Consider the following 113,514-nt stretch of genomic DNA (forward strand, 5'->3'; position numbering starts at 1 on the left):
GGGGGGGGGGGGGTAAAATTTTAGTAAGTTCATTCTTATTAAAATGATTGGCATCAATTTTTACTTATCTTTATGTTCTGAAATTACGGGCTCCCTTATGAAACCATTTCCCTATCGCAAAACGCTTTTGAGCATTTTGATTTCTTCTCTTTCTGCAACAGCTTTTTCAGCTCAATATTCCAGTATTAACGAAAATAAACAAATTTCTGGTGAGCTTCCTATTGGTCACGAAGTAACCGATGCTACAAACACCGTTGCTGGTGATGTAAATATCACGGTTACACCACAAGACCCTAAAAACCACACTTATCCAAAAGCCATTATTATTCGTGGCGATCGCAGCGAAGAAATTCAAGGAAAAACCGATATTGCTGTTACTTTAGCCAGTGAGGGAGATCCTGGTATGTCTCCAGACTCCAATGCAGCTTATGGCATTGCGGTTGGGTATGATTATGGGGGTGGGGGCAAAAATAAGACTGTTTTAACATTAAGAGATGATGCCAATATTAATGTAGATAATACTCCAGATACCAAACTAGGCTCCCGAACCTTTAGCGGTGCAACTGCTCCATTTGGTCATCAACTTTCAGGGATTAGGATCTATCGAAAAGACTCCGCTCATTCAACCCCTATTTTAAATTCTGAAAAATTATTAACCATTGACGTTGAAGATAAATCAACCGCAAAAATTGGCGATTATTTAGTGGGTATCTACATTGCAGGTGATGGCGCGGAAGCCAATTTAAAAGACAGCAAAATCACTGTAAAAGCAAATGGTAAATATTCCGCAGCACTGAAAATCGGCAAACCGGAATTACCTAACACAGATAAACCTAATGATTACAAAGGTGCGGTAATCAACTCGACAGGCAAAATGGAGCTTGATACTTCCGAGACGAAGGATTCGGCTGCGGTACGTTTGTTCGGAACAAAATCCCGTTTAATCGCGGATAGTGAAACCAGCTCAGGAAAAATCAAGTCGGGTAATTCCGCTATTGTATTTGATACGCAAGATTACTCTACCAAGGTTACATACTGGATTGTCAGTGATAATGTTTCCCGTAACGAACCGAATAAAGATCAAGAAGTGCGGTTAAATAATACTAAAATTTCAACCACTTCTGAAAATGCCTCATTGATTGTCGCGGATGCCAAGAATGTAAACAGCATTGCAGTATCTTTTGCAGGAGGTAAAGTCGCCAGCTGGTTTAACAATGGGGAATTTGTTGCCGAAAATGCAAAATTCTTATTAAAAGGTGAGCAATCGGAAGCAAGGGCGGCAAATAAAGGTTGGTTGGCTGAAACAAAATTAGCAACAACCAAAGCCTCAGATCTCACTTTTACGCTAGATAATAAAGCAAAAGCGATTGGCTTGACGCATCAGCATTCAAGGGCGGGCTTAAGCTCTAAGCTTAATGTTGTCGTTGATCATAACGCAACTTGGGAATTGGCACCGAAAGCCGATGAAGCTGTCCAACGTGCGACCGCTTATGATGTGAATCTTGCCAATGGTGGGGTACTAGATGCTTCAAAAAATGCGACTGGAGCAAGCACCGACTATAAAATTCAATTAGTACATAATCACAGCAATGCAAGCATCAGTAAAACAATTACCGATGGAACCATTACCGTTCCCGAAGGATTGTTATTTGGCGCATCCGGTACGCTTATTAAGCCTGATGGGACAGAAAAACCATTTAAGTTGACACTCCCTATTACAGACGGCGTGCTAAAAATTGCGAACGGGACAATAGAATACACATCAGATATTGGAACGATAAAACTGACAAAGGCAACATTTAACCTTGAAAAAGGCACATCATTAACAACGCCCGAAGGAACTACATTGCTATCAGGCGGTAGGCTAACCCTATCTAATACCGGCATTTCTTTATCGGGTACAACTTCTGTATTTGAAAAGGGAACATTCACCAATGGCGGTATCATCACCCTCGCGAATCAATCCTATGCAGACAAACTGACCATTGAAGGGAATTATGTTGGTAAAGATGGTGTGTTAGAAGTAAACACCAAGTGGAATACCCCGGGAGATTATCTCGGCACAAATTCAGAATCAGATTTATTAACGATTACAGGCGATGCCTCCGGTAATACGACTGTTAAAGCCGTTAAAACAGATGGTACTGAAAATGTTATTGATGGCTCAATCGGCGAACTTGCCGATCGCTACAAACGTAGTGTCCCTGTGATTAAAGTTTTAGGTGATGACAAAGGAACAGCAAACGGTGAAATAAATTCTACGGATGCAACCAAACCTTACGCTTACAATACGCGTTCAACCTTTACCGGTACAGCAAAAACCACAGGGGCGGGGGAATTGCAATTGGTTTCACGCAAAGATGAGGCGGGCGCGACAGAATACTTCTGGACTTTAACCACGCCGAATCAAGATAAAACCATCATCACGCCAAGCGCGCCGGCCTATACGCTCGTTCCGCGTCAAAACTTGGAATCAGGCTATGCGATGCTGGATACACTTCACCAACGCCGTGGCGAAAACCAAACCCTTTCTTGGGACAAGCAAGGCAGTTATTGGCAAGATGTGGAAAAACAATCTTGGGGGCGCGTAATCGGCAAACACCTCAAACTCGACGGAAAAGAACGTTTTGGTTTCAAAACCAATATGTACGGCTTCCAAGTGGGACACGATTTTGATGTTAAAACCAAACAAGATGATGAGGGCAAACTTACCCGTCGTTTTACCGGTCTGTATTTCGGCGTGTTACGTTCTCACAGCAAATTCTATGATGAATACCGCGCGAAAAACGGCATCGTGATTGCAGATAAATTAACTTCCCACGTAAAAACTACCGCACTTAATCTTGGTGTAACCGATACGCGTTACCATGAAAACGGCACTTACATTGATTTGGTGGGGCAGCTTTCTTGGTTAAATAATCGTTATTCATCCGTTGATGGCACAGGTGCGAGAAATCACGGCTGGGGTGCAGCCCTTTCAGTGGAAACCGGCCGCCCTTACGCCTTAGGTAAAGACAAAACCAACAACGGAGATAGCTGGATTTTAGAGCCGCAAACGCAACTGATTGCACAATATTTGCGCTTAAGTAACTTTAACGACGGCACCCGTTCCGTTTCGCAAAAAGGTTACGGTTTGCGCGGCCGTGTCGGTTTCCGTTTGGCGCATAACCAACCGAACGATAAGCAACGCACGCGCACCTATTATTTCACCGGCAATATTTGGCACGATTTTAAAGCAAGGGGCAACGCATTAATCGGGTCGGACAAATTAGCCGGGAAGTTTGCCCGCACTTGGTGGGAATTAGGCTTAGGCACTCAATTCTCCTTAAGTGAAAACACTTACCTTTATGTCGATGCCCGTTGCGGAAAATCATTCGGCGGCAACAAACATCACGGCTGCCAAGGCACTGCGGGGATGAAATATTCTTGGAAATAAACCGCCTGCCATCCCGTTCGGGGCGGCAGTAATGGCGTACTTAAAGGGACGGCACACCGGATGCCGTCCCTTATATATTGCACCCCGTCAAAGGGGTGCATTGCTTTTCTTCCTGACCCGATGCCGTCTGAACGCCTATTCCAGCACAGGTTGGGGGACGTTGTGCCGGATGGCGTAAACGGCGGCCTGCACCCGGCTGCTGAGGTTGAGTTTGCGGAGCAGGTTTTGAACGTGGACTTTGACGGTGGATTCGGCAAGATCGAGGTGGCGGGCGATGATTTTGTTGCTGTGTCCTGCGGCGAGATAGCCCAAGATTTCCAGTTCACGAGGGGTAAGTGAGGAGAGCGGCTGCGTTCCTTGGGCGGGTTGCGGGGAAATCAGGCTTTTGACGAGTTTGGCGGTCATCTCGGGCGAGAATACATTATCGCCTTCTGCGGCTTTGCGTATGCTTTCGAGCAGAAAGTCGGCGTTGATGTTTTTCAGCAGGTAGCCGCGCGCGCCGATGCGCATACATTCGGTCAAATCGTCGTTGTCTTCGGAAACGGTCAGCATAATCACTGCCTGCTGCGGATTGATGCTGATGATTTGGGAGAGTGCTTCGCGTCCGTTCATACCGGGCATATCAAGGTCAAGCAGGACGACATCGGGTTGCAGCCGGCTGATCATTTTGATGCCCGAGAGGCCGTCTGCGGCTTCGCCGATGACTTCAAAACCGTGTTGGCGCGACAAAAGGGCTTTGATGCCGCTGCGGAAGAGGGTGTGGTCGTCTATCAGGATGATTTTGATGGTCATAGTAGGCTTTCTTTGGGTGCGCCCGTCAATGAGACGGTGGTTCCCTGTTGGGCTTGGGAACGGATTTCTAAAACGGCATGGATGCGCTTGGCACGCTCCTGCATGATGTGCAGTCCGACATGGCTGCCCGTAGGTTCTCCTATTTTCTCCGTGTTGAAACCTTGTCCGTTGTCTTGGATGGTCATGGTAAAGCGTCCGCCGTGTTCGGAAAGGGTGAATTTTACATGGGTGGCGCGGGCGTGTTTGCGGATGTTGGACAGGCTTTCTTGAAGGATGAAAATCATTTGGAGCTGCTCGTCCTGTGTAGGCAGGTGCGAGCCGTTTTCCCAAGCGGTTTCGACAGTTGTGCCGGTCTGTTGCGTGAAGCGCGCAAACAGGTCGGCAACGGCTTCGGGAAATTCTTTATTGCTGATTTTGGTACGGAAGTTGAGCAGCAGTTCGCGGACATCTTCATAACATTCCTGCACGCCTGTTTTGATGAAGCCGATGTTTTCTGCGGCTTCCTCCCATTTGTTTTCGGCAAAGGCGGTTTCCAGCATCTGTACCTGTAGGTTCAGGAACGTTAATGCTTGTGCGATGCTGTCGTGCAGCCCCTGTGCAATCAGGCTGCGTTCCTGCAATACCGCAAGCAGGCGTTTTTCTTCCTCCTGTTTTGCGCCGGCAAGCGATACGCCCAATTGCCGAATCAGGGTTTGAAGCAGTGTGCGGTCGTCTCCGGTGAGGGAAATGCCGTCTGAAAAGCTGAGCGAAAGCATACCCAGTTTCTCGTTTTGATATTCGATGGGAAAGGTTTCGTCATGGTATTTTTCCAAAGGGGGCTTTTTGCCGTGTTCGGCCGTATGGACGGAAATGTCTGTGTCGGAACCGTTTTCCAGGCAGATGCTGCCGGATTGCGCGCCGACGGCGGGCAGGATGTGGTTCAAAAATTCTTCCGCCGCCTGTCGCGGCGTATAGGATTGATGCAGGTCGCGCGTGGTCCGGTACAGCAGGGTCAGGTTGCGGTTTTGCTTTTCAAGGTTATGGGTTTGTTCGGCAACCTGCCCTTCCAAATTGTCGTACAGGGCTTTGAGTTTGCCGCCCATCTGGTTGAAACAGCGGCCGACCTGTTTGAATTCGGGCGTACCGTCTTCGGGAACAGGGATGTCGAAATGCCGCTGACCGATGCGTTCCGCACCTTCTCCCAATGCCTGAAGCGGGCGGATAACCCAGATTTGATGCCAAAAAAGCATCAGTACAGACGACACCAGCGTCATCAGCATAATCGCCCATTGAAACCGCCTGAGCCACCATGTGTTTTTTTCGTTGGCATTTTCCAATGCCTGCAAAAACAGTTCGATATTGCCGGCAAAGCGGTAAAGTTCGACTTGTGTCGGGCGGCGGTAGGCCTGCAGCGGGGGAAGGATGTTTGCCTGCCAGTCGATAATCAGCATGGATTGTATCAAATCGTAGGCAAGGGGGTTGTCGGAGGGAATCAGCGGATGGATGGCATCGCTTTGGGCAATGCGTTTTAAACTTTTTTCAAATTCGGCAATCTGATTGTCGATTTGCGCACGGGGCGAGCCTTCACCCGCCATGTATGCCAGACGGTATGCCTGCATTCTCAAGTTGCCCGCTTCTTCGATGACGGAGGCCGCGTTTTCCAAGCGCAAAGAGAGCAGCAGTGTCAAAACGACAGACAGTGCCGCCAACCCGACCCACAGTCCGGTCAGGAGTTTCAGGCGAAGGGAAAGGCTGATGCCGTCTGAAAAACGGGCTGGCAGTATCATGCTCGGCGAAAAATTGTTCTAAATAATGCAAACAATATCATTCTTTGGGATTAGATACAACTGCTCAGAAAGAATTGGTTAAGGAAAACTTAATCCGTACCGCTTCAGTGTTAAATCATGTTATGATAAAATTCAAATAATATGAATTTATTTGCCGTCTGCTTCAGACGGCATTTTGAACTATTGGAAACGACAGACTGCAATCATGAAAACCTCGAACTTTTCCAAGAGAACATCTGCAATGAAAACTTTTGCTCTGATACTGGCCGGCGGGCAGGCGAGCCGTATGGGAGGCGAGGACAAGGGGCTTGCTCTTTTGGGCGGTAAGGCACTGATAGACCATGTCATCGACAGGGTCAGGTCGCAGGTCAGCCATATCGCCATCAGTACCAACCGGAATTTGGAAGAATATGCCCGCCGCAGCCCGCACGTTTTTCCTGATGCGCGGCAGTGGCAGCATTTCGGCCCGCTTTCGGCATTGTGTACCGCAGCCAACGATTTGCAGTTGGCGACTGCCGACTGGCTTTTGGTTGTGCCGTGCGATATGCCGTACCTGCCGGACGATTTGGTCGCGCGCTTTGAAAGCGTCTCCAAACGCACACCGTTGTGCAATGCGTTTTATGTGGAAACGCCGGTAACGATGTACTACAACATTATGTATATCCGTCCGCAAATTCTGCAAAGCGCGATTCCTTATCTGTTTTCGGGTATGAAAACATTGAGGAGCTGGTTGCAGCAGCAAAGGGCGCGGCCGGTCAGATTCGAGTTTGACGGGCATTTTGCCGACTTGAACACGCAAACCGATTTGCAGGAGGGATAAGGGCAACACTGCCGACCGGCGCGGAAAGGAAAGGTCAAGACGTACCGGGCGGTTTTTGCCCGAACCGGAGGCACAATGCCGTCTGAAGGCGTTTCAGACGGCATTTTTCGCGGGGAAATGCTACAATTTGTACTATTTTACCGACATAAGGAAACAGGATTATGTTTACAGGCATTGTTCAAGGATTGGGAAAACTGACGGCAATTCACCGCCCGTCGGAGGCGTTTCAGACTTATGTCGTCGAGCTTCCGCAAGAGGCGGCGGACAATCTGCAACGCGGCGCATCGGTCGCCAACAACGGCTGCTGCCTGACGATTACCGAAATCGAAGGAAACCGTGTCAGCTTCGATTTAATGGCGGAAACTTTGGCAAAAACCAATTTGGGGCTGTTAAAGGAAGGCGATTGCGTCAACATCGAACGGGCGGCGCGTTTCGGCGACGAAATCGGCGGACACCTGATGAGCGGACACATTATGGCAACCGTGCCCATTGTCGAAATCGAACAGGACGGGTTCAACCGCACGGTTTGGTTTGCGCTCCCGCACGAACTCAAACCCTATATCCTGACCAAAGGGTTCGTCGGCTTGGACGGTTGCAGCCTGACCATAGGTAAAGTCGAAGACAGCCGTTTCAATGTCCATCTGATTCCTGAAACTTTGGAACGGACGCTGTTCGGCAGCAGAAAGGCCGGAGACAGGATCAACATCGAAATCGATCCGAATACGCAGGCAATCGTCGATACCGTCGAACGGCTGATGGCGCAAAGATATGCAAAGTGAGATAGAGATGGAATTGAACGAATTTCTCGATAAAGCCTATGCCGTTTTGCGGCGTTTGGATGCCGTGCTTCCGCCCGAACCCGGGCATACGGACTGGAACGCGCTTGCCTTCCGCTGGCAGAGTGCGGGCAAAAAAGGTTTTTTGGAACACTTGCCCGATCCGCACGTTTTCCCTTTGTCGCGGCTTGCCGGAGTCGGCAGGCAAACCGAATTGCTGGTGCGTAATACCGAACAATTCATTGCCGGCCGACCGGCGAACAATGTATTGATGAGCGGCGCGCGCGGAACAGGCAAATCCTCGCTGGTCAAAGCCCTGCTGCACGAATATGCGGATAAGGGATTGCGCCTGATCGAAGTCGATAAAAGCGATTTGATCGGCCTGCCGTATCTGTTGACGCTTTTGAAGGAACGCCCGGAAAAATTCATTGTGTTTTGCGACGATTTGTCATTTGAAAGTGGCGACGAAACCTATAAGGCATTGAAAACGGCATTGGACGGCGGTCTGTCCCAACGTTGCGCCAACGTGCTGGTGTACGCGACTTCCAACAGACGGCACCTGATGCCTGAATATTTGGATGAAAATGCAGGTACGACAGGCGTGCGCGGAGAAATCCATCAGAAAGAAGCGGTAGAAGAAAAAGTATCCCTATCGGACCGTTTCGGATTGTGGCTCAGCTTTTATCCGTTCGATCAAAACGATTATCTGTCGGCAGTGCAAAGCTGGTTGGAAGATTTTGATGTGCCATATGACGAAACCGCCCGGACGGCGGCGTTGCAGTGGGCGCAGATGCGGGGCAACCGCTCGGGACGTTCCGCTTGGCAGTTTGCCTGCGACTGGGCGGGCAGGCTGCCGGAACAACGGATGCTGTAAGTTTTTTAGGAGTTATTTGAGACAGGAAGAAAGCCACATTTGCTGCTGTTGCGGTGTGAGGATATGGAAGAAGCGGTGTTGGATTTCCAATTCGTCCACCGCAAAATCCATGCTGGAGTGGTAGCGGCTTTCGACATAATCGCGCGCCTCGTTCCGATTAAAAACATCCGAAGAAATGATTTCAACGACAGACCGGCGGCGGCTGTGTTCGGAATGCATAACCTTCAAACGCGCCCTGTCGCCCGCCATTTTGAAGGCGGCGCGGATTTTACGCAGCTCATTGTGCTGACCCTGTGTCAGCCCGAGCCGGCGTATGTCGCAGTTCGGTTGAAAATCGTTCAGGGGGATATAAGCCGTGGCGGCGTGGGAAAGCTGGCAGGAAAGCAAAGCCATACTTAAAAAAGAGGCGGCAGGTTTGGCAAAACGGCAGGGAGCGAGCAGTGGCACGGCTTTTCCTCTTGTTGGAAATTTTAGGAAATATACTAGATTGACGTGTGAAAGATGGTATTATCGCGGTTAACTTTTGTTAATAATGCGTACGTATGTCCGGCAGGCAGACATAACGGCGGAATCGGAACGTAAAAGGATATTGAAGGAAAAAAACATGACTACTTACCGTATCGCACCCAGCATTTTATCAGCAGATTTTGCACGGCTTGGCGAAGAGGTGGAAAGCGTCATTGCGGCAGGTGCAGATCTGATCCATTTTGACGTGATGGACAACCATTATGTGCCGAACCTGACCTTCGGGCCTATGGTTTGCGCGGCGTTGAAGCCTTATGCAAGCGTGCCGATCGATGTGCATCTGATGGTCGAACCCGTGGACGACCTGATTCAGTCGTTTGCCAAAGCAAGAGCATCAATCATCACGTTCCATCCCGAAGCGAGCCGCCATATTGACCGCAGCTTGAGCCTGATTCGGGACATGGGCTGTCAGGCGGGGCTGGTGTTGAATCCGGCAACGCCCGTATATCTGTTGGAAAACGTATTGGACAGGCTGGATATGGTTTTGCTGATGTCGGTCAACCCCGGGTTCGGCGGTCAGAGCTTCATTCCGCACACTTTGGAAAAAATCAGACAGGTTCGTGCCATACTTGACCGCTATGAAGAGAAAAGCGGCAGACGTATTGCCATTGAAGTGGACGGCGGCATCAAAACCGACAATATCGCCGCTGCCGCCCAAGCCGGCGCAGATACTTTTGTGGCAGGTTCGGCGATTTTCGGCAAACCGGATTACAAGGCAGTCATCGGTGCTATGCGTGCAGAATTGAAAAAAGTGGCAGATTGAACGCTGTATCGGTATTTGAAATAAATCAATGCCGTCTGAAGAATGTTCAGACGGCATTTCGTTTACAGGCGGTATTTGATGTTTACAGCGAAATTCTCACACCGGCGCGGATAGAACGTCCGGGCAGCGGCGCAATGTATTTGAGGATGGAGTTTTGCGCGCGTGCGGTACGGTTGGTCAGGTTTCGGCCGTCCAAGAACCATTCTGTGCTGTATCTGCCGTGTTTTTGCGTATGGCTGACATAGGCATCGAGCAGGGCGTAGGAGCCGAGTGAGGGTTCTTTGTATGCCGCAGCCATGTTTCTGGTGTGTTTGGCAGCGGCGTAGCGGGTCAGGCTGCTGCCGATTTGCCATGCCCCTTTGTTCCAGCTTGCACCCAGCCCGTAGCGGGAAACAGGCAGGTTGGGCATATAGTAGCCGTCATTGCGCAGGCGGTCTGAGTCCGCATTCCTACTGTCTTTGTCGTCGGCATGATTGCGGACCCTGTCGGCAAACAGGCGCAGTTCGAGTTGTCCGTATTGTTTCAGGTCGAAAAGTTGGGTCAGCTCGATTTCCAAACCTTTTCAGACGGCATCTTTATTGATTCCTATCAAAGATTTTATTGTTTGGCTGCCTCGATTTGGATGTCGATGCGGACGTTTTTGGTCATGCCAACGTTAACGAGGTAGTCTACGCCCCATTTGGTGCGGTCGATGGTGGTGCTGAAGTCGCCGCCGCAAACTTCGGTTTTTAACATCGGGCTTTGGTAGCAGTTGAATTTTTCGGCTTTGAGTTTGACGGGGGCGGTTTTGCCGTGCATGGTCAGGTTGCCGTCAACGGAAACCAGTTTTTTGCTGTTGAAATTGAATTTGGTGGAAACGAAGCGGATGTTCGGATATTGGGCAGCATCGAAGATATCGGCTGATTTCAGGTGGTCGGTAAAGTGTTGCGAACCGCTTTGCAGGTTGGCAACGGGAATGGTGATGTCGATTTTGCCGTCGCGTTTTGCTTGGTCGAACTCAACGGAACCGCTCAGACCGTAAAAACCGCCGACGTTGGTGCTGGTATTGAAATGGTCGATGGCAAAACGGGCGTTGGCGTGATATTCGTCCACTTTGTAGGTGGCGGCGGAGGTAGTGCCGATGGCGGCTGCTGCGAGCGCAGCGATGATGATTTTTTTCATGATGATAATCCTTTGTGTGGGCCGATAAAGGCGTTTATCCTAACATAGGCGGGGATTTATGGCATTTCCTGCCGGTAAACGGTGGGTTTGCAGGCGGTTGACGAAAGGGGCGAGCGGAAAAGGGCGGATGAAAAAGCGCGGTGTGATCCGCGCTTTGTTTTTTTACAAGGCGGCGAGTACCGCATCGCCCATTTCGGAGCAGGAAACGAGTTTCGTGCCTTCTTCGTAAATGTCGCCGGTACGCAAGCCTTGTTGCAGCACTTTTTGTACGGCGTTTTCAACTTGTTGCGCGCGGGCTTCGTCGTTCAGGCTGTAACGAAGCAGCATGGCAAGTGAGAGGATGGTCGCCAGCGGGTTGGCTTTGTTTTGTCCGGCGATGTCGGGGGCGGAGCCGTGAGACGGTTCGTACAGGCCTTTGCCGTTTTCGTCCAAAGAAGCAGAAGGCAGCATACCGATGGAGCCGGTCAGCATAGAGGCTTCGTCAGAGAGGATGTCGCCGAAGATGTTGCCGGTGGCAATCACGTCAAACTGTTTGGGCGCGCGTACCAACTGCATGGCGGCATTGTCCACATACATATGGGAAAGTTCGACATCAGGGTATTCTTTGCCGATTTCCTCAAAGATTTCGCGCCACAGTTCGGTGGTTTCCAATACGTTGGCTTTGCCTACGGAGCAGACTTTTTTGCTGCGTTTTTGGGCGGATTGGAAGGCGACGTGGGCGATGCGGCGGATTTCGCTTTCGCTGTATTTCATGGTGTTGTAGCCTTCGCGTTCGCCGTTTTCCAGAACACGGATGCCGCGTGGCTCGCCGAAATAAATATCGCCGGTGAGTTCGCGCACAATCAAAATATCCAAACCGGCGACGATTTCGGGTTTGAGCGTGGAGGCGTTGGCAAGCTCGGGGTAGAGGACGGCAGGGCGCAAATTGGCAAACAGATTCAAGTCTTTACGGATGGCCAATAAGCCGCGTTCAGGGCGCAGCGGACGGTCGAGATTGTCGTATTGAGGAGAACCGACTGCACCAAGCAAGACCGCATCTGCTTTACGGCAAAGGTTTTGCGTGAATTCTGGATAAGGATGGCCGTATTCGTCGTAGGCTTCGCCGCCCAATGGGGCGTATTCGTAGCCGGCGTCCAAGCCTTGGGCGATAAGTTTATCGAGTACGCGGACGGTTTCGGCGACGATTTCAGGGCCGATGCCGTCGCCGCGCAAGATAGCGATATGTTTGGTCATTGTTTTTCCTTTTTTTGTCAATAAAGAGTGTAGATGCCGTCTGAAAAAGGTTCGGGCAGGTTTAGAGGTCGGATGCGATGCCAAGATGCCGTTATAGACGCTCTGTTTCGATACGGATTTTAAAAACAACTTTGCGTATGTTTGCCCTGTCGCCGACCAATGGGGCATGCGCATCATTTGGGAAAAATAGCGCAAATTCTCCGGGCTCCAAGGTTAACCAGGTTTCCGGCTCGCAGTTGAAAAACTCGATATCGTGCTTTTCGTTGTAGCCCAAACCGTTTTTCAGACGGCCTCTGTCTATCCAGCCATATGTTTCGTTGCCATCAATCGGTGTTTGAATATCAATGTGTTTTAAGTGCGCTTCAGGCTGGGCTTCGTCTTTAGTCCTCATCGGCTCGCTGCCGATAAAAATACGGATATTGGGATTCTCGCATGGCACTTGACCGTCCGACAGTTTGGCAAAATCCAAGGTCTGCAACAGATGGAAGGCTTCGGCAAAGTCAGGATGCAGCGCGGCGTAGCGGGCAGCATTGCTTATGGTGTCGGTAATCATGGTGTGGTTAGGTAGAAATTAAACTTCAGGATGTGAAGAATACGTTTTAAGGACGCTTTATTGGGATTATGACAACAAGGCCGTCTGAAAGGGCTTTTTATGGAGTTGTGTTTTGCAGATTCAAAGTGGAAGCATAATGTTCAGCAATAGGAATACGCTTGCGGCTAACTTGGTTTATATCGCTGCCTTCTTCAGTCCATAAAAACGGAAAGAACGTGTAAACGCTGTCGCCATTCAAATCATGGATTTCTTCGCGCCAATTTTCCCAACGCAGGTTTTCGTAAAACAACTGTAAATCGCCAGTCAATGCCCAATTTAAGAAGTCGCCATAACCTTTACCGCAATCTTCCCATTCCAGTGTATCCGGTGGTAGGTAGAAAATATTACCTACTTTGCCATTCAATTCTCCGCCATTAATCGCAAAATAGCCTCCAGCAACATCATCGGCAAACAGATAATAGGGAGCAGGGCCTGCTGGCTCGGATTGTGTAAGGCTTAGATTCCAACTTCCCAAACCACGAGGTAGCTTCGCGCTGCCAGAACCAAGTATCCGTAACCAACCGTCATCGATAAGGATACCGCCGGTTTCATAAACGACAGCACCCATAAACGAACGTATTGTTACTTGGGTTTTGACAAGTTCTTCCTTTGCCTTTTCAAGCGTACGTGGCAAAACTTCAACGCTGTTTACCGCTTCTGTAAGCCACTCTTGAATCAATGGCCACGCAGGGTCTTGGGTTTGGATTAATTCGTCGAATGATCTCATGGTCTATCCCAATACATTCAGTAAAGGCCGTCTGAAACACTTAAATTTTTCAGACCGCCTTTTGTATATCAACCGTTAAACAGCCAAGGCTGGCTTTGGCGGCGTTTTTCTTCAAAGGCGTGAATTTCGTCGGCGTGTTGCAGGGTCAGTCCGATTTCGTCCAAGCCGTTTAAGAGGCAGTGTTTGCGGTGTTCGGTAATGTCGAATGTGAATGTTTCGCCGCTAGGGGTGGTCAGGGTTTGCTCGGCAAGGTCGATGGAGAGCTGATAGCCTTCGTTGGCTTCAACTTCTTTGAAAAGCTGGTCAACCTGTTCTTCTGTCAAAACGATAGGCAAAAGGCCATTTTTGTAGCAGTTGTTGAAGAAAATATCGGCAAAGCTGGGGGCGATGACGGCGCGGAAGCCGTAGTCGTCCAATGCCCAAGGGGCGTGTTCGCGCGAGGAGCCGCAGCCGAAGTTTTTGCGCGTCAACAGGATTTGCGCGCCTTGGTAACGCGGTTGGTTCAGGGAAAAATCGGGGTTCAGCGGGCGTTTGCCGTTGTCCATGCCCGGTTCGCCGTGGTCGAGGTAACGCCATTCATCAAAGGCATTAGGGCCGAAGCCGCTGCGTTTGATGGATTTTAGAAATTGTTTGGGGATGATGGCGTCGGTATCGACGTTGCTGCGGTCAAGCGGGGCGACGATGGCGGTAATTTTGGTAAAGGCTTTCATGGGTTTGCGTCTTGTGCTGACGATGCCGTCTGAAACGGTTTCAGACGGCATCGCAAATCGGTTATTCGGTGGCGTTTTCGATTTTTTCGCCGAGATGGGAAATGCCGCGTCCGACGGCATTGCCGCCTTTTTTGACGGCTTCTTTGGTTTTGTCCCAGCCTTTTTCGACGGCGTTGCCTGTTTGTTCGGCGGCGCGTTCGGCGGCGGCCTGTGTTTTATCAAGGTTGCGGGCGGTGTCTTGTTTCGCACCCTGCCAAGTGCCGGCGCAGGCGGACAAGGCGAGGACGGACAGGGCGGTAATGAAAAGTTTGTTCATGGTTAAACTCCTTGGTTTGAGTATTAAGGCGTTTCTGCCTTACGGGACATATTTCAGACGGCCTCGTCAAATTCTTAAAGACCGCCTGAAAATACTTACGCCATCGTACGGATGTCGGTAAAGTGTCCGGTAACGGCGGCAGCGGCGGCCATAGCGGGGCTGACGAGGTGGGTGCGCCCGCCGTTGCCTTGGCGGCCTTCAAAATTGCGGTTGGACGTGGAGGCGCAGCGTTGACCCGGCGTGAGGCGGTCGGCATTCATCGCAAGGCACATCGAACAGCCCGGTTCGCGCCATTCAAAGTCGGCTTCGATGAAAATTTTATCCAAGCCTTCTTTTTCGGCTTGTTCTTTAACCAAACCGGAACCTGGGACGATCAATACGCGCTGTACGTTGGCGGCTTTTTTGCGGTCTTTGGCGATGGCGGCGGCTTCGCGCAAGTCTTCAATGCGGCTGTTGGTGCAAGAGCCGATGAATACGATGTCGACAGGGATTTCGTTCAGCGGCGTGCCTGCCTTCAAACCCATATATTCGAGTGCGCGCTCCATACCGCTGCGTTTGACCGGATCGGTTTCTTCGGCGGGATTCGGCACTTTGCCGCCGATGTTTAAAACCATTTCGGGCGACGTGCCCCAAGTAACTTGCGGTTCGATGTCTTCGGCGTTGAAACGGTATTCTTTATCAAAAACCGCGCCTTCGTCAGACACCAGCGTGCGCCAGTACTCGACGGCTTTGTCCCATGCCTCGCCTTTGGGTGCGAAAGGTTTGCCTTTGACATAGTCGATGGTGGTTTGATCGACGGCGACCATACCGGAACGCGCGCCTGCCTCAATCGCCATATTGCACAGGGTCATCCTGCCTTCCATCGAAAGGCTGCGGATGGCTTCGCCGCCAAATTCGATGGCGTAGCCCGTACCGCCTGCCGTACCGATTTGGCCGATGATGTAAAGCGCCACGTCTTTGGCGGTAACGCCCGCTTTTAATTTGCCGTCAACGGCAATCAGCATGGATTTGGATTTTTTCGCGGTAATGCACTGGGTCGCCATGGTGTGCTCGACTTCGGAAGTGCCGATGCCGTGCGCCAGTGCGCCGAATGCGCCGTGGGTGGAAGTGTGCGAGTCGCCGCAGACGACGGTCATACCGGGCAGGGTTGCGCCTTGTTCGGGCCCCATAACGTGGACGATGCCCTGACCTTTGTCCATAAACGGAAAATAGGCGAGTGCGCCGAATGTTTTGATGTTTTGATCCAACGTATCGACTTGCAGCTTGGAAATCGGGTCTTGGATGCCTTTGTCCCAATCGCCGGTCGGGGTGTTGTGGTCGGCGGTGGAAACGACGCTGTCGATGCGCCACAGCTTGCGCCCCGCCATTTTCAGACCTTCAAACGCCTGCGGGCTGGTTACTTCGTGTACTAAATGGCGGTCGATGTAAAGCAGGACGGTGCCGTCTTCTTCTTCGCGGACGACGTGGCTGTTCCAGAGTTTGTCGTAAAGGGTTTGTGCTGTCATGATGTTGTTCTTTTGGATAAATGGTGATGCGGATTGGGCGGATTTTAGACGTATTCTTTATACCGCGCAACAGATTTTGTCTAATTTTTGAGTCGGTGTTATGTTGTAAACAATTTTAACGAAAAAATTAGACATATTGTCCATTTTGGTAAACAGTTATATCTAAAGAATGATCCGATATGAAAGAATACTTGTCGTCATTCTTTCAAAGGCATTATTATCTGCATCTTGTCAAAAACACACAGAGGCAGACGAAAGATGAAATTACCGGTTATGTCGCCCGAACATTCGGCGCAACTTCAGGCATTTGAGGCAAAAATCCTGTCCAATCACGCCAAAATCGAAGCGTGGTTCCGCACGCAGTGGAACGCGTACCGCCCGCCGTTTTACGGTTCGGTCGATATACGCAACGCCGGTTACAAAATTTCGTCTATCGATATGAATTTGTTTCCGGGCGGCTTCAATAATCTGAATCCGAATTTCATCCCACTGGCGGCGGTTGCCGCGCAAGATGCGGTGCAACGCGCCTGCGAAACGGCGAAATCCGTATTGATTATTCCCGAAAACCACACGCGCAATACGTTTTACCTGCAAAACGTTTACGCCCTCAGCGAGATTTTGCGCTCGGCAGGGTATGAAGTGCGCTTGGGCAGCCTGAATCCTGAGGTAACCGAGCCGACCGAGTTTGAAACCGCGTTGGGTGACAAAATCCTGTTGGAACCTTTATTGCGTACCCGCGAGCGCGTCCATCTTGTAGACGGTTTTTCGCCTTGCGTCGTCTTGTTGAACAACGACTTGTCCGCAGGTGTTCCCGACATTCTCAAAGACATCAGCCAAACCGTATTACCCCCGTTGCACGGCGGTTGGACGACGCGCCGCAAAACAGATCATTTCAGCGCGTATAACCAAGTTGCCACCGAATTTGCCAAGTTGATCGACATCGACGAGTGGCAGATTAACCCTTATTTTGAAAAAATCGGCGGTTTAGACTTCCAAGAGCGCGAAGGCGAAGACGCGTTGGCGGAAGCGGTAGAACGCGTATTGGCGAAAATTCAAGCCAAATACGACGAACTGGGTATTACCGACCAGCCTTTCGTTATTGTGAAAGCAGACGCAGGCACTTACGGCATGGGCGTGATGAGCGTCAAATCCGCCGACGAAGTGCGCGGCTTGAACCGTAAAAACCGCAACAAAATGGCGAAAGTCAAAGAAGGCTTGGAAGTCAGCGAAGTGATTGTACAAGAAGGGATTTATACTTATGAAACCTTAAACGGCGCGGTGTGCGAACCCGTCGTCTATATGATGGACCGCTTCGTCATCGGCGGCTTTTTCCGCGTACACGAAGGGCGCGGTGCGGACGAAAACCTCAACGCCGGCGGTATGGTGTTTGTTCCGCTGTCCAACAGTATTCCGACCGGTAACGGCGATAATTCGCAAGAAGCCCCCGAAGCCTGCAAACGCGTATTCGAACAATGGGATTCGCTCGGTATGCCGCGATCCGAAAAAGACTGCGATGTCGATAATGTCCACAACCGCCTCTATGTGTACGGCGTGATGGCGCGCCTGTCGCTTTTGGCAGCTTCAATCGAGTTGGAAGAAACGGCGTAAGACTGTTTTGAAATACAGATGCCGTCTGAAGCGGAAATCCGGTTCAGACGGCATTTCGGATATTTGGCGTGTGGGAATATCTGTTTCAGACGGCATCTCAGACTATTTTAAAAAAGGGAAAACATGAGCATCAAGCAATGGCCGGAAGGCGAAAGGCCGAGGGAAAAGCTGTTGGAACGCGGGGCGGCGGCGTTGAGCGATGCCGAACTTTTGGCAATCCTTTTACGCGTCGGAACGCGCGGGATGAGCGCGGTCGATTTGGCGCGCTATCTGTTGCAGGAGTTCGGCAGCTTGGGGAAGCTGATGAGCGCGGAGGTCGGCAAACTGTCGGCATACAAGGGTATGGGGACGGCGAGTTTCACACAGTTCGCCGTAGTCAGGGAAATCGGGAGGCGGATATTGTCGGAAGAATTGCAAGAAGAAATTACCTTATCCGATCCCGATACCGTTGCTGATTATTTACGCTTTCATTTGGGGCAGGAAAAAGTCGAAGTCAGCGTCGCGCTGCTGTTGAACCGCCAAAACCAACTGATTGCGGTCAGGGAGCTGTCGCGCGGTACGGTTGCGGAAAACACGATTTACATCCGCGAAATCGTCAAACTGGCTTTGGACGAGTATGCGGACAGCCTGATTATCGCGCACAACCACCCGGGCGGTTCGCCCGAACCTTCGCAGGAAGACATCATGTTCACAAGGCGGCTGGCACAGGCCATGTCGCTGGTCGATGTTTCCCTGCTCGACCATTTTATCGTAACGGCGCAAAGCGTCTGTTCGTTCAGGCAGCTCGGGCTGATGCCCTGACACCCTGTTTTACATTCGGCGGCTCTGATAAAATAGCCGCTTCGACCGTATTCGACAGATATTGTTAAGTTAATGGAAACACAAAACAAACCTACCGTTACCGACATCGACCGCCCGGTTCTCGTTCCGCCCGGCGGACATAAAAAAGTCTTGCTGCATTCCTGCTGCGCCCCGTGCAGCGGCGAAGTGATGGAGGCGATGCTCGCCAGCGGCATCGACTACACCATTTATTTCTACAATCCCAATATCCATCCGCACAAAGAATATATGCTCCGAAAAGAGGAAAACGTGCGCTTTGCGGAAAAGTTCGGTATCCCCTTCATCGACAAAGACGACGATTACGAAAACGACCGCAAAGAATGGTTTGCCAAAGCCAAAGGCATGGAGTTTGAGCCGGAACGCGGCATCCGCTGTACGATGTGTTTCGATATGCGTTTTGAAAAAGCGGCGCAATACGCGCACGAACACGGCTTCCCCGTCTTTACCAGTTCGCTGGGCATTTCCCGTTGGAAAAATATGGCGCAAATCAACGACTGCGGACACCGCGCCGCCTCGCCCTATGATGATGTGGTCTATTGGGATTTCAACTGGCGCAAAGGCGGCGGCAGCGCGCGTATGATCGAAATCAGCAAACGCGAAAACTTCTACCAGCAGGAATATTGCGGCTGCGCCTATTCCTTGCGCGATTCCAATGCCCACCGCAAATCGCAGGGACGCATCCCCATCAAACTCGGCGTGCTGTATTACGGCGACGAATCGACACAATACGAACCTGCACCCATCCGGGTGGACAAATAAGCACCCGATGCCGTCTGAAGGTTCAGACGGCATCGGGTTCGGCATCGGCACGGTGAAAGGTTTGCCGGTTTGGCAATCGGTAAGCGGAAACCGCATTGACAAGTTTGCCGTTTTGATATGGTGGATTAAATTTAAATCAGGACAAGGCGACGAAGCCGCAGACAGTACAGATAGTACGGCAAGGCGAGGCAACGCCGTACTGGTTTTTGTTAATCCACTATAAAACACCCCGTTGCCGCGTCGGGAGGACGGGCATTATGAAATCCCTTTTTATTTGGCTGCTTCTATTGGGCTCGGCGGCAGGCGTTTTCTACCATACCCAAAACCAATCCGTGCCGGCGGGCGAACTTGTCTATCCGTCCGCACCGCAAATCAGGGACGGCGGCGACGCGCTGCACTATCTCAACCGCATCCGCGCCCAAATCGGTTTGCACGAGCTGGCACACGCACCGGTTTTGGAAAACTCCGCCCGCAGGCACGCACGCTATCTCACGCTCAATCCCGAAGACGGACACGGCGAACACCATCCCGACAATCCACACTACACCGCACAAAAGCTGACCGAACGCACACGCCTTGCCGGGTATCTCTACAACGGCGTGCATGAAAACATCAGCACGGAAGAAGAAGCCGCCGAATCGTCCGACAGCGATATCCGTACGCAGCAACGCCAAGTTGACGGATTGATGAGCGCAATCTACCACCGCCTTTCCCTGCTTGACCGCCATACCGACGAAGCAGGTGCGGCATTTGTGCGCGAAAACGGCAAAACCGTCGTCGTATTCAATCAGGGCAACGGCAGGTTTGAGCGGCATTGCGCCCAAGGCAGGAATCAGCCCGAAGCGGGACGGAAATATTACCGCAACGCCTGCCACAACGGTGCGGTCGTGTACACCGACGAAGTCATGCCCGCAACGGAATTGCTTTATACCGCCTATCCGGTCGGCAGCGGCGTGCTGCCTTATTTTTACGGGGAACGTCCCGACCCCGTGCCGGAATATGAAATGACGGGAAATCCTGCCAGCATTGATTTTTCCGAGGCGGCAGGCAAAATTACGATGAAAAGTTTCAAGTTGTATCAGGGTAAAAACGAAATCCGCCCCGTCAGGGTTTTAACCGCCGGCAACGACCCCAACGGCAGGCTGACCGTGTACCAATTCGCGCTTTTCCCGCTCAAGCCTTTGGAATACGGCACGCTCTATACGGCGGTATTCGACTATGTCCGCAACGGACGGCACGCGCAGGCGAAATGGCAGTTTAAAACGCAAAAACCCGATTACCCTTATTTTGAGGTGAACGGCGGCGAGACGCTTGCCGTCAAGAAAGGCGAAAAATATTTCATTCACTGGCGCGGACGCTGGTGCTTGGAAGCGTGTACCCGTTATACCTACCGGCAGCGGCCCGGCAGCCGCCTGTCCATAGGAAGGCACGAGGCGGGCGGCATCGTCTTCAGCGTTGGCGGAATGACGGGCAGCCGCATCACGCTTGCACCGGAAGACAGCCCGGGACGCGGCGTTACCCTTTATTTACAGGATTGAATACATGACAGGCAGAACAGACCGCAACGGCAGTACCCAAGCGCAACCGGAACGCGTCATGCTGGTGGGCGTAATGTTGGACAAAGATGGTACGGGCAGCAGTGCCGCCCGTCTGAACGGCTTTCAGACGGCATTGGCGGAAGCGGTGGAGCTGGTCAAGGCGGCAGGCGGCGATCCCGTCATCGTGGAGACCGCCAAACGCGACCGTCCGCACACCGCGCTGTTTGTCGGCACGGGCAAGGCGGCGGAGCTGTCGGAAGCAGTTGCCGCAGACGGCATCGATTTGGTCGTATTCAACCACGAACTCACGCCCACGCAGGAGCGCAACCTCGAAAAGGAGCTGAAATGCCGCGTATTGGACAGGGTGGGGCTGATTCTGGCGATTTTCGCCCGCCGCGCCCGCACGCAGGAAGGCAGGCTGCAAGTCGAGTTGGCGCAATTGAGCCATTTGGCGGGACGCTTGATACGCGGTTACGGACACCTGCAAAGCCAGCGCGGCGGTATCGGCATGAAAGGTCCCGGCGAAACCAAACTGGAAACCGACCGCCGATTGATCGCCCATCGGATCAACGTCTTGAAAAAACAGCTTGCCAACCTTAAAAAACAGCGCGCCCTGCGCCGCAAATCCCGCGAATCGGGCAGAATCAAAACATTTGCGCTGGTCGGCTATACCAATGTCGGCAAATCCAGCCTGTTCAACCGGCTGACCAAGTCGGGCATATATGCGAAAGACCAGCTTTTCGCCACACTCGACACGACGGCACGGAGGCTGTATATCAATCCGGAATGCAGCATCATCCTGACCGATACCGTCGGATTCGTCAGCGATCTGCCGCACAAACTGATTTCTGCCTTTTCCGCCACGCTGGAAGAAACCGCGCAAGCCGATGTGCTGCTGCACGTCGTCGATGCCGCCGCCCCGAACAGCGGACAGCAGATTGAAGACGTGGAAAACGTACTGCAAGAAATCCATGCCGGCGATATTCCGTGCATCAATGTGTACAACAAAACCGACCTGCTGCCGTCTGAAGAACAAAACACGGGCATATGGCGCGACGCTGCGGGAAAAATTGCCGCCGTCCGCATTTCCGTTGCTGAAAATACCGGTATAGACGCACTGCGCGAAGCCATTGCCGAGTATTGTGCCGCCGCACCAAACACAGACGAAACCGAAATGCCATGAAAAAAACCTGTTTCCACTGCGGGCTGGATGTTCCCGAACACCTCCACCTGACCGTCCGTTACGAAAACGAAGACCGCGAAACCTGCTGTGCCGGCTGTCAGGCAGTCGCACAAAGCATTATCGACGCGGGCTTGGGCAGTTATTACAAACAACGCACCGCCGACGCGCAAAAAACCGAACTGCCGCCCCAAGAAATCCTCGACCAAATCCGCCTGTACGATCTGCCCGAAGTCCAGTCCGACTTTGTGGAAACCCACGGCGGCACGCGCGAGGCGGTTTTAATGCTCGGCGGCATCACCTGCGCCGCCTGCGTCTGGCTGATCGAACAGCAGCTTTTGCGTACAGACGGCATCGTCCGCATCGACCTCAATTACAGCACGCACCGTTGCCGCGTCGTCTGGGAGGACGGCAAAATCCGCCTTTCCGACATTCTGTTGAAAATCCGGCAGACAGGTTACACCGCCGCACCCTATGACGCGCAAAAAATCGAAGCCGCCAACCAAAAAGAACGCAAACAATACATCGTCCGTCTCGCCGTTGCCGGACTGGGGATGATGCAGACGATGATGTTCGCGCTGCCGACCTACCTTTACGGCAACGATATTGAAGAAGATTTCCTACAAATCCTCCATTGGGGCGGTTTCCTGATGGTGTTGCCGGTTGTCTTTTACTGCGCCATTCCGTTTTATCAAGGCACGCTGCGCGACTTGAAAAACCGCCGCGTCGGCATGGATACGCCGATTACCGTCGCCATCATCATGACCTTTATCGCCGGCGTTTACAGCCTTGCGACAAATGCGGGGCAGGGGATGTATTTCGAATCCATCGCCATGCTGCTGTTTTTCCTGCTGGGCGGACGTTTTATGGAACAAATCGCCCGCCGTAAGGCAGGAGATGCCGCAGAGAGGCTGGTCAAGCTGATTCCTGCGTTTTGCCATCATATGCCCGATTACCCCGATACGCAGGAAACCTGCGAGGCAGCCGTCGTCAAATTGAAGGCGGGCGATATCGTGATGGTCAAACCGGGGGAGACCGTACCTGTCGACGGTACGGTTGTCGAAGGCAGCAGCGCGGTCAACGAAGCTATGCTGACGGGTGAAAGCCTGCCCGTCGCCAAAATGCCGTCTGAAAAAGTAACCGCAGGTACACTCAACACGCAAAGCCCCCTAATCATACGCACCGACCGTACCGGCAGCAGTACGCGCCTGTCCCATATCGTCCGCCTGCTCGACCGCGCACTGGCCCAAAAACCGCGCACCGCCGAGTTGGCGGAACAATACGCCTCTACATTCGTTTTCGGGGAGCTGCTGCTTGCCGTTCCTGTATTTATTGGTTGGATGTTTTACGCCGATGCGCATACCGCGCTTTGGATTACCGTCGCCCTGCTGGTCATTACCTGTCCGTGCGCCTTATCGCTTGCCACACCGACGGCCTTGGCAGCTTCTACCGGTGCGCTGGCGCGCGAAGGCATTTTAATCAGTGGTAAGCAAACCCTGGAAACGCTTGCCCAAACCACCGACATCATCTTCGATAAAACAGGAACGCTGACTCGGGGAAATCCCACCGTCAGCTGTATCTCCTTGTTGAGCGGCACAGACGAAGCCTTTGTTCTCGCGGTGGCGCAGGCGTTGGAACAACAGTCCGAACATCCCCTTGCCCGTGCCATCCTCAACCATCGTGTTTCAGACGGCATGATTCCTGACATACGGGTCGGACAACGCCTCAATCACGTCGGTGAAGGCGTAGGCGCGCAACTGACCGTCAACGGGGAAACGCAGGTGTGGGCATTGGGCAGGGCGGCTTATGTCGCTAAAATCGCCGGAGAACCTCCGCAGGATGAACAGGCTTCAGAAAGCGGCAGCGCGGTCTATCTCGGCAACCAGCTCGGTTTCCAAGCTGTGTTTTATCTTCAAGACCCGTTGAAGGAAGGGGCGGAGGAAGTTGTCCGCAAGTTGAAGCGGCAACACCTGACCCTGCACCTGCTCAGCGGAGACCGCGAAACCGCCGTTGCAGAAACCGCACGCGCCTTAGGTATCGGACACTACCGTTCCCAAGCCATGCCGGAAGATAAGTTGGAATATGTCAAGGCTTTGCAGAAAGAAGGGAAAAGAGTGTTGATGATAGGCGACGGCATCAACGACGCGCCCGTTTTGGCGCAGGCCGATACTTCTGCAGCGGTGGCGGGCGGAACCGATATTGCAAGGGATGGCGCGGATATCGTCCTTTTAAACGAAGATTTGAATACCGTTCCGCATATGCTGGCACAGGCGGGAAGGACGCGGCAGATTATCCGTCAGAACCTGTCGTGGGCGAGTGCTTACAACATCATTGCCGTACCGCTTGCCGTTTTGGGCTATGTCCAACCGTGGATTGCCGCACTGGGTATGAGCTTCAGTTCGCTGGTCGTATTGGGCAATGCCATGCGGCTTCACAAGCAGGTGGACATGCCGTCTGAAAAAATGCCGTCCGAACAATGACGGACAGCGTTGCTTTAGACGTATAACAGTAACGGGGGCATTATTAGCACGACAGATACCATATTCCAATCTTTGCATACATGGCTTGATCATCAACCAAGATGATATTTCCCAAGCACAGCATGATACATGCCATTGAAAAATATAGAAAATTAATTGAAAGCTTAAATGGATATTGAAATGGATAATCACATAGTACAAATTATAAGAAGGTTCGGGCTAGGTAGGATATTTTTTTATTCGTATAGCAAATCATCTATAATAATTTTTTCTTCGTATGTTGTTTATTATATAATTTACAATTATCAATTTAATTACCTTTCGCTTTTAATTTATTTATTACCAATGTTGTGTAGTATATATATGATTATATTTTTTTTAAGAAAAACTAGGGAGATATTAACGATATATCAAAGAAAAAAATTTTTAAATTCTATTTTTTCATCCAGAGTTGAAATAATAATAGGTTCCAAGAAAAGAAAGTTGGGTATAAGCAGTTTTTATTTACTAAATTTATTATGGCTTATTTGGTGTCTTATGATTTATAGAGAACAAGTCCGATTAAATAACTTAACTCTCTTTTTATCCTTTATATTCTCATTATTTTTTTTATTATATAATTTTGTTTTATTTTTAAATGTTTATGTTAATTTTTTCAAATTAAGAGAAGCTCAATATGGAAAATAACAAAGTCAAGTCTGATTATGCAGCCAAACAGGAAAGTTTAGGAAAAGTTGGTGAAAACAAAAATGAGACGATGAAGATTCCCCCGCAGGTGGGAATCCATATACTTGGTTTTTCTTTTATTTTCAAATACTAATGAAACGGATAGGTCTGGATTTCTGCCTGCGCGGAAATGACGGAAATGTGCATTTCTAATTTTTACCCAGTATATAGTGAATTAAATTTAAACCGGTACATCGTTGACTCGCCTTAGCTCAAAGAGAACGATTCTCTAAGGTGCTCAAGCACCAAGTGAATCGGTTCCGTACTATTTGTACTGTCTGCGGCTCGCCGCCTTGTCCTGATTTAAATTTAATTCACTATAAAAAACCCCGAATCCTGATTGGCAAGATTCGGGGTTTTTGATTGCTGATGCCGTTCAGACGGCATTTTCAAGCAGATTATTGGTCCACAAATGCGCGCTCAATCAGGTAATCGCCGCGCACGCCTGTTTTCGGAGAGACGGTCAAACCGAAATCGTCCAAAACTTTGCAGGTGTCTTTCAGCATCGCAGGGCTGCCGCACAGCATGGCGCGGTCGTCTTGAGGATTGATTTTGGGCAGGCCGATGTCTTCAAACAGTTTGCCGCTTACCATCAGGTCGGTCAGGCGGCCGTGGTGTTCGAATTCTTCACGCGAAACAATCGGGTAGTAAATCAGTTTTTCTTTAACCAAGTCGCCGAGGTATTCGTGTTCGGGCAATTCTTTGGTAAAGCGGTCGTAGTACGCCAAATCTTTTTTGTAGCGCACACCGTGTACGAGGATGATTTTTTCAAATTGCTCGTAAATTTCGGGGTCTTTGGTGATGCTCAAGAAAGGAGCGATGCCGGTACCGGTGCTCAACAGGTAAAGGTGTTTGCCTGGATTCAGGTCGCCGGCAACCAGAGTTCCGGTCGGTTTTTTGCTGATTAACACGTCGTCGCCGACTTTGAGGTGTTGCAGGCGGCTGGTCAGAGGTCCGTCTTGGACTTTAATGCTGAAAAATTCGAGGTGTTCTTCCCAGTTGGCGGAGGCGACGCTGTATGCGCGCATCAGCGGCTTGCCGTCCACCATCAATCCGACCATGACGAACTGTCCGTTTTCAAAGCGCAACGATTCGTCGCGGGTGCAGGTAAAGGTAAAATATGCGTCTGTCCAGTGGTGTACGGACAATACTTTTTGGGTATTGAATGCTGCCATTTGGGTTTCCTGTCGGTAAAAGAAATGGATAGTGTTTATTTGGGACGTGCGGCAGAGTGAAAATATCTGCCCGATTCGGGATAAAGCCAAAATTCTAAACGAAACGGATGGTTGCGACAATGCTTGATGCGCGTTGGTTATATGCCGTCTGAAGGGCTTCAGACGGCATCGCTGGGCGGGCGGCGGCTTACGGCGGCATATCGGCAAGGGAAATCAGGGAAATCGAGGCTGCCAGCCTGAGCGCGTCCCGTCCCCAGCGGGGGTGTACCAGCCTGCGTATCGGGAGGATCGGTTTGACGGTGGCGGCAATCAGCTTTTGTATTTCGGCAGGCTGATCTGACAATACGCCGCCCCATTTTTCCGCAGCCGCTTCCAGCAGTCCGCCGTTTTTCAATATCAGCGCGGTCGAATGGATGTAGCAGAGCCAATCGCGGGCTTGGCATTGCGCTATGGTCAGGACTTCGGAAGGGTTGTCTTCAAAATCCAAAAAGCTGATGTTTTTTCCGTCCGACATCATATTCCGTGCAAACGCCTGACTGAGGAACTGCTGTTTTTTATGCACGCGTGCAATGGCTTCCAAACCGGCAAGCCAAGCGTCCACCTTTCCGGCTTCGGCTTCTTGGCGGATTTGCGCATCGAGCGGGATGCCTTCCAAATTGCCGAACATAAGGGCATTTTTCCGGACGGCGAGCAATTCGGGAACGACTATCCCCGCCGCGCGCAATTCGTACAGGCGTTTCGACTCGGTTGCAATGGCAGGCTCGCCGCCGAGGCTGGGAACCGGCTTTAACACCCCCAGTTTCAAATATCGGGCAACCATACCGAGCAGCGCGTAACGCCACCGCGCATTGTGCCTGCCTGCTTTGCGTACCCATACCTTGGTTCCGTCGGCAAGCAGGTGGGGAGCGATGGCTGCCTCCTGTTTTGCCGCCAATTCGTCCAGCAGTATGGAAAAACGGGTTTCCTGCATAGGTAAGGTCATTTTCTTTCAATCTTAAGTTCGGACGGAATGCTTCTGCACGGAGTATCAGGCAAGGGTTTGTTCGATGATGCCTTTTACTGCATCCGCACTGTTCGGCACGGTTTGCACGCGTTGCGGCAATTTTTCCAAACCTTCCAGCGCGGCGGGGCGCGGAATGGCAACATCGCCGACGGCTTCGCGTATGGTCGCATCGAATTTCGCCGCCAACGCGGTTTCCAAACAAACCACCGTTTCACCTTCTTCGCGCACTTCGCGTGCGACTTTTACGCCGTCGGCAGTGTGCGGGTCGATGAGTTCTTGATCTTGCTCGTAAACCTGTTTGATGGTGGCGAGGCGGTCGGCGTGGGTGGACTTGCCGGAAGTAAAGCCGTATTTACCGCCGACTTTGTCCAAGGCAAACCGCAGGTCAAAGCCCTTGCCAGCCGCCACTTCCGCCCACAGCGTATTGATTTCCTGAGGATCGCGATCCATCAGGTCGAACACGAAACGCTCGAAGTTGGACGCTTTGGAAATGTCCATCGACGGGCTGGAGGTAACATAAGTATGCGCGCTGTTGCGCGGGCGGTATGCGCCGGTTTTGAAAAACTCGTCCAACACATCGTTTTCATTGGTTGCCACAATCAGGCGGCGGACAGGCAGTCCCATTTGTTTGGCGATGTGTCCCGCGCAAACGTTGCCGAAGTTGCCGCTTGGCACGCAGAAGCTGACTTGCTCGTCATTGCTTTGCGTCGCTTTGAAATAGCCCGCAAAGTAATAAACCACTTGCGCGACGATGCGTCCCCAGTTGATCGAATTGACCGTACCGATATGGTATTTTTCCTTGAACGCGGCATCGTTCTGCACCGCCTTCACAATGTCCTGACAGTCGTCAAACATCCCCTTCACGGCGATATTGTGGATATTTCCGTCTTGCAGGCTGTACATTTGCGCGCGTTGGAACGCGCTCATTTTGCCGTCGGGCGACAACATAAATACGTTCACGCCTTTTTTGCCGCGCAAGGCATATTCCGCAGCCGAACCCGTATCGCCGCTGGTTGCGCCCAAGATATTGAGTTTTTTGCCTTCTTTGTTTAAAACATATTCAAACGCGTTGCCCAAAAACTGCATCGCCATATCTTTGAACGCCAGCGTCGGGCCGTTGGACAAGGCTTGGATTTTGATGCCGTCTGAAAGCGTGCGGACGGGGGTGATTTCCTTAGTACCGAACGCCGCTTCCGTGTAAGTACGGTTCAGAATATCGCGCAAATCGTCCTCCGGAATATCCGTAACGAATAGGCGCATAATTTCAAACGCCAATTCGGGATAAGCCAAACCGCGCCATTTGTCCAAGGTTTCGCGACCGATTTGCGGATAATGTTCCGGCAGCATCAGGCCGCCGTCGGGGGCAAGCCCCATCAATAAAACTTCGCTGAACGGTTTGTGTGCGGTTTCGCCGCGCGTGCTGATGTATTTCATGATTTTTCTCGTCTGTCGAAATTGCAGGAAAACGGCTTCAGACGGCATCTGCCTCATGCCGTCTGAAGGAGGTTAGCGGTACAGCCTGCCGAAGCAGGCGGAAACCGTTTTGACGGTCAGGGCGGCAAGCGCCTGATTGCGCGTGGACGGATCCAGCATCTGCATCACATCGTTGCCGGTCATCCGTTCCGGTGCTTCTTGGGCGACGCAAGCGCAAATTTTGTTTTCCCATTCCGCCTGTTTTTCGGCACTCATCGCCAGCGCGGTCAAACGCCATTCGCTGCGCCTGTTCAATTCCGCGCGGCATTGGCTCTCTACCGCCATTTTGACGATGCTGCCGCCCATACCTGTGCCGCCGTCTAAGCTGCCGAATGTGCCGCCGCCGACGGCGCAGCCGCCGAGTAAGATTGCCATCGGCAAAATAGACAAGGTTTTGTTCATCTCAATTCCTTTTCGGTTGAAACCCCGCCGTTTTATGGCGATAGGATCTGATTAGCCGCCCCGTTCGGGATAACGCACAGGGCGGCGTTTTATGCGCCGTTCCGCGTGCTGAAGCAAACCGTTTGAATATCCGGTTGAAACCGACGACATTATACTTCAATCGGGAAAATAAAAAATCCCGCCGCCGTCATTTTGCCTGTTTGCAAAAATGCCGTCTGAAACCGGTTCAGACGGCATTTCATTGTGGTTTATCCTAAAGACTTGAATGGATTTAACCTATTGTTGCGATAAGGTTTCAATCATTCAGTCAAACTGATGGGAAACGGATAAGCGGATGTTGTACGAACCTTTTTTGCCGCCGGAAAACTCTTTTTCCGCATCGGCAAAGACATTCGTTTTTTTGCCTGTCCGCGCATTGTAGCCCAATCCGGCGGAATACCAAGTCCCCCTCGTATTCCATTTTTGAGCATAACTGCTGTTGCCTTCAAATGCCTTAAAGGAGCGGCTGCCCAAGAATTCATGAAGAATATTGCCTTTTACATAGAAAAGTTTTTTATCTTCGTCAAATTTTCTCACAACATCCAAACCCAAGCGGCCTATCAGGCTGTTTACGTGGCTTAAGTTGACATTTATACCATTGTCGAGCCGATAGCCCGCACCTCTCAAATAGGAATATTGCAACTGTGCTTGCGGTGTAATCCGCCACAATTTATCGTCATCCAAAAATTTACGGCGGCCGTATTCGGTGCTGATAGAGAATAGGGTGTTGCTATATTTTCCCTTGCCCCATAATTGCCCCATATGATTTCGTGCAATCACACGGTTACGCAGTTTTCCTATTTTTAATACATTGTCGATATATCCTGTTTCGTCTCCTTCTTTATCTATGTATTGGGTAGTATTGTACAGGGCCAATTCATATTTCCTGATTTTGCCCTTGCCAAACGTATTCCATAATGATGTCCTGCCGTGGCCGTAGTCGAAACTTATGCCCCATTTGCGTTTTTTCTCCTGCTCGTTGAGGCTGAAGCGGTCATATCCGATTTCAAAATCGTTGTTATGAAACCTAAACGCATTGGATTGAATCAAACGGGTATGCGTCAGCCTTATCCAATCGCCTTCTTTTTTGTCCAACGTTGAAAAAGCCCGCTCCCCTTCGCGTTTGGTATAAGTATCCAAAGTGAACGCATAATGTGCGGTTGAGTCGAACATATCATTGATATTTTTGACATTTCGGCTCGGATTGCCCGTAGTTTGTTTGACTAAATAGACATTTTTTCTATGCTCGCTACCATACATCGCATCCACATCTGTGTTACCTGCTTTTTCAGCAGTCATTGTTTCACCATTAAATCTGCGATTGTAATCATCGTTATTGCTCGGATCAGTTTTATGGTCAGAATATTCAACCGTTAAAGCCTGCTCCATAAGATGTGTATCATCAATATATTTCTTACCGTTCACAAATTCATTGCCTGAATTTTCTCGAACAGTCGCAAAACGCAGGCGGTCGCCGTAATTCATACTGTCGAGCACTTCGGACAGATTTTTGACGACGACTTCTTGCGGAGTGGACGTTCCTTTTTTCACATAGAGCATATCGCTGTGAATGCCGTCTTTATTCAGATGCATCAAGAATTTATTGGCACCCGCCAATTCGCCGATATGTAAGGCGCGTCCGCTCGTTTTGCTGTTGCTGTCAAAATCAACCGTACCTTCGCCACTCAATTTATCCAGCCAACTTTGACCTGTCATCGTCCATAATGCGTCTTTGGCTAAATTAAGGTTAATTTCGCCCGCACTTTTGCCTTCTAGGTTATTGACATATCGGTTGAATAAATCTTTATGGGCAGGATTATTTAACCCAGCAAAGTTATCTAAACGACCTACTAAATGACTGTTTGGTGTGAAGTCTAACTCTACTTTGCCATTATTTGCGGATAACACATCACCTGTTAATGTCATAGTGTTAGTAGAGAAATTTAATGGTTTAATAGCAATATTACCGCCATTTGCGATGGTTGCGCCCGTAATTTCACTCTTATCAGCATAATTTAAGTTGATGCGCCCCTCTGTTGATGCGTGATTAGCGATTTTTGAACTTAATTTAATTTGACCATTTACATCTATCTTAGCACTGTTTAATGAATAAATACCTGTTTCAGAGGCATTAATAGTATTGTTTCTAGCAGCTAAAGTAACACTTGCCTTAGTGTCGGATTTAATCCCTTCGTGTTTGGCATTAATCGTATTGTCTTCTTTTGCAGTTAATAAGATTGATCCATTATTTGAGGCAAATATATTAACAGTTTTATCTGCTTTAGAATTAACATTAAGATTAACAATATTGCTTTTTTGAGAATCTAAATTAATGGTTGAATCATCACTGTAAATAGCAACATTACTGCCATTAATTTCGTTTTTATCTTCTGCTTTTAAAGTTTGCTGACTTTTTTCAGAAGCATACAGTCCCAATTTACTAGATACTTGGTTTTCCTTTCCATTCAGAGCAATATGACTACCCTCATGTCTAGTCCAAACACCTGTTCCACCACCAATAATCTCATTTTTTTCGCTGGCCGTTACCGTTTGTTGACCTTTACCAAATGCTTTCATTCCATTTTGAAAGGCTAAAATAGTATTGTTTTTACCATCAATAGTGACAGTGGCTTGAGTGTGAGCATTAGACCCATCATTTGCTCCTGCAATAGCATTATCTTCTTTGGCGGTAATCCCAACTTTAGCACCGTCTTGCGATACCACGCCATTATGTTCAAAAGCTCGCGCTTTATCGCTTAATTCAGTGAGAATATAATTATTTTTACCCGTCAATTTAACTAAAGACTTATCTCCTGCACTAAGTATGCCATTTGAGCCTTTTTTACCTTTATAATGATCGGTTTCCTTTAACACAGCAGAATTTTCAAGATAATCCATATTTGCATCGGTGGCTTTCATGGTAATGATATTATCTTTACCTGCCTCTAAGATAATTTTATTGCCATCATTGGTTAATGAAGGGCGGTCATTAGCTTGGGGGATTAAAGTAGCCAATCCATCGCTGTTATAAGCTGCGTTTTCAACCGTAATTTCATTATTTTCTTTTGCTGTTGCTGTAATAGAAGAGTTGGCAGAAACTTGTAAACCCTCTTCATACATAGGATTACCGCCCACTTCCACAATATTATTTTTGGCAGTCAAGGTGACTTGACTGTCGGTTGATGATTGAATACCTGTTCTGTAGTGTTCGCCTTCAGCTCTTTCAACAGGTGTGTTTAAATCCGGATTTTTTACCTTAATGATATTATTACCTTCTTCTGCTTCAAGAGTTGCTTTTGAATTATGAGTGGCAATAATTCCTTTTACAGAAGAGTGGTTTCTTACGTTTATATCTACTTCATTATTGCCTTTTGTCGCTTTTAAATTTACAGAGCTAAACCCATCAATAGTGGGTTGATCTAAATTATTAGGCTGGTTATTAATAAAAATACCTGTGGTATGCCCTGAATAAGGGCTGTCCTTGCTGGGGTTTTGTTTACCTAATCCTAATCCTAATCCATTGCCTTCAGTTGTAATGGAAACTTTATTATTTTCTCCAACTAAGGTGGTGTGAGATTTAAAGGCGGTTTCAATTCCTCTTAAATAACTTGGGGTGCTAAAATTTGCTGGGTTATCAATTTTGTCTTCTAAATGTGCATTAAGGGCAATAACATTATCGCCTTCTGTTGCCGTCAAATTAACATTTGTATTTAAATGGTTGACAATACCGCTATGGTGAATACCTTTGTGTATTTTTGCATTTAAGTTAAGATGGTTGCCTAATTTGGAGGTTAGAGATAATGAGCCTTTAGTGCCGTCTGTGGTGTAGTTGAGATATTTAACCAAAGATTTATCGTTAACTAAGTATTCTTGCTTATTGCTATCTAATGCTTTTTCAAGAAGATTTAAATTAAAATCAATTTTTCCTTTTGCCTCTAAATTAACGCTATTAGAATGTGGCTGAATGTATACAGATTGAAAGTTATTATTAAATGTAATGTCATTATTACTTTTTATATATAATTCTGGTTTATACTCCAAACCTCTATCCGCATAGGAAAGAATGCCATAAAAACCATTAACTTCTAAGTTTCCATTGTCTCCTTTACCTGTCGTAACTACTCCCAATTTTCTGTGCGGTTTATTCTTTTTCTTCATCATTGGTAATTAATCCAATATAATCAGTTGTTTTATCAACAGATATTTCCCTAGCTTCTGCATTAGCTTGCATTGCCACTACCGATTGAATCAACAAAGCAATGGTAGATAAAGCAAATTTTCTATTTTGTTTCATCAAAGTCTCCTTAATGTTTAATTGAAATCCTGATTTGCGTATTGTTATGCCGGTGCGAAATCGGTCTCCGTGCCGGATATATTGTGTGAAGTCTCTCGTCTTTTCCAGTATGCGCCTAATATCGGCTTAAGGCAAACGGCGGGGCGGTATCCGTATGCGGCACGCCGCCTTTCCCTGCCGTATAATCATATTGTTTGCAAACCTGTTGACGGAGCCGTTATGACCGATTTGTTTGTCCGAGAACCCGATGCGCCGCTTGCCGAACGCCTGCGCCCGCATACGCTTGACGACGTGGTGGGGCAGGAACACCTCATCGGCGAAGGTAAACCTTTGCGTGTGGCGGTGGAGGGCGGCAAACCGCATTCTATGCTGCTGTGGGGGCCGCCGGGCGTGGGAAAAACCACGCTGGCGCGGATTTTGGCGCAGAGTTTCAACGCCCAGTTCCTGCCGGTTTCCGCCGTATTTTCCGGCGTGAAGGACATACGCGAGGCAATCGATAAAGCCGAAATTGCTTTGCAGCAGGGACGCGCGACGATTTTGTTTGTCGATGAAGTCCACCGTTTCAACAAGGCGCAGCAGGATGCGTTTTTACCGCATGTCGAAAGCGGTTTGCTGACCTTTATCGGTGCGACGACGGAAAATCCGTCGTTTGAAGTGAATCCCGCGCTGTTGAGCCGCGCTCAGGTGTATGTTTTGCAATCCTTGTCTTCAGACGACCTCAAGAAACTGATTGCCAAAGTGTTGGCTTTGCTTGAATACCAAGAGTTTACGATTGAAGCGGATGCGCAAGAATTACTCGTGAATACCGCTGACGGTGATGCGCGTAGATTGTTGAATTTGTTGGAACAACTGTTACGCGCCGCCGATACATGCCGTCTGAAAACCTTAACCGCCGAATTTCTCGCCGACAGTCTCGGGGCGCAAATCCGCCGTTTCGACAAAGGCGGCGAGAGTTTCTACAACCAAATCTCCGCTCTGCACAAATCCGTGCGCGGCTCGCATCCGAACGCCGCACTGTATTGGTTTTGCCGTATGCTCGACGGCGGCACCGACCCGCGCTACCTCGCCCGTCGTATCGTGCGCATGGCGTGGGAGGATATCGGGCTTGCTGACCCGCGCGCCTTCCAAATCGCCAACGATGCCGCCACCACCTTTGAACGCTTAGGCTCGCCCGAAGGCGAACTCGCGCTGGCGCAAGCCGTGCTGTACCTTGCTGCTGCCGCCAAATCCAACGCGGGCTACAAGGCATACAACCAAATGCGCCGCTTCGTCAAAGAAAACGCCGGCAGCGAAGTGCCCGTCCACCTGCGCAACGCGCCGACCAAGCTGATGAAGGAATTGGGCTACGGGCGCGAATACCGCTACGCCCACGACGAACCGAACGCCTACGCCGCCGGCGAAAGTTATATGCCCGACGGCTTGGACGAACCCGATTTCTACCAACCCGTTCCGCGCGGGCTGGAAATCAAAATCGGCGAAAAGCTGGCGTGGCTCAAATCGCTGGATGAAGAGGCATTGCCCAAGGGATAGGGCGGATTGGGGCAGGGCGGCTTCCTGCCGTGTTGTTTGACAGGCGCGGCGGATTTTGCCGACTTGGCGTTTTGTTCCATCTTGACTGCCTGCCGCAAAAGCCTTCAGACGGCATTTCGAGCCTCGGGATGCCGTCTGAACGCGTGCCGCCCTTGCCGTGCCGGTTGCGGAACGATTCGGGGTTTGTCGGCACGGGCTTTGCGGCGGCTGAAACGGCTTTTGCGCCACCGCTTATTTTTCAGACCGGGTTTTAACGATCCGCCGCTGCCGTCCGTTTGCAGGGAAGGGCGGCGATGCCGTCTGAAGGCGGGAAAGCCCGCTTCAGACGGCATCGGGGCTTTATCCGTTGTATCGGGCTGAGTCATTTGATTATTTTATTTTTGGAACGGTTTTATGGTTGCCGAAAAATATGTTATCGAAAGCGGATTTCCTTATCCGATGGGGGCGGTGCCGATGGACGGCGGGGTCAATTTCGCCTTGTTTTCAGGCAATGCCGAAAAAGTGGAACTGTGCCTGTTTGATGGTGGAAACAGGGAAACGCGCTTGGTGCTGCCTTCGCACGAAGGCACGGTGTTTTATGGCTTTGTGCGCGGAATCGGCGCGGGGCAGCGTTACGGCTACCGCGTGTACGGCAGGGCGGACGCGGAGGCGGAATCCTGTTTCAATCCGCAAAAGCTGCTGCTCGATCCGTATGCGCGGCAGACCGACGGCAAACCGGGTTTCCGCAATGCGGAAGAGATGGCATGGTTCAGGCCGGAGGACGGGCGCGACAACGCGGCGTTCGCGCCCAAAAGCGTGGTGCGTGGCGATGACGGTTTCGACTGGGGCGGCGACCGCCGTCCGCGCGTCCCCTTGGCGCAAACCGTGATTTACGAGGCGCACGTCAAGGGGCTGACCAAACAGTTTCCCGATTTGGCACACGCCGGAACATACCGCGCCCTGTCCGATGCGCGCGTGATTGCCTATTTGAAGGATTTGGGCGTTACCACGCTCGAGCTGCTGCCGGTTCAGCAGCATCTTGACGAATACCATTTGCAGCAGGCGGGGCTGACGAACTATTGGGGTTACAACACTTGCGCCCATTTCGCAGTCGAGCCGTCCTATGCGGCGGAGGCGGAACAGGCTGCGGCGGAGCTGAAACAGGCGGTCAAATCGCTGCACGTGGCAGGTTTGGAAGTGATTTTGGACGTGGTGTACAACCATACCGCCGAACAGGACGAAACCGGCGCGATGCTGTGCCAGCGCGGTATCGACAATGCGCGCTGGTATTGGCACAAGCCGCACGGCGGTTATGAAAACTGGTCGGGCTGCGGCAACACACTGCGTATTGCCGACCGCGATGTGGCGCGTTGGGCTGCGGACAGCCTGCGCTATTGGGCGGAACACTTCCATATAGACGGTTTCCGCTTCGACTTGGGAACGGTTTTGGGACGCGGGCCGGATTTCCGAACGGACGGGCATTTTTTCCAAACGCTTTACCAAGACCCCGTGCTGGCAGATGTGAAACTGATTGCCGAAGCGTGGGACATCGGCGGCGACGGCTACCGTTTGGGGCAGTTTCCGCCGCCGTTTGCCGAATGGAACGGACGTTTCCGCGACGATATGCGCGCGTTTTGGGTGTGGGAAAACGGCAATTTGGGCGCGTTTGCCGAACGTCTGGCAGGCTCGTCCGACCTGTTCCGGCACGGCGGACGCAAGCCCTCGGCAAGCCTCAACTTCATTACCGCACACGACGGCTTCACCCTGCGCGACTTGGTCAGTTACAACGAAAAACACAACGATGCCAACGGCGAGGGCAACCGCGACGGACACAACGGCAACATCAGCTACAACCACGGCATCGAAGGCGCGGCCGGCGACGCGGACATACGGCAAAGCCGCGAATACACCGCCAAAGCACTGCTTGCCTCGCTGTTCCTTTCCAACGGCATCCCGATGCTGCTCGGCGGCGACGAGTTCGGCAACAGCCAGCAGGGCAACAACAATGCCTATTGCCAAGACAACCCGATTGCGTGGCTAGACTGGCAGGACGCGGACGAAATGTTGCAGGATTACACGAAATCGCTGATTGCCCTGCGCCGGGAAATCGGCATTTTGAACGAAAACATCTGGTGGACGGAGGGCAGGGTGCGCTGGCTGAATGCCGACGGAGTGCCGATGAATCATGAAAACTGGCACGACAGGACGGCGAAATCGATGCAGGTTCTGCTGGATGGGCAGTGGCTGCTGTTGGTCAACGGTGCGCGTAATCGGCAGTTTTTTAACCTGCCTCAAGGACGGTGGCAGGTTTCTTGCGTACCATCGGAGAAATTTAATTACAATGCTTCTGAAAATCGGTTTGCCGCCGGACATATGGGCATTTGGGTTTTGAAGCAGGAAGCATGACCCGCCCGAACACAAAGAACATAAATAAAAGAAATGCCGTCTGAACCGGCGACCCTTCAGACGGCATACGGAAACCTATTTTTCAATCACCCCGCAGAGAAAGGCTGTTTCACATGGCTCAAAAACTTCCCATTTCCGGTTTCGACTACGTTATGCCCAAACCGGATGCCGAGACCATCCGCAAGGCAATCGTCTATAAGCTGATTTTCATTTTGGGCGCAGACCCCAAAGATGCCAACGAACACCAATGGCTCAACGCCGCGATGCTTGCCGCACGCGACCTGATTGCCGAAGACTTCCTGAAAACCCGCCGCGCCCACATCGAAAACGGGAAGCGTATGGTTTACTACCTGTCTATGGAATTCCTGCTCGGCCGCGCATTTGTCAACGCCCTGATCAACGAAGGCGTTTACGCCGAATTTGAAGAGGCGTTCCGCCAACTGGGCAAAGCGTTCGCCGACGTTTGCGAACAAGAACAAGACCCGGGTTTGGGCAACGGCGGTTTGGGCCGCCTTGCCGCCTGCTTCTTGGATTCGCTCGCCACTTTGCGTATTCCGGCAATGGGCTACGGCATCCGCTACCAATACGGTATGTTCAAACAGGAAATCGCGGACGGACAGCAGGTCGAAAAACCCGATTTGTGGCTGGATCAGGATTTGGCTTGGCAGTTTGCCCGTCCGAACAAACAGTATTCCGTCCGTTTCGGCGGTCAGCTTCTGAATATGGGCGGCAAAAAAGAATGGCTGCCCGAAGAAGAAATCTCCGCGATGGCATACGACGAAATCATCCCGGGCTACGGCGGCGAATGTGCCAACCCGTTGCGCTTGTGGACGGCGCACGCCGGAAAACTGTTCAACCTTGCCGACTTCAACAAGGGCGACTATGCCTCTGCCGTCCGCGCGCAAAACAGCGACGAAAACATCTCCCGCGTCCTCTATCCGAACGATTCTACCGACAGCGGCAGAGAGCTGCGCCTGAAACAGGAATATTTCCTTGTTTCCGCCTCGGTTCAAGACATCGTCGCACGCCACAAATGCCGTTTCCCGAGCGTTGAAAACCTTGCCGACAAAGCCGCCATCCACCTGAACGACACCCATCCCGTGCTTGCCATTCCCGAGCTGATGCGCATCTTGATCGACGAAGAGGGTATCGAATGGACAAAAGCATGGGAAATGTGCTGCAAAATCTTCTCCTACACCAACCACACGCTGATGAGCGAAGCCTTGGAAACCTGGCCGGTCGAGCTGATGGCGCGCCTGCTTCCCCGACATCTGGACATCGTCTTTGAAATCAACGCCCGCTTCCTCAACAGCGTACAGGAACAGGGTTTTGGTGAAGACTTTGTCCGCCGCGTCTCCATCATCGACGAAACCCACGGCCGCCGCGTGCGTATGGGTTGGCTTGCCGTCATCGGTTCGCACAAGGTCAACGGCGTGGCAAAAATCCACTCCGACCTGATGGTCAACACCATTTTTGCGGACTTCGCCAAAGTGTTCCCCGAACGCTTTACCAACGTAACCAACGGCGTAACCCCGCGCCGCTGGATCAACATCGCCAACCCCGAGTTGACCAAGTTCCTCGACAAACATTTGGGCGGAGACGACTGGCGTTTGCATTTGGACAAGCTGACCAAGCTCAACGGCACGGCGGACGATGCCGCCGTGCAGGCGGAATTCGGCGCAGTGAAAAAAGCCGCCAAAGAACGCCTCGCCCGATACATCGAAACCGAGCTGGGTATCAAAGTCAGCACCGACGCGCTTTTCGACATCCAAATCAAACGTATCCACGAGTACAAACGCCAAGCTTTGAACGTGATGCACATCGTGGACCGCTACAATAAAATCTTGGAAAACCCCGATTACGATTGGCAGCCGCGCGTGTTCATCTTTGCCGGCAAAGCCGCATCCGCCTACTATATGGCGAAAAAAATCATCCGCCTGATTAACGATGTGGCACGCGTCATCAACAACGACGAAAGCATCCGCGACCTGATTAAAGTCGTGTTCATCCCGAATTACAGCGTCAGCCTCGCACAAATCATCATCCCCGCCGCCGATTTGCACGAACAAATCTCACTGGCGGGTACGGAAGCATCTGGCACCGGCAATATGAAATTTGCCCTCAACGGCGCAATCTGTATGGGTACGCTGGACGGCGCGAACGTTGAAATTTTGGAAAAAGTCGGCGCGGACAACTGCTATATATTCGGAAACACCGTCGAACAAGTCGAAGAAATCCGCCGCAACGGTTACGACCCCTTGGGCTATATCGAGCGCGACAGCGACCTGCGCCGCGTCGTCAACCAAATCAGCCAAGGCGCGTTCTCGCCGGAAGAGCCGGGCCGCTACAAAGACGTGTTGCAGCCGTACGGCGATTTCTATCAACTGATGGCGGATTTCCGCAGCTACATCGACACGCAATACAAAGCGGACGGACACTACCGCAACACCTCCGCGTGGCGCAAATCAGCCTTGATCAACATCGCCAATATGGGCTTTTTCTCATCCGACCGCTCCATCGCCGACTACTGCCGTGATATTTGGCACATCGAGCCATTGAGTGAAAAAGAACTGCCCGGCAATAATTAAGCGTTGGGCAGATGGCAAAAGCCGATACATCGGAAAGGTGTATCAGCTTTTTTATATTTGCTGTTTTTTAATTGGATAACAAACTTAAAAGGCCGTCTGAAAATTTTCAGACGGCCTTTTAAAATTTAACTGCCATTTTACAGGATACTTGTAGCCTTACTTTGTCTTATTTGAGATTCTCCAACAGTTTTTCCCCATCAGTAATCTGAGATAATGTTTGGGCAAAAGGAAAAGAACGTCCCAAAATGGATTTAACCTGTTTTGCTTTGATTGGATTTTGACTTAAATCGAAAAAATGTTCTAGTTTTTGAAAAAATGTTTTATTATCAACGCCGTAATGATGAGTTTTCTCTATGATTCCTGTTGCTTGACCATATGCAACAATTCCTTGTCCAGAGGCGTATAGGAATACATAGTCTCCTTTTTTAATCCGACAGATTTTTTCTTTGTAGCCATCTTCAAATGCAGCAGCTACTTGGTTTGTCATCATAAAATTATGGTCTTCCAGGTCGTTGGCACTATTAGTATTTAATAAGAAATATCGTGTTGTAGTTGAATTATCAAATTCTTCTTCTTTTTGTTTGTCAATCATTCGTTTGTTCTCCCAGTCTTGAATAATGAATTCTTGAATTAAATCATTGATGATATCTTGGCGGGTTGTTTCCCAAGCATCGGCAAGCTCTTGCAAAATCAAATCATCTTTAATGGATAAACGTAAACTCAACGTAATCTTATTTTGATTTCGTTGGTTGTATATTTCTGTGCGGCGGTCGATAAAGCTATTAGGCATAATTATATCCTTTTGTTTTGGGGTTAAATAAAATATCAGGAGGAGAGGATTCATTCTTGATGGCGATCATTATGTTATATTTCTATTTTTTATGCAATAAAAATTACTCTTAAATTATTCTTATTTTATTATATTATTATTTTTATTTAGAATAAACTATAATAATGACTTTTATGGGAGGTTCTGGCTGAATCAGGTAATTTATAGCAAAAGGTCGTCTGAAAACCGGAATTCGGGTTTCAGACGACCTTTTGATAGGACAGGCGGTTTATTTGTTTTCCGCTTCTTCAAAGCCGACGACTTCCAAACCGAATCCGGTCAGACCGGTGAAAGATGAGGGTTGCCCGAGGACGCGCAGTTTTTTGACGTTGAGGCCGGCGAGGATTTGCGCGCCGATGCCGTAGCTTTTGCTGTCCCATTTGTAGGCTTGGTTTGCGCCTTTGGGCAGGGTGCGGTCGAGCAGGGATGCGCCGTCTTCGGTGCGGTGCAGGAGAATGACGACGCCGCTTTCGACCTGTTGGACGCGTTCGAGTGCTTTGGGCAGCGACCAGGAATGGCGCGGGTTGGCTTGGATGAAGTCCATCACGCTGAAGGGTTCGTGGACGCGGACGAGGGTTTCTGCGTCGGCAGAGGGTGTGCCTTTGACGAGGGCGAGGTGGGTTTCGCCGGAGAGCTTGTCCACGTAAACGTGTTGTTGGAACTCGCCCCACGGGGTTTGTACGGGCGCGTTGCCCATATCTTCGAGCAGGCTTTCGGTGCGGCTGCGGTATTCGATGAGGTCGGCAATCGTGCCGATTTTGAGCTTGTGTTCTTCGGCAAACTTCATCAGTTCGGGCATACGCGCCATGGTACCGTCGTCGTTGATGATTTCACAGATGACGGCGGCGGGGATAAGCCCGTTCATTTGCGCCAGATCGACTCCGGCTTCGGTGTGTCCGGCGCGGACGAGTACGCCGCCTTTTTGGGCACGAAGCGGGAAGATGTGGCCGGGTTGGACAATGTCTTCGGGTTTGGCGGACGGGGAAACGGCGGTTTGGATGGTCAGGGCGCGGTCGGCGGCGGAAATGCCGGTGGTGATGCCGTGCGCCGCTTCGATGGAAACGGTAAAGTTGGTACCGTATTGCGCGCCGTTTTTTTGGGTCATCATCGGCAGGCCGAGTTTTTCGACCATTTCGCCCTCCATCGGCAGGCAGACCAGGCCGCGCGCGTGTTTAATCATGAAGTTGACGGATTCGGGGGTAACGAATTGAGCCGCCATCAGCAGGTCGCCTTCGTTTTCGCGGTCTTCGGCATCGGTAATGATGACCATTTTGCCGGCTTTGATGTCGGCGAGGATTTCGGGGATGGTGGAAATATGGGACATGGTGTGTTTTCCTGTATGTTCGGGCGGGCGGGCGGTGTGTTCGGTATCGAGCCAGAAGGCGGGCATGTTCGCCGCCTGTTCGATTTTTCTGGCTTTTTTCTCGCCGAAGGATTTGTTTTTTAAGAGGGCGGAGAGTTCGCCCGTATTGAGGCAGACGGCTTCGGCAAAACGGTTTTGCAAACCGCCGTAGTGTTCTGCTATCCATTGCCGCAGGTTGCGGCGGCGCAGGTCGGCTGTATCGGTCATTGTTTCATCCTTTATAAAAATCGGATGCAGCGGATTGTAAGCGCGTATTTACCAAAAAGCAAATCTGTTTTTTCGCTAAACCGATTTATTTTCTTTTTGGTAAACAGATGCCGTCTGAAGCCGGATTCGTGGCTTCAGACGGCATTGCCGCAATCCCCGCCGGCGGGGCGGCTGTTTCTTCCCGCCCGCTTCCGATTCGGGGTTTGCCGGAAGCTTATTCCGAAAAAAATTTCTGATAAACGGCCTTGATTGCCGGGTACAGCATAGGCGGTACGAGCAGGCGCAATATCGGCAATCCTATGATGAATGCGGTCTTCCCGATAAAAATCGGATGCATCGTCTTCGCGCCGAATATCTTTCTGCATTTTTCTTTAAATGAAAAATATTTCCGGTAGATGAGGATAATGTTTTTGGAAAAATAAAGCCTTACCAATATAGACCTCAGATAGCCGATATTGTCGAAGACAAATTTTTGCAAACCGCCGTAGATGGGGGAATTTTTGTTTTCGACTAAAAAATCCACACCCCGGTCGAGATGCGTCAGCACATCGCTGAAATTTTTGTATTTGATGTTGTGGCTGATAGAGCCGCCGAGAACGCGGTACTGGTAAAAAGGGTTATCGTAAAAGGCAAAAGTCTTGATAAAACGCGCCAATTGCAAACTGTACGGGAAATCCTCGTGAATGTATCCTTTTGGGAAAAACAGATTGTTTTTAATGATGATTTCCCGCCTGACAATCTTTGTCCACGCGTTGGCGATATAGTACCGCCCCTCCACCAGCGTTTCAAAATGGCGGACAAAATCATTATCCGAAAAGTCCGCCCCTTTGGGGATGTCGCGGTAATTGAAGGACGAGGGATGCAGGATCAAATCAACCTTTTTGTCTGCAAGTTGTTGTAAATCAAAGAGAATCCCCCCCCCCCGCGTTTTTTGAACGGTTGGTATCGGCCCAATAATCGTCGCTGTCCAAAAAGATTAGGTAATCGCCTTTTGCCGCCCGGATACCGGCGTTGCGGGCATCCGACAGCCCGCCGTTTTCTTGATGAATCACTTTTATATGCGGATATTTGCCTGTATATTCGTCGCAAATCTTCCCGCAGCCGTCCGGCGAACCGTCATCGACCAAAATCATTTCATAATCGGCAAAATTTTCGGCAAGCACGGAATCCACGCAGCAGCGGAGGTATTTTTCCACATTGTAAATAGGGACGATGATGGAGAAAATCATAAATATCAATCCATTATATTAAGATGTTTGCGCGTATGCCTCAAACCCGCACCCGCAATGCGTTTGCATCCGCACCCTGTAACTTTATATAGTGGATTAACAAAAATCAGGACAAGGCGACGAAGCCGCAGACAGTACAAATAGTACGGCAAGGCAACGCTGTACTGGTTTAAATTTAATCCACTATAAAACTTATTGCTTTATCAAGGTATGGGAAACCTGTTTCCCGAAAGGCGGCGCAGGATGCCCGTTCCCTGCATCTTTGCCTTATTCCGGCATCAGATGTCCCAGCTTGTCTGCTTTGGTTTGGAGATAACGCTCGTTTTCCAGATTTTCCCCGACGTGCAGGGGGATGCGTTCGACCACGTTAATCCCCGCATCTTTCAGGGTTTGGATTTTTTCGGGGTTGTTGGTCAGCAGTTTGACCGAGCGGATGCCTAGATATTCGTAGATAGATTGCGCCAAACGGAAATCGCGGGCATCGACGGGCAGACCGAGTGCCACGTTCGCCTCAACCGTATCCATACCCTGATCCTGCAAATGATAGGCGCGGATTTTGTTAATCAGCCCGATGCCGCGCCCTTCCTGACGCAGATAGACGATGATGCCGCGCCCCTCTGCCTGTACCGCTTTCATTGCCGCTTCCAGTTGCGGACCGCAGTCGCATTTTCTCGAGAACAGCGCATCGCCCGTCAGGCATTCGGAGTGGATGCGCGTCAACACCGGTTTGCCGTCTGAAAAATCACCGACGGTCAGCGCGACGTGCTCCTGCCCGTTTGTCTCTTCAAAGCCGTGCATCGTAAATACGCCCCATTCGGTCGGCAGGCGGCAGGAAGCCACATGGTTCAACATTTCAGACATCTTCACTCCCATCTTTTCCGGCAGACATACCCAACAGCAGTTTCAAAGGTTTGGACAAAGCCAAGGCAAGAGCCACCCATTCCGCCTGTGCTGCCTCATCCGCACACTCTGCGCATTCAAATTCCACATGAACCACGCCCAACACACCGCCACTTTCCGTGCAGACCGGAATGGAAATTTGCGCCGCCGAAGCATGATTGCGTTCTCCCGAAAGCTCACCCAAATCCAACCAACGGCGTACATCCGAGGCAACATTCATCCAGCCGCTTTGCGCCGAACGGCAAGCCAGCGAAACCTTGCCTGCCGCTTCATCCAAATCCCACAGGTTTTCCAAAACCTCGCCCTGTCGGGACAGGCATATCAGTTGGAAAGCCTGGTTTTCAGACGGCATCAGGGCATAAACCGCCGCACTCCGCACGCCTGTCGAGCGCGAAAACACCGAATCCAAAGCCATGAAAAGCCGTTTCAGACCTTCCTCATTCCCGCTGTTTTGCTCCAAATAATCGGCAAGCCTCCAATCCTCATGCTCAAGCCACAAAACCGAACGCTCAATCGAAGCCGTCCCCATATCCATTACCGTCTGAGTCGTCAGATACGCCGCCCGAACCTCGTCAAGCGACAGCTTTAAACCTTGGGTCAGCAGAAAATCTTTAATCAAAGCAGCAGGCATACTCAAATTCCGTCAATAAAATAAAACCGCCGGATTCCGATGCCAGGCGGACGAATAGTGGATTTTACCGCTGCAAAGCATAAGCCTCAACTATTACGCCCAAAGCCTTGCGCAATCGGACAAAATCTGTATAATCTCCACCCTTATGCGGACGTGGCGAAATTGGTAGACGCACCAGATTTAGGTTCTGGCGCCGAGAGGTGTGAGAGTTCGAGTCTCTCCGTCCGCACCATTAACAATAAATAAATCAATTACTTAAAATACATTGGGACAATTTAGGGACGCAAAATACAGGCCATCTGATTTAATCAGGTGGCTTTTTTATCGGGCTTGGATAAATTTAAAATCATATAAATCAGAATCTTGCAATATATTCAAAAACCTCTTGCATTACCGTTAAAACATTGATTACACGCCAAACAACCTGAAGGAATTGCGCCATAAATACGGCTTGACGCAAAAGTGGGTTGCCGAGATTACGGGCGTAACTTTGGTGACGGAACAAAAATAGGAGGCGGCAATGGGTTTGAAAGCGCATTGCGATATGCCGCACACGCGTTGGTTGGTTTTGTTGGAATATTTGGGGAATATTTAAATCGGTTTTGTTTGAATAACATCGGAATGATGCCGTCTGTAAGCAAATTTGCTTCAGGCGGCTTTTTATTTGCCCCGAGAAATGGTTTGTCGGTGTGTTTTTTGTGTAACTTAGCGCGGGGAGATTGCGTGGCAGATTGATGCGCTTAATGGGAAGTTTGAGTGGAAAGAGGAGAAGGGCTTTGACCCGAATGTGTTTAAAACAACCAGTTATGAGATTACCGACCCGAATACGGGCTTGGCGGCGGTATTTTGAATATGGGCAGGAAAGCCGCCGAGAAGGCTGTATTGAAGAAAATGGGCAGGAAAGCCGCCGAGAAGGCTGTATTGAAGAAAATGGGCGTTGCGGCGACTAAGGGAACGCCTGAATTTGCGGCTTTGGCGGCTAAGGAGTCCGTCAAGGGCGGATTGGGCGGTGCGGCACGGCACGCGGCGGCTTTGCGCGAGTTGCGCGGCGTGGTGGCGCAGTGGAACAGGAAGCATCCGGAGCGTGCCATTAAGTCGGAAAACATTATGGCGGGCGTGAGGAACCGGCAACGGCGCGTTGCGGGGGCGAAAGACGGCATTTATCTGCCGGACAAGCACTCGGATGCGCGTACCGACGGCGGTTTTGCCTTCGGGCATTGAGGAAGTCCTGAACCTGAAAATGGTTCGGGCTTTTTTTAGGTGGTTGAATGCCGCCGATACGGTTGGTTTAATGGGTGTGTTTTTAACTTGTTGGAGTGGTTATGGCCAATACGCTTTATGATACTTCCCGCCAGATGTTCTTGGTGGGGCAGTTGAACCGGGCGGATGATACGGTCAAGGTCGCTTTGGTGGATACCAATGCTTATACGCCGAATGTGGCGACGCATAAGCATACCGACGATAAACATACAAACAACCTCATTTCAATGGATATATATCAGTATATGGCAAACGGTTTTTCTTCAGGCGTTACTATCGGCGCATCAGCCGGCACTGCAGTTGTCAGTATCAAGTCCGAGCAGTACGGAATTTTGCGAATCCTGCATTCTGCAACGGATAGGGTACAAAACCTGATAAAAAATATAGTGGATTAACAAAAATCAGGACAAGGCGACGAAGCCGCAGACAGTACAAATAGTACGGCAAGGCGAGGCAACGCCGTACTGGTTTTTGTTAATCCACTATACATGCCGTCTGAAGCTGTTGCAGACAAAGGGGATGATGTCCGACTTTGGTCGGCAGTTCTGTTTCAGACGGCATGGTTTATTTTTCGACGGGCAGCCCGAAATGCAGGTAGGTGCGTTCGGTCGCCATCCTGCCGCGCGGGGTGCGTTGCAAAAAGCCTTGTTGGATGAGGTAGGGTTCGATAACGTCTTCGATGGTGTCCGTAGATTCGCCGATGGCGGCGGCAACATTATCCAAACCGACGGGGCCGCCGCCGAATTTGTGCAAAACGGCTTCGAGAAATTTCCTGTCCATCACGTCCAGCCCCTGCGCATCCACGTCCAGCATACTTAAAGCGGCATCGGCGACGGCGGCATCGATTACGCCGTTGTTTTTCACGTCGGCGAAATCGCGCACGCGGCGCAACAGGCGGTTGGCGATGCGCGGCGTGCCCCGGCTGCGTTTGGCGATTTCTTCCGCGCCTTCTTCGGACATATCGAGCTGCAACAGTTGTGCCGAACGGCTGACGATGGTGGTAAGGTCGCGGTTTTCGTAAAACTCGAGGCGGGAGACGATGCCGAAGCGGTCGCGCAACGGATTGGTCAGCATACCGGCGCGGGTGGTCGCGCCGACAAGCGTGAAGGGCGGCAGGTCGATTTTGACGGAACGGGCGGCGGGCCCTTCGCCTATCATAATGTCGAGTCGGTAGTCTTCGAGCGCGGGGTAGAGGATTTCTTCCACAACAGGGCTTAGCCGGTGGATTTCGTCGATAAACAATACGTCGTGCGGATCAAGGTTGGTCAAAAGGGCGGCGAGGTCGCCGGCGCGTTCGAGGACGGGGCCGCTGGTTTGGCGCAAATTCACGCCCAACTCTTTGGCGATGATGTGGGCAAGGGTGGTTTTGCCCAGTCCGGGCGGGCCGAAAAGCAAAACATGGTCGAGTGCTTCGCCGCGTTTTTTGGCGGCCTGGATGAAAATGGCGAGCTGCTCTTTGGCTTTATGCTGCCCGATGTAGTCGTCCAGCGTTTTGGGGCGGAGGGCGCGTTCGAGCAGTTCTTCCTGTTCGGAGGCGGTTTGGGCAGCAACGATGCGTTGCGGTTGCGCGGCGGTCAGGTTGTCGGTTTGCAGCATAGTGTTCCCTTTGTCGGGTATGCCGTCCGAACGGTCGGCGGCGTTTCAGACGGCATTGGAAAGATAACGGTCAAAAGCGTTTTATCCGCGCGTTTCGCGCCAAACGAGATAGTCGCGCAGGGGCGGCATAGGCGGGTTGATGCAGTGGGGGCAGATGCCTGTGGTGTCTTCGTCGTCGCTGTCGATGTGGTAGGCGTTGGGATCGAAGCGGACTTGCTGCATTACCGCCTGCGCCAATGCCTGCGCCTGAACAACGTCGAAATTGAATTTTTCGAGGATTTCGTTCAACAGGCGGATTTCGCCCTCGCTGAATTCCGCGCTGTGTTTGAGGATAAGGCGTTGATAATCTTCATTGTTGATTTTAGATAATAAATCGGTTTGTAGGGTCATGATTTTATGTCGGGGGCGGAATGGCTGAAGGATGGATTATAGCGGATATGGCGGCGGCTGTTGCAAAGCTTGGATTGGGTATCGTCCTCAAAATTCTCAAAGTAGCCATATTGTGCGTTTTAATGTTTTTCTGTCTTTTCTTGCTCCGTCCGAAACGCTTTTTGCAATGGGGTAATTTCTGTCAGCCGCGCCCGATCGATTTCTTCGGCGATAAGGTGCGTTTTTCCCTGCGCGCGGCATTCGGCGGCGATTTTGCCCGAATCCGCCTGATTGGCGGCTTCGAGCAGGGCGAGCCAGTGCGCGCGTTGCGGGTAGGGCGTGTGTTCGCGGTTCAGACGGCCTTGTGTGTCGGCAATGCAGACGTTCAATGCCGTCTGAAAACGCTCGGGACGGCGGAAGGCATCGGTTTTTTTCAATACGTTCAGAATGGTTTGGCTTTTAAGCTGTCCGACTTGGTGGAAAATAATGTGCCAACGGCAAACCAATTCGGCAAGCTCGGCACACTGCCTCGGCGCGCGCAGCCGTTGATTGACTTCGCGCACGGGTTTTACGCCGTTGATGTCGTGTCCGTAGTGGCGCGGCAGAATGTCGGGCGGCGTTTTGGCTTTGCCCAAGTCGTGCAGCAGGGCGGCATAGCGTTCGGGCAGGCTCAAACCCATATCGGCGGCGCGTTGCAGCGTCATCAGGGTATGGATGCCGCTGTCGATTTCGGGATGATAGTCGGCGCGTTGCGGCACGCCGAAGAGGGCATCGACTTCGGGCAGCAAGACTTTGAGCGCGCCGCATTCGCGCAACACTTCAATCATTTTGCGCGGATTTTTTTCCATCAAACCTTTCGCCAACTCCTGCCAGACGCGTTCGGCAACCAATGCGTCCGCTTCGCCGTTTTCTACCATCTGCCGCATCAGCTTCATGGTTTCTTCGGCGATTTCAAAACCGTAGCGAGCGGCAAAGCGGGCGGTACGCAGGATGCGGACGGGATCTTCGGCGAAGGCAGGAGAGACGTGGCGCAAAATGCCTGCCGCCAAATCCCGTTGTCCGCCGAAAGGGTCGATAATCTTGCCGTCCGCATCTTGCGCCATCGCGTTGATGGTCAGGTCGCGGCGCATTAAGTCCTGCTCGAGCGTAACGTCTTTGTCGGCGTGGAAACTGAAACCGGCGTAACCTTTGGCGGTTTTGCGCTCGGTGCGGGCGAGGGCGTATTCTTCGTGGGTTTTAGGATGGAGGAATACGGGAAAATCTTTGCCGACAGGCTGGAAACCTTGTGCCAGCATGGTTTGCGCATCCGTGCCGACCACCGCCCAATCGCGGTCTTTGACAGGCAGCCCCAAAAGATAATCGCGGACGGCGCCGCCGACGAGGTAAGTCTGCATATGCTTCCTATTTTAAACTTATCAATAATGCCGTCTGAAGAGGCTTCAGACGGCATTGTTTCAACCGGAGGGTATTTTGTGCGTTCATGCTACGCCTTTTTTCTCCAAGTAACTTTCGTAATCGCCCAAGTAGTGTTCATATCCGCCTTTGCCATCCAATTCGATGATTTGGGTAGCCAATGAAGATACAAACTGACGGTCATGCGAGACGAAAATCAGCGTGCCGTTGTATTTTTCCAATGCCATGTTCAAGGATTCGATGCTTTCCATGTCCATGTGGTTGGTCGGTTCGTCCATGACCAAAACATTGGGTTTCAAAAGCAGCAATTTGCCGTAAAGCATACGGCCTTTTTCTCCGCCGGAGAGAACCTTCACTTTTTTCACGACATCGTTGCTGCCGAAGAGTAAGCGACCCAAAGTACCCCGGATGACTTGTTCGTCGTCGCCTTCCCGACCCCATTGGCGCATCCATTCGCTCAAGTCCATATCGACGTCGAAGTCGTTTTCATGGTCTTGCGGGTAGTAGCCGACGCTGGCTTTTTCCGCCCATTTGATGCTGCCTTCGTCCGGCAGCAGGCCGTCTGAATATTCGGGGTTATACGCGCCGGCCAAGAGTTTCAGCAGGGTGGATTTGCCCGCGCCGTTCGGGCCGATGATGGCAAGGCGTTGTCCCGCTTCGAGGATAAAGTTCAGGTTTTTAAACAACTGGGTTTCAAAACGTTTGGCCAGTTTTTCCACTTCCACCGCCTGACGGTGCAACTTGGCCTTTTCGTCGGCTTCAAAACGGATATACGGGTTTTGACGGGTAGAAGGTTTAACTTCGACCATCTCCGATTTGATTTTGTCTGCCTGTTTCAGACGGCTGGTTGCCTGACGGGCCTTGGATTTGTTGGCACTGAACCGCGCCACAAATTCTTGCAATTCCTGCAATTTTTCTTTTGCCTTGGCGTTGTCTTTCAGGGCGCGTTCGCGCGATTGGGCGGAAGCGAGCATATAGTCGTCGTAGTTGCCCGGATAGATGGTGATAGTGTTGTAGTCCAAATCCGCCATATGGGTGCAGACTTCGTTCAAAAAGTGGCGGTCGTGCGAAATAATAATCATGGTGGAGTCGTATTGGTTCAACACGCCTTCCAGCCAGCGGATGGTATTAATGTCCAAGTTATTGGTCGGTTCGTCCAAAAGCAATACATCCGGTTTGGAGAACAGGGCTTGCGCCAGCAATACGCGCAGTTTGAAGCCTGGGGCAACTTCTGCCATGGTCGCATCGTGCAAATCTTCGGAAATGCCCACGCCGCTCAACAGTTCGGCAGCGCGCGCTTCGGCGGTGTAGCCGTCGTATTCGGCGAACTTGGCTTCCAGTTCGGCAGCTTTCATGTAGTCGTCTTCGGTAGCTTCGAGGTTAGCGTAAATCGCATCACGCTCGGTCATCGCCGCCCACATTTCAGTGTGACCCATCATCACCACGTCCAGCACGCGCATGTCTTCGTAGGCAAACTGGTCTTGGCGCAATTTACCCAAACGCACGCCGTTTTCAATCGCGACTTCGCCGGCAGTCTGTTCCAAATCTCCGCCGAGGATTTTCATGAAGGTGGACTTGCCTGAGCCGTTCGCGCCGATCAAACCGTAGCGGTTGCCTTCGCCGAATTTGACGGATACGTTTTCAAACAGCGGCTTTGCGCCGAACTGCATGGTGATGCCGTTGGTAGAAATCATTACTGGTAAAACCTTATATTGGAAAGAGATTAATTTTTCAAATTTTCGGATTGTAACATAATCCCCTTGCCGTCTGAAACAGACGGGCAAGTTTTCAGACACTTATAGTAAAATATCGGTTTTATTATTTCAGGCAAAAGGTTTCCAAATGATAGTCCTTCATGGCATCCCAAATTGCGACACAGTCAAAAAAGCCAAAAACAGGCTTGCCGAATATGGTATGGAATTTGAATTCCGGGATTTTAAAAAACAGGCGCCTTCCGAAGCGGAAATCCGCCTGTGGCTGGGGCAGGTGCCTTTGGAGATACTGCTCAACAAACGGGGAACCACATGGCGCAAACTTGATGCACTGATGCAGGAGGAAGCCCTGTCCTCAAAGGAAGGTGCGGTCAGAATAATGTCCGAAATGCCCAGCCTTATCAAACGTCCCGTACTGGAATACGGCGGAAAGGTTCATGTTGGTTTCAGCGATGAATCTTATCGAGAGATATTCAAACGTTAATTAAGCCTTCGTGCAGACGTGTATAAAAACCGTTACAATACGGAATTTATATTTCCCAACCCCATTCCATATTCCGATCTGAAAATATGTTCCATTCCATCGAAAAATACAGAACACCCGCCCAAGTCTTATTAGGCCTGATTGCATTAACTTTTGTCGGCTTCGGCGTCAGCACGGTTTCACACCCGGGTTCCGATTACATCGTCCAAGTCGGGGACGAAAAAATCAGCGATCATTCGATTAATGCCGCCATGCAAAATGAACAGGCGGACGGCGGCAGCCCGTCACGCGATGCCGTATTCCAATCCCTGCTGCAACGCGCCTATCTGAAACAAGGTGCAAAACTGATGGGTATTTCCGTTTCTCAGGAACAAATCAAACAGATTATTGTAGACGATCCTAATTTTCACGATGCAGGCGGCAAATTCAGCCATGCCCTTTTGAGCCAATACCTTTCGCAACGCCATATGTCGGAAGACCAGTTCGTCGAGGAAATCCGTGACCAATTCGCATTGCAGAATTTGGTAAACCTTGTTCAAAACGGTGTCTTGGTCAGCGATGCCCAGGCAGAGCAACTGGTCAAACTGACCCAGGTTAACCGTACCATCCGTTCGCATACTTTTAACCCCGACGAATTTATCGGACAAGTAGTAAAAGCAGCCGATGCGGATTTACAGAAATTTTATAATGCAAACAAAAAAGACTACCTGCTTCCTCAAGCGGTCAAATTGGAATATGTCGCATTGAATCTAAAAGACTTTGCAGATAAACAGACCGTCAGCGAAACAGAAGTGAAAAATGCGTTTGAAGAGCGCGTGGCGCGTTTGCCGGCAAATGAAGCCAAACCTTCTTTCGAGCAGGAAAAAGCCGCCGTCGAAAACGAATTGAAAATGAAAAAGGCGGTTGCCGACTTCAATAAGGCGAAAGAAAAACTGGGCGATGATGCGTTCAATCATCCTTCCTCGCTTGACGAAGCCGCCAAAAACAGCGGTTTGAAAGTCGAAACCCAAGAAACTTGGCTGAGCAGGCAGGATGCGCAAATGTCCGGTATGCCCGAAAACCTGATCAATGCCGTATTCAGCGACGACGTATTGAAGAAAAAACACAATTCCGAAGTGCTGACCATCAACAGCGAAACCGCGTGGGTCGTCCGCGCCAAAGAAGTCCGCGAAGAAAAAACCTTACCGTTTGAAGAAGCCAAAGATGCGGTGCGTAAGGCTTATATCCGTACCGAAGCCGCCAAACTTGCCGAAAACAAGGCAAAAGAAGTACTCGCCCAGCTGAACGGCGGTAAGGCCGCCGATGTAAAATGGTCTGAAGTATCCGTATTGGGGGCGCAGCAGGCTCGGCAGTCTATGCCGCCCGAAGCTTATGCGGAACTGCTGAAAGCAAAACCGGCAAACGGCAAACCCGCCTATGTCAGGCTGACCGGCCTGCCGGCTCCCGTGATTGTCGAAGTACAGGCGGTTACTCCGCCCGATGATGCCGCCGCGCGCATCCCGCTTGCAAAACAGGCTTTGGCGCAGCAGCAGTCGGCCAATACTTTCGACCTGCTGATACGTTATTTCAACGGCAAAATCAAACAGACCAAAGGAGCGCAATCGGTCGACAACGGCGACGGTCAGTAATTGATACTTTTGTTGACAACATAACGGTCGGAATATTCCGGCCGTTTTCCCATACGGCGGAATATGATGAGCCACAAAAAACAAGATGCCTTCCAAGGATTGATCGACGCGCTGAAGGTTTTACCCAACGTCGGGCCGAAATCGGCACAGCGGATAGCGTATCATTTGCTCCAACACAAGCGCAAAGAGGCTGAAAAACTGGTGGATGCCTTGCAGACGGCATTGAGGCAGGTCGATCATTGCGCGAGGTGCAACACGTTTTGCGAAGGCGGATTGTGCGATATTTGTGCCGATGAAACACGCGACGGGCGGCGGCTGATGGTGGTGCATATGCCTGCCGACGTGTCGAATATGGAAGCGGCAAACTGTCATGACGGGCTTTACTTTGTTTTGATGGGGCAAATCAATACGGCACTGGGAATGGACGTATCCGCCATCGCATTGGAAAGACTGGCGCAACGGCTGGGCGGCGGGGAAGTCGAAGAAATCATTATTGCAACAGCTTTTACCGCAGAAGGCAATGCGACAGCGTATGTCCTATCCGAGTTTTTCAAAAACCTGCCTTACAAAGTCAGCAGGCTGTCGCAGGGCATCCCCTTGGGCGGCGAATTGGAATATGTCGATGCGGGTACGCTGGCTCAGGCGGTGTACGAACGCCGCCTGATTAAAGAGGGTGGGGCGTAACGCCGCCAATGCAAAATGCCGTCTGAAGCCTTCAGACGGCATTTTTCCGGGCGGTTTACTTGCAGTTGAGCCCTTGAATCTGCAAAGCACCTCCGTTGCCGACTTTGAACACGCACTGCGTCGCGCTGCTGCCGGACACGGTAATGCTGCCGCTGCCGCCGTTCAGGCTGACGGGTTCTTTAACGCCCATACCGACTGCCGTTGCCGCCAGCTTTTGCGCGTCGGCTTCGGAATAAGGCGTGTTGTTGGCATCGATTTTGATTTCTTTGGCATAGGCTGTCGAAACAGTAAAAACGGCAACAGCACACAAAGCGGAGATTTTCCTGATATTCATTGTTTTCCTTAAAGAAAGGTTTTGTTTCAAGAGAAGGATAGGGCAGTTCGGCACGTTGTGCAAGTTTTCCGCCCTGTTTTTCCGAATTTGCCATATACCGCGTCTTTATTTGCACAGCCTGCCGTTCGGACGCTGCCGGGGTTTTACGGTACAATAAACTTTTGCCGCCGCCCCCAAACCGCCGTCCGGGGCGGCACGTTTGCAGACATTTTTAAGGTAGCGTTATGTTTTCTCTAGAGGCTTGGATAGGCTTGAGGTATCTCAGGGCGAAAAAGCGCAACGGCTTTATGTCGTTTATCACGATGGTTTCGATTGCCGGAATCGCCTTGGGCGTAACCGCGCTGATTGTCGTCTTGTCGGTTATGAACGGCTTTCAGAAAGAAATACGCGGGCAGCTCCTGAATGTCGCGCCGCACGCCGAAATCGGCTATATCGACAATACGGATACGGATTGGCGCAACCTGCTTCGGTTTACCGAAAACCGCAAAGGTATTTTGGCTGCCGCGCCCTATGTTTCCAATCAGGCATTGCTGGCTCATGCGGGCGAAATCAGAGGCGTGCAGATGCGCGGCATTTTGCCGTCTGAAGAGCGCAAAGTGGTGGAATACGGCGACAAAATGCCGGCTGGCAAGTTTGAAGACCTGATTCCGGGCGAGTTTGACATTATCCTCGGTGTCGGTTTGGCGGAGGCTTTGGGTGCGGAAGTCGGCAATAAAGTTACCGTCATCACGCCGGAGGGTAACGTTACCCCCGCCGGAGTCGTACCGCGCCTGAAGCAGTTTACCGTGGTCGGTCTGGTTAAGACGGGCGTTTACGAAGTGGACAACTCATTGGCGATGACGCATATCCAAGACGCGCGCGTACTGTACCGCTTGGATAAGGAAGTTGCGGGGCTGCGGCTGAAACTCGCCGACCCGCAAAACGCCCCCGCCTTGACGGCAACGCTGATTCCGGAGGCGCAAAGGGACACGGTTTGGGTACGTGATTGGACGTTCAGCAACCGAAGCTATTTTGAAGCGGTCGAACTGGAAAAACGGATGATGTTCATCATCCTGACGCTGATTATCGCTGTGGCGGCATTCAACCTTGTCTCTTCCTTGGTGATGGCGGTTACGGAAAAGCAGGCGGACATTGCGATTTTGCGGACTTTGGGTCTTTCCCCTGCCGGCGTGATGAAGATTTTTATGGTGCAGGGCGCGTTTTCAGGCTTTTTCGGCACGCTGGCGGGTGTGGTCTGCGGCGTGCTTTTGGGTTGGAACGTCGGCAGGGTCGTAGCGTTTTTTGAAAACCTGCTCGGTGTCCACCTCATCAATTCGCAGGTTTATTTTATCGACTACCTGCCCAGTGATGTCGATATGGGCGACGTTGCCCTGATTGCCTGCATTTCTTTGGGACTGTCTTTCGTTGCCACGCTCTACCCGAGCTGGCGCGCGTCAAAAACCCAACCGGCGGAGGCTTTGCGTTATGAGTGAGTTGATTTTGAAATGCGAAGGCGTGGGCAAACGCTATCGGGACGGCGGTTTGGACGTTCGGGTGCTGCACGGCTTGGATTTGGAAATCCGCGCGGGGGAAAGCACGGGCATCATCGGTTCTTCGGGCAGCGGCAAATCGACGCTGCTGCATATTTTGGGTGGGCTGGATATGCCGTCTGAAGGCAGGGTGCTGCTGATGGGCGAGGATTTGCGTGCCTTAAACCAGCGGCGTTTGGGCGATTTGCGCAACCGCCATCTCGGTTTCGTGTACCAGTTCCACCATCTTCTGCCCGAATTTTCGGCACTGGAAAACGTGATGATGCCCCTTCTAATCGGCAAAAAAAACCGTGAAGAAGCTGCGGAGGCAGCAATGGCGATGCTGGAAAAGGTCGGACTGAAGCACCGTTCGGCGCACCGCGCAGGCGAACTGTCCGGCGGTGAGCGGCAGCGTGCCGCCATTGCACGTGCCTTGGTTACGCAACCCAAATGCCTGCTTGCCGACGAGCCGACCGGCAACCTCGACCGGGCAAACGCAAGGAATGTTCTGGATATGATGCTGGAACTGAAAACGGAATTGGGGACAGGGCTGGTGGTCGTAACGCACGACGACGAACTTGCCGGCCGCTTCGGGCGCGTGATGGAGATGAAAGACGGCAGCCTGCACCCCAAACAGGGCGCAAACGCCTAAACAGCCGAAACAACACCGCGCCGTCTGAAGCCCCGTGCCTTCAGACGGCATTTCGACAAGGAATACGATGGAACGGCAGACAGATGAATTTGCCCAAGCGGCAGCAAGGGCTGCAATCCGTTTTTTGGAACACTATGCGGGTTCAGGCAGCGAAGTGCTTGCAAACTGTACCGAACGCCTGTTTCAGGCATTGCAAAACGGTCATTCGTTTATCCGTTTGAGCGGTGGCGAGGCTGACGCGCTGTCGGCACTCGAACCCGTAGTCGGACGATCCGCATCACCCTTAATTTTAGAAGGCAGAAGGCTGTTTTTGGGTAGGATGTGGCAGTTGGAATACGATTTGGCAGCCGAGATAAAACGTTTGGCGGCAGCCGGCACGTCCGCCCCTGACGCGGCAAGCGCGCGGCAAAACCTCGCAAAATGGTTTCAAGGCGCGGGAAGCGAAGGACAGCGCGATGCGGCCGCCTTGGCACTGTCGCAGTCTTTTATGGTGATTACCGGAGGGCCGGGAACGGGCAAAACGACGACGGTTGCCAAACTGCTGGCACTGATTTGCGGTGAAAACGAAAATCTTCCCAACATCGCGCTTGCCGCACCGACAGGCAAAGCGGCGGCACATATGGCGCGCGCGCTGCACCGTGCAATCAACGGTTTTGACGAGCCGGAGGCCGTCCGCCGCCATTTGCTCAAACTGGAAGGGCAAACCGTCCACCGCCTGCTGAAGCTGCGCCCGCCCAAAATGCAGGCAGCGTTCAACCCTGTTTACCCGCTGCCGTTTGATATATTGATTATCGATGAAGCTTCGATGCTGGATACGGTATTGATGCTGCAACTTTTGAAAGCGGTCAAAATCGGCGCGCGCGTGATTCTGCTGGGAGATGAAAACCAGCTTCCGTCCGTCGGAATCGGGGCCGTGCTGTCCGTCTTGTCGCAAAAAACCGTTTTGGACGGAGAAACGCATCAAAGGCTGGTCGGCTTCCTTCCGGAACACGGTTTCAGCGTCAGCGCAAATCCGCCCGTGTTGGCACAAAACACCGCCCATCTGTCGTTCAGCCACCGCTTTGGCGACAACAGCGGCATCGGCTGCCTTGCCCGTGCCGCCGTATCGGGCGATGAGGGGGCGTGGGCATTGTTTGACCGGTTTCCGGACGAACTGGAACATTCGGAATGCAGTCCGAACGCTCGAGTCGAAAGGTTGTACCGGGCGCACAAAGCCTATTGGCAGGCGGTAAAAGACGGCAATATCGAAGCCGCATACGCGGGCATCTCGGATATCGTGGTTTTGGCAGCTTGGCGGCAGGATGCGGAAGACTTCAACGAAGCCTATTGCAGCCATGTACGCCGCAAAATGAACATACCGGAACATCCGGCATATTTTGCCGGAGAGCCGATTATGATCAGGCAGAACGACTACGCGCTTGAACTGTTCAACGGCGACATCGGACTGATTATGGAAGATGTCGGACGGCAGGGCAGCCTTGCCGCCTATTTTGCCGATGCGGACGGATTTAAAAAGGTTGCAGTCAGCTGCCTTCCGGATTTTGAACCCGCATTCGCCATGACCGTCCACAAAAGCCAAGGTTCGGAATACCGGGAAGTCTGGCTGCTGCCGCCCTCCGCCGTACCTTCGGACGAAGGGGACGACGCGCTTTCAGGCTTGAGCAGGGGGCTGCTTTACACCGCCATTACCCGCGCGAGGGAAAAGTTCGTATTCTTCGGCGGGGAAAAAACCTTCCGGCAAGCCGCCGCCACCGTCAAAACGCGTCAGACGGCATTGGGCAGTATGCTTGAGCGGGTATTTTCACAAGGATAATCCGGCCGGCGGCGCGGGCGTTCCGATGCCTGCCGCCGGAAGCGCGCCGCCCCTTATGCCTTTTTCAAACGGTATAGGAAAGTAGTTTCCCTGTTTCGGGCAAAAGCCAGCGGATCGTCCGGGTCGGCAGCTTTTTTGTGGTTCGGCTTGGTTTTCATAATATCGGCAACGCGCAAACCTGCCTGAGCAAATGCCTTATCCAGAAAATCGGACGGACGCAGGTGCAGATGTTCGGCAAGGTCAGAAATGATCAGACGGATTTCTCCATCGGGATTCAGATGTTTCGGCGCATCACGCAAAAACGCAGCCAGCATTGCAGATTCGGGGTCGTATAACGCGGATTCGACGGCGGAAGTCGGCTTGGCGGGAAGCCAGGGCGGATTGCAGACAATCAGATCGGCAAACCCTTCGGGAAACAGATCGGTTTCGCGGATTTCAACCTGTTTTTCAAAGCCCAAACGGGCAATATTGGCACGGGCGCAGGCGACGGCTTTAGGATTGGTATCCGTGCCGATGACGGAAGGAATGCCCTGTTTTGCCAAAATGGCGGCAAGCACGCCCGAGCCCGTCCCGATATCGAATGCCGTCTGAAAACCCGTTGACGGCGCATGGGCAAGCAGGTCGAGGTATTCGCCGCGCAACGGCGAGAATACGCCGAAAGGAACGTGTATGCTGCCGCCCAGCTGCGGAACGGCAACCCCTTTTTTATGCCACTCGTGCGCACCCATAAACCCCAGCAGCAGATTGAGCGGCAGGAAAAACGGTTTGCCGTCCGCCTCTCCGTACACGTCGAGCAAGGCGGCGCGTATATCGGGCGCGCGTTTGTTGTCCAACACAAAACCGGGGCGGATTTCAACGGCAAGCATATTCAGAATACGGCTCTGTTGCGCCTGCTTCATACGGTGGGCATGGAAAAGGGCGGCGATATCCGCATCGGAACGGACGGCGGCAGGTTTGCGGACCTTCTTCTTCATTGCCGAAAGCACCTGTTTCGCATTGTGGAAATCGCCCTGCCAGACAGTTGCAATATTTTGATAGGCAGCCTTTAAAATGCCGTCTGCACCGCTTTCGCGGACATAATGCCAACCTTTGGGCGGCTTTTGCAGACTTTCGTTGCGCCATTCGAACCCGTTATCGGGAAAAATAAAAGAAGACATGGAATACCTGCGTCATGTTTTGAAAATAGGGCGGCAGAACCGTAAACCATACGGATGGTACAGCAAGGAGCGGCAACACAGAACTGTTTTTTGTTCCCGCCTTGTCTTTCCAAGCCCATGCCGTCTGAAGCCGGAATGTTTCAGACGGCATCGCATCAAACTCCATAAATAAACCGCGTATGCTTGAAATAATGCTTTCAACCCCAATTTACGCGGCAATCCGTATTCTGTCAGACACAAGAGAGTATCCATGACACAAAAAGAAAAGCATTTTGAGGAATATGCCGCCTTGGCAACCCTTCCTTTGCGGGATGTCGTCGTTTACCCGCATATGGTTCTGCCGCTGTTTGTCGGCAGGCCGAAATCCATCGCCGCACTGGAAAACGCCATTACCCGCGAGGAGCCGGTTTTCCTGTTGGCGCAAACCGATGCGGCGGTAGAAGAACCGATTGCCGCCGACCTGTATCAGACCGGTACGGTCGCACAAGTCCTGCAAGTGTTGAAACTACCCGACGGCACGGTAAAAGTGCTGGTCGAAGGGCTGTATCGCGGACGTGTTCTGACCATTGAAGACACGGGCGGGCTGTTCGTTTCCCATATAGAGGCGGTCGTGGAAGAAGACACGGGCGGCAATACCGACCTCGAAGCCGTGCGCCGCACCCTGTTGGCGCAGTTTGAACAATACGCCAAACTCAATAAAAAAATCCCCGCCGAAATCATCGGCAGCATCAACGGCATTGCCGAAAACAGCCGGCTAACCGATACGGTCGCAGCGCATTTGCAGTTGAAACTGGCGCAACGCCAACAGATTTTGGAAATTCCCGAAATCGGCAAACGGATGGAATTCCTGCTGGCACAGCTGGAATCCGAACTCGACATTATGCAGGCCGAAAAACGCATACGCGGACGCGTCAAACGCCAAATGGAAAAATCCCAGCGCGAATATTATCTGAACGAACAGATTAAAGCGATACACAAAGAATTGGGCGAAGAAGACGAAAACGGCGAACTGGATGCCTTGGAAGCAGGCATCAAAAAGGCGGGGATGAGCAAAGAAGCGGAAGAAAAATGCCTGTCCGAACTGAAAAAACTCAAAATGATGCCGCCGATGTCTGCCGAATCCACCGTCGTACGCAACTACATCGACACCCTGCTCGAACTGCCGTGGAAGAAAAAATCCCGCGTCAGCAAAGACATCGCCAAAGCCGGACTGGTGCTGGATGCCGACCACTACGGCCTGGAAAAAGTCAAAGAACGGATTTTGGAATACCTCGCCGTCCAAAAACGCATGGACAAACTCAAAGGTCCGATTCTGTGCCTGGTCGGTCCTCCGGGTGTGGGCAAAACCTCTTTGGGCGAATCCATCGCCAAAGCGACGGGGCGAAAATATATCCGTATGGCCTTGGGCGGCGTGCGCGACGAAAGCGAAATCCGCGGGCACCGCCGCACCTATATCGGCTCTATGCCCGGTAAGATTTTGCAGAATATGGCAAAAGCCGGCGTAAAAAACCCGTTGTTCCTGCTTGATGAAATCGACAAATTAGGCAGCGACTTCCGGGGCGATCCCGCCAGTGCGTTGCTTGAAGTACTCGATCCCGAACAAAACAACAAGTTCGCCGATCATTATGCCGAAGTAGATTACGATTTGAGCGATGTGATGTTTATTGCGACTTCAAACAGCCTGAATATCCCGACCCCGCTGCTCGACCGTATGGAAATCATCCGTCTTTCGGGCTATACCGAAGACGAAAAAATCAATATCGCGATGCGGTACCTCGTGCCGAAGCAAATGAAGCGCAACGGCGTGAAAGAAGGTGAATTGGCAATCGAAGAAAGCGCAGTGCGCGATATTATCCGTTATTACACCCGCGAGGCGGGCGTGCGTTCGCTCGACCGCGAGATTGCCAAAATCTGCCGCAAGGTGGTGATGCAGATTACCTTGGACGAAGACTCAAAAACCAAAAAAACCGGAAAAGCCAAGCCTAGGGCGGTTAAAGTAAACGAGAAAAATCTGCACGACTATTTGGGTGTGCGCCGCTTCGATTACGGCGTTGCCGAAAGCGAAAACCGCGTCGGGCAGGTAACCGGTTTGGCGTGGACGGAAGTCGGCGGCGAACTGCTGACCGTCGAAGCCGCAGCCTTGCCGGGCAAGGGCGTGATCCAGTGTACCGGCCAGTTGGGTGATGTGATGAAGGAATCCGTGTCCGCAGCATGGTCTGTTGTCCGTTCCCGTGCAGAATCAGTGGGTTTGGCTCCTGATTTTTACGAGAAAAAAGACATCCATGTTCACGTTCCCGAAGGTGCGACCCCGAAAGACGGTCCGAGTGCGGGCATTGCCATGACTTTGGCGATGGTGTCCGCATTCACCAAAATCCCTGTGCGTGCGGATGTTGCCATGACGGGCGAAATCACCCTGCGCGGCGAAGTCCTGCCGATCGGCGGTCTGAAGGAAAAACTGTTGGCTGCGCTTCGCGGCGGCATCAAACACGTCCTGATTCCGAAAGACAACGTCAAAGACTTAGAGGAAATCCCTGAAAACGTGAAAACCGGCCTGACCATCCATCCGGTCAAATGGATAGACGAGGTATTGGCTCTGGGTTTGGAAAGCCAACCTGAGCCTTGGGCAGAACCTTCTGGCGCGGAAGCGGCGGCGGAACCCGCTTCAAAACCGAAACCCCGAAGCAGGGCAACCAAACACTGAAATGCAGGAAATGTGTTGTAAAAATGCGGTTTCGTCCTGAAAGCCTGTAAAATAGGGCGATTCCATATTTTTTGCTTGACACGGCAATTTCAGAATTGCTATAAAGCGAAAGTTGCTCAAGCAGTACAAACTCCCGAATATTCGGGCATTTCATCATTTTTTAAGATAGGAAGGGACTGATTGTGAACAAGTCTGAATTGATCGAAGCGATTGCTCAAGAAGCCGGCATTTCCAAAGCCGCTGCACAAAAAGCTTTGGATGCCACTACCAATGCAGTAACCAACGCCCTGAAACAAGGCGACACCGTTACTTTGGTCGGTTTCGGTACTTTCTACGTCGGCGAACGTGCAGAACGCCAAGGTCGCAACCCCAAAACCGGCGAGCCTCTGACCATTGCCGCCGCCAAAACGCCTAAATTCCGTGCAGGTAAAGCATTGAAAGATGCACTGTAAACTGTTTTTCAGTAAAAAGCCGATTCCTTGAAGAATCGGCTTTTTGTTTGTCATGTTGGTCAGTTTGAAAAAATGCCGTCTAAAACAGGTTTCCCATGTTCAGACGGCATTTCCATGCCTAATTTAATCGGCTTTCAAATCCGCGACACATTGTTTGTCTCGCGTTTCAAACGCGTTTGCGCCGCCGAGCAGGTCAAGCTGTTCTTGTGCACCGAGTTTGCCGAAGGAGCTGATCTGTTTCTCGCTCAACCTGTCCAAAGGCTGTTCCCACATACATTTGCAGTAATCGGTGGCGAGGCGGGTATTGTCCGCATCCAAGCCGCGCGCTTTCAAATCGTTCTGCCATTTTTCGGCAAACGGTATGTTTTTCACGCAAGACTCGACAATTCTCTGCTTCGCCTGCGGTTTGGACATCGCGCATTGGGAGAGTAGGGCGGTTGAAGCGAGCAACGCCAAAATGACCCACGCCCAAATACGGATGGTGCGGATTTTGGCTTTTGCTTTTTTACGCGCGGCAACCTGCTCTTCCGTCGGCATTTCGTGTTTCAGCTCAGTCATGCAGGCTTTCCATGCGGATCATGGTAATCGGTTTTTCCACGCAATCCAGTGCTTCGATGGCTGCGATTGCCGACTTGATGTGTTTTTCGACCGTGCTGTGGGTCAGAATCACGATTTCGGCAGTGGTTTGATCAATCACGCCTTTTTGAATCAGTGCTTCGATGGACACGTTTTCTTGTGCCAACAGCGCGGCGATTTGCCCCAGTGTACCCGGTTCGTCTTTGGCTTGGACGCGCAGGTAGTAGCTGCTGGTGATTTCGTCCATAGGCAGGATGGTTTGCGCTTGGACTTGGGCGGGCTGGAACGCCAGATGCGGTACGCGGTGGCCGGTATCGGCTTCAATCAGGCGGGCGATGTCGATGATATCGGCAACCACGGCGGAAGCAGTCGGCAATGCGCCCGCGCCCGCGCCGTAATATAAGGTTTCGCCAACCATGTCGGCGTTGACGCGCACGGCGTTCATCACGCCGTTGACGTTTGCCAAGAGGCGGCTTTCGGGAATCAGGGTAGGGTGGACACGCAATTCGATACCTTTTTCGGCTTTGCGGGTGATGCCCAAAAGTTTGATGCGGTAGCCGAGTTCTTCGGCGTATTTGATGTCGCGGCTGTCGAGTTTGCTGATGCCTTCGAGGTAGCAGGCGGAGAAGTTCATCGGCGTACCGAATGCCAGCGCGCTCATGATGGTGATTTTATGGCCTGCGTCGTTGCCTTCGATGTCGAAGGTCGGGTCGGCTTCGGCGTAGCCCAACGCCTGTGCTTCTTTCAATACGTCGGCAAACGCGCTGCCTTTTTCGCGCATTTCGGAGAGGATGAAGTTGCTGGTGCCGTTAATAATGCCGGCGATGGATTTGATTCTGTTTGCCGCCAAACCTTCGCGTAGGGCTTTGATAATCGGGATGCCGCCGGCGACTGCCGCTTCAAATTGGACGATAACGTTTTGTTTTTCCGCCAACGGGAAGATTTCGTTGCCGTATTCGGCGAGCAGTTTTTTGTTGGCGGTAACGATGTGTTTGCCGTTTTCAATGGCTTTCAACACCGCTTCTTTGGCGATGCCCGTGCCGCCGAACAGTTCGACGACGACATCGACATCTTCACGCGCGACCAGATCGAACGGGGCTTTGACGAAGGCGGCGGACGGGCAGGTTTGACGGGCTTTTTCTTCGCTCAAATCGCACACGGCAGAAATACGGATTTCGCGCCCCAAGCGGCGGGAAATTTCCTCCGCGTTGTCCCGCAACACGGCAGCCGTACCGCCGCCGACCGTACCCAAACCTAAAAGACCGATGTTTACTGGCTTCATTGTGCCTCCTTGCAAGCCGATTGAATATGAACATAGAAAGACGAAAGTATCCGTTGCCGATATAATTGTGCCGCACTTTGAATCAAATGCCGTCTGAAACCGGCAGGCGGGTCAGATGAAATCTGTCAATCCTACATTAATTCGCCTAATTTTGCACCCCTTTCGGTGCGGATGATGCGGAAACGGGGTAAAAAAATGTTGTTTGAAGAAAATCCGATAGACGGACAATTTGCAGAGTATACACACCGGTCGGGCGAAATCCGATTGGCAGGGCAAAGTTTCCATAAACCCGTGCTTGTACATAAGGATTCGGTCTGCCTGTCGCAATGCCGAACTTTGTCCGACCTGACTCCGGAAAACCTGTTGTCCGACATCAAACCTGTTGACTATCCGGAAATATTGATTATCGGGACGGGCGCGGCGCAGGAGTTTATCCATCCCAAAATCATCGCGGATTTTTCCCGAGTCGGAATCGGCGTGGAATGCATGAATACCGATTCGGCATGCAGGACATTGGCCTTTTTGCACTCGGAAGGGCGTAAAGCTTGGGCATGGCTTCAGCCGTAAATTTCCCATTTCAGACGGCATCAGCACTTTCTTTCAGGTAAAATACGAGCTTTTTCCGCCCGATGATGTTTCCGTTATGATTGAAATTAAAAATCTCACCCTGCAACGCGGTTTGAAAGTCCTGCTTGACAAAGCCAACGCAACTGTCAATCCCAGTCAGCGCGTCGGTTTGATCGGCAAAAACGGGACGGGCAAATCCAGCCTGTTTGCCTTAATCAAGGGCGAAATCACTCAGGACGGCGGCGATATCTCGATTCCGAAAAACTGGCGGATTTCCTCCGTTTCCCAAGAAACGCCCGACTTGGACATTTCCGCTTTGGATTACGTTTTGCAGGGCGATACCGAGTTGCAGGCTTTTCAGACGGCATTGGCGCAGGCGGAAGCGCAAAATAACGGTATGAAGCAGGCGGAATATCATGCTAAATTGGAAGAAATCGACGCTTATACCGCGCCGGCCCGTGCAGCGAAATTGTTGAACGGGCTGGGTTTTTCGCAAGAAGAACATAGCCGTCCCGTCAAATCCTTTTCCGGCGGCTGGCGTATGCGTCTGAACCTTGCACAAGCCCTGATTTGCCGCGCCGATTTGCTCTTGCTTGACGAACCGACCAACCACTTGGATTTGGAAACCGTCTTGTGGTTGGAAAACCACCTTGCCTCTTTACCTTGCACGCAAATCATCATTTCCCACGACCGCGATTTCCTCAATGCGGCCACCACTCAAACCATCGAATTGTCGCAGCAGAAGCTGACCCAATACGGCGGCAATTACGATTTTTACCAAAACGAACGTGCGCAGCGTCTCGCGCAGCAACAAGCCGCCTATGTCAAACAGCAGGCGCAAATCAAACATTTGCAATCCTTTATCGACCGCTTCAAAGCCAAAGCCACCAAAGCCGTTCAGGCGCAAAGCCGCATGAAGGCGTTGGCGAAGCTCGAACGCATCGCTCCCGCGCATCTGGACAGCGAGTTTTCCTTTGAGTTTTACAATCCCGAACATCTGCCCAATCCTTTGCTGAAGCTGGAGCACGCTGATTTAGGTTACGAAGGCAAAACCGTCCTGCACGACATTACCCTGTCGCTGGAAAGTGGCGCACGTTACGGGCTATTGGGTGTCAACGGCAGCGGTAAATCTACCTTTATCAAAGCCTTGGCGGGCAAAATCGATTTACTTTCCGGCAGCATCGTCCGTTCCGAAAAACTCAATATCGGCTATTTTGCCCAACACCAACTCGACACCATCCGCGCCGACCAAAGCCCTGTTTGGCACATTCAGCAGCTTTCGCCCGAAGTGCGGGAACAGGAAATCCGAAATTTCCTCGGCGGCTTCAACTTTGCCGGCGATATGGCGTTGCAGAAAACCAAACCCTTTTCCGGCGGGGAAAAAGCACGCCTCGCCCTTGCTATGATTATTTGGCAAAAGCCGAATCTGCTGCTGCTTGACGAACCGACCAACCATTTAGACCTGGATATGCGCCACGCCTTGACGCTCGCTCTGCAAAGTTTCCAAGGCGCCTTAATCATCGTATCGCACGACCGCAGCCTGCTTGAAGCGACTACCGACAGCTTCCTCCTGATCGACAAAGGCCGTCTGAAGAACTTCGACGGCGATTTGAACGATTATCGCCAATGGCGTTTGGCACAGGAAAACGCCGCCGCCGCACCCGCAGCATCGGCACAAAGCCAAAGCCGCAAAGACACCAAGCGCATCGAAGCGCAAATCCGTCAGGAAAAAGCCCGACGCGGCAAGCCGATACAGCAGAAAATCGACAAAGCCGAAAAAGAAATGGCGCAGCTTTCCGACGTTCAGACGGTCTGTGAAACATTTTTGGCACAAGAAGACGCTTACCTTGAAGCAAACAAAGAAAAATTGCAAAACACCTTATCCGAGCTGGCAAAAGTCAAAACACAACTTGCCCGAATCGAAGAGGTTTGGCTGGCTTGCCAAGAAGAATTGGAACGGATTGAAACTGAAATCGAGAAACAGTTTGCCGAGCGATAAAGAAGCGCGGGCAGGGTGCTTATCTTTACCTGCCGATAACGGTATAATTCGGACGTTACCACCGCCTTTTTACTTTACCGGTATGAATATCAGACTTTTTGCTGCCTTGCTTCTCCTGTCCCTTTCCGGCGCGGCGGCGCAAGCCTCCGTATACCATTGCAACTCAAATGGCAAAAGCGTATATACATCAGACCCGTCAGGATCGTGCGCTGATGCGGATTTGCCTAAAATCAGCAGCCATCAGGGAGGCGGATACCGCCTGAAAATTAAAAAACTCAGTCAAGAAGCCAAAATACACGCAGGAAACAAAAAGAAAAAACCTGCCAGGAAAAAGAACAGGCAGGCTGCCAAAGCCCCGAAGGAAAATCAAAAGCGGACAACCGAAAAGAAAAGCCCGTAAAACTCCAAGCAAGCCTTACAAAAAATCCCCAAAAATCAAATTATTATCCGAGTATCAAACACATTATGAAATCAAAACTCCCTTTAATCCTAATCAACCTTTCCCTGATTTCAAGCCCATTGGGTGCGAATGCGGCCAAAATCTATACCTGCACAATCAACGAAGAAACCGTTTACACCACCAAGCCGTCTAAAAGCTGCCACTCAACCGACTTGCCCCCGATCGGCAACTACAGCAGCGAACGCTATATCCCGCCCCAAACATCCGAACCGGCACCATCACCGTCAAACGGCGGACAGGCTGTCAAATATAAAGCCCCGGTCAAAACAGTATCCAAGCCGGCAAAATCCAATACGCCCCCGCCGCAACAGGCGCCCGCAAACAACAGCAGACGTTCCATTCTAGAAACAGAATTGAGCAACGAACGCAAAGCATTGGCTGAAGCCCAAAAAATGTTATCACAAGCACGTCTGGCAAAAGGCGGTAACATCAATCATCAAGAAATCAACGCATTGCAAAGCAATGTTTTGGACAGACAGCAAAACATCCAAGCCCTGCAAAGGGAATTGGGACGTATGTAAGGCCGTGTTTTCAAATCGACCGTTCCAAGGCTTTGACAGAAGAAATGATGAAAAAGCAGGAGAATTTTTGGGATAAGTCAGGCGATTTACTGTTTGCACCCGTTAATATGATGTTTTAGATTAAAAAAGTATGGGCGGCATATCTGTGTGTCTGCTGCCTGTATATCGTATTGAAGGTCAATTTTCAAAACACATACAGCTGTTTCCGATAGTTCGCATAATGTATATTATGTTAAATTTATAATAGACTGAATAGATATTTTTGCAAATCTATTCAAACCCATTCAGAACTCAGCCACTTATATTAGGGAAATTTCTCAATGGCGGCAACAAAAAAAGTCAGTCAAGTCATCGCCCGACTAGAAGAGACCGCACAAATAAAACTCTATGACAAGTTTAAACGCTGTGGCATAATTTCACCCCCCCCATTACTACACAAAAGGATGAAAAATGAAGAATCTGATTCTTGCTTTGGTTGATATAAAAAAATGCTTTAACACGCCATATTATCAAAAGGCATCTTGTTGTGATTATGTAGAGCATGGCATTTGGGGCTGGGTTTTAGAAAACCCGCGTGATGTGATGCTTAAGCCTGTAAATGGGCGATTGAGATTGTTTGATGTAGATGATAATTCAATTGAGTTTATGTCAGATGATGATGATTGGTTTGTTCATGCAGATAAGCTGGCCGATCAGTCTAAGGGCATCGGTAGTGCGAGCCTGATTTTAAATTACGATTAACGACCGCCGAAAGGCGGTTTTTTTATGAGGTTTGATTATGGCTAGAAAAGTAAAAGGCAGTGGCACAAGTTTTCGCGGCACCACTGGTGGTGCGGCTGGTAATGCGCGTAAGCGTCAATTTGCACAAACCCAAAACCGCAAGGCTTTGGGCGGTGGTGGTAAGGGCGGTTAACCATGTCTAATCTCCTGTTTGAAACAGTTAAGACGGCAAGCAGGATTTCGGACAAATGTATTGTGTGTTTTTCGGGCGGCAAAGACAGCATAGTAACGCTGGATTTGTGCGCCCGTTACTTTAAGCGCATTCATGTTGTGTTTATGTACTCTGTGCCGGGCTTGAGTTTTCAAGAGGCAAATTTGCGCTGGTACGAAGCGAGATACGGTATTGAAATTGAACGCATACCGCATTTTATGATTTCGGAGTGGATGCGGTACGGTATTTTCCGGAAAGGAGACTACACCGTCCCTGTCGTCAAGCCGCTTGATGTCTATCAGTATTTGAGGCTGTCGTCCGATATGTGGTGGATTGCGGCAGGTGAGCGCATCGCCGACAGCATTGTCCGTCGGGCTATGATTAAAAACAGCGGCAGTATTGATGACAAGCGCGGGCGGATATACCCAGTGGCGCATTGGAATAAAGCCGAAGTGATGCGCTACATCCGGCATCACAGATTAAAACTTTCGCCTGAAAGTGCCGTATTGGGGCATTCTTTCCGTTTGCTTGAACCGTCCGAAATGGCGTTGCTGAAAAAGCACTATCCCGCCGATTACAAGAAAGTGGCGGAATGGTATCCGTTTGTCGAAGCGGCTGTAAGAAACTACGAGATGAATCATGAAGAAAACGTCTACCTATCATTAGCATTCATTATCTCTCTTCAATCAAACAAGCCTTTTCAATCAGCTCTCTGACCCAGCGATAGGCAGGATCTTTATGTGTCCGTTCGTGCCAAATCAATGTTTTGGTGAAGCCTTGAATTTCAAGGGGGGGCTCAAAGCGTTTAAGATTATTTAAATGAATAATCAAGCGCTCAGGCACAACTGCTAATAAATCACTTTGTTCCAGCAATTCAGGCAAGACAATAAAATTTTGTACCGACAGGCTGACATTTCTTTGTAGTCCCATGGCTTGTAGGGCTTGGTCGGTAACACCGCTGAAGCTGCCACCATGATAGGAAATCAAGGCTTGCTCTAACTGGCAAAATTGCTCAAGGGTCAGTTGGGATTGTTGGGCTATGGGGTGATCGTGGCGAACGGCACAAATATAGCGTTCGTCATACAAATTTTTTGCGTGAATATCTGGTGCTTGGAAGTCTGGTGTTACCAGTGCAAAATCGATTTGTCGCTGTTCCAGCTGATTTTGTACGATGCTTTCGTTAATCGCCAGTACCGCTACTTTAATTTTTGGGGCTTGGATTTTTAGCAAATGCAGAAACGGCACAATTACGGCACGCATTGCATAATCCGTGCAAGCGATGCGTACGGTTAATTCCGCCGTGGTCGGATCAAACTGCGGCGGCTGTAATAATTGCTCTACTTCATTCAGCACCTTTTTCACTTGCGGGGCAAGTTCTAATGCCCGATTGGTCGGCACTACGCCACGTTGCACTCGCACAAACAGCGGATCATCAAAACTGTCGCGCAATCTTGTCAACACGCCACTCATTGCCGGCTGCGTAATCGCTAAACGCTCGGCGGCTTTGCTTACGTTACGCTCGTCCATCAATACCGAAAAGGCTTTCAGCAAATTCAAATCAAGAGTTTGTAAGGATTTCATTTTTAGCTCACTTTATTCTTCTAATATCATTTTATCTGATATTAACTATTTATAATAGTGATTTAACTTATATCTTATTCCTACCTATAATGCCTTCCATAGCAAAACGCGACTAACCATTAACTAAGAGGACTTTACTATGAAAACTTATTCACAACCAGCAATCATTTGGCCAGAAAAATATACGCCGGGTGAAACCGACAACTACGTTTCCAATGAAGTGATTGTAAAAGGCTTAAGCGTGGCGGATGTGCTGCCTTATTTAGCAGATACCAAAGCATGGGGCACTTATTATCACAATGCGGAAAATATCGTGGTGGGCGATGGTTCAACCACTCAACTTTCAGCAGGTGCTAACTTTGTTTTTGATACGTTTGGCTTTCACGTTACCTGCAAAGTAGAAGAATTTGATATCAGCGAAGATGACAATCTCGTTCGCCTTGCATGGTCTGGAACCTTTGGTGAAGGCGAAGATTTCAGCGATGTGTATCACGCTTGGATTTTAGAAAACTTGCCGAACAACCGCGTGCGTGTATTAACCGAAGAAAGCCAAATCGGCAAACTTGCCAAAGGCTTGGCAGAAACTGTGCCAAACCCAATGGTCAACGGCCATCAAGCATGGTTGGACGGTTTGACAAAAGCGGCGAAAAATAAAGCGGCTTATTAAAAGTGCGGTGGGATTTTACGTCAAAAGTAAAATCCCGCTTTTCTAAGGAGACTAGAATGAAACTGAAACAACTTTTCGCAATGGCTTGTCTTGGACTGACTTTACAGGTTCAGGCTGCACCGTTGATCCGCTTAGGCGAACTGAATGTGAAGCCCGAACAGCTTGCCACAACTCAACAGGCAATTAAAGAAAATATCCGTACATCAGTCCAAACCGAGCCCGAACTTTCGGCCATGTATGCCATGCCGCAGACTAACGATACCCATAAGATTTACGTGTTAGAGGTGTGTCAAAACGCGGAGGCCAAGCAGGCGCACAACCAAAGCGAGCATTTCAAACGCTTTGCCCAAGCTACCGAACAGGCTTTTGCGAGTAAAAGCCTTACGCCCTTGAAAGCACAATTTATCAGCGAAAATAAAACCGCCTTACAGCTGGGCGGTAACTATCTAGTCCGTTTTCAAGCCCTGACCGCCAAACCGAACCACACAGAAGCGATTCACTATGCGTTGGCAAAATATCGCACCGCCAACGAATCACTTTTAGCCGTCTATGCCGATACGGTAGAAAACCAAGATGACCAATGGCGTATTGTAGAAATCTATGCCGACCCTGAGAGCTATGAACAACATCATCAAAGCGAAGCCTATAAAAACTATCGCAATGAATTAAAACCGTTGTTGGTTAGCCAAGACATCAACAGCGTATTAGATGGGAAATTTTTGATGAATAAGGGCGGAATGCAGTTTCTTCAATAACCTCCACACGGTTATCTCGCGTCGGAAAATATATGGAATAGGCAGGCAAATACGGGAAGCACCTTATCGATAATTTTCGCCTAATTTTTCCAAGATATACTCAATCCTGTTAAAACAAGCCACGGCTGTTTTATATTTTCATTGCACAAAGAACACAACCATGAAAAACATTAAATTTACCTTATTTGCCTTTTTCGCCGGCATATCCGCTCTATGGCTGTTTGCCACACCGTTTCCAGACAAGTGGGGCGTATTTCCCATACGCAACCTATTATTACAGTTCACCGGCAGCATCAGCATACTGGCCATGAGTGCTTGTATGATTCTTGCAGTACGTCCCAAAATGTTGGAAGGACTATTTGGCGGATTGGATAAAATGTACCGCCTGCATAAATGGTTGAGCATCGTTGCCCTTTCAGGCAGTATCCTGCATTGGACTAGCAAGCAACTCCCCAAATGGCTCATCGAACTTGGACTGATTGACGGAAAACGCCCGCCGCGTCCACCGATGCAGGAAGTCTTGACTTTAAAAGATTGGTTGGTTACCCAGCGCCATTTTGCTGAAGAAGTGGGTGAGATTGCTTTTTACGTTACAGTCGTCTTATTGGTTATCGCACTGATCAAACTTATTCCCTACCGTTGGTTTGCCAAACTTCACATCTTAATTGTCCCTGTCTATCTTGCACTCGTATGGCACACCATCGTATTGGCAAACTTTGCCTACTGGCTCAGCCACTTGGCTGGTTGCTGGCTGCCGCCCTATTCTTCGGCAGTATTTGTTCGCTCCTCGCCCTCTTTAAACGCATTGGTAAACCGCAAACCGCGACAGTAGCCGCCATAAACCAAAACTCTTCCCTGCTCTCGCTTACCCTGAATGCGCCAAAATGGCAGGGACACCAAGCCGGCCAATTCCTCTTTTTGCGCGCACACGGAGAAAGCCATCCGTTTACCATCGCCTCTGACTGGAATCCTGAAAACCAACAAATCAATCTTATCATCAAAGACTTGGGAGACTACACCCATCGCCTGCCCCAACGCTTGAACATCGGTGATACCGTTCAAATTGACGGTGCATACGGCCGCTTCAATTTTTCAGATAAAAATGCACAGATTTGGGTGAGCAACGATATTGGTTTTACGCCTTTCCTTGCAAGACTCAAAGAATTAGCCAAACAACCTTCCAATCAACCGATTGACTGGTTTCATGCCGATAGAAATTTATCTGCGGAACTAATCGGTCAATGGAAAGCGTTGGCTGAACAAGCGAATGTTGCGTTCCACTATATTCCTTCCGAAACCCAAAGATTGTTCGCCAATCATATTGCACAAAGCGTTCGGAATAGTGAAGCCCGCAGCCTATGGCTTTGCGGCAGTCGCAGCTTTACAAGCGGTATTGCAGGAAACCTTAAGACACGCTCATTGCATCAAGAGCTGTTTGAATTCCGCTAAATGAACCCGACACGCAAACTTTGACGCTCGAATGCCGTCTGAACCCCGGGATTCAGACGGTTTTGCATTATGAGCCGGTTTTCCTTAATTACTTTGTTTCCGGTTTCAAAAGCAGCCTTAAGCGGGGTTTAAGCAACTTGGCATTCAGACGGCATTCACAGCTTCCAGTTTATCGGATCGATACTGTGTCGGCTCAAATAGCTGTTTGCCTGTGAAAAATGTCGGCAGCCAAAAAAACCGCGATATGCCGACAGAGGAGACGGATGCGGTGCGGTCAATATCAAATGATTTTGACTGTCTATCAGCCTCCCTTTTTGTTGTGCATACCCACCCCACAACATGAAGACAAGGTGCTTGCGGTGTGTCGCAAGCTGCCTGATGACGGTATCGGTAAAGCGTTCCCAGCCTAAAAGAGCGTGCGAATGCGCCTGTCCTGCACGCACCGTCAAAACCGTGTTCAGAAGCAATACGCCCTGCTCTGCCCACGCTGTCAGGCAGCCGTGCGCGGGGATGGAAAAACCGTTAATGTCGGTTTCCAACTCCTTGTAGATATTCAACAAAGACGGTGGTATGCGGATACCCTGCCGGACGGAAAATGCCAAACCGTGCGCCTGCCCTGCCCCATGATACGGGTCTTGTCCGAGAATAACGACTTTGACCCGGTCGAACGCTGTCAGGCGGAATGCGTTGAACACATCAGTCTCCGGCGGATAGATGATTTGTCCCGACAAACGTTCCTGCCTGACTGCATTTAAAATTTCCTGAAAATACGGTTGCCGTTTTTCGTTGCCCAGTGCATCGTGCCAAGTGTCCATATCTGCCCTATCCTTTCAAATTCGGCTATACTGCTAATATCGCGTGATTTTGTCAAACGACGCGCTTTGTGGGGAAATGTATGACTGTATGGTTTGTTGCTGCTGTTGCCGTCTTAATCATCGAATTATTGACGGGAACGGTTTATCTTCTGGTTGTCAGCGCAGCTTTGGCGGGTTCGGGCATTATCTACGGACTGACCGGCAGCACGCCTGCCGCCGTCTTGACCGCCGCTCTGCTTTCCGCGCTGGGTATTTGGTTCGTACACGCCAAAACCGCCGTTAGAAAAGTTGAAACGGATTCATATCAGGATTTGGATGCCGGACAATATGTCGAAATTCTCCGACACACAGGCGGCAACCGTTACGAAGTTTTTTATCGCGGTACGCACTGGCAGGCTCAAAATACGGGGCAAGAAGAGCTTGAACCGGGAACTCGCGCCCTAATCGTTCGCAAGGAAGGTAACCTTCTTATTATCACACACCCTTAACATCAGGAGAAATCATGGAATTTTTCATTATATTACTGGTAGCCGTTGCCGTTTTCGGCTTCAAATCCTTTGTCGTCATCCCACAGCAGGAAGTCCACGTTGTCGAAAGGCTCGGGCGTTTCCATCGCGCCCTGACGGCCGGTTTGAATATTTTGATTCCCTTTATCGACCGCGTCGCCTACCGCCATTCGCTGAAAGAAATCCCTTTAGACGTACCCAGCCAGGTCTGCATCACGCGCGACAACACCCAGCTGACGGTTGACGGCATCATCTATTTTCAAGTAACCGATCCTAAACTTGCCTCATACGGTTCGAGCAACTACATTATGGCGATTACCCAGCTTGCCCAAACGACGCTGCGCTCCGTTATCGGGCGTATGGAGCTGGACAAAACGTTTGAAGAACGCGACGAAATCAACAGCACCGTCGTTTCCGCCCTCGATGAAGCCGCCGGGGCCTGGGGTGTCAAAGTTCTCCGTTACGAAATCAAGGATTTGGTGCCGCCGCAAGAGATTTTGCGCGCGATGCAGGCGCAAATTACTGCCGAACGCGAAAAACGCGCCCGCATCGCCGAATCCGAAGGCCGTAAAATCGAACAAATCAACCTTGCCAGCGGTCAGCGCGAAGCCGAAATCCAACAATCCGAAGGTGAGGCTCAGGCTGCGGTCAATGCGTCAAATGCCGAAAAAATCGCCCGCATCAACCGCGCCAAAGGCGAAGCGGAATCCCTGCGCCTTGTTGCCGAAGCCAATGCCGAAGCCATCCGTCAAATAGCCGCCGCCCTTCAAACACAAGGCGGTGCGGATGCGGTCAATCTGAAGATTGCGGAACAATACGTTGCCGCGTTCAACAATCTTGCCAAAGAAAGCAATACGCTGATTATGCCTGCCAACGTTGCCGACCTCGGTAGCCTGATTTCTGCTGGGATGAAAATCCTCGACAAGGGTAAAACTTCCCAATAAATATCCCAATCAATAGGTATGAAAAATGCCGTCTGAACCTTGCCGGAAAAGTTCAGACGGCATTTTTATCCAAATCCAAAATCTCAAAATTAGCAGCATTTCTAATATAAGTCATATTGACTTATATTAGAAATATTTTTTGCTCCACAATTTTTAAAAAAGATTTTAATAGGATTAAATGAATAATAATCATCTAAAAGTTTAATAGCAACAACAAAATAATTATCTTTAGTTCGTTCTCCAAGAATTGTGTCTCCCCACCAAAACCAAACTCTGTTCTCAGGATGCATAGTTTCTGCCCAGTCACTCAATCGCCAGGGTTCGTATGCTGCCTTTTTAGCTTCTTCTAATTTTTGCTTATATGCTAATGAATAGAACCAATCACGTTCTTTTTCCACCTCTTCTATTGTGAGTTCTCGTGCAAAATTTTTGGTAAATTGATGCGGTAAAATTGCTTTCCATTGTTCTATATCATCAATCCATTTATGTTTCATATACAAATTATTGAATACAAACAACACTTCTTTTACTAATTTCCTAACTTCCTCCACATTGCCATCACATTCAATTACATAGGTTTCACCATAAGAATTCTTGATAAAATCGGGAAAAGCATTGATAAGAAGTCTTTCTCTCTCGATTCTAACCCACTCATAAAAAGATAAATTATCTGCCATTTTTTCCACTTCCTTTAATGATTTGGTTTTCAAAATTTCTAAAATCATACGGACGAATACCAAATTGATTTGTTGCTTTAGTTGGGGCGGCAATAACAGGTCGTAATCTATTTGGGTCCTATGTTTTCACTTTATTTTCAGGTAATGCTATCTTATTCAAATCATCTACAAGAAAGTCTTAATATGTTTATCCCCATCCCTTTATTTGATAACGGACGCGGACTGCAGGTATCCATACTGCATTTTCGGATAAAAACAAAATATCCCTTTGGGAAACTTTATACTTCGTCAATGCCTTACCTGTTCAGATAAAAACTGCTAGCAAAATATTTCTGCACGCCCTCGCGCAGCAAGACCAAGGTTACGGCGGCCAAAGGCAATCCTGCCAACATTCCGACAAAGCCCATCAGTTGTCCGAATGCCATCAGGGAAAAGATAACCCAAAATGGCGACAGGCCGATACGGTCTCCCACGATTTTCGGCGTAATGAAAAAACTTTCGAGAAACTGGCCGACGGCAACAACCGCCCAGACAGCCAAGATGCCGTTCCACGAAGCAAATTGGAGCAAGGCGGCAACAGTGGCAAGCAGTAATCCCGTAAACGCACCGAGATAAGGGACAAATACCAAAATACCGGCAAGCATACCGATGGCAAATCCTGAATCCAGCCCGACCAGCACCAGCCCCAAGCCGTAAACCAAGCCCATAATCAGCATCACCAGGAGCTGACCGCGTAAGAATTCGCCCAATACCTCGTTCAAATTACCTGTAATACGCGTATAAGTATCGGCAAAACGCCTCGGAACCAGTTTACTTATACCGCACGACCACCGCTGCCAATCCAGCAGAAAATAGTAAAGCAGCAACGGCAGCAGCAGCAGATTGCCAATACTGCTGACGATATTGCTGCTCTGCCTCATCAAAACGGGAAACCACGCCTTAAGCGCGTTGCTCAACTCGCCCGTATGCGCCTGAAGCCATGCGATAACGGATGCCTGATCGATTTCCACATAATTGCCCACAGTGTCTTTCAACAGCGGCAACAGCGTATTTTGCATAAAACCTGCAAGTTGGGGCAAACGGGATACCATGCTGTTGAACTGTCCGACCAGCATAGGGACAATAATCAAAAGCAGCACCGCAAGCAGCAGCAAGGCAAAAACCATTACAGTCATTGAAGCAACGGCACGGTTGAAACCTTTTTTCTGCAACCATTCAACCAAAGGATCCAACACATACGCCAACACTGCCGCAACCGCAAAGGGAGCCAGTGTGTCGCCAAGTGCGAAAGCCAGCCATATCAAGACCGTAAGGAACACCCCCGCACCAACCCAGGGTTTGATACTCTGCTTTTTTTTCTGATACATAACAACCCGTCCGGAAACCATTTTCATCATTATTATAGCAGAACGGGTTATATCGCAGATAAAGCCCGTGCCGTTCCGATAGCCTGTTATCACGGTTTGGGCTAAAATACCGTATATCTGATGCCGTCTGAAAGGCAAACCCGCTTTCAGACGGCATACCGTACACGATAAGGCAGCACATCATGACCGAACAAGAAAACAAAACATCCCTCATCGAATTTCCCTGCACCTTCCCATTAAAAGTAATGGGCGCGGTGCATCCCGAGTTCGAGCAAGCGGTTTTAGAAACCGTCCGCCTTCACGCCCCCGACACGCAGGCTCACCACATCACCACGCGTCCGAGCAGCAAAGGCAACTATACCGGTGCCACTGTACAAGTAAAAGTTGAAAACCAAGAACAATTGGACAACATCTACCGCGCGCTGACTTCGCACGAACTGGTCAAAGTGGTACTTTGAGATGAAAATCATACATAAAGGTTTGGTTGAATATCTGCCGACTTTTGAGGCAATGAAAACCTTTAATGCCGGACGTAATGCCGATACTGAAGACGAACTGTGGGTTGTCGAGCATCCCCCCGTGTTCACACAAGGGCTGGCGGGAAAACCCGAGCACCTGCTGATTAGGGACGACATCCCCGTTATCCAGATTGACCGGGGCGGGCAGATTACCTATCACGGGCCCGGGCAATTGGTCGTTTATACGATGATTGATTTCAAACGGCGCAAAACCAGCGTCCGCAACATCGTTTCCGCGCTTGAAAACAGCATCATCGCCACATTGGCGGAATACAGCATTGAAGCGGCGGCAGACCCCAAACGCCCCGGCGTTTACGTCGGCGAACGCAAAATAGCCTCGCTGGGGCTGCGTATCAAAAACGGCTCCGTCTATCACGGGCTTGCGCTCAACGTCAATATGGACCTCTCGCCGTTTACCCATATCAACCCCTGCGGCTATGCCGGTATGGAAATGACGCAAATTGCCGACCTCGTCCACCCCTGCCCCACGCTGGACGAAGTCGCCGCCAAGCTGACCACACATCTTAAAACACAACTCACACCGAAAGCAGATAACAATGAGTGAAATCAAAACCGACGACCCCAAACGCGGCATCAAACTCAAAGGCGCGGACAAAACCGCCCGCATCCCCATCAAAGTCGTCCCCCTTCAGGAAAAACTGAAAAAGCCCGAATGGATACGCGCCAAACTCCCATCGCGCAAATTCTTTGAAATCAAAGACATTTTGCGCGAACAAAAAATGCACACCGTTTGCGAGGAAGCCTCCTGCCCCAACATCGGCGAATGCTTCAGCAAAGGCACGGCGACCTTCATGATTATGGGCGACATCTGCACGCGCCGCTGCCCGTTCTGCGACGTGGGACACGGCCGCCCCAATATGCTCGACCCTGACGAACCGAAAAACCTTGCAGAATCCGTTAAAGCCATGAACCTGCGTTACGTCGTCATCACCTCGGTTGACCGCGACGACCTGCGCGACGGCGGTGCCCAACACTTCGCCGACTGCATCAAAGCCATCCGCGAAACCAGCCCGAACACCAAAATCGAAATCCTCGTCCCCGACTTCCGCGGCCGCTTGGACATCGCACTCAAAATCCTTGCCGAAACCCCGCCCGACGTGATGAACCACAACTTGGAAACCCATCCGAGCCTGTACAAAAAAGCCCGTCCCGGTGCCAATTATCAACATTCTTTAGACTTATTAAAACGTTATAAAGAAATGATGCCGCATATTCCCACAAAATCCGGCATTATGGTCGGCTTAGGAGAAACCGACGAAGACGTGCGTGAAATTATGCGCGATATGCGGGCGCACAATATCGAGATGATTACCATCGGACAGTACCTCCAGCCTTCAGACGGCCACTTGCCTGTCTTGCGCTACGTTACGCCCGAACAATTCAAAATATTTGAAAAAGAAGCATACGAACTGGGCTTTACCAATGCCGCCATCGGTGCGATGGTACGTTCCAGCTACCACGCCGACGAACAGGCTGCCGAAGCCTTACGCGAAAGCCACGGCGGTTGCGGGCATCATTAAACTCGGAACACCGCGCCAAAGTGAAGAACGATTCCCTGCGCCTGCCGCGTCGTTTGCCGCAAGCTGCACCCGTGTTAGCCGACTATGCCGTCTGAAAGCCCTTCAGACGGCATAATTTATTCCCAAAATCCGATAATCTCAAAAGAATCTGTTAGTTAATGAGAACGATTCATTATAAAATTTGATAAAAAACCGTACAGTATTTGCTTTTCGCTATGGTTAACAAGTGTAAATGTTCTTTATGGATGATATGGATTCTTAGTTTTAACAGCACAAAAAACCGATAAAAAACAGCATACTGATTTGGCAGGCATCGGGGAATACGCCCTATTTCTTTTGATAATTGTTTGTATTTTAAATAGAAAATTTGTCATGCCGACAGCTTTTGCATACAATGCACGCATCCCGAACAGTGCTACATCCACTGTTTAACCACACGAAACCCAAATTAAGAAAAGAGAAATATTATGCAAGGCAATCAAGCAGTTTTAGATTACATGAACGAATTGTTGTCCGGCGAGTTGGCGGCGCGCGACCAATACTTCATCCACTCCCGACTTTACTCCGAATGGGGCTACACTAAACTTTTTGAGCGTCTCAACCACGAGATGGAAGAAGAAACCACACACGCCGAAGACTTTATCCGACGCATCCTGATGCTGGGCGGTACGCCGAAAATGGCACGCGCCGAACTGAATATCGGTACGGACGTGGTTTCCTGCCTCAAAGCCGACCTGCAAACCGAATATGAAGTACGTGATGCGTTGAAAAAAGGCATCAAACTGTGCGAAGAGGCTCAAGACTATGTTACGCGCGACCTGATGGTTGCCCAACTGAAAGATACCGAAGAAGACCACGCCCACTGGCTGGAACAGCAGCTTCGCCTGATTGAGTTGATTGGCGAAGGCAACTACTACCAAAGCCAACTGTAATCCGTATTCGGAATAAAAGGAGTCCGTATGAAAGGCGACCGTTTGGTTATCCGCGAGCTGAACAAAAACTTAGGCTTGCTGCTGATAACCATCAACCAATATTTCCTTCACGCCCGTATTTTGAAAAACTGGGGCTTTGAAGAACTGGGCGAACATTTCTTCAAACAGTCCATCGTTGAAATGAAAGCTGCCGACGATTTGATCGAGCGCATTCTGTTTCTCGAAGGCCTGCCAAACCTGCAAGAACTGGGCAAGCTTCTGATTGGTGAATCTACCGAAGAAATCATTGCCTGCGATTTGACCAAAGAACAAGAAAAACACGAAGCCCTGCTTGCCGCCATCGCTACAGCAGAAGCGCAACAGGATTACGTCAGCCGTGATTTGTTGGAAAAACAAAAAGACACCAACGAAGAACACATCGATTGGCTCGAAACCCAGCAGGAACTGATTGGCAAAATTGGTTTGCCGAACTACCTGCAAACAGCGGCGCAAGAGGACTAAAACACAAACCACTGCCAAATATAGCAGTTCTCTTCACCATCAGACGGCATATCCATATAAACGGATATGCCGTTTTTCTTTACCGGATTGCGAACAAAATCGAAATTGATTTGAATCAATACTCGATAACGGTTTTTGTTTGATAATACCGACATGAAATCTAGATTGCTTGTTTGCTGTTTCCCAATCTGTCTTGATTTTACCTCTTTCCTCTTGATGTGTGTGTGTTTGGGTGTGGCTGTCGCCACCCCTTTTTTTGGCTTTTATGTGAAGTAAAATCCGTAACAGCAAATGCTTAACTTTAACCATTTATCTGGAAACAAATGATGGGCAACAAATTAACTCTGCCTGCCGAACTGCCTGACGAACAGGATTTGCGGGCGGTATTGGCATACAATATGCGGCTTTTCCGCGTGAACAAGGGCTGGTCGCAAGAAGAATTGGCGCGGCAATGCGGTTTGGACAGGACTTATGTGTCGGCAGTCGAGCGCAAACGCTGGAACATCGCCCTGTCGAATATCGAAAAAGTGGCGGCGGCTTTGGGCGTGGCGGCGTATCAGTTGCTGCTGCCGCCGCAGGAACGGTTGAACCTGATGACCAATTCCACCGATACCCGACAAATGCCGTCTGAAAGCGGTATTTGACCGCCGAACCATCCGCCTCCCTTTTTCCCGCCAATCGAAAGAATAAAAATGCCTGCAAACCTGTCTTCAGCACTGGAAACCTTCAAACAGCAGCGCGATGCCGCCGAAGCGCATTATTTGAAAGCCAACCGCGTGTCGGTATTTTTCAGGGAATATACGGCGGCAGTCGAAACCTTACTGGCGGCATTGTGGGTAGAACATTTTCAAAACAGCGCGTTATGCCTGATGGCGGTGGGCGGCTTCGGGCGCGGCGAACTGTATCCCTGTTCGGATGTGGATTTGGCGGTTGTCTCCCCTGCCCCGCTTTCAGACGGCATTCAGGAACAGATTGCCCGGTTTGTCCAAACCCTGTGGGACTGCAAACTGATGCCGTCTGTAAAAAGCGGCGGCATTGACGAACTGTGCGAAAGCGTGCGCAATGATATTATGGGGGACACAGCGTTTTTAGAGGCTAGGTTTTTGTTCGGTAACCGCCAAACAGCAGACGAATTGGCCGAAAAAATGAACGCGCAACGCAATGTAGCGGCATTTATCGAAGCAAAATTGGTGGAGATAGAACACCGCCATGCCAAATCGCAAGGTTCGGGAGCGGTGTTGGAACCAAACATCAAAAGCTGTCCCGGCGGTCTGCGCGACATCCACACCCTGCTTTGGATAGCGAAAGCACAAGGCTTGGCGACCAACCTGCCTGCGCTGGTCAAACAAGGCATTCTGACGCGCACTGAAGCCGGTATGCTTTCACACGGCTACCGCCGCCTCGCCCATATCCGCATCCATCTGCATTTAAACGCCAAGCGCGCCGAAGACCGCCTGCTGTTCGATTTGCAGCCGCAAGTCGCCGAAAGTATGGGTTATCAAGGCTTGAACCTCCGCCGTCAAAGCGAAGAACTGATGCGCGTGTTTTACCGCGCGATTAAAACCGTCAAACAACTGAGCGGCATCCTCACGCCCATGCTGCAAAGCCGCGTTTCTTCCACCCCGATGCGCGTTACCCTGCGGATTGACGACGACTACATCCAAGTCAACAACCAAATCGCCGCGCGGCACACCGATATTTTTTTCAGACGACCCGAACACATTTTCAAAATCGTTGAAATCATGCAGCAGCGCAACGACATTACCGCACTCGAACCGCAAACCCTGCGCGCCTGGTGGGGTGCGACGCGCAAAATCAACCGCAGCTTCTACCAAAATCCCGAAAACCGCCGCCGTTTCGTCGGCTTTTTCCGCAGCGGCAACGGGCTGACTCAAACCCTGCGCTTTCTCAACCTCTACGGCGTGTTGGGTCGCTATCTGCCCGCGTGGGAAAAAATCGTCGGTCTGCTTCAACACGACTTGTTCCACATCTATCCTGTGGACGATCACATCCTCGCCGTCGTCCGCAACGTCCGCCGCCTTGCCTTGGATATGCACAGCCACGAGCTGCCTTACGCCTCCGCGCTGATGCAGTCCTTTGAAAAACAAGACATCCTCTACCTTACTGCTTTCTTCCACGACATCGCCAAAGGACGCGGCGGCGACCACGCCATACAAGGCATCGCAGACGCGCGCCAATTTGCCGCCGACCACTTCCTGACCGAAGAAGAAAGCGACCTGCTTGCCTGGCTGGTCGAAAACCATCTTCTTATGTCCACCGTCGCCCAAAAAGAAGACATCCAAGACCCCGACGTACTCGATGCCTTCTGCAAACGCGTGCAAACCCACGAACGCCTCAGCGCACTCTACCTTCTGACCATTTCCGACATACGCGGCACCAATCCTAAACTGTGGAACGCATGGCGCGCCAGCCTGTTGGAAAGCCTGTTCCATGCCGCCGGACGTTACCTCGCAGGCAACGGCGGCAACCCGCACGCCCTCTTCGGCCGCCGCCAACAAGAAGCCGCCGACTTGCTCACCCGCGCCGCCGTCCCTGAAAAACAGCAGAAAAAGCTTTGGAACGCACTCGGTTCCGCCTACTTTGCCCGCCATCAGTCCCGCGAAATCCTGTGGCATGCTGCCAACCTCGTACACGACTTTGAAACCCCAATCGTCCGCAGCCGCATCCTGCCCAAAAGCAACAGCTTTCAAGTCATGGTCTTCATGCCCAACGGCCCGCGCCTGTTCGCCCGCCTCTGCCGCATCTTCAGCCGCCACGGCTTCGACATCCTCGCCGCCCGCGCCTTTATCACCGAACACGACTACATCCTCGACACCTTCATCGTGCAAATCCCCTCACAGCACTCCCCCGAAGACTATCCCGACATCCAAAGCGCGCTCGAAGCCGAACTCAACAGCTTCATCCACGGACACACCGTTGCCGAAACCTCCAGTCACAGCCGCCGCATCAGCCGCCGCAGCCGCTACATGCCGATTGCGCCAAGCATCACCATTACCCCCGAAGAAGACTATCCCGACTGGTACTCCGTCGAAATCACCGCCGTCAACCGCCCCTTCCTGCTCGCCGATATGGCGGAAGTCTTTTTCGCCCACAACGTCAGCCTGCGCTACGCCAAAATCTCCACGTTGGACGAACGTGTCGAAGACAGTTTTACCGTTTTCAGCCCCGACCTGAAAAACCCAAAAATCCAATCTACCCTGAAACAGGCATTGCTGGAACAGTTGACATAAGCACCCTGCCGGTTTTCAGACGGCATCCCGCCGCCGCGCCGTATGCCGTCTGAAGGCGGGGGATATTGTAAATAATTCATTAACATAAGGATTTATATGAATATTATTACGGACTCAACAAGAAAATTTGGGATTTTATGGGAAGAAAACTCTGAATGTAATGGTTTTATTTATGGAAAAATTCAGATAATAATAGGAGAGAATATATATCCTAAGATATGCCCATATGGATATTTTACGCTAAATACAGTTTTTAATAGTTTGAAATCATCCTTTGAAGAGAAGTATTATGCAGGTGGAAATAATGGTTTGGATTTTGGAGAGCAACTATTTGATATAGATAAATATAATTCTCTGGAATTATGCAATATATTTTCTATTGATACTACATATATGAGTGGAGGGCGTAATTGTGAAATAGATTGTTTAGTATTAGAAATGGGATATTCTGGTGAGGAAGAGAGACTTTTTTATAGTTTTGACAATGGGAAAAACTTTAAAGAAATCAGGTATAAGAAAGGTACAGTTGAATCTGTTATTTTTCAATTGAATCTATAATATATGGGGCTATACTAGATTAGCAGATATGTTACCCTCGAAATATGAAGATAATATACTGAAAATTAAAGAAAAAATACAGAAAGAACTACTCCACTTTTTTGTGCTGGAAGTTACCACCCGATATAAGGCTTCAATAACTGCGCCACTTACCAAAAATCAGAAAAAAGCTTTTCCTGAAATTGAAAGAACGGGAGCAACAGTGGTCGGCAAAGGAAAACCGGGCTATTCAAAGGGGACCAAAATTAAACCTAATAAACTGTCAAGCCGCCGGTAACGTGCTATAATGCCGTGCATCTTGCACAAACTGAAAGACCAAGCATTATGCGTATCGTAGAAAAAGCCTATACTTTCGACGATGTTTTGTTGGTTCCCGCACATTCGACCGTGCTGCCGCGAGACGTTAAACTTCAAACCAAGCTCACCCGCGAAATCACACTCAACCTCCCCCTGCTTTCCGCCGCGATGGATACCGTTACCGAGGCGCGCCTCGCCATTTCGATGGCACAGGAAGGCGGCATCGGCATCATCCATAAAAACATGACGCCCGAAATGCAGGCGCGCGCCGTTTCCAAAGTGAAACGCCACGAAAGCGGCGTGGTCAAAGACCCCGTAACCGTTGCGCCGACGACGCTCATCCGCGAAGTATTGGAAATGCGCGCCCAACGCAAACGCAAAATGTCCGGCCTGCCCGTCGTTGAAAACGGCAAAGTCGTCGGCATCGTAACCAACCGCGACCTGCGTTTTGAAAACCGCGTCGATTTGTCCGTTTCCGCCATTATGACCCCGCGCGAACGTCTGGTTACCGTCCCCGAAGGCACAAGCATAGATGAAGCGCGCGAACTGATGCACACGCACAAAGTCGAACGCGTTTTGGTTCTGAACGAAAAAGACGAGCTTAAAGGTCTGATTACCGTCAAAGATATTTTAAAAACCACCGAATTTCCTAATGCCAACAAAGATTCCGAAGGCCGTCTGCGCGTCGGTGCGGCAGTCGGCACCGGCGGCGACACCGAAGAACGCGTCAAAGCCCTGGTCGAAGCAGGCGTTGACGTGATTGTCGTCGATACCGCCCACGGACACAGCCAAGGCGTGATCGACCGCGTGCGTTGGGTCAAAGAAACCTATCCGCACATCCAAGTCATCGGCGGCAACATCGCCACTGCCAAAGCCGCATTGGATTTGGTCGCCGCCGGCGCGGATGCCGTCAAAGTCGGTATCGGCCCGGGATCGATTTGCACCACCCGTATCGTGGCAGGCGTAGGCGTTCCCCAACTGACCGCCATCCACAACGTTGCCGAAGCCCTCAAAGGCACGGGCGTTCCGCTGATTGCCGACGGTGGTATCCGCTTCTCCGGCGACATCGCCAAAGCCCTCGCCGCAGGCGCGTACAGCGTAATGCTCGGCGGTATGTTTGCAGGCACGGAAGAAGCACCGGGCGAAATCGAACTTTACCAAGGCCGCTCGTACAAATCCTATCGCGGTATGGGTTCGCTCGGCGCAATGAGCCAAGGTTCTGCCGACCGCTACTTCCAAGACAAAACCGACAGCACCGACAAATACGTCCCCGAAGGCATCGAAGGCCGCGTTCCTTATAAAGGCCCGATTGTGAACATCATTCACCAGCTGACAGGAGGCCTGCGCTCCAGCATGGGGTATTTGGGTTGCGCCAATATTGCCGAAATGCACGAAAAAGCCGAATTTGTGGAAATCACTTCTGCCGGTATGAGCGAGTCGCACGTTCACGACGTTCAAATTACCAAAGAAGCACCAAATTACCACCGCTGATTTAAACAGCCTCTTCAAGGCAAAATGCCGTCTGAAACCTGATTTCCGGGTTTCAGACGGCATTTTTTTTTATCTGAACGCCTCTAAATTGTTAAAATATATAATAATTATTAAAAATAGGTTAAATATAGTCTGCAAATCTACCCCCCCAGATTTCTTTATTATGTCAACCGTAACAATTGTTTTGTTATGTAAAAGCCAACTGCCATACCACGGGACACACATACAGTTCGGTCCTATGTGCGTCCCAATTTAGAAAAGCTTACCTTTCAAACATACTAATATCCTGACGGGTAGGAATGAAACAACCAAGAAAATTTTGATGAACATCGCACTACCTTTATCCGACAAAATACAAAACAGGCTGTTTTTCCTTACCGTCCTTGCAACAGTATGTTTCCTGTTTTATCCGAAATACCTGCCGATGAACGACCTGCCGCAGCACGCCGCGCAGGTTGCCGCCTTGGATGATTTGCTCAAACACCGCAGTCCGTGGGCAGATATGCTGCAAATAAATTGGGATACGCCTTATCTGACCGTTTACGCCCTATGGTTGGCGCTGTATCAGTTTATGGGCATTAATGCTTCTTCCAAGGCTTTGGTCGCCCTCGAATTTTTATTTTTCATTTATACGGCAGTCAAAATGAGGAAGGAAATGGGGGCGGAAAGGATGACCGACTGGGTCGCGCTGACCTGCTTTTTCGGATTTGCCTTTCAATGGGGCTTTGTCGGCTACATTATGGGCATTCCCGTCGGCATACTGTTTTTCATTGCCAACAAGCGTTGGATTGAAAATCCCTCGGCAAAGATGCTTGCCGCCGTTGCCGCATTGGGGATATGGTCGTACTTCTCCCATATTCTGACCTTTTCATTTTTCTGCTTGCTTTCATACGGATACTTTCTTTTCAGAATCAAAGAAATCCCTTGGAAACAGCGTTTTTCCCTGACAGCCGCCTATCTCTTTTTCGCCGCCCTTTTGGCACGTTATACCGCAAAACCCAACCCCGTCTCCTATAAGGCATTTGAAGACAACTTTATCCAACATTCCTTTTGGGACAAAATACTGGAAATTGCCTACCTGCCTTGGAATATGTCGGTCCTGTTCTACTACGACATTGCCTGCCTTTTCCTCTTTGCCGCCCCCATAGCGGCAAACTGTCGCCCCACTCGGGAAAAAAGCCGGTACGTCCCGCTGCTTGCCTGTCTTGCGGTTTATTTCCTGATGCCTCATTTTACCTTTCAAACCAGCTTCCTTTACGAACGCTTCGCCCTGTTCGTCCCTATTTTTTATTATCTGATTTGGGAAAAGAAACCGGAAACGCCGGGCAGGACCGCAGCAAAAATATCGGAAGCAGCCTGCCTGTTGTCCGCCTTATGCATCGCCGCGCTAACGGGCAAAGCCTACCTTAACAACGTCCTTTTTGACCGCTCGCAGAAGCTGGCTGATTTTATAAAGATTTCCCAAATGATGGAAAACGGCAAAAAAGTCCTGACTGTCAACGACCCCTTGTCCATCAGCGAAAGCAGCCTGACTTCGGGCGGAGAGTTCTTCCATATCGCACAATGGTATCAGGCCGAAAGGCAGGGGTGGGCGGATTACAGCTTTGCCTCGGCGCACGCTATGCCCGTCCGCATGAAAATGAAAGAAATGTATGACGGGTACAGTCAAGTCAGGTTTTTGTCCGAATATAACCTGACCCGGAAAACAGACTGCCGCCGCTATGACTACCTGCTTATCCTGACCGCCAACCATACGTCGGACGCATTGGAAAAACTGCTTGCCGCCAATCCCTCCTGCTCCCGTGTTTCCCATATCAAGACCATAGGGGAATGGTCGCTTTTCAGACGGCATTGATATGCGGCTCAAACGGTTCGCGCGCTACGGCACGGTCGGCATCATCAGCACCCTAATCCATATCGCCGTTTTTACCGTGCTGTCAAGCCGGCAATATTCCGCCGCCGCCGCAAACCTCACGGCATTTGCCGCAGCCTCAGCATTCGGTTTTGCCGCAAATGCAAGATGGACGTTCGGTACAAAAGCTTCCTTCAAACGCTATGCCTGTTTCGTACTGCTTATGGGTTTTGCGGCATCGGCAAGCGGTTTGGCATCGGATGCCCTTGCTATGCCGCCGCAGGTCGCTGCCGTCGGATTTTCCGCCATCAGTCTGATATATGGCTACCTGTGCTCGAGTTACCTTGTTTTTGCCCAAACAAAAGGAAAACCATGAAAATATCGCTTATCGTCCCGGTGTGGAATGAAGAAGCCGCCATTCCGATCTTCTAGCGTGCCGTTAGGGAAAGCAGGGGGCTTCAAAAATACGAAGTCGAAATCGTCTTCTGCAACGACGGGAGCACAGACAATACGGAAACCGTTTTGGAAAACCTCGCCCTTGCAGACCCCTTGGTCAAACCGCTGCACTTTACACGCAATTTCGGCAAGGAAAACGCCCTTTTCGCCGGCTTGGAACACGCATCGGGCAATGCCGCCATTCCGATTGACGTCGACCTTCAAGACCCCATAGAGCTGATTCCGACTATGCTCGAAAAATGGCGTGCCGGCGCAAAAACCGTATTGGCAAAACGCATCGGGCGGGCGCAAGACCATCCGCTCAAAAGATGGAGCGCGTCCTTCTTCTATAAACTTTACAATAAAATCAGCCCCGTCAGAATTGAAGAAAATATCGGCGATTTCCGACTAATTTCACGCGACATCATCGACACCGTTATCAAAATGCCCGAACGAAACCTCTTTATGAAAGGATTGCTTTCCTGGCCGGACAGAGGGGAAGTTGTCGAATACACCCGTCCGAAACGCATCATCGGCCATACCAAATTCAATGCCTTGAAACTTTGGAATCTCGCTTGGGACGGCATTACCGGATTTTCGACCGTCCCGCTCAAAATATGGACGTATATCGGCTTTTTGTTTGCATTTACCGCATTTTTATACGGCTCATTGATTATTCTCCGAACGCTCGTCTATGGAAAAGATATTCCCGGTTACCCGTCGCTTTTGGCCTGTATCCTGTTTCTCGGCGGAATCCAGCTCATCGGTATCGGCATACTCGGCGAATATATCGGACGTATCTATATCGAAACCAAACAGCGTCCCCGATATATTTTAAAAAACCGAAAGAAAGGATAATAAAATGGATGTGAAAGAAAGCGGTATTTTGGGCGACAGCATCAACAGCCATTGGTATTACGCATCCAAAGCACTTGCCGTTGCCAATCTTTTAAAAGGCAGAACCTTCCGCAAAGTGCTGGATGTCGGCGCAGGCTCCGCCTTTTTTTCACACTTCCTGCTGGAAAATTCCGATATACGCGAAGCATTGTGCATCGACACCGCCTACACGGGTGAAAAAGATGAGGCATATCGCGGCAAACCGATTCATTTCCGCCGCACCATCGGCATGAGCGATGCCGACCTGGTTCTGATGATGGATGTTTTGGAACACGTCGAAGACGACAAGGCAATGCTTGAGGACTATATCGAAAAAGTCCCTTCCGGTACGGAATTCCTGATTTCCGTACCCGCCTTCCAGTCCCTATGGAGCGGGCACGACGAATTTTTGGGGCATTACCGCCGCTACCGCCTGACACAGCTAGAGAACTTAATCCGCAGCACCGGGCTGTCCGTCCTCGGGGGGAACTATTATTTTGGCGCAGTATTCCCCCTTGCCGCAACCGTCCGCCTGCTCGGACGGTTGAGATCCGGACAAAATCCCAAATCCCAACTGATGCGGCACCATCCCGTCATCAACCGCATACTGGCTTCAATATGCCGCCTTGAAATCTGCATACAAAAAAGCAACCGCTGCGCGGGGCTGACCGCCTTTTGCCTTGCAAGGAAAAAATAAAACCAATGCCGTCTGAAACTTTTCAGACGGCATTTTTCCAATCGGTTAAAATACGCGGTCTGTTTTTTTAGGAACGCACCGTGCTTGCCTCCGCCATCGACTTCATCCTCCATATCGACCGACACCTTCTTGCGCTGTCGGCGCAATACGGCATTTGGATTTACGCCGTTTTATTTGTCGTCGTGTTTTGCGAAACCGGCCTGATTGTTACACCGTTTTTACCGGGCGATTCGCTGCTGTTTGCGGCCGGCGGTATTGCCGCGCTGGGTGGTATGGATATTCATTTGATGGTTGTGTTGTTGATGTTTGCCGCCATACTCGGCGACGCGCTCAATTTTACCGTCGGCAAATATTTCGGCGGCAGGCTGTTCGCCAATCCCGATTCTAAAATCTTCCGACGCGAATATCTCGATAAAACCCACCGTTTTTACGAAAAACACGGCGGGAAAACCATCATCATTGCCCGTTTTGTGCCCATCGTCCGCACCTTTGCCCCCTTTGTTGCCGGTATGGGGAAAATGCACTATGCTAAATTTATCCGCTACAACATCATCGGCGGCGTGTTGTGGGTTATCCTGTTTTCTTATGCAGGCTATTTCTTTGCCAACTTCCCCGTCGTGAAAAACAATCTGGGCTTGGTAATGGGAGGCATCATTATTGTTTCCGTCCTGCCCGGCATCATCGAAATCGCCCGCGCCAAACTTGCGGCAAAATCCAAACGTTAACTGTTGGGAATTGACATTATGAATATATTATCCGTAGAAAACGCTTCCTTTGCCGTCGGCCATGTCGCCCTGCTCGACAAAACGTCCTTCCAACTCGACAGCGGCGAGAAAATCGGCTTAATCGGCCGCAACGGCGTGGGTAAGTCTTCGTTTCTGAAAATTCTCGCCGGCGTGCAAAAGCTCGACGACGGGCAGATTATTGTTCAAAACAACCTCAAAATCGTTTATGTGCCGCAGGAATCCTTTTTTGATAAGGAAGCAACCGTATTTGATACCGTTGCCGAAGGTTTGGGCGAAATTCGCGATTTATTGCGCCGTTATCATCACGTCAGCCATGAGTTGGAAAATGGTTCGAGTGAGGCTTTGTTGAAAGAACTCAACGAATTGCAGCTTGAAATCGAAGCGAAGGACGGCTGGAAGCTGGATGCAGCGGTGAAGCAGACTTTGGGCGAACTCGGTTTGCCGGAAAACGAAAAAATCGGCAACCTCTCCGGCGGGCAGAAAAAACGCGTCGCCTTGGCGCAAGCTTGGGTGCAAAAGCCCGACGTATTGCTGCTGGACGAACCGACCAACCATTTGGACATCGACGCGATTATCTGGCTGGAAAACCTACTCAAAGCCTTTGAAGGCAGCTTGGTTGTGATTACCCACGACCGCCGTTTTTTGGACAATATCGCCACGCGCATCGTCGAACTCGATCGCGGTATTTTGCGTTCCTATCCCGGCTCGTTCTCCAAATACAGCGAGAAAAAAGCGCAAGAGTTGGCAGTCGAGGCGGAACATAACCGCCTGTTTGACAAATTCCACGCGCAGGAAGAAGCATGGATACGCAAAGGCATCGAAGCGCGCCGTACCCGCAACGAAGGCCGCGTGCGCCGTTTGGAAGAACTGCGCCGCCAGCGCGCCGAACGCCGCAATGTGCAGGGACAAGTCAACTTCAAGCTCGACAGCGGCGAGAAAAGCGGCAAAATCATTGCCGAACTGGAACACGCCTCGTTTGCCTACGGCGACAAAGTCATCATGGACAAATTCTCCGCTATTTTGCAGCGCGGCGACAAAATCGGCCTAATCGGCCCAAACGGCATCGGCAAAACCACATTTTTAAAACTGATTTTGGGCGAACTCAACCCGACTTACGGCAGAATCCGCATCGGCAGCAAGCAGGAAGTCGCCTATTTCGACCAATTCCGCAGCGCGTTGAACGAAAACGACACCGTGTTTTACACGCTCGGACAGGGCAACGATTACGTCGAAATCGGCGGCAAGAAAAAACACGTCATGAGCTATTTGGAAGATTTCCTGTTCCATCCAGCCCGCGCACAAAGTCCTGTTTCATCGCTCTCCGGCGGTGAACGCAACCGCCTTTTGCTGGCAAAACTCTTTACCCGTCCTGCTAATATTTTGGTCTTGGACGAACCGACCAACGACTTGGACATCGACACCCAAGAGTTGCTCGAAGATTTGCTGCGCGATTACCAAGGCACGGTATTCCTCGTCTCGCACGACCGTATGTTCCTCGACAATATAATTACCCAAAGCATTGTTTTCGAAGGACAAGGCCGTCTGAAAGAATACATCGGCGGCTATCAGGACTATATCGACGCAAAATCGCGGGAAGATAAAATTCAGACGGCAGCCGCACCCAAAGCATCCGATGCCGAACCCGCCAAAGAAAAACCCAAAGCCAACCGCACGGTCAAACTGTCCTACAAAGAACAGCGCGAACTCGACGCCCTGCCCGATGAAATCGCCGCTTTGGAAACCGAGCAGGCTGAAATCAATACCCAACTTTCCGATCCTGAAATTTTCAAAGATTACGAAAAAGCAGGCGCATTGCAAAACCGTGCCGAAGAAATCGAAATGCTGCTTTTGGAAAAGCTGGAACGCTGGGAGCTGCTGGAAACCAAACAGAACGGCAATGCCGTCTGAAATCAAATAGGAAGAAAAAATGTTCAAACGACCTGAAGAAATCATTGTCCTGATACTTGCCGTCCTCTGGATTGCCGGTACGTATTTTCTCGCCGCCCTGTTTGGAGCGGATACTTATACCGTGTTAAAAATCACTGCCCTTACCCTGCTTTGGTCTGCCGCATCATTCCTCCTTTGGCAAAAAAACCTCAGCCGGCATATCTGGCCGCTGCTGCTCGGCTGCCTGACTGCCTGTTGGTGGCCGTATCTGAATCAATCGGTCACACCCGGTTCTTTACCTTGGTATGCATCATGGACGTTCAAAACCATCTTAGCCCTGATTCCCGTAACCGCAGGTTATCTGTTTAAATGGAAACAATACCGGCAGCGCAAAACAAAGCCGTAAGCCCGTCTTTTTTCAGACGGCATCTCCGGTCAGACTGTCAACAATTCCGATAAAATGCTATACTCGCACCCCTTATCATGCCGTCTGAAACCGCCTTTTGGGGAAGCAGAAATGATCAGCAAGCAAGAATACCAAGCCCAAGCCGCCCAAGGCTACAACCGCATCCCGCTCGTGCAAGAACTCCTTGCCGACTTGGATACGCCGCTTTCCCTCTATCTCAAACTCGCCAACCGCCCCTATACCTACCTGCTCGAATCCGTTGTCGGCGGCGAACGTTTCGGTCGCTATTCCTTTATCGGACTGCCTTGCAGCCACTATCTCAAAGCCAGCGGCAAACACGTTGATGTTTACCAAAACGGCGAAATCGTCGAGCAACACGACGGCAATCCGCTGCCCTTTATCGAAGCCTTCCACAACCGCTTCAAAACGCCCGAAATCCCAAGCCTGCCTCGCTTTACCGGAGGATTGGTCGGCTACTTCGGTTACGAAACCATCTACAATTTCGAACACTTCGCCCATCGCCTGAAAAACAGCGCCAAAGCCGACACGCTCGGCACGCCCGACATCTTGCTGATGCTGTCGCAAGAGTTGGCGGTTATCGACAATTTAAGCGGTAAAATCCACCTCATCGTTTACGCCGATCCCTCGCAGCCCGACGGCTACGAACGCGCCCGCGAACGCCTCGAAGACATCCGCACTCAATTGCGCCAAAGCTGCGCCATCCCGCTCTCGCTCGGCAGCAAACACACTGAAGCCGTCAGCGGGTTCGGCGAAGAGCCGTTCAAAGCCTGCGTCAACAAAATCAAAGACTACATCTTCGCAGGCGACTGCATGCAGGTCGTCCCCAGCCAGCGCATGAGCATGGAATTCACCGACAGCCCGCTCGCCCTCTACCGCGCCTTGCGCACGCTCAATCCTTCGCCTTACCTCTTTTACTACGATTTCGGCGATTTCCACATCGTCGGCTCCTCGCCTGAAATCCTCGTCCGCCGCGAACGCGACGATGTCATCGTCCGCCCCATCGCCGGCACGCGCCTGCGCGGCAAAACCCCCGCCGAAGACCTTGCCAATGAACAAGACTTATTAAGCGACGCCAAAGAAATCGCCGAACACGTCATGCTTATCGATTTAGGGCGCAACGACATCGGCCGTATCAGCAAAACAGGCGAAGTCAAAGTAACCGATAAAATGGTGATTGAAAAATACTCCCATGTGATGCACATCGTTTCCAACGTCGAAGGCCGTCTGAAAGAGGGCGTTACCAATATGGACATCCTCGCCGCCACCTTCCCTGCCGGCACACTTTCAGGTGCACCCAAAGTCCGCGCCATGGAAATCATCGAAGAAGTCGAACCGAGCAAACGCGGCATCTACGGCGGCGCCGTCGGCGTATGGGGTTTCAACAACGACATGGATTTGGCAATTGCCATCCGCACCGCCGTGATTAAAAACAATACCCTCTTCGTCCAAAGCGGCGCAGGCGTAGTTGCCGACTCCAATCCTGAATCAGAATGGCAGGAAACGCAAAACAAAGCCCGAGCAGTGGTTCGGGCGGCGCAGATGGTGCAGGAAGGGTTGGATAGGTAAACTTGGCGTTTTAGACAGCCTTTAAGGAATCAACAGGCCGTCTGAAAATCCAAACAATAAGCAGCAATCGTTTGATTAAAACAACTACCTTTACCGCGTCATTCCCACGCAAGCGGAAATCCAGAAATTTGAAATGACGGGAATCTCTAAATATTTCCAAAAAATTGAGGCCTAAATTTCCGCCTGCACAGGAACGACGGATTAACGGTTTCAGACAACCTGAAATAAACAGTAGAACACAGACAAATTAAACCGCTATGAATAAATCCCCCATCCTCCCACCCGCCATACTCGGCATCCTCGGCGGCGGACAATTAGGCAGAATGTTTACCGTTGCCGCCAAAACCATGGGCTACAAAGTCACCGTTCTTGACCCCGATCCGAACGCTCCGGCGGCGGAATTTGCCGACCGCCATTTGTGCGCGTCGTTTAACGACCAAGCCGCTTTGGACGAATTGGCAAAATGCGCGGCAGTTACCACCGAATTTGAAAACGTCAATGCCGATGCGATGCGCTTTTTGGCAAAGCATACCAACGTTTCCCCCAGCGGCGACTGCGTTGCTATCGCGCAAAACCGTATTGAGGAAAAAGCGTGGATACGCAAAGCGGGATTGCAAACCGCGCCGTATCAAGTGGTTTGCTGTTCAGACGACATCAACGAAGCAAGCGCGCAATTTTTGCCCGGCATCCTGAAAACGGCTACGTTGGGCTACGATGGCAAAGGTCAAATCCGCGTCAAAACGGTGGATGAACTCAAAGCCGCGTTTGTCGAACACGGCGGCGTGGATTGCGTTTTGGAAAAAATGGTGGATTTGCGCGGCGAAATTTCCGTTATCGTATGCCGTCTGAACAATGACAATGTGCAAACCTTCGACCCCGCCGAAAATATCCACGAAAACGGCATCTTGGTTTATTCCATTGTCCCTGCGCGGCTGAGTGCCGACGTGCAGCAGCAGGCGCGGCAGATGGCAAAACGCTTGGCGGACGAATTGGATTATGTCGGCGTGTTGGCGGTGGAAATGTTCGTCGTCGGCGACACGCACGAATTGGTCGTCAACGAAATCGCCCCGCGCCCGCACAATTCCGGCCACCATACGCTGGATGCCTGCGCTGCAGACCAGTTCCAACAGCAGGTACGCATTATGTGCAACCTGCCGCCTGCCGACACCAAATTATTATCGCCTTGCTGTATGGCGAATATTTTGGGCGACGTTTGGCAGGAAGGCGGCGGCGAACCGGATTGGCTGCCCTTGCAAAGCCGGCCGGACGCACACCTGCACCTATACGGCAAAAAAGCCGCACGGAAAGGGCGGAAAATGGGGCATTTCACCGTTTTAACCACCGATTCGGACACCGCATTTCAAGAAGCAAAAAAACTGCATCAGTCCCTATAATCCGACCAACGGCACAGATGCCGTCTGAAACCGCCGACATACCGCCATGAGCCTGCTGACACTGTTACGCCCCGCCACCGTGCAAGACTGCAAAGACATCTTCAACGTCCACCTGCATTCCGTCCAATACACCTGCATCCTCAGCTACAACGAACACGCCCTAAAAGTATGGGAAGGCCTGTTAAACACAGAAAGCTACCTGCCGACCATTTCCGACCCCGGCAAAGCACTTTGGGTTGTCGAATACAAAGGCAACATACAGGGATTTTTCCAAATTGACTGCCAAGAAGCACAACTCGATGCGCTTTACGTCCACCCCCTGTTCCACAACCTCGGACTGGGCACTGCCCTGCTCCGTCAGGCAGAAACCATCGCCCACAAATCCGGTTTGAGCTTTCTGAAACTCTACGCATCGCTCAACTCCGTCCCGTTTTACCTCCTCAACCGCTACGAATCGCTCGGTTCGGCAGTATTGCAGCTTGACCCCAGCATCAAAATCAAATGCGAACTGATGCGCAAACACCTCTGACCCGTCCTTATAACCAAAACTGATAATCTTCAAATCAAACATTATTTCCACAAGCGCAGACAGCCGTATAAAGTTGCCCCATCTACCAACCGACAGGATACGCACATGAAAACCTACGCACCGGCACTCTATACCGCAGCCCTGCTCACCGCATGCAGCCCCTCTGCAAACCCAGATAATCCGTCAGGGCAAAATATCCCGGCAAATACCGAATCCGACGGTAAAACCATTGCCCTGCTCAATGCCTCATACGATGTAGCACGGGATTTCTACAAAGAATACAACCCATTATTTATCAAAGAATACCAATCCAAACATCCCGGCACATCCGTCAGTATCCAACAGTCCCACGGTGGTTCCAGCAAACAGGCATTATCCGTAGCCAACGGCCTTCAAGCCGATATCGTCACCATGAACCAATCCTCCGATATCGACCTCCTCGAAAAAAAAGGACTGGTACAAAAAGGCTGGAAACAAGCCCTACCAGACCATGCCGCCCCCTACACCAGCACCATGGTTTTCCTTGTCCGAAAAAGCAATCCGAAACAAATCCACGACTGGAATGACCTTGCCAAAAACGGCGTTAACATCGTCATCGCCAATCCCAAAACCACAGGCAACGGACGCTATGCATTCCTCGGCGCGTACGGCTACGGCTTGAAAGCGACCAACGGCAACGAACAGGAAACCCAAAAACTCGTTGCAGCCATTCTCAAAAACACCCCTGTTTTTGAAAACGGGGGACGAGCCGCCACCACCACCTTCACACAACGAAACATCGGCGACGTACTCATCACTTTTGAAAACGAAGCCAACTACGTCAGCAAAAAACTGACAAAAGGACAATTCGAGATTGTTTATCCCAGCTACACCATTTCCGCCGAAAGCCCCGTCGCCGTCGTAAACAGCGTCGTCGGAAAAAAAGGCACACAGGAAGCCGCCCAATCCTATCTCGAATACCTTTGGAGCGAATCGGCGCAAGAACTCGCCGCATCGCTCTACCTGCGCCCGCGTAACGCCGAAGTATTGGCACGGCACAAAGCCGACTTCCCAGACTTAGACACCTTCTCTCCCGAAGAAAAATTCGGCGGCTGGGAAAAAATCATGAAAACCTACTTCGCCGACGGCGGCATGCTCGACCAATTAAGCACTAAAAAATAAACATCATCCCGCCCAAACCGCCTGATGCCGTCTGAACCACTTTCAGACGGCATCGTCCAAACCGCCGCAAGCCCATCCTGGCAAGCCCAAACAAATTCCCCTACAATCACATTTTCAAGCCAAAATAACGACAAAACAAATAACAGGAAAAAACATGAATACCGACTTCCAAAACATCCTCAAACAATTGGGCAAACAGGCCAAAAAAGAAGCGGCAGAAAAACAGGAAGCCGAAAAAAACAAGCAAAAACAAGAACAGGATTTGGATTTTTCACAAGCAGTCGGACAAGTCTCCCCATTAAAAAACCGGCAACAATATTATGCACCGCCCGACAAAACCCCCATCAAAGTCCGTCCCAAAGACAACCGCGCCGACGAAGAAAACTATTTCTACATCGGCAGCACACACAATGAACCGCCCGCCAGCTTCAGCAAAAACGGACAGGGAAAAAACGACATCCAACGCCTGAAAAACGGATACTATCCCGTCGTTACCGATGTCGACCTGCACGGCTACAACCAAGAAGAAGCCCAAAAAGTCCTCAACGAATTCATTGCATTCACCCAAAAACGCGGCGTATGCGGCGAAATCATCCACGGCAGCGGATTAGGTTCCAAAGGCTACAAACCCGTTCTGAAAAACATGACCCGCAACTGGCTGATGCAGCACCCCGACGTACTCGCCTACGTCGAACCCCGGGAAGGCAACGACGGCTGCGTCCGCATCCTGCTCAAACGCAAATTAAGGCAGCAAGACTGACAAATTTCTCCGACAGACTTGGCAGCACCGCACAATATCCGTATAATTTGCAAACCATTTCTGGGGGCGACCTTGGTTTCGACGGGGGTTGCGAAGCAGATGCGGGCATACCGGGGTCTCAGATTCCCGTAAAACACTGAATTCAAATAGTCGCAAACGACGAAACTTACGCTTTAGCCGCTTAAGGCTAGCCGTTGCAGCAGTTGGTCAATGGGCTGTGTGGCGAAAGCCACCGCAACGTCATCTTACATTGACTGGTTTCCTTCCGGGTTACTTGGCAGGAAATAAGACTTAAGGTAACTGGTTTCCTGAAGGCCTGTTGGTCGGCATGATGGAAATAAGATTTTCAAATAGACACAACTAAGTATGTAGAACGCTTTGTAGAGGACTTTCGGACGGGGGTTCGATTCCCCCCGCCTCCACCATACCCTATTTTCAGCAGTATCCTGTAATACGCATAAAGCCTTGAAATTAAACAGTTTCAAGGCTTTTTTGTTGCCTCGGATACGACGAGCTATACCTGAATTCTCATCATTTATGGGGGAAGCTTGCCACAAGTTACCTTAAAACAGAAGAAAATGCCAAAGCCAACATTACTGCCGACAAATCGGCAATGCAAAAAGCTGCAAGCTTCCAGCCAATTATCAGGCTGTTACACACTTTTGTGCTTACACAAGCTATCCGCAAACACGCACCCTGTTGCAGTTCCCCCCCATGTATTCGCCCACCCGTATGAATTGCGCCTATATATGCTGGTATGAAATCAACCGGGTGGTGGGATAATACTGCAAAGACATTGTTGCGGTATGTGTTATCATTGCCGCAAGAACAGCGGGATAAAGTCTGCTTATTGATAAAAATATCGGAGTAGGTCATGCCGTCTGAACTGTATGTCAGCCGAGAAATAAAAGTATTTTTAAGTAGGAAAACCGCCCCGTCCGAATTGTTCGACTATCTGTCGGCTGGAATTGACAGGGAGGCAGCCGAGCAGATGCAGAGCGAGTTGTGGGCAGCGTATTTTCGATTGCGGATTTGTCCGTGTGTGCGAATGGATACTTGAGGCGGCTGAAAAGTCCGAGTGGGTCAAACCGTACAAGTCCGATTTGAAAACCGCTCCGGAAGCAGACCCGGGATTAAAATCCGCATAACCAAAAGGCCGTCTGAAACCGTTTCAGACAGCCTTTAAAACATCTTCAAGGATAAAAAGCGAAACGCGACTGGAATTTGATACGCCATATCCTGACCAAATTGGAAAATGAACCCAACCCCGACCGCTGGCTCGTTTCCACCTGTATCGAAAGTTGGACAAAGGAAGCAGCCGCATATCATCTGTGGCTCTTGATACAGGACGAACTGATTGCGGGCAAATGCAACCGCGAACAGCCGGGCAATGGGTTTGCCTGTTACGGCATCTGCCTGACGTGGGCGAGGCATAAGTTTCTCGCTTCCATCCGCAGCGATACGGCTTGGCGGTGCATCCGCAGCCTGTTGAAGGAAAAAGCGGTGGATTTGTCTTTTGAAGCCATCAAAGCCGCCGCACTGAAACTGTTGGAGGTGCGAATGCAAGGGTTTGAACGGCGGCATGGCAATGCCGCCCTACGGCTGTCGGAAGCCGACCCAAGATTCAAAGCCGAATAACCAAGCAAATGCCGTCTGAAAAGATTTCAGACGGCATTTCATACACAATCGCTTATGCTTTTTCTTTTTGGCGCATTTTTTCCGCCATCAGTTCGTGCAGGGTTTTCTTCGCCGGTTTCATCGGTACGCGGTTTTGCGTCCAACCCAACTGTTTGCGAGGGGTCAGGTTGCGGAACTTGGTGGCTGCCCAACCGAAGGCGCGGTAGGTTTTGCTGCCGCTGAAAATACCGTTGAATGTGCGCCACGCCATTTGTTCGCCGAAGGTATGCGATGCGCCTTGCCCTCGGATGGGGTGCGGCACGGTTTCGGTCGGCGAACGTTGCGCTTCAACGCGCAAACGCTGCATTTGTTCGGTAATCGGGATGCGTACCGGGCAGACTTCCACGCACGCGCCGCACATCGTACAGGCGGTCGGCAGGTCGCGGGTGGCATCCAGACCCAACAGGTGCGGGGAAATAATCTCGCCAATCGGGCCGGGATAGGTTGTGCCGTATGCCGCGCCGCCGATGCGGGTATAAACCGGGCAATGGTTCATACACGCGCCGCAACGGATACATTGCAGGGTGCGGCGCATTTGGTCTTCGGCATAAGCCTGGCTGCGGCCGTTGTCGAGCAGAACCAAGTGCATTTCCTGCGGGCCATCTAATTCCTCACTGCGGCGCGGGCCGGTAATCATATTGAAATAGGTTGTGATGTTCTGACCGATGGCGGAACGCGGCAGCAGGCTGTACAAGGGTGGGATGTCAGACAATTTCGCCACCACTTTTTCAATACCGGTAATAGCGATATGCACGGGCGGAACGGTGGTACTCAAGCGGCCGTTGCCTTCGTTTTCGACCAGACACAGCGTACCCGTTTCGGCAACGGCGAAGTTTACGCCGCTCAAACCAACATCGGCAGTGCTGTAAATATCGCGCAGGGCTTTGCGGGCGAAGCCGGTCAGTTGGTCCACGTCGTCTGTAAGCGGTGTACCGAGGTTTTGGTGGAACAGTTCGCTCACCTGTTCTTTGGTTTTGTGAATGGCGGGCATCACGATATGGGTCGGTTTTTCGCCTGCCATTTGGACGATGAACTCGCCCAAGTCGCTTTCCACCGCTTTAATGCCTTTTGCTTCAAGATAATGGTTCAGCTCGATTTCTTCGCTGACCATCGATTTGCCTTTGACCATCAGCTTGCCGTTTTTGGCTGTGATGATGTCGTGGATAATTTGGCAGGCTTCGGCAGGGGTTTCCGCCCAGTGTACTTTCACGCCCAGCTTGGTCAGGTTTTCTTCCAATTGCTCCAACAGCGCGGGCAATTTGGACAGGGAACGCTGACGGATGTGTTCGCACAAATCGCGCAGGCTTTGCAGCTCTTCTTCGTCGGTCAAAACGGCTTTGCGTTTGGTCATCAGCATATCCATCGCGGTACGCAGACTTTTACGCAAAGGCTTGTCTTGAAGGGAAATTGCAGCGTTTTGTTTGAAAGTTTCCGGCTTCATGTGGAACTTGATGGTTTGCGTAGTCATGCGTTTTCCTCCAAATTGGCAGGGGAAATGTGGTCGGGCAGGATGGCGAGGATGACCAAATCACGCGGCCCGTGTGCGCCGTAAGCAAGCGTCAGTTGGATGTCTGCGGTTTTGGACGGGCCGGAAATCAGGAATACATTGGTCGGCATACCGTTTTCCACCAGTTTTTCACCTTCGACGGCGTTATGAAACTCGTTGTACATCTTGGACGTATCGAACAGGCAGAAATGCACGGGCGGAACGAGGCTCAAGGTGCGCGGTTCTTCGGGGCTGGAAAACAGCATCAGCGTGCCGGTGCGGGCGATACCGCATTGTGCGCCGCTGAAGCCTGCATCGATGTTTGCGAAAAACTCGGTTTTCCAAGTATCGATTTCGCGCTCGAAGGCAATCGGTTCGATATTGCTGCCTGCCAGCGCGGCACGCGCCAGTTGCCCGTGCTCGGTTGCGAGAGGCAGAAGGATGTTTTTCAAACCCTTGCCTTCTGCCGCTTCGCGGAAAACTTGCATCCAATTGCTTTTCGTTACCCAATAGATTTCGGTTTTGACCGCACGCATTGCGGCAGCCCAATGTTTCAAACGCTCGGCTTCGCTGTCCCAGGAAACACCCTTTTCTCGGTAATAATCGAAAACTGCAGGCTCTTCCATCGGCAAGGCATCGGCTTTTTTCAGTTTTGCCAAAATATTTTCGCGCGCGCTCATACTTTGCCTCCGGTGCGTTCCAACAAGAAGGATGCGATATGTTTCGGACGCGGCATATCTGGCTCGTCCTTGGCGATTTTGCCGCCGATGTTCATCATACAGCCGCAATCCGCGCTGATGATTTCGGTCGCACCGGTTTCTTTCAGCGCGGCGACTTTGTCGGTTACCATCGCGCCGGAAATATCGGCTTGTTTGACGGAGAATGTGCCGCCGAAGCCGCAACATTCGCTTTCGTGGTCGTGGACGATACGTTCAACGTTTTCCATACCGTCAATCAACTGCCAGCCCGAGAGATGGACATTCATCTCACGGCGTGCGGCGCAGGAAGTGTGAACGGCGACTTTGACCGGTTCGCCCTTGTCTTCGGGTTTGAAACCGATGGCAAGCAGGAAATGGGTAAACTCGATGATGCGGCCGGCGCAATCAACCGCTTTGGATTCGTATTCTGTGTTTTTGAACAGGGTGGGCCAATGGTGCTTCATCATACCGCCGCACGAGCCGGACGGTACGACAATCGGCCAGTTTTCGGGGAAAAGGTCGAGTTGCGCCTTGGCGACATCAAACGCCTCGTCCGGATGTCCGGAAGAGTAGGCGGGCTGGCCGCAGCAGCTTTGCGCCATCGGGAAATGGACGCGTATGCCCTGCTGCTCGATTAGGGTAATGGCATCCATACCGGCTTCGGGCATAAAGAGATCGAGGACGCAGGTGCCGAAAAAATAGACATCGGTCGGATTACTGTCGTATCGGATGATTTTTGGGGGAATGGTTGCGCTCATTTTTTTCGTTAACGGGGATGCCCGTTTTTCTGTCGGAAGTTAAGCGGCTACTTTAAGTAATTGACTGTTGCGGGTCAAGTGTAATTTTAAAAAATAATCTGATTTTCCTTGCGGCTTCCCGAGCTGATGCTTGCCCTGCCTTGTTTCGCCTATTTTGATAATAGTAATCATTATAATAAAATGGCGTTTCATTTATTTGTAAACGTGTAAGGTTTGCGCCTTCCCGCCGTTCAGACGGCATTTGGAAGCGGTCGCGGCGTGAGAATGGGGTACAATCGCCCTATGGAAAAAAATACCCTATCCGCCCGCGCACCATCCCCTTGGCTGCCGCTTCTGCTGGCAATTGCCATTTTTATGCAGATGTTGGATGCGACCATTTTAAATACCGCCCTGCCCGAAATTGCCGCCGACCTGAACGAACCGCCTCTGGATATGCAACTGGCAGTCGTTGCCTATACGCTGACTGTTGCCCTGCTGATGCCTTTGAGCGGTTATTTGGCGGACAGGTTCGGAACGAAAAAAGTCTTTTTCGGTTCGATTGCCGTTTTTATGCTCGGATCGGCATTGTGCGCCGCATCGGGTTCGCTGTTTGAATTGACGCTTTCCCGTGTCGTTCAGGGCATCGGCGGTTCGATGCTGGTTCCGATTCCGCGCCTGACCATCCTGCGCGCGTATGAAAAATCGAAGCTGCTCAACGCCATCAATTATGCGGTTATGCCCGCATTAATCGGACCGGTTTTAGGGCCTGTGGCGGGCGGCTATCTTGCCGAATACGCTTCGTGGCACTGGATTTTCCTGCTCAACCTGCCCATCGGTCTGCTGGGTTTCATATTGGGACGCAACATCATGCCCGATATTAAGGACTGCGATACTTCTTTGGATTTTAAGGGTTATCTGATTTTTTCAGCCTCCGCCTGCCTGCTGCTGTCGGCAATGGAGGGGATGTCCCACGCTCTGCCTCCGTTTTTGACCTTGTCGGCGCTGTGTGCGGGGTTGCTGTCTGCATACGCTTATTTCAAACATATGAAAACGGCGGCACGTCCGATTTATTCCGCCGACCTGTTTCTGATACGCACCTTCCGTCTGGGGCTGGCGGGCAATCTGTTCAGCCGTATCGGCATCAGTTCGATCCCCTTCCTGATGCCCCTGATGTTTCAAGTCGCTTTCGGTTTCGGCGCAAGCCTGTCGGGTTGGCTGATCGCACCCGTCGCCCTGTCTTCGCTGCTGGTCAAACCGCTGATTGCACCGCTCATGAAACGTTTCGGCTACCGCACGGTACTACTTTGGAACACCAAGCTGCTTGCCGCCTTCATCATGCTGCTCGCCCTGCCTGATGGAAACGCGCCGCTGTGGATTTGGATTTTCCTCTCGCTGGCGATCGGCGCGTGCAACTCCCTACAGTTTTCTGCCATGAACACACTGACCCTCGCCGATTTGCGCCCGCAACAGACCGGCAGCGGCAACAGCCTGATGGCGGTCAACCAACAGCTTGCCATCAGCATGGGCATTGTTGCCGGCGCATTAATCCTTAAAAACTGGACATTTCTGATACCGGCTTCTTCAGGTATGCATTCCGCCTTCCGTATGACCCTGCTCAGTATCGGCGGCATTACCCTTGCATCATCGCTGGTTTTCAAGCGTCTGCACGTTTCAGACGGCGCAAACCTGACACGGAACACACCGTCCTAAAGCGGTCCGCACGCAAAACTTTTACCCGTTTCAACGTTTGGATTATGATGCCGCACTTCCATGCGCGCCAACCCCAAAACACAGGCAATGCCGTCTGAACCGATTTCCTATGAAAACACGCAGCCTCCTTCCCTTGTTGTTCCTCCTGCTCTGCTCGTGCGCCGCATGGCTGCCGCCCTTGGACGAACGCACGGAAAGCCGCCATTTTGACACTGCTTCCCCCGTCCGTTTGGATAAAGTCCTGCACATCCGCCATTTCCCGTCCGACAGCCGCCTGTCCAACATTTACCTGCTCGACGACCCCCACGAAGCCTTTGCCGCCCGCGCCGCCCTTATCGAATCTGCCGAACACAGCCTCGATTTGCAATACTACATCTGGCGCAACGACATTTCCGGTCGGCTGCTGTTCAACCTGATGTACCTTGCCGCAGAACGCGGCGTGCGCGTACGCCTGCTGTTGGACGACAACAACACGCGCGGCTTGGACGACCTCCTGCTCGCCCTCGACAGCCACCCCAATATCGAAGTGCGCCTGTTCAACCCCTTCGTCTTCCGCAAATGGCGCGCACTCGGCTACCTGACTGACTTCCCCCGCCTCAACCACCGTATGCACAACAAATCCTTTACCGCCGACAACCGCGCCACCATACTCGGCGGACGCAATATCGGCGACGAATATTTCAAAGTCAGGAACGATACCGTTTTTGCCGACCTGGACATCCTCGCTACCGGCAGCGTCGTTAGCGAAGTTTCATACGATTTTGACCGCTACTGGGCAAGCCATTCCGCCTACAATGCCACGCATATCATCCGTCGCGGAGACATTCCGCATGGACTTCAAGAACTCGGCTACGACGATGAAACCGCCAGACAAGCACTCCTCCGTTACCGTGAAACCATCGAACAATCCCCACTCTACAAAAAAATACAAAACCGGCAGATTGACTGGCAAAGCGTCCAAACCCGCCTAATCAGCGACGATCCCGACAAAGGGCTGGACCGCGACAGCCGCAAACCGCCGATTGCCGATAGCCTGCAAAACGCCCTCAAACAACCCGAAAAAAGCGTCTATCTGGTTTCACCCTATTTCGTCCCTACAAAATCCGGCACAGACGCACTGGCAAAACTGGTGCAGGACGGCATAGACGTTACCGTCCTGACCAACTCGCTACAGGCGACCGACGTTGCCGCCGTCCATTCCGGCTACGTCAAATACCGAAAACCGCTGCTCAAAGCCGGCATCAAACTCTACGAGCTGCAACCCAACCATGCCGTCCCCGCCACAAAAGACAAAGGCCTGACTGGCAGCTCCGTAACCAGCCTGCATGCCAAAACCTTCATTGTGGACGGCAAACGCATCTTCATCGGCTCATTCAACCTCGACCCCCGTTCCGCACGCCTCAATACCGAAATGGGCGTTGTCATCGAAAGCCCCAAAATCGCAGAACAGATGGAGCGCACCCTTGCCGATACCACACCCGAATACGCCTACCGCGTTACCCTCGACAGGCACAACCGCCTGCAATGGCACGATCCCGCCACCCGAAAAACCTACCCGAACGAACCCGAAGCCAAACTTTGGAAACGCATCGCCGCAAAAATCCTATCCCTGCTGCCCATAGAAGGTTTATTATAGAAATGCCGTCTGAAACACCTTCAGACGGCATATCCGAACCCGCAAAGGAAAAACCATGTTTCCCCTCGACAAAACCCTTTTCCTCTGTCTCAGCGCACTGCTCCTCGCCTCATGCGGCACGACCTCCGGCAAACACCGCCAACCGAAACCCAAACAGACAGTCCGGCAAATCCAACCCGTCCGCATCAGCCACATCGACCGCACACAAGGCTCTCAAGAACTCATGCTCCACAGCCTCGGACTCATCGGCACGCCCTACAAATGGGGCGGCAGCAGCACCGCAACCGGCTTCGATTGCAGCGGGATGATCCAATTCGTTTACAAAAACGCCCTCAACGTCAAACTGCCGCGCACCGCCCGAGACATGGCGGCGGCAAGCCGCAAAATCCCCGACAGCCGCCTCAAGGCCGGCGACCTCGTATTCTTCAACACCGGCGGCGCACACCGCTACTCACACGTCGGACTCTACATCGGCAACGGCGAATTCATCCACGCGCCAAGCAGCGGCAAAACCATCAAAACCGAAAAACTCTCCACACCGTTTTACGCCAAAAACTACCTTGGAGCGCATACTTTCTTTACAGAATAGCGGCGACACACCGCAACAAAACAAACGGCAGCATGGCAATGCTGCCCTACGGTTTCAACCCGCAGCCGTAAGTCGGGCATTTATACCCGACAAAAAACGGTCGCTGTTCAAAATTGCCATCCCAACAAAAAATGCCGTCTGAAACACAAAAGTATTTCAGACGGCATCTTCAAATCGAAGGTCAGTTAATCAGATACCCTTGGATTTCTTTGGTTTTCGCATTGATTTCTCTGGTACGGCAGTCGGATTGTGCCACGCCGTATTCGTCGCCGTCGGCACATTTGGCATTCAAACCATTCTGCCAGTTTCGGTATTCGGGCATAACGGTTTCGGCAATATCGGCGGGCAATGCCTGAACCGCACCATCCAATGCCGCCTTGGCAGTCCTTTCTTTTTTATCTGCTTCCCTGATAATTTCGTCAATCACTGCTTTCTTGCGGTTGTGCAGCTCTTCCAAGCGTGCTTCGGTTTCCGCCGTTTTGCATGCCAGTTCACTGATTTTTATGCCGTTTGGCGTTTCACTTTCGGCTTTTGCCTTGCTGGCACAGATTTTATCCATCCCGCTTTTCCATGTTTTCTGTGAGGCTTGCAGCTTGTTTTGGACGGTTTGCGGCAGACCTTTCCAAAATTGTTCAAACTCGCCGCGCGACAATTTGTAGCGCTCCTCCCATTCTGATACGCGGGCTGCCTCCTGTTCTTGGCTCAATGCCTCCTGCGCCGCCGCTTCTTCTGCCTCCCTCGCTTCCTGCGCGGCGGCTTCTGCCGCTTCAAGTTCTTCGTTCCTTTGTTTCGCTTTGTCCAACGGCTCTTTAATCAGTGCCATAGACACCAGCTCGCTGAGTGGATGGATAATATCGTGTGCCTGATTCAGTTCGGCAAAGATTTTGCTTTTGTCGTCTGTCGGCTGGACGCTGTAAGAAATGGTTTTAACGTAATATGCACCTTCTTTACGGTAGTAACGTTCAAAAAAATCGGGCGTTTTCTTATAGCTGTTGCCTATGGATTGGTTGGCGGCTACGGCATAATCGACAACATCGTCGGGCACGTCCAGTTTCAACGTGGCTTCACATTTGAGTTTGCTGGACGTGTCGGTTTTTTCGGTGGTTCGCACTTCATCGATGCTGATGCCCAAGCGTTCGACCATACTGCGGATATGCGCTATGCCGATGTCGGCAAATGCCTGGTCTTTGAATGCGTCGTCGTCAAAGGTTTTGACGGTTTCACCCTCGACATTGTCGCGGACGAGTTTGACCAAAATCTCTTTAGCCTCTTCGCTTCCGCAGGAAACTTCATTTTCGGAAAACAGGTTGCCTATTCCCAAACGGTCGCAGCCCGACAAAATCAGCATACTTGCCAATGCCAGTGCGGGTAAGTTTTTTTTCATCGGATTTCCTTTTCCGTCCAAACGGACTGTCGGTCTGCCCGTATATTCCCGCTCACGCCTGATGCGGGATGTATGGCTGTGAATGTCTGAAATGGTGCGGCGCATTATACGGGATTGCGGGATGCCTTTGACCCGTTTTCAAACCCGTATCGTGCAAAATGCCGTCTGAACACCTTTCAGACGGCATTTTGCCCCGGGGTTTATGATTTGCGGTTGGTTTGCAGGTAGAGGTTGATCAAGCGTTCGGTCGAGCTGTCGTGCTTTTGCGGCACGGTTTCGCCGGTCAGTTCGCCCAAAATGGTTTTAGCCAGTTGTTTGCCGAGTTCCACGCCCCACTGGTCGAAGCTGTTGATGCCCCAAATGATGCCTTGTACGAAGGTTTTGTGTTCGTACATGGCAATCAGGCTGCCCATATTGCGGGGGTTGACCTTATCCATCAGGATGAGGTTGGTCGGGCGGTTGCCGGAGAAGGTTTTGTGCGGGACCAGCTCTTCGATACGCGCCTCATCCATACCCTGCGCTTTGAGTTCGGCGCGGACTTCGTCGGGGGTTTTGCCGCGCATAAAGGCTTCTGCTTGGGCGAAGACGTTGGCAAGCAGGATTTCGTGGTGTCCGGGCAGGTTGCTGCGTTTTTCAAGCGAGGCAATCAGGTCGATGGGGGTAATGTGCGTGCCTTGGTGCAGCAGTTGGAAGAAGGCGTGCTGGCCGTTGATGCCCGTTTCGCCCCAGATAATCGGCGAGGTTTCGTGTCCGACTGCTTTGCCGTCCAACGTAACCTGTTTGCCGTTGCTTTCCATATCGAGCTGCTGGATGAATTTGGGCAGGCGGTGGAGGTGTTGGTCGTAAGGCGCGATGACGTGGCTGCCGCCGCCGTAGTAGTTGATGTACCAGATGCCGATGAGGGCGAGGATGACGGGCAGGTTGCGCTCGAGCGGGGTGTTGATGAAGTGTTGGTCCATCAGGTGCGCGCCGTTGAGCATTTCGATAAAGTTTTCTTCGCCCAAATAGAGCATGATGGGCAGGCCGATGGCGGACCACAGGCTGTACCGGCCGCCGACCCAGTCCCAAAATTCGAACATATTGGCGGTGTCGATGCCGAATTCGGCGACGGCTTTTTGATTGGTGGAAACGGCGGCGAAGTGTTTGGCAACGGCTTCTTCGTCGCCCGCATGATTCAAAAACCATTCGCGCGCGGTCAGTGCGTTGGTCAGCGTTTCCTGCGTGGTAAATGTTTTGGAGGCGATGATGAACAGCGTGGTTTCGGGGTGGACTTTGGACAATACGTCGCGCAGTTGCGAGCCGTCCACGTTGGAGACGAAGTGCATATTGAGGCGCGGATGACCGAAAGGTTTGAGCGCGGTACACATCATCAGCGGGCCCAAATCCGATCCGCCGATGCCGATGTTGACAACGTCGGTAATCACTTGGTTGGTATAGCCCAGCCAGCTTCCGCTGCGGACTTCGTGTGCAAATTCGCCCATACGTTGCAAAACGCGGTTGACTTTGGGCATAACATCTTCACCGTCAACCACAATCGGCGAATTGGTGCGGTTGCGAAGGGCGACGTGGAGGACGGCGCGGTTTTCCGTCGTATTGATTTTTTCGCCGTGGAACATCTGCCGCATCCGCTCCGGCACGCCTGCTTCGCGGGCAAGCTCGAACAAAAGCGACATGGTTTCGTCGTTGATGCGGTTTTTGGAGTAGTCCAGCGTCAGTCCGCCGACCTGCAGCCAGTAGCGTTCCGCACGCTGCGGGTCTTGCTCGAACATTTCGCGCATATGCAATGTTTTGCTGTCGTCAAAGTGGTTCCACAATTTCGACCATGCGGGTAAGTCGTGAAGGTGTTTCATCTGTATGCTCCTGAATGAGGTTTTTTGTTGTGGGATGCAGAGGCTGCCGGAAACTGCCGCAAGCCGCCGACGGCCGTTGTCCGGCATTTCAGACGGCATTTGCGGGATGCCGTCTGAAGGTCAATCTTTGTCGTAATCGATGTGCTTGTTGTGTATGCTTTTTTTGCTTTTCTGCAATTGCAGGCTGGCAGCATCGCCCAAGCGCAGGGCAAGTCCGATGGCGAGAATGTCGATGACGGCAAGCTGCAAGAGGCGGGAAACCATGGGCGTGTAGAGTTCGGCGTTTTCCTGTGTGGCAACGCTCAACACGCAGTCGGCAAGTTGCGCCAGAGGCGAATCGTTGCGGGTCAGTGCGATGACGGACGCGCCGTTTTCTTTGGCAATGCTGACCGCATCCAAAAGTTCGATAGACGAACCCGTGTTGGAAATGGCAACCAAAACATCCTGATCACTCAAAACGGATGCCGCCATCAGCTGCGTGTGCGTATCGACATAGGCGACCGTGGACATTCCGAAACGGAAAAACTTGTGCTGCGCGTCCTGCGCGACGATACCGGAATTGCCGACACCGTAAAACTCGACGCGGCGGGCGTGCATCAGTGTGGCAATGGCGTTTTCCAGCTCCGACTCTTTCAGGAAGCGGCGTTCGCCCAGCAGCGAGGCGGCGGCATTGCCCAATACTTTCTCGACCACGCTTGCCATATCGTCGTCGGCGTTGAGTTCTTCGTGGACATAGGGCATACCCTCATGACCGATGCTGGCGGACAACGCGAGCTTGAACTCGGGCAGTCCTTTATAACCGAGGCTGCGGCAGAATCGGATGACGGTCGGCTGGCTGACGGACGCACGTTCGGCAATTTCGGCAACGGCGGCATGGACGAACCATTTGGGTTCCGCCAATGCACATTCGGCGACTTTGCGTTCCGCACCGGAAAGGTTTGCCAGTGATTCGCTGATTTTGCTTAACATAATGATATGCCCTTCGATAATGCAGCCCCGCTGCAAGGAGCCGCTGTGGTTAAACGTTTCTCAAATGGTTGTCGAGAGCCGCAGCCGCACCGGAAATTCCGGGAAACTCGCTCAAGACGACATACACGGGAATCGCGGCAAGATATGCTTCAAACCTGCCCTTGTTCTCGAAACGGCTGCGGAACGGGGAAGTTTTGAAGTATTCCAACACGCGGGGAATAATGCCGCCGCACAGGTACACGCCGCCGCGCGCGCCCAGCGTCAGGGCGAGGTTGGAAGCAACCGTGCCGAGCATGGCGCAGAAGATGTCTAAAGTCTGACGGCACAAAGGCGACGTGCCGCTCAAAGCCTTTTCCGTGATTTCAGACGGCATCAGTTTGGCGGGTTTCGCTTTCTGTTTTGCAGCCAAAGCCTCGTAAACCAAGCTCAAGCCCGCGCCGCTCAAAAAGCGTTCGGCGGAAACATGGCCGTATTTGTTTTTGGCGTACTGCCAAATCAGCACTTCCATATCGTCAAACGGCGGGAAACTGGTATGCCCGCCCTCGCCCGCCAAAGCCACCCAGCCTGCGGGGCTGTGCACCAATCCGCTCACGCCCAGGCCGGTACCGGGGCCGATAACGGCTTTTGGGGCAAATTCGACAGGTTTTTGCCCGCCTACCTGCATCAGGTCTTTGCTTGAAGTCTGCGTTACCGCCAATGCCTGCGCGGTAAAGTCGTTCAACAGAATCAACGTTTCAAAACCCAAAGCCTGACGGGTGGTTTCGATGGAGAATGCCCAGTGGTGGTTGGTCATCTGCACCCAGTCGCCTAAAATCGGGTTGGCGATGGCAAATGCCGCGTGCAGCACGCCTGTTGCACCGCTTTGCTTCAGGTAGGCGCGCACCGCGTCGGTAACCGTGTCGTATTCCTTACACGGCAGGACGGCGACTTTCTCAATCACGCACGGCGCGGTTTCCAGCGCAAAGCGTGCATTCGTACCGCCGATGTCGGCGACCAGTCGGGGATATCCGGCTTGTTTATTCGGCGTAGAAGACATGGCATTTCACTCCTTGGCGGTTCAATACGAAGCTGATCGGATATTCGCGGTTTTCGCCTTGTGCGGCTTGGTCGAATACGGCTTTTTTCTCCGCGCCCTGAATCGCCAAAAAGATATTTTGCGTCCGGGCGATTGCGCCCAAGGTCATACTGACGCGTTCGTGCGGCGCGGTAACGGGCGTGGTATGTACCAACGCGACACCTGCCAAACCGTCGATTGCTGTCTGAAACTGCGGAGCTTTCGGGAAAATCGAAGCCGTATGCCCGTCGTTGCCCATACCCAAAACCA

111 protein-coding genes, 1 tRNA gene, 1 other RNA gene and 6 pseudogenes (1 of these 119 only partly in view) are annotated in these 113,514 nt (G+C 51.1%); 71 read left to right on the forward strand and 48 right to left on the reverse strand.

All coding sequences use genetic code 11. From position 1 onward, the window contains the following. Positions 1–97: 97 nt before the first annotated feature. Positions 98–3,436 carry an autotransporter family protein gene (locus tag Q9J80_RS04645; protein ID WP_304672852.1) on the forward strand — a complete coding sequence of 1,113 codons (3,339 nt, stop codon included), beginning with the start codon at positions 98–100 and terminating at the stop codon, positions 3,434–3,436. 135 nt (positions 3,437–3,571) lie between these two features. Here the strand turns inward: Q9J80_RS04645 and Q9J80_RS04650 are convergent, their stop codons facing one another. Further along, complete coding sequence (locus Q9J80_RS04650) at positions 3,572–4,228, reverse strand: response regulator (RefSeq protein WP_301911305.1); 657 nt, start codon at positions 4,226–4,228, stop codon at positions 3,572–3,574. Next, positions 4,225–5,994: a histidine kinase gene (locus tag Q9J80_RS04655; protein ID WP_304672853.1), complete on the reverse strand. Its 1,770-nt coding sequence runs from the start codon at positions 5,992–5,994 to the stop codon at positions 4,225–4,227. The genes Q9J80_RS04650 and Q9J80_RS04655 overlap by 4 nt, the downstream gene beginning before the upstream one ends. A 205-nt stretch (positions 5,995–6,199) precedes the next feature. Here Q9J80_RS04655 and Q9J80_RS04660 point away from each other — a divergent pair, with 205 nt between their 5' ends. The 3 genes from Q9J80_RS04660 to Q9J80_RS04670 all read left to right on the forward strand — a co-directional run bounded on the left by Q9J80_RS04660 (position 6,200) and on the right by Q9J80_RS04670 (position 8,464). Further along, positions 6,200–6,814 carry a molybdenum cofactor guanylyltransferase gene (locus Q9J80_RS04660; protein WP_301672937.1) on the forward strand — a complete coding sequence of 205 codons (615 nt, stop codon included), beginning with the start codon at positions 6,200–6,202 and terminating at the stop codon, positions 6,812–6,814. Between the two features lie 161 nt (positions 6,815–6,975). After that, positions 6,976–7,593: a riboflavin synthase subunit alpha gene (locus Q9J80_RS04665; protein ID WP_301672938.1), complete on the forward strand. Its 618-nt coding sequence runs from the start codon at positions 6,976–6,978 to the stop codon at positions 7,591–7,593. A gap of 7 nt (positions 7,594–7,600) precedes the next feature. Next, the gene (locus Q9J80_RS04670) at positions 7,601–8,464 is read left to right on the forward strand and encodes an ATP-binding protein (protein ID WP_304671669.1); all 864 of its coding nucleotides are present in this window, start codon (positions 7,601–7,603) and stop codon (positions 8,462–8,464) included. Between the two features lie 12 nt (positions 8,465–8,476). Here Q9J80_RS04670 and Q9J80_RS04675 read toward each other — a convergent pair whose 3' ends face one another. Beyond that, positions 8,477–8,911 carry a Spy/CpxP family protein refolding chaperone gene (locus Q9J80_RS04675; protein WP_107819235.1) on the reverse strand — a complete coding sequence of 145 codons (435 nt, stop codon included), beginning with the start codon at positions 8,909–8,911 and terminating at the stop codon, positions 8,477–8,479. A gap of 157 nt (positions 8,912–9,068) precedes the next feature. Between Q9J80_RS04675 and rpe the strand changes: the two genes are divergently transcribed. Next, a complete protein-coding gene (gene rpe / locus Q9J80_RS04680; RefSeq protein WP_301672939.1) occupies positions 9,069–9,752 on the forward strand; it encodes a ribulose-phosphate 3-epimerase in 684 nt (227 codons plus the stop codon). Positions 9,753–9,834: 82 nt separating this feature from the next. Here the strand turns inward: rpe and Q9J80_RS04685 are convergent, their stop codons facing one another. The 8 genes from Q9J80_RS04685 to leuC all read right to left on the reverse strand — a co-directional run bounded on the left by Q9J80_RS04685 (position 9,835) and on the right by leuC (position 15,996). Then, the gene (locus tag Q9J80_RS04685; protein WP_301672940.1) at positions 9,835–10,308 is read right to left on the reverse strand and encodes a TonB-dependent receptor domain-containing protein; all 474 of its coding nucleotides are present in this window, start codon (positions 10,306–10,308) and stop codon (positions 9,835–9,837) included. 41 nt (positions 10,309–10,349) lie between these two features. Then, on the reverse strand, positions 10,350–10,913 hold the full coding sequence (locus Q9J80_RS04690) for a YceI family protein (protein ID WP_301672941.1): 564 nt from the start codon (positions 10,911–10,913) through the stop codon (positions 10,350–10,352). Between the two features lie 162 nt (positions 10,914–11,075). Continuing rightward, positions 11,076–12,146, reverse strand: a complete 1,071-nt coding sequence (leuB, locus tag Q9J80_RS04695) for a 3-isopropylmalate dehydrogenase (protein WP_301672942.1) — start codon at positions 12,144–12,146, stop codon at positions 11,076–11,078. 91 nt (positions 12,147–12,237) lie between these two features. After that, on the reverse strand, positions 12,238–12,699 hold the full coding sequence (locus Q9J80_RS04700) for a NanQ anomerase/TabA/YiaL family protein (protein WP_301672943.1): 462 nt from the start codon (positions 12,697–12,699) through the stop codon (positions 12,238–12,240). A gap of 97 nt (positions 12,700–12,796) precedes the next feature. Continuing rightward, positions 12,797–13,465 carry a DUF2625 domain-containing protein gene (locus Q9J80_RS04705; RefSeq protein WP_301672944.1) on the reverse strand — a complete coding sequence of 223 codons (669 nt, stop codon included), beginning with the start codon at positions 13,463–13,465 and terminating at the stop codon, positions 12,797–12,799. A 68-nt stretch (positions 13,466–13,533) separates the two neighbouring features. After that, positions 13,534–14,175, reverse strand: a complete 642-nt coding sequence (leuD, locus tag Q9J80_RS04710) for a 3-isopropylmalate dehydratase small subunit (RefSeq protein WP_107819337.1) — start codon at positions 14,173–14,175, stop codon at positions 13,534–13,536. Positions 14,176–14,236: 61 nt separating this feature from the next. Then, positions 14,237–14,491: a hypothetical protein gene (locus tag Q9J80_RS04715; protein ID WP_301672945.1), complete on the reverse strand. Its 255-nt coding sequence runs from the start codon at positions 14,489–14,491 to the stop codon at positions 14,237–14,239. Positions 14,492–14,586: 95 nt separating this feature from the next. Next, entirely contained in the window at positions 14,587–15,996 is a 1,410-nt protein-coding gene (leuC, locus tag Q9J80_RS04720; RefSeq protein WP_304671663.1) for a 3-isopropylmalate dehydratase large subunit, read from the reverse strand. Positions 15,997–16,254: 258 nt separating this feature from the next. Here leuC and gshA point away from each other — a divergent pair, with 258 nt between their 5' ends. Further along, positions 16,255–17,604: a glutamate--cysteine ligase gene (gshA, locus tag Q9J80_RS04725; RefSeq protein ID WP_304671662.1), complete on the forward strand. Its 1,350-nt coding sequence runs from the start codon at positions 16,255–16,257 to the stop codon at positions 17,602–17,604. Here gshA and Q9J80_RS04730 read toward each other — a convergent pair. Then, positions 17,578–17,700, reverse strand: coding sequence for a hypothetical protein (locus Q9J80_RS04730; protein ID WP_301001438.1), 123 nt, complete (start codon positions 17,698–17,700; stop codon positions 17,578–17,580). The two genes, gshA and Q9J80_RS04730, sit on opposite strands and share 27 nt — an antisense overlap. A 27-nt stretch (positions 17,701–17,727) precedes the next feature. Here Q9J80_RS04730 and radC point away from each other — a divergent pair, with 27 nt between their 5' ends. The 7 genes from radC to Q9J80_RS04765 all read left to right on the forward strand — a co-directional run bounded on the left by radC (position 17,728) and on the right by Q9J80_RS04765 (position 25,221). Next, entirely contained in the window at positions 17,728–18,405 is a 678-nt protein-coding gene (radC, locus tag Q9J80_RS04735) for a RadC family protein (protein ID WP_118792614.1), read from the forward strand. 72 nt (positions 18,406–18,477) lie between these two features. Further along, positions 18,478–19,203, forward strand: coding sequence for an epoxyqueuosine reductase QueH (locus Q9J80_RS04740; RefSeq protein ID WP_304671661.1), 726 nt, complete (start codon positions 18,478–18,480; stop codon positions 19,201–19,203). A gap of 7 nt (positions 19,204–19,210) precedes the next feature. Next, a complete protein-coding gene (locus Q9J80_RS04745; protein WP_304671660.1) occupies positions 19,211–19,426 on the forward strand; it encodes a hypothetical protein in 216 nt (71 codons plus the stop codon). Between the two features lie 34 nt (positions 19,427–19,460). Next, entirely contained in the window at positions 19,461–20,741 is a 1,281-nt protein-coding gene (locus Q9J80_RS04750) for a CAP domain-containing protein (RefSeq protein ID WP_304671659.1), read from the forward strand. A 4-nt stretch (positions 20,742–20,745) separates the two neighbouring features. After that, positions 20,746–21,924 (forward strand): GTPase HflX, encoded by a 1,179-nt coding sequence (hflX, locus tag Q9J80_RS04755; protein ID WP_304671658.1) that lies wholly within the window; start codon positions 20,746–20,748, stop codon positions 21,922–21,924. After that, positions 21,921–24,401 carry a heavy metal translocating P-type ATPase gene (locus tag Q9J80_RS04760; protein WP_304671657.1) on the forward strand — a complete coding sequence of 827 codons (2,481 nt, stop codon included), beginning with the start codon at positions 21,921–21,923 and terminating at the stop codon, positions 24,399–24,401. The genes hflX and Q9J80_RS04760 overlap by 4 nt, the downstream gene beginning before the upstream one ends. Before the next feature lie 676 nt (positions 24,402–25,077). Beyond that, on the forward strand, positions 25,078–25,221 hold the full coding sequence (locus Q9J80_RS04765) for a hypothetical protein (RefSeq protein ID WP_301673312.1): 144 nt from the start codon (positions 25,078–25,080) through the stop codon (positions 25,219–25,221). A 304-nt stretch (positions 25,222–25,525) separates the two neighbouring features. Here the strand turns inward: Q9J80_RS04765 and Q9J80_RS04770 are convergent, their stop codons facing one another. From Q9J80_RS04770 to Q9J80_RS04795, 6 genes are all read right to left on the reverse strand, one after another. Beyond that, the gene (locus tag Q9J80_RS04770; protein ID WP_002213456.1) at positions 25,526–26,302 is read right to left on the reverse strand and encodes a ferredoxin--NADP reductase; all 777 of its coding nucleotides are present in this window, start codon (positions 26,300–26,302) and stop codon (positions 25,526–25,528) included. Between the two features lie 187 nt (positions 26,303–26,489). After that, complete coding sequence (locus Q9J80_RS04775) at positions 26,490–27,284, reverse strand: BUD32 family EKC/KEOPS complex subunit (protein ID WP_301673313.1); 795 nt, start codon at positions 27,282–27,284, stop codon at positions 26,490–26,492. A 45-nt stretch (positions 27,285–27,329) separates the two neighbouring features. Continuing rightward, positions 27,330–28,739: a threonine synthase gene (thrC, locus tag Q9J80_RS04780; RefSeq protein ID WP_301673374.1), complete on the reverse strand. Its 1,410-nt coding sequence runs from the start codon at positions 28,737–28,739 to the stop codon at positions 27,330–27,332. A gap of 72 nt (positions 28,740–28,811) precedes the next feature. After that, positions 28,812–29,180, reverse strand: a complete 369-nt coding sequence (locus tag Q9J80_RS04785; protein ID WP_118792607.1) for a hypothetical protein — start codon at positions 29,178–29,180, stop codon at positions 28,812–28,814. A gap of 303 nt (positions 29,181–29,483) precedes the next feature. Further along, on the reverse strand, positions 29,484–33,260 hold the full coding sequence (locus Q9J80_RS04790) for an autotransporter outer membrane beta-barrel domain-containing protein (RefSeq protein WP_369423564.1): 3,777 nt from the start codon (positions 33,258–33,260) through the stop codon (positions 29,484–29,486). Between the two features lie 100 nt (positions 33,261–33,360). Beyond that, the gene (locus Q9J80_RS04795) at positions 33,361–33,513 is read right to left on the reverse strand and encodes a hypothetical protein (protein ID WP_304674156.1); all 153 of its coding nucleotides are present in this window, start codon (positions 33,511–33,513) and stop codon (positions 33,361–33,363) included. A gap of 219 nt (positions 33,514–33,732) precedes the next feature. On the opposite strand from Q9J80_RS04795, the gene Q9J80_RS04800 reads away from it, so the two are divergent. Beyond that, positions 33,733–35,043 carry a replication-associated recombination protein A gene (locus tag Q9J80_RS04800; RefSeq protein WP_301673314.1) on the forward strand — a complete coding sequence of 437 codons (1,311 nt, stop codon included), beginning with the start codon at positions 33,733–33,735 and terminating at the stop codon, positions 35,041–35,043. A gap of 104 nt (positions 35,044–35,147) precedes the next feature. Here Q9J80_RS04800 and Q9J80_RS04805 read toward each other — a convergent pair whose 3' ends face one another. Further along, positions 35,148–35,375 carry a hypothetical protein gene (locus Q9J80_RS04805; RefSeq protein ID WP_301673315.1) on the reverse strand — a complete coding sequence of 76 codons (228 nt, stop codon included), beginning with the start codon at positions 35,373–35,375 and terminating at the stop codon, positions 35,148–35,150. 61 nt (positions 35,376–35,436) lie between these two features. Here Q9J80_RS04805 and glgX point away from each other — a divergent pair, with 61 nt between their 5' ends. Together glgX and Q9J80_RS04815 are read left to right on the forward strand one after the other, a co-directional pair. Next, positions 35,437–37,428, forward strand: a complete 1,992-nt coding sequence (glgX, locus tag Q9J80_RS04810; protein ID WP_301673316.1) for a glycogen debranching protein GlgX — start codon at positions 35,437–35,439, stop codon at positions 37,426–37,428. Positions 37,429–37,541: 113 nt separating this feature from the next. Then, entirely contained in the window at positions 37,542–40,016 is a 2,475-nt protein-coding gene (locus Q9J80_RS04815) for a glycogen/starch/alpha-glucan phosphorylase (protein ID WP_301673317.1), read from the forward strand. A 166-nt stretch (positions 40,017–40,182) separates the two neighbouring features. Here the strand turns inward: Q9J80_RS04815 and Q9J80_RS04820 are convergent, their stop codons facing one another. Next, positions 40,183–40,806 carry a hypothetical protein gene (locus Q9J80_RS04820; RefSeq protein ID WP_301673318.1) on the reverse strand — a complete coding sequence of 208 codons (624 nt, stop codon included), beginning with the start codon at positions 40,804–40,806 and terminating at the stop codon, positions 40,183–40,185. 268 nt (positions 40,807–41,074) lie between these two features. After that, positions 41,075–42,415 carry a bifunctional 3,4-dihydroxy-2-butanone-4-phosphate synthase/GTP cyclohydrolase II gene (ribBA, locus tag Q9J80_RS04825; protein WP_301673319.1) on the reverse strand — a complete coding sequence of 447 codons (1,341 nt, stop codon included), beginning with the start codon at positions 42,413–42,415 and terminating at the stop codon, positions 41,075–41,077. Between the two features lie 107 nt (positions 42,416–42,522). Between ribBA and Q9J80_RS04830 the strand changes: the two genes are divergently transcribed. Further along, a complete protein-coding gene (locus tag Q9J80_RS04830; RefSeq protein WP_017628988.1) occupies positions 42,523–42,651 on the forward strand; it encodes a hypothetical protein in 129 nt (42 codons plus the stop codon). Here Q9J80_RS04830 and Q9J80_RS10980 read toward each other — a convergent pair. The 3 genes and pseudogenes from Q9J80_RS10980 to Q9J80_RS04850 form a co-directional block, all read right to left on the reverse strand. Beyond that, positions 42,630–43,644, reverse strand: a pseudogene (locus Q9J80_RS10980) (glycosyltransferase). The gene Q9J80_RS04830 and the pseudogene Q9J80_RS10980 sit on opposite strands and share 22 nt — an antisense overlap. A gap of 267 nt (positions 43,645–43,911) precedes the next feature. Continuing rightward, positions 43,912–44,505, reverse strand: a complete 594-nt coding sequence (gene ribA, locus Q9J80_RS04845; RefSeq protein WP_304671585.1) for a GTP cyclohydrolase II — start codon at positions 44,503–44,505, stop codon at positions 43,912–43,914. Next, entirely contained in the window at positions 44,498–45,175 is a 678-nt protein-coding gene (locus Q9J80_RS04850) for a hypothetical protein (RefSeq protein WP_304671584.1), read from the reverse strand. Before Q9J80_RS04850 ends, ribA begins: the two co-directional genes overlap by 8 nt. Positions 45,176–45,322: 147 nt before the next feature. Here Q9J80_RS04850 and Q9J80_RS04855 point away from each other — a divergent pair. From Q9J80_RS04855 to Q9J80_RS10990, 4 genes and pseudogenes are all read left to right on the forward strand, one after another. Then, positions 45,323–45,407 (forward strand) — tRNA-Leu (locus Q9J80_RS04855). A gap of 788 nt (positions 45,408–46,195) precedes the next feature. Then, positions 46,196–46,396 (forward strand): annotated as a pseudogene (locus Q9J80_RS10985) (hypothetical protein); the annotation flags it as partial. Positions 46,397–46,497: 101 nt separating this feature from the next. Then, positions 46,498–46,830, forward strand: coding sequence for a hypothetical protein (locus Q9J80_RS04865; protein WP_301673323.1), 333 nt, complete (start codon positions 46,498–46,500; stop codon positions 46,828–46,830). Then, positions 46,826–46,938: pseudogene (locus tag Q9J80_RS10990) on the forward strand (IS5/IS1182 family transposase); the annotation flags it as partial. The gene Q9J80_RS04865 and the pseudogene Q9J80_RS10990, both read left to right, overlap by 5 nt. Before the next feature lie 61 nt (positions 46,939–46,999). Here Q9J80_RS10990 and ruvB read toward each other — a convergent pair. The 4 genes from ruvB to Q9J80_RS04885 form a co-directional block, all read right to left on the reverse strand. After that, positions 47,000–48,031 (reverse strand): Holliday junction branch migration DNA helicase RuvB, encoded by a 1,032-nt coding sequence (gene ruvB / locus Q9J80_RS04870; RefSeq protein ID WP_301669991.1) that lies wholly within the window; start codon positions 48,029–48,031, stop codon positions 47,000–47,002. An 81-nt stretch (positions 48,032–48,112) separates the two neighbouring features. Further along, positions 48,113–48,421, reverse strand: a complete 309-nt coding sequence (locus tag Q9J80_RS04875) for a hypothetical protein (protein ID WP_301673324.1) — start codon at positions 48,419–48,421, stop codon at positions 48,113–48,115. 119 nt (positions 48,422–48,540) lie between these two features. Continuing rightward, a complete protein-coding gene (locus Q9J80_RS04880; RefSeq protein ID WP_301673325.1) occupies positions 48,541–49,794 on the reverse strand; it encodes a multifunctional CCA addition/repair protein in 1,254 nt (417 codons plus the stop codon). Between the two features lie 84 nt (positions 49,795–49,878). Beyond that, the gene (locus Q9J80_RS04885; RefSeq protein WP_301673326.1) at positions 49,879–51,507 is read right to left on the reverse strand and encodes an ABC-F family ATPase; all 1,629 of its coding nucleotides are present in this window, start codon (positions 51,505–51,507) and stop codon (positions 49,879–49,881) included. Positions 51,508–51,655: 148 nt separating this feature from the next. Here Q9J80_RS04885 and Q9J80_RS04890 point away from each other — a divergent pair, with 148 nt between their 5' ends. The 3 genes from Q9J80_RS04890 (at position 51,656) to recR (ending at position 54,321) form a co-directional block, all read left to right on the forward strand. Continuing rightward, positions 51,656–52,009, forward strand: a complete 354-nt coding sequence (locus Q9J80_RS04890; protein WP_304671582.1) for an arsenate reductase — start codon at positions 51,656–51,658, stop codon at positions 52,007–52,009. Between the two features lie 86 nt (positions 52,010–52,095). Further along, positions 52,096–53,637: a SurA N-terminal domain-containing protein gene (locus Q9J80_RS04895; RefSeq protein ID WP_301673328.1), complete on the forward strand. Its 1,542-nt coding sequence runs from the start codon at positions 52,096–52,098 to the stop codon at positions 53,635–53,637. 66 nt (positions 53,638–53,703) lie between these two features. Then, positions 53,704–54,321: a recombination mediator RecR gene (recR, locus tag Q9J80_RS04900; RefSeq protein WP_301673376.1), complete on the forward strand. Its 618-nt coding sequence runs from the start codon at positions 53,704–53,706 to the stop codon at positions 54,319–54,321. Between the two features lie 55 nt (positions 54,322–54,376). Here the strand turns inward: recR and Q9J80_RS04905 are convergent, their stop codons facing one another. Further along, positions 54,377–54,655, reverse strand: a complete 279-nt coding sequence (locus Q9J80_RS04905; RefSeq protein WP_003714116.1) for a hypothetical protein — start codon at positions 54,653–54,655, stop codon at positions 54,377–54,379. Positions 54,656–54,879: 224 nt separating this feature from the next. On the opposite strand from Q9J80_RS04905, the gene Q9J80_RS04910 reads away from it, so the two are divergent. From Q9J80_RS04910 to recD, 3 genes are all read left to right on the forward strand, one after another. Continuing rightward, positions 54,880–56,127 (forward strand): lipoprotein-releasing ABC transporter permease subunit, encoded by a 1,248-nt coding sequence (locus Q9J80_RS04910; protein WP_301673329.1) that lies wholly within the window; start codon positions 54,880–54,882, stop codon positions 56,125–56,127. Then, positions 56,120–56,815 carry a lipoprotein-releasing ABC transporter ATP-binding protein LolD gene (gene lolD, locus Q9J80_RS04915; protein ID WP_301673330.1) on the forward strand — a complete coding sequence of 232 codons (696 nt, stop codon included), beginning with the start codon at positions 56,120–56,122 and terminating at the stop codon, positions 56,813–56,815. The genes Q9J80_RS04910 and lolD overlap by 8 nt, the downstream gene beginning before the upstream one ends. A gap of 67 nt (positions 56,816–56,882) precedes the next feature. Beyond that, a complete protein-coding gene (recD, locus tag Q9J80_RS04920) occupies positions 56,883–58,628 on the forward strand; it encodes an exodeoxyribonuclease V subunit alpha (protein ID WP_301673331.1) in 1,746 nt (581 codons plus the stop codon). Positions 58,629–58,681: 53 nt separating this feature from the next. Here recD and Q9J80_RS04925 read toward each other — a convergent pair whose 3' ends face one another. Next, positions 58,682–59,785, reverse strand: coding sequence for a methyltransferase (locus Q9J80_RS04925; protein ID WP_025458443.1), 1,104 nt, complete (start codon positions 59,783–59,785; stop codon positions 58,682–58,684). After that, a complete protein-coding gene (locus tag Q9J80_RS04930) occupies positions 59,760–59,936 on the reverse strand; it encodes a nitric oxide synthase (protein ID WP_232616780.1) in 177 nt (58 codons plus the stop codon). Before Q9J80_RS04930 ends, Q9J80_RS04925 begins: the two co-directional genes overlap by 26 nt. 99 nt (positions 59,937–60,035) lie before the next feature. Here Q9J80_RS04930 and lon point away from each other — a divergent pair, with 99 nt between their 5' ends. Together lon and Q9J80_RS04940 are read left to right on the forward strand one after the other, a co-directional pair. Further along, the gene (lon, locus tag Q9J80_RS04935; protein WP_301673332.1) at positions 60,036–62,486 is read left to right on the forward strand and encodes an endopeptidase La; all 2,451 of its coding nucleotides are present in this window, start codon (positions 60,036–60,038) and stop codon (positions 62,484–62,486) included. A 182-nt stretch (positions 62,487–62,668) separates the two neighbouring features. Beyond that, the gene (locus Q9J80_RS04940; RefSeq protein ID WP_025458445.1) at positions 62,669–62,938 is read left to right on the forward strand and encodes an HU family DNA-binding protein; all 270 of its coding nucleotides are present in this window, start codon (positions 62,669–62,671) and stop codon (positions 62,936–62,938) included. Positions 62,939–63,061: 123 nt separating this feature from the next. Here Q9J80_RS04940 and Q9J80_RS04945 read toward each other — a convergent pair whose 3' ends face one another. Next, on the reverse strand, positions 63,062–63,496 hold the full coding sequence (locus Q9J80_RS04945) for a hypothetical protein (RefSeq protein ID WP_301673333.1): 435 nt from the start codon (positions 63,494–63,496) through the stop codon (positions 63,062–63,064). Next, the gene (locus Q9J80_RS04950) at positions 63,489–64,796 is read right to left on the reverse strand and encodes a homoserine dehydrogenase (protein ID WP_301673334.1); all 1,308 of its coding nucleotides are present in this window, start codon (positions 64,794–64,796) and stop codon (positions 63,489–63,491) included. The genes Q9J80_RS04945 and Q9J80_RS04950 overlap by 8 nt, the downstream gene beginning before the upstream one ends. Before the next feature lie 195 nt (positions 64,797–64,991). On the opposite strand from Q9J80_RS04950, the gene Q9J80_RS04955 reads away from it, so the two are divergent. The 7 genes from Q9J80_RS04955 to Q9J80_RS04985 all read left to right on the forward strand — a co-directional run bounded on the left by Q9J80_RS04955 (position 64,992) and on the right by Q9J80_RS04985 (position 69,990). After that, positions 64,992–65,363 carry an Mth938-like domain-containing protein gene (locus Q9J80_RS04955; protein ID WP_301673335.1) on the forward strand — a complete coding sequence of 124 codons (372 nt, stop codon included), beginning with the start codon at positions 64,992–64,994 and terminating at the stop codon, positions 65,361–65,363. Between the two features lie 76 nt (positions 65,364–65,439). Next, the gene (locus tag Q9J80_RS04960) at positions 65,440–67,362 is read left to right on the forward strand and encodes an ATP-binding cassette domain-containing protein (protein WP_301673336.1); all 1,923 of its coding nucleotides are present in this window, start codon (positions 65,440–65,442) and stop codon (positions 67,360–67,362) included. After that, the gene (locus Q9J80_RS04965; RefSeq protein ID WP_304672786.1) at positions 67,349–67,762 is read left to right on the forward strand and encodes a DUF4124 domain-containing protein; all 414 of its coding nucleotides are present in this window, start codon (positions 67,349–67,351) and stop codon (positions 67,760–67,762) included. The genes Q9J80_RS04960 and Q9J80_RS04965 overlap by 14 nt, the downstream gene beginning before the upstream one ends. A gap of 65 nt (positions 67,763–67,827) precedes the next feature. Beyond that, positions 67,828–68,343, forward strand: coding sequence for a hypothetical protein (locus Q9J80_RS04970; RefSeq protein WP_301673338.1), 516 nt, complete (start codon positions 67,828–67,830; stop codon positions 68,341–68,343). 450 nt (positions 68,344–68,793) lie between these two features. Beyond that, positions 68,794–69,084 carry a hypothetical protein gene (locus tag Q9J80_RS04975; RefSeq protein ID WP_301669979.1) on the forward strand — a complete coding sequence of 97 codons (291 nt, stop codon included), beginning with the start codon at positions 68,794–68,796 and terminating at the stop codon, positions 69,082–69,084. Between the two features lie 37 nt (positions 69,085–69,121). After that, positions 69,122–69,256: a hypothetical protein gene (locus Q9J80_RS04980; protein WP_255489361.1), complete on the forward strand. Its 135-nt coding sequence runs from the start codon at positions 69,122–69,124 to the stop codon at positions 69,254–69,256. 2 nt (positions 69,257–69,258) lie between these two features. Then, positions 69,259–69,990 (forward strand): phosphoadenosine phosphosulfate reductase domain-containing protein, encoded by a 732-nt coding sequence (locus tag Q9J80_RS04985; RefSeq protein WP_301669978.1) that lies wholly within the window; start codon positions 69,259–69,261, stop codon positions 69,988–69,990. On the opposite strand, the gene Q9J80_RS04990 is transcribed toward Q9J80_RS04985, so the two are convergent. Further along, the gene (locus Q9J80_RS04990; protein ID WP_301673339.1) at positions 69,947–70,855 is read right to left on the reverse strand and encodes a LysR family transcriptional regulator; all 909 of its coding nucleotides are present in this window, start codon (positions 70,853–70,855) and stop codon (positions 69,947–69,949) included. The genes Q9J80_RS04985 and Q9J80_RS04990 overlap by 44 nt on opposite strands. Before the next feature lie 139 nt (positions 70,856–70,994). On the opposite strand from Q9J80_RS04990, the gene Q9J80_RS04995 reads away from it, so the two are divergent. From Q9J80_RS04995 to Q9J80_RS05010, 4 genes are all read left to right on the forward strand, one after another. Beyond that, positions 70,995–71,522: an SRPBCC family protein gene (locus tag Q9J80_RS04995; protein WP_301673340.1), complete on the forward strand. Its 528-nt coding sequence runs from the start codon at positions 70,995–70,997 to the stop codon at positions 71,520–71,522. 56 nt (positions 71,523–71,578) lie between these two features. Next, entirely contained in the window at positions 71,579–72,277 is a 699-nt protein-coding gene (locus Q9J80_RS05000; protein ID WP_301673341.1) for a putative quinol monooxygenase, read from the forward strand. Positions 72,278–72,437: 160 nt separating this feature from the next. Further along, positions 72,438–73,109 carry a ferric reductase-like transmembrane domain-containing protein gene (locus tag Q9J80_RS05005; RefSeq protein WP_301673342.1) on the forward strand — a complete coding sequence of 224 codons (672 nt, stop codon included), beginning with the start codon at positions 72,438–72,440 and terminating at the stop codon, positions 73,107–73,109. Then, positions 73,022–73,726, forward strand: coding sequence for an FAD-binding oxidoreductase (locus Q9J80_RS05010; RefSeq protein WP_301673377.1), 705 nt, complete (start codon positions 73,022–73,024; stop codon positions 73,724–73,726). Before Q9J80_RS05005 ends, Q9J80_RS05010 begins: the two co-directional genes overlap by 88 nt. A gap of 155 nt (positions 73,727–73,881) precedes the next feature. Here the strand turns inward: Q9J80_RS05010 and ung are convergent, their stop codons facing one another. Then, on the reverse strand, positions 73,882–74,541 hold the full coding sequence (gene ung / locus Q9J80_RS05015) for a uracil-DNA glycosylase (protein WP_301673343.1): 660 nt from the start codon (positions 74,539–74,541) through the stop codon (positions 73,882–73,884). Positions 74,542–74,621: 80 nt separating this feature from the next. Between ung and Q9J80_RS05020 the strand changes: the two genes are divergently transcribed. Both Q9J80_RS05020 and Q9J80_RS05025 read left to right on the forward strand, forming a co-directional pair. After that, the gene (locus Q9J80_RS05020) at positions 74,622–75,029 is read left to right on the forward strand and encodes an NfeD family protein (RefSeq protein WP_301673344.1); all 408 of its coding nucleotides are present in this window, start codon (positions 74,622–74,624) and stop codon (positions 75,027–75,029) included. A 14-nt stretch (positions 75,030–75,043) separates the two neighbouring features. Then, the gene (locus tag Q9J80_RS05025) at positions 75,044–75,991 is read left to right on the forward strand and encodes an SPFH domain-containing protein (protein WP_301673345.1); all 948 of its coding nucleotides are present in this window, start codon (positions 75,044–75,046) and stop codon (positions 75,989–75,991) included. A gap of 101 nt (positions 75,992–76,092) precedes the next feature. Here the strand turns inward: Q9J80_RS05025 and Q9J80_RS05030 are convergent, their stop codons facing one another. Further along, on the reverse strand, positions 76,093–76,716 hold the full coding sequence (locus Q9J80_RS05030; RefSeq protein WP_301673346.1) for an FAD synthetase: 624 nt from the start codon (positions 76,714–76,716) through the stop codon (positions 76,093–76,095). Positions 76,717–76,964: 248 nt separating this feature from the next. Continuing rightward, positions 76,965–78,035, reverse strand: coding sequence for an AI-2E family transporter (locus Q9J80_RS05035; protein ID WP_301673347.1), 1,071 nt, complete (start codon positions 78,033–78,035; stop codon positions 76,965–76,967). Between the two features lie 182 nt (positions 78,036–78,217). On the opposite strand from Q9J80_RS05035, the gene Q9J80_RS05040 reads away from it, so the two are divergent. The 5 genes from Q9J80_RS05040 to bfr (Q9J80_RS05060) all read left to right on the forward strand — a co-directional run bounded on the left by Q9J80_RS05040 (position 78,218) and on the right by bfr (Q9J80_RS05060) (position 81,527). After that, positions 78,218–78,493, forward strand: a complete 276-nt coding sequence (locus Q9J80_RS05040) for an HP0495 family protein (protein WP_002237935.1) — start codon at positions 78,218–78,220, stop codon at positions 78,491–78,493. A 1-nt stretch (position 78,494) separates the two neighbouring features. Next, complete coding sequence (lipB, locus tag Q9J80_RS05045) at positions 78,495–79,118, forward strand: lipoyl(octanoyl) transferase LipB (RefSeq protein ID WP_301673348.1); 624 nt, start codon at positions 78,495–78,497, stop codon at positions 79,116–79,118. Continuing rightward, positions 79,111–80,094 carry a lipoyl synthase gene (gene lipA, locus Q9J80_RS05050; RefSeq protein ID WP_003752416.1) on the forward strand — a complete coding sequence of 328 codons (984 nt, stop codon included), beginning with the start codon at positions 79,111–79,113 and terminating at the stop codon, positions 80,092–80,094. The genes lipB and lipA overlap by 8 nt, the downstream gene beginning before the upstream one ends. A 467-nt stretch (positions 80,095–80,561) precedes the next feature. Continuing rightward, positions 80,562–81,026: a bacterioferritin gene (gene bfr, locus Q9J80_RS05055; RefSeq protein ID WP_002219259.1), complete on the forward strand. Its 465-nt coding sequence runs from the start codon at positions 80,562–80,564 to the stop codon at positions 81,024–81,026. Positions 81,027–81,053: 27 nt separating this feature from the next. Continuing rightward, positions 81,054–81,527 carry a bacterioferritin gene (bfr, locus tag Q9J80_RS05060; protein WP_003752420.1) on the forward strand — a complete coding sequence of 158 codons (474 nt, stop codon included), beginning with the start codon at positions 81,054–81,056 and terminating at the stop codon, positions 81,525–81,527. Positions 81,528–81,566: 39 nt separating this feature from the next. On the opposite strand, the gene Q9J80_RS05065 is transcribed toward bfr (Q9J80_RS05060), so the two are convergent. Next, the gene (locus Q9J80_RS05065) at positions 81,567–81,836 is read right to left on the reverse strand and encodes a hypothetical protein (RefSeq protein ID WP_301673349.1); all 270 of its coding nucleotides are present in this window, start codon (positions 81,834–81,836) and stop codon (positions 81,567–81,569) included. Positions 81,837–81,850: 14 nt separating this feature from the next. Between Q9J80_RS05065 and Q9J80_RS05070 the strand changes: the two genes are divergently transcribed. From Q9J80_RS05070 to Q9J80_RS05165, 21 genes and pseudogenes are all read left to right on the forward strand, one after another. Next, the gene (locus Q9J80_RS05070; RefSeq protein ID WP_301673350.1) at positions 81,851–82,171 is read left to right on the forward strand and encodes a helix-turn-helix domain-containing protein; all 321 of its coding nucleotides are present in this window, start codon (positions 81,851–81,853) and stop codon (positions 82,169–82,171) included. Positions 82,172–82,219: 48 nt separating this feature from the next. After that, a complete protein-coding gene (gene glnD / locus Q9J80_RS05075) occupies positions 82,220–84,778 on the forward strand; it encodes a [protein-PII] uridylyltransferase (RefSeq protein WP_301673351.1) in 2,559 nt (852 codons plus the stop codon). Positions 84,779–84,874: 96 nt separating this feature from the next. Further along, complete coding sequence (locus tag Q9J80_RS05080; protein WP_301673352.1) at positions 84,875–85,336, forward strand: Imm42 family immunity protein; 462 nt, start codon at positions 84,875–84,877, stop codon at positions 85,334–85,336. A 28-nt stretch (positions 85,337–85,364) separates the two neighbouring features. Then, positions 85,365–85,475, forward strand: a pseudogene (locus tag Q9J80_RS05085) (IS1595 family transposase); the annotation flags it as partial. Positions 85,476–85,660: 185 nt separating this feature from the next. Continuing rightward, a complete protein-coding gene (guaB, locus tag Q9J80_RS05090; protein WP_301673353.1) occupies positions 85,661–87,124 on the forward strand; it encodes an IMP dehydrogenase in 1,464 nt (487 codons plus the stop codon). Between the two features lie 322 nt (positions 87,125–87,446). After that, positions 87,447–88,979 carry a hypothetical protein gene (locus tag Q9J80_RS05095; protein ID WP_301673354.1) on the forward strand — a complete coding sequence of 511 codons (1,533 nt, stop codon included), beginning with the start codon at positions 87,447–87,449 and terminating at the stop codon, positions 88,977–88,979. A gap of 1 nt (position 88,980) precedes the next feature. Then, the gene (locus Q9J80_RS05100; RefSeq protein WP_301673355.1) at positions 88,981–89,352 is read left to right on the forward strand and encodes a GtrA family protein; all 372 of its coding nucleotides are present in this window, start codon (positions 88,981–88,983) and stop codon (positions 89,350–89,352) included. A 95-nt stretch (positions 89,353–89,447) separates the two neighbouring features. Further along, a pseudogene (locus Q9J80_RS11010) lies at positions 89,448–89,834 on the forward strand (glycosyltransferase family 2 protein); the annotation flags it as partial. Between the two features lie 42 nt (positions 89,835–89,876). Beyond that, positions 89,877–90,269, forward strand: coding sequence for a hypothetical protein (locus Q9J80_RS11015; protein ID WP_500796406.1), 393 nt, complete (start codon positions 89,877–89,879; stop codon positions 90,267–90,269). 4 nt (positions 90,270–90,273) lie between these two features. Then, the gene (locus Q9J80_RS05110; protein WP_301673356.1) at positions 90,274–90,984 is read left to right on the forward strand and encodes a class I SAM-dependent methyltransferase; all 711 of its coding nucleotides are present in this window, start codon (positions 90,274–90,276) and stop codon (positions 90,982–90,984) included. Between the two features lie 80 nt (positions 90,985–91,064). Beyond that, the gene (locus Q9J80_RS05115) at positions 91,065–91,709 is read left to right on the forward strand and encodes a DedA family protein (protein ID WP_304671581.1); all 645 of its coding nucleotides are present in this window, start codon (positions 91,065–91,067) and stop codon (positions 91,707–91,709) included. Between the two features lie 18 nt (positions 91,710–91,727). Further along, complete coding sequence (locus tag Q9J80_RS05120; RefSeq protein ID WP_304671580.1) at positions 91,728–93,638, forward strand: ATP-binding cassette domain-containing protein; 1,911 nt, start codon at positions 91,728–91,730, stop codon at positions 93,636–93,638. A 19-nt stretch (positions 93,639–93,657) separates the two neighbouring features. Next, entirely contained in the window at positions 93,658–94,023 is a 366-nt protein-coding gene (locus Q9J80_RS05125) for a hypothetical protein (RefSeq protein ID WP_304671579.1), read from the forward strand. Positions 94,024–94,134: 111 nt separating this feature from the next. Then, on the forward strand, positions 94,135–95,610 hold the full coding sequence (trpE, locus tag Q9J80_RS05130; RefSeq protein ID WP_304671578.1) for an anthranilate synthase component I: 1,476 nt from the start codon (positions 94,135–94,137) through the stop codon (positions 95,608–95,610). Between the two features lie 257 nt (positions 95,611–95,867). Beyond that, positions 95,868–97,004 (forward strand): 5-(carboxyamino)imidazole ribonucleotide synthase, encoded by a 1,137-nt coding sequence (locus tag Q9J80_RS05135; RefSeq protein WP_301673360.1) that lies wholly within the window; start codon positions 95,868–95,870, stop codon positions 97,002–97,004. A 46-nt stretch (positions 97,005–97,050) separates the two neighbouring features. After that, a complete protein-coding gene (locus Q9J80_RS05140) occupies positions 97,051–97,533 on the forward strand; it encodes a GNAT family N-acetyltransferase (protein ID WP_301670225.1) in 483 nt (160 codons plus the stop codon). 105 nt (positions 97,534–97,638) lie between these two features. After that, positions 97,639–98,694: a sulfate ABC transporter substrate-binding protein gene (locus tag Q9J80_RS05145; RefSeq protein ID WP_301673361.1), complete on the forward strand. Its 1,056-nt coding sequence runs from the start codon at positions 97,639–97,641 to the stop codon at positions 98,692–98,694. A 154-nt stretch (positions 98,695–98,848) separates the two neighbouring features. After that, positions 98,849–99,454, forward strand: a complete 606-nt coding sequence (locus Q9J80_RS05150) for a Smr/MutS family protein (RefSeq protein WP_025458343.1) — start codon at positions 98,849–98,851, stop codon at positions 99,452–99,454. A 62-nt stretch (positions 99,455–99,516) separates the two neighbouring features. After that, positions 99,517–99,879, forward strand: a transfer-messenger RNA (tmRNA) gene (gene ssrA / locus Q9J80_RS05155). 449 nt (positions 99,880–100,328) lie between these two features. Then, positions 100,329–100,514, forward strand: a complete 186-nt coding sequence (locus Q9J80_RS05160) for a hypothetical protein (RefSeq protein WP_234403402.1) — start codon at positions 100,329–100,331, stop codon at positions 100,512–100,514. Positions 100,515–100,675: 161 nt separating this feature from the next. Beyond that, positions 100,676–101,092: pseudogene (locus tag Q9J80_RS05165) on the forward strand (DUF2513 domain-containing protein); the annotation flags it as partial. Between the two features lie 52 nt (positions 101,093–101,144). On the opposite strand, the gene Q9J80_RS05170 reads toward Q9J80_RS05165, so the two are convergent. From Q9J80_RS05170 to Q9J80_RS05185, 4 genes are read right to left on the reverse strand one after another with little or no spacing between them, the layout of a single operon-like run. Beyond that, complete coding sequence (locus Q9J80_RS05170) at positions 101,145–102,599, reverse strand: LutB/LldF family L-lactate oxidation iron-sulfur protein (protein WP_301670221.1); 1,455 nt, start codon at positions 102,597–102,599, stop codon at positions 101,145–101,147. Further along, a complete protein-coding gene (locus Q9J80_RS05175) occupies positions 102,596–103,297 on the reverse strand; it encodes a LutC/YkgG family protein (protein WP_301673362.1) in 702 nt (233 codons plus the stop codon). The genes Q9J80_RS05170 and Q9J80_RS05175 overlap by 4 nt, the downstream gene beginning before the upstream one ends. Next, entirely contained in the window at positions 103,294–104,073 is a 780-nt protein-coding gene (locus Q9J80_RS05180; RefSeq protein WP_301670219.1) for a (Fe-S)-binding protein, read from the reverse strand. The genes Q9J80_RS05175 and Q9J80_RS05180 overlap by 4 nt, the downstream gene beginning before the upstream one ends. A gap of 52 nt (positions 104,074–104,125) precedes the next feature. Then, entirely contained in the window at positions 104,126–104,314 is a 189-nt protein-coding gene (locus Q9J80_RS05185; RefSeq protein WP_301673380.1) for a hypothetical protein, read from the reverse strand. Here Q9J80_RS05185 and Q9J80_RS05190 point away from each other — a divergent pair. The 3 genes from Q9J80_RS05190 (at position 104,287) to Q9J80_RS05200 (ending at position 107,987) form a co-directional block, all read left to right on the forward strand. Continuing rightward, the gene (locus Q9J80_RS05190) at positions 104,287–105,762 is read left to right on the forward strand and encodes an MFS transporter (protein ID WP_301673363.1); all 1,476 of its coding nucleotides are present in this window, start codon (positions 104,287–104,289) and stop codon (positions 105,760–105,762) included. The two genes, Q9J80_RS05185 and Q9J80_RS05190, sit on opposite strands and share 28 nt — an antisense overlap. A gap of 109 nt (positions 105,763–105,871) precedes the next feature. Beyond that, complete coding sequence (locus tag Q9J80_RS05195) at positions 105,872–107,398, forward strand: phospholipase D family protein (protein WP_301673364.1); 1,527 nt, start codon at positions 105,872–105,874, stop codon at positions 107,396–107,398. A 55-nt stretch (positions 107,399–107,453) separates the two neighbouring features. Next, on the forward strand, positions 107,454–107,987 hold the full coding sequence (locus tag Q9J80_RS05200) for a C40 family peptidase (RefSeq protein WP_107819294.1): 534 nt from the start codon (positions 107,454–107,456) through the stop codon (positions 107,985–107,987). 181 nt (positions 107,988–108,168) lie between these two features. Here Q9J80_RS05200 and Q9J80_RS05205 read toward each other — a convergent pair whose 3' ends face one another. From Q9J80_RS05205 to pgl, 6 genes are all read right to left on the reverse strand, one after another. Further along, complete coding sequence (locus Q9J80_RS05205) at positions 108,169–109,371, reverse strand: DUF1311 domain-containing protein (RefSeq protein WP_301673365.1); 1,203 nt, start codon at positions 109,369–109,371, stop codon at positions 108,169–108,171. A gap of 52 nt (positions 109,372–109,423) precedes the next feature. Further along, complete coding sequence (locus tag Q9J80_RS05210; RefSeq protein ID WP_300905760.1) at positions 109,424–109,558, reverse strand: hypothetical protein; 135 nt, start codon at positions 109,556–109,558, stop codon at positions 109,424–109,426. Positions 109,559–109,571: 13 nt separating this feature from the next. Then, the gene (pgi, locus tag Q9J80_RS05215; RefSeq protein ID WP_107819296.1) at positions 109,572–111,221 is read right to left on the reverse strand and encodes a glucose-6-phosphate isomerase; all 1,650 of its coding nucleotides are present in this window, start codon (positions 111,219–111,221) and stop codon (positions 109,572–109,574) included. Between the two features lie 120 nt (positions 111,222–111,341). Continuing rightward, a complete protein-coding gene (gene hexR / locus Q9J80_RS05220; RefSeq protein ID WP_002213148.1) occupies positions 111,342–112,190 on the reverse strand; it encodes a DNA-binding transcriptional regulator HexR in 849 nt (282 codons plus the stop codon). A gap of 49 nt (positions 112,191–112,239) precedes the next feature. After that, complete coding sequence (locus Q9J80_RS05225) at positions 112,240–113,226, reverse strand: glucokinase (protein ID WP_301673366.1); 987 nt, start codon at positions 113,224–113,226, stop codon at positions 112,240–112,242. Further along, on the reverse strand, positions 113,207–113,514 hold the final stretch of the coding sequence (gene pgl / locus Q9J80_RS05230; RefSeq protein WP_301673367.1) for a 6-phosphogluconolactonase. It continues 388 nt past the right edge of the window; 308 of the gene's 696 nt are visible here — the last part of the coding sequence; its start codon lies beyond the right edge, outside the window — the gene reads right to left on this strand; the stop codon is at positions 113,207–113,209. The genes Q9J80_RS05225 and pgl overlap by 20 nt, the downstream gene beginning before the upstream one ends.

The organism is Neisseria blantyrii (assembly GCF_962747855.1).
GTDB classification, from domain to species: domain Bacteria; phylum Pseudomonadota; class Gammaproteobacteria; order Burkholderiales; family Neisseriaceae; genus Neisseria; species Neisseria viridiae.

Bases quoted from the DNA above. Each gene is read 5' to 3' on its own strand.
- Q9J80_RS04645 (WP_304672852.1), top strand. From the start codon at position 98: ATGAAACCATTTCCCTATCGCAAAACGCTTTTGAGCATTTTGATTTCT.
- Q9J80_RS04650 (WP_301911305.1), bottom strand. From the start codon at position 4,228: ATGACCATCAAAATCATCCTGATAGACGACCACACCCTCTTCCGCAGC.
- Q9J80_RS04655 (WP_304672853.1), bottom strand. From the start codon at position 5,994: ATGATACTGCCAGCCCGTTTTTCAGACGGCATCAGCCTTTCCCTTCGC.
- Q9J80_RS04660 (WP_301672937.1), top strand. From the start codon at position 6,200: ATGAAAACCTCGAACTTTTCCAAGAGAACATCTGCAATGAAAACTTTT.
- Q9J80_RS04665 (WP_301672938.1), top strand. From the start codon at position 6,976: ATGTTTACAGGCATTGTTCAAGGATTGGGAAAACTGACGGCAATTCAC.
- Q9J80_RS04670 (WP_304671669.1), top strand. From the start codon at position 7,601: ATGGAATTGAACGAATTTCTCGATAAAGCCTATGCCGTTTTGCGGCGT.
- rpe (WP_301672939.1), top strand. From the start codon at position 9,069: ATGACTACTTACCGTATCGCACCCAGCATTTTATCAGCAGATTTTGCA.
- Q9J80_RS04690 (WP_301672941.1), bottom strand. From the start codon at position 10,913: ATGAAAAAAATCATCATCGCTGCGCTCGCAGCAGCCGCCATCGGCACT.
- leuB (WP_301672942.1), bottom strand. From the start codon at position 12,146: ATGACCAAACATATCGCTATCTTGCGCGGCGACGGCATCGGCCCTGAA.
- Q9J80_RS04700 (WP_301672943.1), bottom strand. From the start codon at position 12,699: ATGATTACCGACACCATAAGCAATGCTGCCCGCTACGCCGCGCTGCAT.
- Q9J80_RS04705 (WP_301672944.1), bottom strand. From the start codon at position 13,465: ATGAGATCATTCGACGAATTAATCCAAACCCAAGACCCTGCGTGGCCA.
- leuD (WP_107819337.1), bottom strand. From the start codon at position 14,175: ATGAAAGCCTTTACCAAAATTACCGCCATCGTCGCCCCGCTTGACCGC.
- Q9J80_RS04715 (WP_301672945.1), bottom strand. From the start codon at position 14,491: ATGAACAAACTTTTCATTACCGCCCTGTCCGTCCTCGCCTTGTCCGCC.
- leuC (WP_304671663.1), bottom strand. From the start codon at position 15,996: ATGACAGCACAAACCCTTTACGACAAACTCTGGAACAGCCACGTCGTC.
- gshA (WP_304671662.1), top strand. From the start codon at position 16,255: ATGAAATTACCGGTTATGTCGCCCGAACATTCGGCGCAACTTCAGGCA.
- Q9J80_RS04730 (WP_301001438.1), bottom strand. From the start codon at position 17,700: ATGCCGTCTGAAACAGATATTCCCACACGCCAAATATCCGAAATGCCG.
- radC (WP_118792614.1), top strand. From the start codon at position 17,728: ATGAGCATCAAGCAATGGCCGGAAGGCGAAAGGCCGAGGGAAAAGCTG.
- Q9J80_RS04740 (WP_304671661.1), top strand. From the start codon at position 18,478: ATGGAAACACAAAACAAACCTACCGTTACCGACATCGACCGCCCGGTT.
- Q9J80_RS04745 (WP_304671660.1), top strand. From the start codon at position 19,211: ATGCCGTCTGAAGGTTCAGACGGCATCGGGTTCGGCATCGGCACGGTG.
- Q9J80_RS04750 (WP_304671659.1), top strand. From the start codon at position 19,461: ATGAAATCCCTTTTTATTTGGCTGCTTCTATTGGGCTCGGCGGCAGGC.
- hflX (WP_304671658.1), top strand. From the start codon at position 20,746: ATGACAGGCAGAACAGACCGCAACGGCAGTACCCAAGCGCAACCGGAA.
- Q9J80_RS04760 (WP_304671657.1), top strand. From the start codon at position 21,921: ATGAAAAAAACCTGTTTCCACTGCGGGCTGGATGTTCCCGAACACCTC.
- Q9J80_RS04765 (WP_301673312.1), top strand. From the start codon at position 25,078: ATGGAAAATAACAAAGTCAAGTCTGATTATGCAGCCAAACAGGAAAGT.
- Q9J80_RS04770 (WP_002213456.1), bottom strand. From the start codon at position 26,302: ATGGCAGCATTCAATACCCAAAAAGTATTGTCCGTACACCACTGGACA.
- Q9J80_RS04775 (WP_301673313.1), bottom strand. From the start codon at position 27,284: ATGACCTTACCTATGCAGGAAACCCGTTTTTCCATACTGCTGGACGAA.
- thrC (WP_301673374.1), bottom strand. From the start codon at position 28,739: ATGAAATACATCAGCACGCGCGGCGAAACCGCACACAAACCGTTCAGC.
- Q9J80_RS04785 (WP_118792607.1), bottom strand. From the start codon at position 29,180: ATGAACAAAACCTTGTCTATTTTGCCGATGGCAATCTTACTCGGCGGC.
- Q9J80_RS04795 (WP_304674156.1), bottom strand. From the start codon at position 33,513: ATGAAACAAAATAGAAAATTTGCTTTATCTACCATTGCTTTGTTGATT.
- Q9J80_RS04800 (WP_301673314.1), top strand. From the start codon at position 33,733: ATGACCGATTTGTTTGTCCGAGAACCCGATGCGCCGCTTGCCGAACGC.
- Q9J80_RS04805 (WP_301673315.1), bottom strand. From the start codon at position 35,375: ATGCCGTCTGAAGCGGGCTTTCCCGCCTTCAGACGGCATCGCCGCCCT.
- glgX (WP_301673316.1), top strand. From the start codon at position 35,437: ATGGTTGCCGAAAAATATGTTATCGAAAGCGGATTTCCTTATCCGATG.
- Q9J80_RS04815 (WP_301673317.1), top strand. From the start codon at position 37,542: ATGGCTCAAAAACTTCCCATTTCCGGTTTCGACTACGTTATGCCCAAA.
- Q9J80_RS04820 (WP_301673318.1), bottom strand. From the start codon at position 40,806: ATGCCTAATAGCTTTATCGACCGCCGCACAGAAATATACAACCAACGA.
- ribBA (WP_301673319.1), bottom strand. From the start codon at position 42,415: ATGACCGATACAGCCGACCTGCGCCGCCGCAACCTGCGGCAATGGATA.
- Q9J80_RS04830 (WP_017628988.1), top strand. From the start codon at position 42,523: ATGCCGTCTGAAGCCGGATTCGTGGCTTCAGACGGCATTGCCGCAATC.
- ribA (WP_304671585.1), bottom strand. From the start codon at position 44,505: ATGTCTGAAATGTTGAACCATGTGGCTTCCTGCCGCCTGCCGACCGAA.
- Q9J80_RS04850 (WP_304671584.1), bottom strand. From the start codon at position 45,175: ATGCCTGCTGCTTTGATTAAAGATTTTCTGCTGACCCAAGGTTTAAAG.
- Q9J80_RS04865 (WP_301673323.1), top strand. From the start codon at position 46,498: ATGGCCAATACGCTTTATGATACTTCCCGCCAGATGTTCTTGGTGGGG.
- ruvB (WP_301669991.1), bottom strand. From the start codon at position 48,031: ATGCTGCAAACCGACAACCTGACCGCCGCGCAACCGCAACGCATCGTT.
- Q9J80_RS04875 (WP_301673324.1), bottom strand. From the start codon at position 48,421: ATGACCCTACAAACCGATTTATTATCTAAAATCAACAATGAAGATTAT.
- Q9J80_RS04880 (WP_301673325.1), bottom strand. From the start codon at position 49,794: ATGCAGACTTACCTCGTCGGCGGCGCCGTCCGCGATTATCTTTTGGGG.
- Q9J80_RS04885 (WP_301673326.1), bottom strand. From the start codon at position 51,507: ATGATTTCTACCAACGGCATCACCATGCAGTTCGGCGCAAAGCCGCTG.
- Q9J80_RS04890 (WP_304671582.1), top strand. From the start codon at position 51,656: ATGATAGTCCTTCATGGCATCCCAAATTGCGACACAGTCAAAAAAGCC.
- Q9J80_RS04895 (WP_301673328.1), top strand. From the start codon at position 52,096: ATGTTCCATTCCATCGAAAAATACAGAACACCCGCCCAAGTCTTATTA.
- recR (WP_301673376.1), top strand. From the start codon at position 53,704: ATGAGCCACAAAAAACAAGATGCCTTCCAAGGATTGATCGACGCGCTG.
- Q9J80_RS04905 (WP_003714116.1), bottom strand. From the start codon at position 54,655: ATGAATATCAGGAAAATCTCCGCTTTGTGTGCTGTTGCCGTTTTTACT.
- Q9J80_RS04910 (WP_301673329.1), top strand. From the start codon at position 54,880: ATGTTTTCTCTAGAGGCTTGGATAGGCTTGAGGTATCTCAGGGCGAAA.
- lolD (WP_301673330.1), top strand. From the start codon at position 56,120: ATGAGTGAGTTGATTTTGAAATGCGAAGGCGTGGGCAAACGCTATCGG.
- recD (WP_301673331.1), top strand. From the start codon at position 56,883: ATGGAACGGCAGACAGATGAATTTGCCCAAGCGGCAGCAAGGGCTGCA.
- Q9J80_RS04925 (WP_025458443.1), bottom strand. From the start codon at position 59,785: ATGTCTTCTTTTATTTTTCCCGATAACGGGTTCGAATGGCGCAACGAA.
- Q9J80_RS04930 (WP_232616780.1), bottom strand. From the start codon at position 59,936: ATGCCGTCTGAAACATTCCGGCTTCAGACGGCATGGGCTTGGAAAGAC.
- lon (WP_301673332.1), top strand. From the start codon at position 60,036: ATGACACAAAAAGAAAAGCATTTTGAGGAATATGCCGCCTTGGCAACC.
- Q9J80_RS04945 (WP_301673333.1), bottom strand. From the start codon at position 63,496: ATGACTGAGCTGAAACACGAAATGCCGACGGAAGAGCAGGTTGCCGCG.
- Q9J80_RS04950 (WP_301673334.1), bottom strand. From the start codon at position 64,796: ATGAAGCCAGTAAACATCGGTCTTTTAGGTTTGGGTACGGTCGGCGGC.
- Q9J80_RS04955 (WP_301673335.1), top strand. From the start codon at position 64,992: ATGTTGTTTGAAGAAAATCCGATAGACGGACAATTTGCAGAGTATACA.
- Q9J80_RS04960 (WP_301673336.1), top strand. From the start codon at position 65,440: ATGATTGAAATTAAAAATCTCACCCTGCAACGCGGTTTGAAAGTCCTG.
- Q9J80_RS04970 (WP_301673338.1), top strand. From the start codon at position 67,828: ATGAAATCAAAACTCCCTTTAATCCTAATCAACCTTTCCCTGATTTCA.
- Q9J80_RS04975 (WP_301669979.1), top strand. From the start codon at position 68,794: ATGAAGAATCTGATTCTTGCTTTGGTTGATATAAAAAAATGCTTTAAC.
- Q9J80_RS04980 (WP_255489361.1), top strand. From the start codon at position 69,122: ATGGCTAGAAAAGTAAAAGGCAGTGGCACAAGTTTTCGCGGCACCACT.
- Q9J80_RS04985 (WP_301669978.1), top strand. From the start codon at position 69,259: ATGTCTAATCTCCTGTTTGAAACAGTTAAGACGGCAAGCAGGATTTCG.
- Q9J80_RS04990 (WP_301673339.1), bottom strand. From the start codon at position 70,855: ATGAAATCCTTACAAACTCTTGATTTGAATTTGCTGAAAGCCTTTTCG.
- Q9J80_RS04995 (WP_301673340.1), top strand. From the start codon at position 70,995: ATGAAAACTTATTCACAACCAGCAATCATTTGGCCAGAAAAATATACG.
- Q9J80_RS05000 (WP_301673341.1), top strand. From the start codon at position 71,579: ATGAAACTGAAACAACTTTTCGCAATGGCTTGTCTTGGACTGACTTTA.
- Q9J80_RS05005 (WP_301673342.1), top strand. From the start codon at position 72,438: ATGAAAAACATTAAATTTACCTTATTTGCCTTTTTCGCCGGCATATCC.
- ung (WP_301673343.1), bottom strand. From the start codon at position 74,541: ATGGACACTTGGCACGATGCACTGGGCAACGAAAAACGGCAACCGTAT.
- Q9J80_RS05020 (WP_301673344.1), top strand. From the start codon at position 74,622: ATGACTGTATGGTTTGTTGCTGCTGTTGCCGTCTTAATCATCGAATTA.
- Q9J80_RS05025 (WP_301673345.1), top strand. From the start codon at position 75,044: ATGGAATTTTTCATTATATTACTGGTAGCCGTTGCCGTTTTCGGCTTC.
- Q9J80_RS05030 (WP_301673346.1), bottom strand. From the start codon at position 76,716: ATGATTTTAGAAATTTTGAAAACCAAATCATTAAAGGAAGTGGAAAAA.
- Q9J80_RS05035 (WP_301673347.1), bottom strand. From the start codon at position 78,035: ATGTATCAGAAAAAAAAGCAGAGTATCAAACCCTGGGTTGGTGCGGGG.
- Q9J80_RS05040 (WP_002237935.1), top strand. From the start codon at position 78,218: ATGACCGAACAAGAAAACAAAACATCCCTCATCGAATTTCCCTGCACC.
- lipB (WP_301673348.1), top strand. From the start codon at position 78,495: ATGAAAATCATACATAAAGGTTTGGTTGAATATCTGCCGACTTTTGAG.
- lipA (WP_003752416.1), top strand. From the start codon at position 79,111: ATGAGTGAAATCAAAACCGACGACCCCAAACGCGGCATCAAACTCAAA.
- bfr (WP_002219259.1), top strand. From the start codon at position 80,562: ATGCAAGGCAATCAAGCAGTTTTAGATTACATGAACGAATTGTTGTCC.
- bfr (WP_003752420.1), top strand. From the start codon at position 81,054: ATGAAAGGCGACCGTTTGGTTATCCGCGAGCTGAACAAAAACTTAGGC.
- Q9J80_RS05065 (WP_301673349.1), bottom strand. From the start codon at position 81,836: ATGGTTAAAGTTAAGCATTTGCTGTTACGGATTTTACTTCACATAAAA.
- Q9J80_RS05070 (WP_301673350.1), top strand. From the start codon at position 81,851: ATGATGGGCAACAAATTAACTCTGCCTGCCGAACTGCCTGACGAACAG.
- glnD (WP_301673351.1), top strand. From the start codon at position 82,220: ATGCCTGCAAACCTGTCTTCAGCACTGGAAACCTTCAAACAGCAGCGC.
- Q9J80_RS05080 (WP_301673352.1), top strand. From the start codon at position 84,875: ATGAATATTATTACGGACTCAACAAGAAAATTTGGGATTTTATGGGAA.
- guaB (WP_301673353.1), top strand. From the start codon at position 85,661: ATGCGTATCGTAGAAAAAGCCTATACTTTCGACGATGTTTTGTTGGTT.
- Q9J80_RS05095 (WP_301673354.1), top strand. From the start codon at position 87,447: ATGAACATCGCACTACCTTTATCCGACAAAATACAAAACAGGCTGTTT.
- Q9J80_RS05100 (WP_301673355.1), top strand. From the start codon at position 88,981: ATGCGGCTCAAACGGTTCGCGCGCTACGGCACGGTCGGCATCATCAGC.
- Q9J80_RS11015 (WP_500796406.1), top strand. From the start codon at position 89,877: ATGAAAGGATTGCTTTCCTGGCCGGACAGAGGGGAAGTTGTCGAATAC.
- Q9J80_RS05110 (WP_301673356.1), top strand. From the start codon at position 90,274: ATGGATGTGAAAGAAAGCGGTATTTTGGGCGACAGCATCAACAGCCAT.
- Q9J80_RS05120 (WP_304671580.1), top strand. From the start codon at position 91,728: ATGAATATATTATCCGTAGAAAACGCTTCCTTTGCCGTCGGCCATGTC.
- Q9J80_RS05125 (WP_304671579.1), top strand. From the start codon at position 93,658: ATGTTCAAACGACCTGAAGAAATCATTGTCCTGATACTTGCCGTCCTC.
- trpE (WP_304671578.1), top strand. From the start codon at position 94,135: ATGATCAGCAAGCAAGAATACCAAGCCCAAGCCGCCCAAGGCTACAAC.
- Q9J80_RS05135 (WP_301673360.1), top strand. From the start codon at position 95,868: ATGAATAAATCCCCCATCCTCCCACCCGCCATACTCGGCATCCTCGGC.
- Q9J80_RS05140 (WP_301670225.1), top strand. From the start codon at position 97,051: ATGAGCCTGCTGACACTGTTACGCCCCGCCACCGTGCAAGACTGCAAA.
- Q9J80_RS05145 (WP_301673361.1), top strand. From the start codon at position 97,639: ATGAAAACCTACGCACCGGCACTCTATACCGCAGCCCTGCTCACCGCA.
- Q9J80_RS05150 (WP_025458343.1), top strand. From the start codon at position 98,849: ATGAATACCGACTTCCAAAACATCCTCAAACAATTGGGCAAACAGGCC.
- Q9J80_RS05160 (WP_234403402.1), top strand. From the start codon at position 100,329: ATGCCGTCTGAACTGTATGTCAGCCGAGAAATAAAAGTATTTTTAAGT.
- Q9J80_RS05170 (WP_301670221.1), bottom strand. From the start codon at position 102,599: ATGACTACGCAAACCATCAAGTTCCACATGAAGCCGGAAACTTTCAAA.
- Q9J80_RS05175 (WP_301673362.1), bottom strand. From the start codon at position 103,297: ATGAGCGCGCGCGAAAATATTTTGGCAAAACTGAAAAAAGCCGATGCC.
- Q9J80_RS05180 (WP_301670219.1), bottom strand. From the start codon at position 104,073: ATGAGCGCAACCATTCCCCCAAAAATCATCCGATACGACAGTAATCCG.
- Q9J80_RS05185 (WP_301673380.1), bottom strand. From the start codon at position 104,314: ATGCCGTCTGAACGGCGGGAAGGCGCAAACCTTACACGTTTACAAATA.
- Q9J80_RS05195 (WP_301673364.1), top strand. From the start codon at position 105,872: ATGAAAACACGCAGCCTCCTTCCCTTGTTGTTCCTCCTGCTCTGCTCG.
- Q9J80_RS05200 (WP_107819294.1), top strand. From the start codon at position 107,454: ATGTTTCCCCTCGACAAAACCCTTTTCCTCTGTCTCAGCGCACTGCTC.
- Q9J80_RS05205 (WP_301673365.1), bottom strand. From the start codon at position 109,371: ATGAAAAAAAACTTACCCGCACTGGCATTGGCAAGTATGCTGATTTTG.
- Q9J80_RS05210 (WP_300905760.1), bottom strand. From the start codon at position 109,558: ATGCCGTCTGAAAGGTGTTCAGACGGCATTTTGCACGATACGGGTTTG.
- pgi (WP_107819296.1), bottom strand. From the start codon at position 111,221: ATGAAACACCTTCACGACTTACCCGCATGGTCGAAATTGTGGAACCAC.
- hexR (WP_002213148.1), bottom strand. From the start codon at position 112,190: ATGTTAAGCAAAATCAGCGAATCACTGGCAAACCTTTCCGGTGCGGAA.
- Q9J80_RS05225 (WP_301673366.1), bottom strand. From the start codon at position 113,226: ATGTCTTCTACGCCGAATAAACAAGCCGGATATCCCCGACTGGTCGCC.